At 63.0% G+C, this 110779-nt stretch carries 114 protein-coding genes and 3 tRNA genes (2 of these 117 only partly in view); 31 read left to right on the top strand and 86 right to left on the bottom strand.

Annotated elements, in window-relative coordinates:
* Positions 1 to 391 carry the 5' portion of a hypothetical protein gene (locus RX331_RS15675; protein WP_317257382.1) on the bottom strand. The gene continues 302 nt to the left of window position 1, outside the view, so the window shows 391 of its 693 coding nt (coding positions 1–391); the start codon lies at positions 389 to 391; the stop codon falls past the left edge of the window.
* Between the two features lie 241 nt (positions 392 to 632).
* Here RX331_RS15675 and RX331_RS15670 point away from each other — a divergent pair, with 241 nt between their 5' ends.
* The gene (locus tag RX331_RS15670) at positions 633 to 1268 is read left to right on the top strand and encodes a glutathione S-transferase family protein (RefSeq protein ID WP_317257381.1); all 636 of its coding nucleotides are present in this window, start codon (positions 633 to 635) and stop codon (positions 1266 to 1268) included.
* Positions 1269 to 1436: 168 nt separating this feature from the next.
* Positions 1437 to 1892: a VOC family protein gene (locus RX331_RS15665; RefSeq protein WP_317257380.1), complete on the top strand. Its 456-nt coding sequence runs from the start codon at positions 1437 to 1439 to the stop codon at positions 1890 to 1892.
* Between the two features lie 216 nt (positions 1893 to 2108).
* Here the strand turns inward: RX331_RS15665 and RX331_RS15660 are convergent, their stop codons facing one another.
* Entirely contained in the window at positions 2109 to 2567 is a 459-nt protein-coding gene (locus RX331_RS15660; RefSeq protein ID WP_317257379.1) for a hypothetical protein, read from the bottom strand.
* 78 nt (positions 2568 to 2645) lie between these two features.
* The gene (locus RX331_RS15655) at positions 2646 to 4178 is read right to left on the bottom strand and encodes an acyl-CoA carboxylase subunit beta (RefSeq protein ID WP_317257378.1); all 1533 of its coding nucleotides are present in this window, start codon (positions 4176 to 4178) and stop codon (positions 2646 to 2648) included.
* 135 nt (positions 4179 to 4313) lie between these two features.
* Between RX331_RS15655 and RX331_RS15650 the strand changes: the two genes are divergently transcribed.
* Complete coding sequence (locus tag RX331_RS15650; RefSeq protein WP_317257377.1) at positions 4314 to 4721, top strand: DUF4260 domain-containing protein; 408 nt, start codon at positions 4314 to 4316, stop codon at positions 4719 to 4721.
* A gap of 331 nt (positions 4722 to 5052) precedes the next feature.
* Positions 5053 to 5538 (top strand): hypothetical protein, encoded by a 486-nt coding sequence (locus RX331_RS15645; RefSeq protein ID WP_317257376.1) that lies wholly within the window; start codon positions 5053 to 5055, stop codon positions 5536 to 5538.
* 8 nt (positions 5539 to 5546) lie between these two features.
* Here RX331_RS15645 and RX331_RS15640 read toward each other — a convergent pair whose 3' ends face one another.
* From RX331_RS15640 to RX331_RS15610, 7 genes are all read right to left on the bottom strand, one after another.
* The gene (locus tag RX331_RS15640; RefSeq protein ID WP_317257375.1) at positions 5547 to 6365 is read right to left on the bottom strand and encodes a penicillin-binding transpeptidase domain-containing protein; all 819 of its coding nucleotides are present in this window, start codon (positions 6363 to 6365) and stop codon (positions 5547 to 5549) included.
* Between the two features lie 119 nt (positions 6366 to 6484).
* The gene (locus tag RX331_RS15635; RefSeq protein WP_317257374.1) at positions 6485 to 6751 is read right to left on the bottom strand and encodes an EscU/YscU/HrcU family type III secretion system export apparatus switch protein; all 267 of its coding nucleotides are present in this window, start codon (positions 6749 to 6751) and stop codon (positions 6485 to 6487) included.
* Positions 6748 to 8349 carry a flagellar hook-length control protein FliK gene (locus tag RX331_RS15630; protein ID WP_317257373.1) on the bottom strand — a complete coding sequence of 534 codons (1602 nt, stop codon included), beginning with the start codon at positions 8347 to 8349 and terminating at the stop codon, positions 6748 to 6750. The genes RX331_RS15635 and RX331_RS15630 overlap by 4 nt, the downstream gene beginning before the upstream one ends.
* Positions 8350 to 8420: 71 nt before the next feature.
* Entirely contained in the window at positions 8421 to 9194 is a 774-nt protein-coding gene (locus tag RX331_RS15625) for an ATP12 family chaperone protein (RefSeq protein ID WP_317257372.1), read from the bottom strand.
* A gap of 144 nt (positions 9195 to 9338) precedes the next feature.
* Positions 9339 to 10556: an amidohydrolase family protein gene (locus RX331_RS15620; RefSeq protein ID WP_317257371.1), complete on the bottom strand. Its 1218-nt coding sequence runs from the start codon at positions 10554 to 10556 to the stop codon at positions 9339 to 9341.
* A 103-nt stretch (positions 10557 to 10659) separates the two neighbouring features.
* Positions 10660 to 11886: an RluA family pseudouridine synthase gene (locus tag RX331_RS15615; RefSeq protein ID WP_317257370.1), complete on the bottom strand. Its 1227-nt coding sequence runs from the start codon at positions 11884 to 11886 to the stop codon at positions 10660 to 10662.
* Between the two features lie 152 nt (positions 11887 to 12038).
* On the bottom strand, positions 12039 to 12416 hold the full coding sequence (locus RX331_RS15610; protein WP_317257369.1) for a tautomerase family protein: 378 nt from the start codon (positions 12414 to 12416) through the stop codon (positions 12039 to 12041).
* A gap of 166 nt (positions 12417 to 12582) precedes the next feature.
* Between RX331_RS15610 and RX331_RS15605 the strand changes: the two genes are divergently transcribed.
* Both RX331_RS15605 and RX331_RS15600 read left to right on the top strand, forming a co-directional pair.
* A complete protein-coding gene (locus tag RX331_RS15605; RefSeq protein ID WP_317257368.1) occupies positions 12583 to 13182 on the top strand; it encodes a TetR/AcrR family transcriptional regulator in 600 nt (199 codons plus the stop codon).
* 140 nt (positions 13183 to 13322) lie between these two features.
* Positions 13323 to 14156, top strand: coding sequence for a class I SAM-dependent methyltransferase (locus RX331_RS15600; RefSeq protein WP_317257367.1), 834 nt, complete (start codon positions 13323 to 13325; stop codon positions 14154 to 14156).
* A gap of 7 nt (positions 14157 to 14163) precedes the next feature.
* Here RX331_RS15600 and RX331_RS15595 read toward each other — a convergent pair whose 3' ends face one another.
* The 4 genes from RX331_RS15595 to RX331_RS15580 all read right to left on the bottom strand — a co-directional run bounded on the left by RX331_RS15595 (position 14164) and on the right by RX331_RS15580 (position 18060).
* The gene (locus RX331_RS15595; RefSeq protein ID WP_317257366.1) at positions 14164 to 14862 is read right to left on the bottom strand and encodes a tetratricopeptide repeat protein; all 699 of its coding nucleotides are present in this window, start codon (positions 14860 to 14862) and stop codon (positions 14164 to 14166) included.
* Between the two features lie 8 nt (positions 14863 to 14870).
* A complete protein-coding gene (locus tag RX331_RS15590; protein WP_317257365.1) occupies positions 14871 to 16208 on the bottom strand; it encodes a replication-associated recombination protein A in 1338 nt (445 codons plus the stop codon).
* On the bottom strand, positions 16205 to 17599 hold the full coding sequence (locus RX331_RS15585) for a DegQ family serine endoprotease (RefSeq protein ID WP_317257364.1): 1395 nt from the start codon (positions 17597 to 17599) through the stop codon (positions 16205 to 16207). Before RX331_RS15585 ends, RX331_RS15590 begins: the two co-directional genes overlap by 4 nt.
* Before the next feature lie 83 nt (positions 17600 to 17682).
* Positions 17683 to 18060, bottom strand: coding sequence for a helix-turn-helix domain-containing protein (locus RX331_RS15580; protein WP_317257363.1), 378 nt, complete (start codon positions 18058 to 18060; stop codon positions 17683 to 17685).
* 123 nt (positions 18061 to 18183) lie between these two features.
* Between RX331_RS15580 and RX331_RS15575 the strand changes: the two genes are divergently transcribed.
* The 4 genes from RX331_RS15575 to RX331_RS15560 all read left to right on the top strand — a co-directional run bounded on the left by RX331_RS15575 (position 18184) and on the right by RX331_RS15560 (position 22654).
* Positions 18184 to 19197, top strand: a complete 1014-nt coding sequence (locus tag RX331_RS15575) for a zinc-binding alcohol dehydrogenase family protein (protein ID WP_317257362.1) — start codon at positions 18184 to 18186, stop codon at positions 19195 to 19197.
* 150 nt (positions 19198 to 19347) lie between these two features.
* Positions 19348 to 20325, top strand: coding sequence for a tripartite tricarboxylate transporter substrate binding protein (locus tag RX331_RS15570; RefSeq protein ID WP_317257361.1), 978 nt, complete (start codon positions 19348 to 19350; stop codon positions 20323 to 20325).
* A 7-nt stretch (positions 20326 to 20332) separates the two neighbouring features.
* On the top strand, positions 20333 to 21826 hold the full coding sequence (locus tag RX331_RS15565; RefSeq protein WP_317257360.1) for an amidase: 1494 nt from the start codon (positions 20333 to 20335) through the stop codon (positions 21824 to 21826).
* 435 nt (positions 21827 to 22261) lie between these two features.
* Positions 22262 to 22654, top strand: a complete 393-nt coding sequence (locus RX331_RS15560) for a hypothetical protein (protein ID WP_317257359.1) — start codon at positions 22262 to 22264, stop codon at positions 22652 to 22654.
* A 65-nt stretch (positions 22655 to 22719) separates the two neighbouring features.
* Here RX331_RS15560 and RX331_RS15555 read toward each other — a convergent pair whose 3' ends face one another.
* The 34 genes from RX331_RS15555 to rpsL all read right to left on the bottom strand — a co-directional run bounded on the left by RX331_RS15555 (position 22720) and on the right by rpsL (position 43315).
* A complete protein-coding gene (locus tag RX331_RS15555; protein ID WP_317257358.1) occupies positions 22720 to 23067 on the bottom strand; it encodes a DUF1236 domain-containing protein in 348 nt (115 codons plus the stop codon).
* 149 nt (positions 23068 to 23216) lie between these two features.
* On the bottom strand, positions 23217 to 23516 hold the full coding sequence (locus RX331_RS15550; protein ID WP_317257357.1) for a DUF1330 domain-containing protein: 300 nt from the start codon (positions 23514 to 23516) through the stop codon (positions 23217 to 23219).
* A gap of 28 nt (positions 23517 to 23544) precedes the next feature.
* Positions 23545 to 24003 carry a transcription elongation factor GreA gene (greA, locus tag RX331_RS15545; RefSeq protein WP_317257356.1) on the bottom strand — a complete coding sequence of 153 codons (459 nt, stop codon included), beginning with the start codon at positions 24001 to 24003 and terminating at the stop codon, positions 23545 to 23547.
* Positions 24004 to 24129: 126 nt separating this feature from the next.
* Complete coding sequence (gene rplQ / locus RX331_RS15540; protein WP_317257355.1) at positions 24130 to 24549, bottom strand: 50S ribosomal protein L17; 420 nt, start codon at positions 24547 to 24549, stop codon at positions 24130 to 24132.
* Between the two features lie 181 nt (positions 24550 to 24730).
* Positions 24731 to 25762 carry a DNA-directed RNA polymerase subunit alpha gene (locus tag RX331_RS15535; protein ID WP_283034135.1) on the bottom strand — a complete coding sequence of 344 codons (1032 nt, stop codon included), beginning with the start codon at positions 25760 to 25762 and terminating at the stop codon, positions 24731 to 24733.
* A gap of 104 nt (positions 25763 to 25866) precedes the next feature.
* Positions 25867 to 26256 (bottom strand): 30S ribosomal protein S11, encoded by a 390-nt coding sequence (gene rpsK, locus RX331_RS15530; protein ID WP_006021048.1) that lies wholly within the window; start codon positions 26254 to 26256, stop codon positions 25867 to 25869.
* Between the two features lie 128 nt (positions 26257 to 26384).
* Positions 26385 to 26753, bottom strand: coding sequence for a 30S ribosomal protein S13 (rpsM, locus tag RX331_RS15525; protein WP_283034134.1), 369 nt, complete (start codon positions 26751 to 26753; stop codon positions 26385 to 26387).
* 257 nt (positions 26754 to 27010) lie between these two features.
* Complete coding sequence (locus tag RX331_RS15520) at positions 27011 to 27865, bottom strand: adenylate kinase (protein ID WP_317257354.1); 855 nt, start codon at positions 27863 to 27865, stop codon at positions 27011 to 27013.
* A gap of 80 nt (positions 27866 to 27945) precedes the next feature.
* Positions 27946 to 29277 (bottom strand): preprotein translocase subunit SecY, encoded by a 1332-nt coding sequence (gene secY, locus RX331_RS15515; RefSeq protein ID WP_317257353.1) that lies wholly within the window; start codon positions 29275 to 29277, stop codon positions 27946 to 27948.
* Between the two features lie 146 nt (positions 29278 to 29423).
* Positions 29424 to 29909 (bottom strand): 50S ribosomal protein L15, encoded by a 486-nt coding sequence (rplO, locus tag RX331_RS15510; RefSeq protein ID WP_317257352.1) that lies wholly within the window; start codon positions 29907 to 29909, stop codon positions 29424 to 29426.
* An 83-nt stretch (positions 29910 to 29992) separates the two neighbouring features.
* Positions 29993 to 30187 (bottom strand): 50S ribosomal protein L30, encoded by a 195-nt coding sequence (gene rpmD, locus RX331_RS15505; protein WP_283034130.1) that lies wholly within the window; start codon positions 30185 to 30187, stop codon positions 29993 to 29995.
* 35 nt (positions 30188 to 30222) lie between these two features.
* Positions 30223 to 30798: a 30S ribosomal protein S5 gene (gene rpsE / locus RX331_RS15500; RefSeq protein WP_029081759.1), complete on the bottom strand. Its 576-nt coding sequence runs from the start codon at positions 30796 to 30798 to the stop codon at positions 30223 to 30225.
* A 63-nt stretch (positions 30799 to 30861) separates the two neighbouring features.
* Positions 30862 to 31221: a 50S ribosomal protein L18 gene (gene rplR, locus RX331_RS15495; protein WP_317257351.1), complete on the bottom strand. Its 360-nt coding sequence runs from the start codon at positions 31219 to 31221 to the stop codon at positions 30862 to 30864.
* 11 nt (positions 31222 to 31232) lie between these two features.
* Positions 31233 to 31766, bottom strand: a complete 534-nt coding sequence (rplF, locus tag RX331_RS15490) for a 50S ribosomal protein L6 (RefSeq protein WP_317257350.1) — start codon at positions 31764 to 31766, stop codon at positions 31233 to 31235.
* A gap of 16 nt (positions 31767 to 31782) precedes the next feature.
* Positions 31783 to 32181, bottom strand: coding sequence for a 30S ribosomal protein S8 (gene rpsH, locus RX331_RS15485; protein ID WP_283034128.1), 399 nt, complete (start codon positions 32179 to 32181; stop codon positions 31783 to 31785).
* 14 nt (positions 32182 to 32195) lie between these two features.
* A complete protein-coding gene (gene rpsN, locus RX331_RS15480) occupies positions 32196 to 32501 on the bottom strand; it encodes a 30S ribosomal protein S14 (RefSeq protein WP_065750118.1) in 306 nt (101 codons plus the stop codon).
* Between the two features lie 44 nt (positions 32502 to 32545).
* Positions 32546 to 33103 (bottom strand): 50S ribosomal protein L5, encoded by a 558-nt coding sequence (rplE, locus tag RX331_RS15475; RefSeq protein WP_283034127.1) that lies wholly within the window; start codon positions 33101 to 33103, stop codon positions 32546 to 32548.
* The gene (gene rplX / locus RX331_RS15470) at positions 33096 to 33410 is read right to left on the bottom strand and encodes a 50S ribosomal protein L24 (RefSeq protein WP_225673667.1); all 315 of its coding nucleotides are present in this window, start codon (positions 33408 to 33410) and stop codon (positions 33096 to 33098) included. The genes rplE and rplX overlap by 8 nt, the downstream gene beginning before the upstream one ends.
* Entirely contained in the window at positions 33410 to 33778 is a 369-nt protein-coding gene (gene rplN / locus RX331_RS15465; RefSeq protein ID WP_011473865.1) for a 50S ribosomal protein L14, read from the bottom strand. The genes rplX and rplN overlap by 1 nt, the downstream gene beginning before the upstream one ends.
* 76 nt (positions 33779 to 33854) lie before the next feature.
* Positions 33855 to 34103 carry a 30S ribosomal protein S17 gene (gene rpsQ, locus RX331_RS15460; protein ID WP_009797129.1) on the bottom strand — a complete coding sequence of 83 codons (249 nt, stop codon included), beginning with the start codon at positions 34101 to 34103 and terminating at the stop codon, positions 33855 to 33857.
* A 10-nt stretch (positions 34104 to 34113) separates the two neighbouring features.
* Positions 34114 to 34320 carry a 50S ribosomal protein L29 gene (gene rpmC / locus RX331_RS15455; protein WP_057834249.1) on the bottom strand — a complete coding sequence of 69 codons (207 nt, stop codon included), beginning with the start codon at positions 34318 to 34320 and terminating at the stop codon, positions 34114 to 34116.
* A 5-nt stretch (positions 34321 to 34325) separates the two neighbouring features.
* A complete protein-coding gene (gene rplP / locus RX331_RS15450) occupies positions 34326 to 34739 on the bottom strand; it encodes a 50S ribosomal protein L16 (RefSeq protein WP_283034126.1) in 414 nt (137 codons plus the stop codon).
* Between the two features lie 31 nt (positions 34740 to 34770).
* A complete protein-coding gene (gene rpsC, locus RX331_RS15445) occupies positions 34771 to 35481 on the bottom strand; it encodes a 30S ribosomal protein S3 (protein ID WP_283034125.1) in 711 nt (236 codons plus the stop codon).
* Between the two features lie 19 nt (positions 35482 to 35500).
* Complete coding sequence (gene rplV / locus RX331_RS15440; RefSeq protein WP_028349054.1) at positions 35501 to 35887, bottom strand: 50S ribosomal protein L22; 387 nt, start codon at positions 35885 to 35887, stop codon at positions 35501 to 35503.
* A 10-nt stretch (positions 35888 to 35897) separates the two neighbouring features.
* On the bottom strand, positions 35898 to 36176 hold the full coding sequence (rpsS, locus tag RX331_RS15435) for a 30S ribosomal protein S19 (RefSeq protein ID WP_317257349.1): 279 nt from the start codon (positions 36174 to 36176) through the stop codon (positions 35898 to 35900).
* A gap of 12 nt (positions 36177 to 36188) precedes the next feature.
* Entirely contained in the window at positions 36189 to 37022 is an 834-nt protein-coding gene (gene rplB, locus RX331_RS15430; protein WP_317257348.1) for a 50S ribosomal protein L2, read from the bottom strand.
* Between the two features lie 12 nt (positions 37023 to 37034).
* Positions 37035 to 37334 (bottom strand): 50S ribosomal protein L23, encoded by a 300-nt coding sequence (locus RX331_RS15425; RefSeq protein ID WP_225673655.1) that lies wholly within the window; start codon positions 37332 to 37334, stop codon positions 37035 to 37037.
* On the bottom strand, positions 37331 to 37951 hold the full coding sequence (gene rplD / locus RX331_RS15420) for a 50S ribosomal protein L4 (RefSeq protein ID WP_283034122.1): 621 nt from the start codon (positions 37949 to 37951) through the stop codon (positions 37331 to 37333). Before rplD ends, RX331_RS15425 begins: the two co-directional genes overlap by 4 nt.
* A gap of 1 nt (position 37952) precedes the next feature.
* Positions 37953 to 38672, bottom strand: a complete 720-nt coding sequence (gene rplC, locus RX331_RS15415; protein ID WP_317257347.1) for a 50S ribosomal protein L3 — start codon at positions 38670 to 38672, stop codon at positions 37953 to 37955.
* Between the two features lie 49 nt (positions 38673 to 38721).
* Positions 38722 to 39030, bottom strand: coding sequence for a 30S ribosomal protein S10 (gene rpsJ, locus RX331_RS15410; RefSeq protein ID WP_002712302.1), 309 nt, complete (start codon positions 39028 to 39030; stop codon positions 38722 to 38724).
* A gap of 95 nt (positions 39031 to 39125) precedes the next feature.
* On the bottom strand, positions 39126 to 40316 hold the full coding sequence (gene tuf, locus RX331_RS15405; protein ID WP_317257346.1) for an elongation factor Tu: 1191 nt from the start codon (positions 40314 to 40316) through the stop codon (positions 39126 to 39128).
* Between the two features lie 39 nt (positions 40317 to 40355).
* The gene (fusA, locus tag RX331_RS15400) at positions 40356 to 42428 is read right to left on the bottom strand and encodes an elongation factor G (RefSeq protein WP_283034120.1); all 2073 of its coding nucleotides are present in this window, start codon (positions 42426 to 42428) and stop codon (positions 40356 to 40358) included.
* A gap of 29 nt (positions 42429 to 42457) precedes the next feature.
* Entirely contained in the window at positions 42458 to 42928 is a 471-nt protein-coding gene (gene rpsG, locus RX331_RS15395) for a 30S ribosomal protein S7 (RefSeq protein WP_028349061.1), read from the bottom strand.
* Positions 42929 to 42943: 15 nt separating this feature from the next.
* Positions 42944 to 43315, bottom strand: coding sequence for a 30S ribosomal protein S12 (gene rpsL / locus RX331_RS15390; RefSeq protein WP_027536823.1), 372 nt, complete (start codon positions 43313 to 43315; stop codon positions 42944 to 42946).
* 667 nt (positions 43316 to 43982) lie between these two features.
* Between rpsL and RX331_RS15385 the strand changes: the two genes are divergently transcribed.
* The gene (locus RX331_RS15385; RefSeq protein ID WP_317257345.1) at positions 43983 to 45206 is read left to right on the top strand and encodes an NAD(P)/FAD-dependent oxidoreductase; all 1224 of its coding nucleotides are present in this window, start codon (positions 43983 to 43985) and stop codon (positions 45204 to 45206) included.
* Here the strand turns inward: RX331_RS15385 and RX331_RS15380 are convergent.
* The 7 genes from RX331_RS15380 to rplJ form a co-directional block, all read right to left on the bottom strand.
* A complete protein-coding gene (locus RX331_RS15380) occupies positions 45149 to 47179 on the bottom strand; it encodes an ABC transporter ATP-binding protein (RefSeq protein ID WP_317257344.1) in 2031 nt (676 codons plus the stop codon). The two genes, RX331_RS15385 and RX331_RS15380, sit on opposite strands and share 58 nt — an antisense overlap.
* Before the next feature lie 151 nt (positions 47180 to 47330).
* Complete coding sequence (locus RX331_RS15375) at positions 47331 to 49385, bottom strand: FAD-dependent oxidoreductase (protein WP_317257343.1); 2055 nt, start codon at positions 49383 to 49385, stop codon at positions 47331 to 47333.
* 241 nt (positions 49386 to 49626) lie between these two features.
* Complete coding sequence (locus RX331_RS15370; protein WP_317257342.1) at positions 49627 to 50724, bottom strand: helix-turn-helix transcriptional regulator; 1098 nt, start codon at positions 50722 to 50724, stop codon at positions 49627 to 49629.
* Positions 50725 to 50869: 145 nt separating this feature from the next.
* Positions 50870 to 55069 (bottom strand): DNA-directed RNA polymerase subunit beta', encoded by a 4200-nt coding sequence (gene rpoC, locus RX331_RS15365; protein WP_317257341.1) that lies wholly within the window; start codon positions 55067 to 55069, stop codon positions 50870 to 50872.
* Between the two features lie 146 nt (positions 55070 to 55215).
* Complete coding sequence (rpoB, locus tag RX331_RS15360) at positions 55216 to 59334, bottom strand: DNA-directed RNA polymerase subunit beta (protein WP_317257340.1); 4119 nt, start codon at positions 59332 to 59334, stop codon at positions 55216 to 55218.
* A 373-nt stretch (positions 59335 to 59707) separates the two neighbouring features.
* Positions 59708 to 60085, bottom strand: a complete 378-nt coding sequence (gene rplL, locus RX331_RS15355; RefSeq protein WP_283034112.1) for a 50S ribosomal protein L7/L12 — start codon at positions 60083 to 60085, stop codon at positions 59708 to 59710.
* 54 nt (positions 60086 to 60139) lie between these two features.
* Positions 60140 to 60658, bottom strand: coding sequence for a 50S ribosomal protein L10 (rplJ, locus tag RX331_RS15350; RefSeq protein WP_317257339.1), 519 nt, complete (start codon positions 60656 to 60658; stop codon positions 60140 to 60142).
* 626 nt (positions 60659 to 61284) lie between these two features.
* Here rplJ and RX331_RS15345 point away from each other — a divergent pair.
* Genes RX331_RS15345 through sigJ form a run of 3 tightly spaced genes read left to right on the top strand, consistent with a single transcriptional unit; the run spans position 61285 to position 63053 of the window.
* Positions 61285 to 61662, top strand: a complete 378-nt coding sequence (locus RX331_RS15345; RefSeq protein ID WP_317257338.1) for a hypothetical protein — start codon at positions 61285 to 61287, stop codon at positions 61660 to 61662.
* On the top strand, positions 61655 to 62200 hold the full coding sequence (locus RX331_RS15340) for a hypothetical protein (protein ID WP_317257337.1): 546 nt from the start codon (positions 61655 to 61657) through the stop codon (positions 62198 to 62200). Before RX331_RS15345 ends, RX331_RS15340 begins: the two co-directional genes overlap by 8 nt.
* A 52-nt stretch (positions 62201 to 62252) precedes the next feature.
* Positions 62253 to 63053: an RNA polymerase sigma factor SigJ gene (sigJ, locus tag RX331_RS15335; protein WP_317257336.1), complete on the top strand. Its 801-nt coding sequence runs from the start codon at positions 62253 to 62255 to the stop codon at positions 63051 to 63053.
* Positions 63054 to 63065: 12 nt separating this feature from the next.
* On the opposite strand, the gene RX331_RS15330 is transcribed toward sigJ, so the two are convergent.
* Positions 63066 to 63737 (bottom strand): O-methyltransferase, encoded by a 672-nt coding sequence (locus tag RX331_RS15330; RefSeq protein WP_317257335.1) that lies wholly within the window; start codon positions 63735 to 63737, stop codon positions 63066 to 63068.
* A 94-nt stretch (positions 63738 to 63831) separates the two neighbouring features.
* Here RX331_RS15330 and RX331_RS15325 point away from each other — a divergent pair, with 94 nt between their 5' ends.
* Positions 63832 to 64464, top strand: coding sequence for a TetR family transcriptional regulator (locus tag RX331_RS15325; protein WP_317257334.1), 633 nt, complete (start codon positions 63832 to 63834; stop codon positions 64462 to 64464).
* 30 nt (positions 64465 to 64494) lie between these two features.
* Here the strand turns inward: RX331_RS15325 and RX331_RS15320 are convergent, their stop codons facing one another.
* The 5 genes from RX331_RS15320 to secE all read right to left on the bottom strand — a co-directional run bounded on the left by RX331_RS15320 (position 64495) and on the right by secE (position 67689).
* Positions 64495 to 65454, bottom strand: coding sequence for a 2-hydroxyacid dehydrogenase (locus RX331_RS15320; RefSeq protein WP_317257333.1), 960 nt, complete (start codon positions 65452 to 65454; stop codon positions 64495 to 64497).
* Between the two features lie 119 nt (positions 65455 to 65573).
* Positions 65574 to 66266, bottom strand: coding sequence for a 50S ribosomal protein L1 (gene rplA, locus RX331_RS15315; RefSeq protein ID WP_057849146.1), 693 nt, complete (start codon positions 66264 to 66266; stop codon positions 65574 to 65576).
* A 6-nt stretch (positions 66267 to 66272) separates the two neighbouring features.
* Positions 66273 to 66701 carry a 50S ribosomal protein L11 gene (rplK, locus tag RX331_RS15310; protein WP_057834228.1) on the bottom strand — a complete coding sequence of 143 codons (429 nt, stop codon included), beginning with the start codon at positions 66699 to 66701 and terminating at the stop codon, positions 66273 to 66275.
* A gap of 245 nt (positions 66702 to 66946) precedes the next feature.
* The gene (gene nusG / locus RX331_RS15305; RefSeq protein WP_283034823.1) at positions 66947 to 67477 is read right to left on the bottom strand and encodes a transcription termination/antitermination protein NusG; all 531 of its coding nucleotides are present in this window, start codon (positions 67475 to 67477) and stop codon (positions 66947 to 66949) included.
* Positions 67478 to 67497: 20 nt separating this feature from the next.
* A complete protein-coding gene (secE, locus tag RX331_RS15300; protein WP_092516548.1) occupies positions 67498 to 67689 on the bottom strand; it encodes a preprotein translocase subunit SecE in 192 nt (63 codons plus the stop codon).
* A gap of 365 nt (positions 67690 to 68054) precedes the next feature.
* Between secE and RX331_RS15295 the strand changes: the two genes are divergently transcribed.
* A complete protein-coding gene (locus tag RX331_RS15295; protein WP_317257332.1) occupies positions 68055 to 68240 on the top strand; it encodes a hypothetical protein in 186 nt (61 codons plus the stop codon).
* A gap of 46 nt (positions 68241 to 68286) precedes the next feature.
* On the opposite strand, the gene RX331_RS15290 is transcribed toward RX331_RS15295, so the two are convergent.
* Genes RX331_RS15290 through RX331_RS15270 form a run of 5 tightly spaced genes read right to left on the bottom strand, consistent with a single transcriptional unit; the run spans position 68287 to position 72017 of the window.
* The gene (locus RX331_RS15290; RefSeq protein ID WP_317257331.1) at positions 68287 to 69057 is read right to left on the bottom strand and encodes a hypothetical protein; all 771 of its coding nucleotides are present in this window, start codon (positions 69055 to 69057) and stop codon (positions 68287 to 68289) included.
* The gene (locus RX331_RS15285; protein ID WP_317257330.1) at positions 69054 to 69449 is read right to left on the bottom strand and encodes a phage holin family protein; all 396 of its coding nucleotides are present in this window, start codon (positions 69447 to 69449) and stop codon (positions 69054 to 69056) included. Before RX331_RS15285 ends, RX331_RS15290 begins: the two co-directional genes overlap by 4 nt.
* Positions 69446 to 70072, bottom strand: a complete 627-nt coding sequence (locus RX331_RS15280) for a hypothetical protein (RefSeq protein WP_317257329.1) — start codon at positions 70070 to 70072, stop codon at positions 69446 to 69448. Before RX331_RS15280 ends, RX331_RS15285 begins: the two co-directional genes overlap by 4 nt.
* Positions 70073 to 70087: 15 nt before the next feature.
* Positions 70088 to 71122, bottom strand: a complete 1035-nt coding sequence (locus RX331_RS15275; RefSeq protein ID WP_410708283.1) for a DUF3618 domain-containing protein — start codon at positions 71120 to 71122, stop codon at positions 70088 to 70090.
* Between the two features lie 40 nt (positions 71123 to 71162).
* Entirely contained in the window at positions 71163 to 72017 is an 855-nt protein-coding gene (locus RX331_RS15270; protein WP_317257327.1) for a YihY/virulence factor BrkB family protein, read from the bottom strand.
* Between the two features lie 335 nt (positions 72018 to 72352).
* On the opposite strand from RX331_RS15270, the gene RX331_RS15265 reads away from it, so the two are divergent.
* Positions 72353 to 73540 (top strand): OpgC domain-containing protein, encoded by a 1188-nt coding sequence (locus RX331_RS15265; protein WP_317257326.1) that lies wholly within the window; start codon positions 72353 to 72355, stop codon positions 73538 to 73540.
* Between the two features lie 36 nt (positions 73541 to 73576).
* Here RX331_RS15265 and RX331_RS15260 read toward each other — a convergent pair.
* Positions 73577 to 73652: transfer RNA gene (locus tag RX331_RS15260), tRNA-Trp, on the bottom strand.
* A 150-nt stretch (positions 73653 to 73802) separates the two neighbouring features.
* On the opposite strand from RX331_RS15260, the gene RX331_RS15255 reads away from it, so the two are divergent.
* Positions 73803 to 75029, top strand: coding sequence for a serine hydrolase domain-containing protein (locus RX331_RS15255; protein WP_317257325.1), 1227 nt, complete (start codon positions 73803 to 73805; stop codon positions 75027 to 75029).
* A 159-nt stretch (positions 75030 to 75188) separates the two neighbouring features.
* On the opposite strand, the gene RX331_RS15250 is transcribed toward RX331_RS15255, so the two are convergent.
* Positions 75189 to 75956 (bottom strand): SDR family oxidoreductase, encoded by a 768-nt coding sequence (locus RX331_RS15250; protein ID WP_317257324.1) that lies wholly within the window; start codon positions 75954 to 75956, stop codon positions 75189 to 75191.
* An 87-nt stretch (positions 75957 to 76043) separates the two neighbouring features.
* Entirely contained in the window at positions 76044 to 76754 is a 711-nt protein-coding gene (locus RX331_RS15245; protein ID WP_317257323.1) for a histidine phosphatase family protein, read from the bottom strand.
* A gap of 182 nt (positions 76755 to 76936) precedes the next feature.
* Here RX331_RS15245 and RX331_RS15240 point away from each other — a divergent pair, with 182 nt between their 5' ends.
* Complete coding sequence (locus tag RX331_RS15240; RefSeq protein WP_317257322.1) at positions 76937 to 77722, top strand: SDR family oxidoreductase; 786 nt, start codon at positions 76937 to 76939, stop codon at positions 77720 to 77722.
* 170 nt (positions 77723 to 77892) lie between these two features.
* Here the strand turns inward: RX331_RS15240 and RX331_RS15235 are convergent, their stop codons facing one another.
* Genes RX331_RS15235 through RX331_RS15225 form a run of 3 tightly spaced genes read right to left on the bottom strand, consistent with a single transcriptional unit; the run spans position 77893 to position 81173 of the window.
* On the bottom strand, positions 77893 to 78804 hold the full coding sequence (locus RX331_RS15235) for a DMT family transporter (protein WP_317257321.1): 912 nt from the start codon (positions 78802 to 78804) through the stop codon (positions 77893 to 77895).
* Between the two features lie 17 nt (positions 78805 to 78821).
* Positions 78822 to 79880, bottom strand: coding sequence for a phosphotransferase family protein (locus RX331_RS15230; protein ID WP_317257320.1), 1059 nt, complete (start codon positions 79878 to 79880; stop codon positions 78822 to 78824).
* A 60-nt stretch (positions 79881 to 79940) separates the two neighbouring features.
* Positions 79941 to 81173 (bottom strand): acyl-CoA dehydrogenase family protein, encoded by a 1233-nt coding sequence (locus tag RX331_RS15225; protein ID WP_317257319.1) that lies wholly within the window; start codon positions 81171 to 81173, stop codon positions 79941 to 79943.
* Between the two features lie 202 nt (positions 81174 to 81375).
* Here RX331_RS15225 and RX331_RS15220 point away from each other — a divergent pair, with 202 nt between their 5' ends.
* Positions 81376 to 82065, top strand: a complete 690-nt coding sequence (locus RX331_RS15220; RefSeq protein ID WP_317257318.1) for a TetR/AcrR family transcriptional regulator — start codon at positions 81376 to 81378, stop codon at positions 82063 to 82065.
* A gap of 258 nt (positions 82066 to 82323) precedes the next feature.
* On the opposite strand, the gene RX331_RS15215 is transcribed toward RX331_RS15220, so the two are convergent.
* Complete coding sequence (locus RX331_RS15215) at positions 82324 to 83895, bottom strand: winged helix-turn-helix domain-containing tetratricopeptide repeat protein (RefSeq protein ID WP_317257317.1); 1572 nt, start codon at positions 83893 to 83895, stop codon at positions 82324 to 82326.
* A gap of 148 nt (positions 83896 to 84043) precedes the next feature.
* Between RX331_RS15215 and RX331_RS15210 the strand changes: the two genes are divergently transcribed.
* The gene (locus RX331_RS15210; protein ID WP_317257316.1) at positions 84044 to 85300 is read left to right on the top strand and encodes a vanadium-dependent haloperoxidase; all 1257 of its coding nucleotides are present in this window, start codon (positions 84044 to 84046) and stop codon (positions 85298 to 85300) included.
* An 86-nt stretch (positions 85301 to 85386) separates the two neighbouring features.
* On the opposite strand, the gene RX331_RS15205 is transcribed toward RX331_RS15210, so the two are convergent.
* Positions 85387 to 85779, bottom strand: a complete 393-nt coding sequence (locus tag RX331_RS15205; protein WP_317257315.1) for a RidA family protein — start codon at positions 85777 to 85779, stop codon at positions 85387 to 85389.
* A gap of 166 nt (positions 85780 to 85945) precedes the next feature.
* On the opposite strand from RX331_RS15205, the gene RX331_RS15200 reads away from it, so the two are divergent.
* Positions 85946 to 86272: a hypothetical protein gene (locus tag RX331_RS15200; protein WP_317257314.1), complete on the top strand. Its 327-nt coding sequence runs from the start codon at positions 85946 to 85948 to the stop codon at positions 86270 to 86272.
* A 154-nt stretch (positions 86273 to 86426) separates the two neighbouring features.
* On the opposite strand, the gene RX331_RS15195 is transcribed toward RX331_RS15200, so the two are convergent.
* From RX331_RS15195 to RX331_RS15180, 4 genes are all read right to left on the bottom strand, one after another.
* Positions 86427 to 87653 carry a CaiB/BaiF CoA-transferase family protein gene (locus tag RX331_RS15195; protein ID WP_317257313.1) on the bottom strand — a complete coding sequence of 409 codons (1227 nt, stop codon included), beginning with the start codon at positions 87651 to 87653 and terminating at the stop codon, positions 86427 to 86429.
* Between the two features lie 272 nt (positions 87654 to 87925).
* Positions 87926 to 90184 carry an ABC transporter substrate-binding protein gene (locus tag RX331_RS15190; protein ID WP_317257312.1) on the bottom strand — a complete coding sequence of 753 codons (2259 nt, stop codon included), beginning with the start codon at positions 90182 to 90184 and terminating at the stop codon, positions 87926 to 87928.
* A gap of 495 nt (positions 90185 to 90679) precedes the next feature.
* Entirely contained in the window at positions 90680 to 92959 is a 2280-nt protein-coding gene (locus RX331_RS15185) for an ABC transporter substrate-binding protein (RefSeq protein ID WP_317257311.1), read from the bottom strand.
* A gap of 418 nt (positions 92960 to 93377) precedes the next feature.
* A complete protein-coding gene (locus RX331_RS15180; protein WP_317258139.1) occupies positions 93378 to 95618 on the bottom strand; it encodes an ABC transporter substrate-binding protein in 2241 nt (746 codons plus the stop codon).
* Between the two features lie 604 nt (positions 95619 to 96222).
* On the opposite strand from RX331_RS15180, the gene RX331_RS15175 reads away from it, so the two are divergent.
* From RX331_RS15175 to rpoH, 3 genes are all read left to right on the top strand, one after another.
* Positions 96223 to 97341, top strand: a complete 1119-nt coding sequence (locus RX331_RS15175; RefSeq protein WP_317257310.1) for a glycosyltransferase family 4 protein — start codon at positions 96223 to 96225, stop codon at positions 97339 to 97341.
* 751 nt (positions 97342 to 98092) lie between these two features.
* Positions 98093 to 98677: an NADH dehydrogenase ubiquinone Fe-S protein 4 gene (locus tag RX331_RS15170; protein ID WP_317257309.1), complete on the top strand. Its 585-nt coding sequence runs from the start codon at positions 98093 to 98095 to the stop codon at positions 98675 to 98677.
* Positions 98678 to 99022: 345 nt separating this feature from the next.
* Positions 99023 to 99952: an RNA polymerase sigma factor RpoH gene (gene rpoH, locus RX331_RS15165; RefSeq protein ID WP_317257308.1), complete on the top strand. Its 930-nt coding sequence runs from the start codon at positions 99023 to 99025 to the stop codon at positions 99950 to 99952.
* Between the two features lie 132 nt (positions 99953 to 100084).
* Here the strand turns inward: rpoH and RX331_RS15160 are convergent, their stop codons facing one another.
* From RX331_RS15160 to RX331_RS15145, 4 genes are all read right to left on the bottom strand, one after another.
* A complete protein-coding gene (locus RX331_RS15160; RefSeq protein WP_317257307.1) occupies positions 100085 to 101701 on the bottom strand; it encodes a porin in 1617 nt (538 codons plus the stop codon).
* A gap of 767 nt (positions 101702 to 102468) precedes the next feature.
* Entirely contained in the window at positions 102469 to 102669 is a 201-nt protein-coding gene (locus tag RX331_RS15155) for a hypothetical protein (RefSeq protein ID WP_317257306.1), read from the bottom strand.
* 179 nt (positions 102670 to 102848) lie between these two features.
* A tRNA-Gly gene (locus RX331_RS15150) sits at positions 102849 to 102922 on the bottom strand.
* Between the two features lie 317 nt (positions 102923 to 103239).
* A complete protein-coding gene (locus tag RX331_RS15145; protein ID WP_317257305.1) occupies positions 103240 to 103437 on the bottom strand; it encodes a hypothetical protein in 198 nt (65 codons plus the stop codon).
* Between the two features lie 189 nt (positions 103438 to 103626).
* On the opposite strand from RX331_RS15145, the gene RX331_RS15140 reads away from it, so the two are divergent.
* A complete protein-coding gene (locus tag RX331_RS15140) occupies positions 103627 to 104022 on the top strand; it encodes a YciI family protein (protein ID WP_317257304.1) in 396 nt (131 codons plus the stop codon).
* Positions 104023 to 104728: 706 nt separating this feature from the next.
* On the opposite strand, the gene RX331_RS15135 is transcribed toward RX331_RS15140, so the two are convergent.
* Both RX331_RS15135 and RX331_RS15130 read right to left on the bottom strand, forming a co-directional pair.
* Entirely contained in the window at positions 104729 to 104974 is a 246-nt protein-coding gene (locus tag RX331_RS15135) for a GIY-YIG nuclease family protein (protein WP_317257303.1), read from the bottom strand.
* A gap of 57 nt (positions 104975 to 105031) precedes the next feature.
* A tRNA-Tyr gene (locus tag RX331_RS15130) sits at positions 105032 to 105117 on the bottom strand.
* A 206-nt stretch (positions 105118 to 105323) separates the two neighbouring features.
* Between RX331_RS15130 and RX331_RS15125 the strand changes: the two genes are divergently transcribed.
* On the top strand, positions 105324 to 106151 hold the full coding sequence (locus RX331_RS15125) for an RNA methyltransferase (RefSeq protein ID WP_317257302.1): 828 nt from the start codon (positions 105324 to 105326) through the stop codon (positions 106149 to 106151).
* Positions 106152 to 106207: 56 nt separating this feature from the next.
* Here the strand turns inward: RX331_RS15125 and RX331_RS15120 are convergent, their stop codons facing one another.
* On the bottom strand, positions 106208 to 106594 hold the full coding sequence (locus RX331_RS15120; protein WP_317257301.1) for a hypothetical protein: 387 nt from the start codon (positions 106592 to 106594) through the stop codon (positions 106208 to 106210).
* Between the two features lie 33 nt (positions 106595 to 106627).
* Positions 106628 to 107074, bottom strand: coding sequence for a hypothetical protein (locus RX331_RS15115; protein ID WP_317257300.1), 447 nt, complete (start codon positions 107072 to 107074; stop codon positions 106628 to 106630).
* 215 nt (positions 107075 to 107289) lie between these two features.
* Here RX331_RS15115 and RX331_RS15110 point away from each other — a divergent pair, with 215 nt between their 5' ends.
* From RX331_RS15110 to RX331_RS15095, 4 genes are all read left to right on the top strand, one after another.
* On the top strand, positions 107290 to 108933 hold the full coding sequence (locus RX331_RS15110) for an alkaline phosphatase family protein (RefSeq protein WP_317257299.1): 1644 nt from the start codon (positions 107290 to 107292) through the stop codon (positions 108931 to 108933).
* A 110-nt stretch (positions 108934 to 109043) separates the two neighbouring features.
* Positions 109044 to 109286, top strand: coding sequence for a hypothetical protein (locus RX331_RS15105; RefSeq protein ID WP_317257298.1), 243 nt, complete (start codon positions 109044 to 109046; stop codon positions 109284 to 109286).
* Between the two features lie 302 nt (positions 109287 to 109588).
* Positions 109589 to 110320 (top strand): hypothetical protein, encoded by a 732-nt coding sequence (locus tag RX331_RS15100; RefSeq protein ID WP_317257297.1) that lies wholly within the window; start codon positions 109589 to 109591, stop codon positions 110318 to 110320.
* A 137-nt stretch (positions 110321 to 110457) separates the two neighbouring features.
* Positions 110458 to 110779 carry the start of a LysM peptidoglycan-binding domain-containing protein gene (locus RX331_RS15095; RefSeq protein ID WP_317257296.1) on the top strand. Its footprint extends 665 nt past the window's final position, so the window shows 322 of its 987 coding nt (coding positions 1–322); the start codon lies at positions 110458 to 110460; its stop codon lies off the right edge, out of view.

The following is a 110779-nucleotide window of genomic DNA, read 5'->3' as shown; positions in this document are numbered from 1 at the left end:
AGGATGTCAGCGCGGCGCCGACCTCGATCATGCCGTCGCTGTTGAGATCGACCGCTTCCGTCGGCGCCAGCAACAGATTCTCCGCTCCCTCTTCCGTGAGGGTGGAAACATTGACTGATACAGCGAGGCTTGCAGCCTGCTGCAACAGCGCCAGCGATTGCGTATCCAGTGACGCCAGGAAACCCCGGCCCTGGCCGCCCTGCACCGCGGCGCGCGCCTTGGCGTAGAGCGAACTCACTGCATCCTGTTGCCCTTCGCTCATGCCGCGCATCGACAACACCTGTCTGTCGTCCTGGCTCAGCGCGAACGGCGCGGAAAGATCAGGCGCATGCCGCCCTTTCATCAGAGGGTTCTGCACAAACACGCCACCGGCAACCGAAGACACCGTCATCACTTTCCTCCAGGCAAAATCTGCCCCTTGATCAGCTCCAGCGGCAGAAGATTCCTGCAAACGCCACATAAAGCCGTGTAGGCTGCGACACCAGCAAAACTCGCGCCAAGATTGATGCACGTCAGGATTGAAGGCGCGGAAGCTTCCTAGGATGGATGGCGCGACGAAAAAACTTGTCGCCGATGTCGGAACGCGCGCCCTTCGCCCGTCCTATGCATGAAACAGAACATGGAGATGCCGGATGGCCGACCTGACGCTGACCACCTTCGATTGGGTTCCCGAGATGCCGCGGGGTCTTGTGCGTGATCTCCGCGTGCGCTGGGCGCTGGAAGAGGCGCGCCTGCCCTACCGCGTCAACAGCGTACCGTTCGGCGACCGCGGGCCTGAGCATTTCGCGCATCAGGCGTTCGGCCAGGTGCCGTGGCTGACCGATGGCGACATCTCGATCTTCGAGACCGGCGCGATCCTGCTCCATTTGGGCGAACTGAGTCCGGCGTTAATGCCGGCCGAGCCGCGCGGCCGCAGCGAGGTGATTAAATGGGTGTTCGCCGCGCTCAATTCGGTCGAAATGGCGGGCCTGCCCTGGGCCATGTTCAAGTTCACCGGCGAGCCGGCATCGAAGTTTCTGGACGAGTTCCTCAAGATCCGGCTCAAGCACCTGGAGCAGGTACTCACGGGGCGCGAATGGCTGGCGGGATCCTTCTCGGTCGCCGACATTCTGATGTCCGATGTGCTCCGCCCCATCGATCGCTTCGACGGGCTGGCGGGTCATCCCGCCTGCCGCGACTACATCGCGCGCGCCACGGTCCGGCCCGCTTTCGTGAAGGCGCATGCAGATCAGATGGCGCATTTCGCGGCGGGAGATCGGTCACGCTAATTCGGTTTGCTGACTGGGTCAGGCGTGCAGACACATGCGGAACCCTCGCCGCAGATCGCTGGCCCGGAGCCGTCACATTTCGCGCGGATAATTTAGCGCTCGGTTGCAGCAAACCGATTTGCTCGCTCCGCGTTATTTCCGGTTCGTTCAACGCCACAGGAGACTGCCATGGCCGCGAAAGTAAAACCGATCCCAAAAGGGTTTCACACCGTGACCCCCTATCTCATCGTCGAGGGCGCGAAGAAGACCATCAGCTTCATGGAACAGGCGCTCGGCGCCCAGCATGATCATGAGCCGACCTTGCGGCCCGATGGCACGGTGATGCATGCGACGCTCAAGGTCGGAGATTCCATGGTGATGATTTCCGACGCCTCCGAGCAGGTCAAAGCGATGCCGGTGATGCTGTATCTCTACGTGCCCGACGTCGATGCTGCCTATCAGCGCGCGATCAAGGCCGGCGCGACCTCGATCATGGAGCCGGCGGATCAATTCTACGGCGATCGCAGCGGCGGCGTGAAGGATGCCGCCGGCAACAGCTGGTTCTTCGGCACGCATATCGAAGACGTTTCGCCGACCGAACTGAAGAAGCGCGCGGAGGAAGCGTTCAAGAAAAAGGCGGCGTAGCGCTGAAGCTTCGTAGGGTGGGTTAGCCGAAGGCGTAACCCACCGGCCGAGCTAACTGCATGTAGAGACTTTGGTGGGGTACGGCTTCGCCTAACCTCCCTGCTTGCTTGGCCTAACTCGCCCGACGCGCTGGTGGTCGCCAAAGATGGCGGATTACGCTTTGCTATTCCGGCCTACGCTGCTACGGCGGACGAGTCGGCCAACTCGCCCACGCACTCATTCGTCTCTTGCATCCTGCTTGAGAAATCCGAAGAATTCAAAATTAGGCGGATGCGAGAACACTACTTCCCTTTGCGTAACAAGCTTCCGTTTTTCACCCCATATTTGAAGTTCGTCTCGCGTTACGTATCGTCCGGTCAATTTGATGGGACTCGCGTCGGTATCCGGAAAAGTGCAAGTTGCCCGGACGATGCCGTCAGATCCCAACGTACCGCTAATCTTAATCGACACATAGCCTAGCTGGCCGGGCGCACTGTCCTTCAAGTCATCAGTGTAGGAGGCTTGAATGTCGACACGACCATCCTTCATTTGGATCGCCGCCTTTCCGCTTCGGGGCTGCCACTTCGGCCCCGCCACGAAACTCTTTCCCACCCTTATGAAATCCCACAGCTCAGCGGCATTCCCTCGGGGAATGCCCGCGATCAATGCTGCAATGACCAAGAGAGCCAGTGCCATTGGACGGCTCTCCGACATTGGTCGTGAAAAGTGAATGCTGGAAGGCCACCCGCACACGGTGAATGCGCTTTGTTGGAGCTACAACGGCAAATTGTCGTGCTTCTTCGCCGGCATTTCCACCTTCTTGTCTTTCAGCATCGCCAGAGCCCTTGCAATCCGCCGCCGCGTCGAATGCGGCATGATGACGTCGTCGATGTAGCCGCGCTCAGCCGCGATGAACGGTGACAGGAAGCGGTCTTCGTATTCCTTGGTGCGCTTGGCGATCGCCTCGGGATCGTTCATGTCGCTGCGGAAGATGATTTCCACCGCGCCCTTGGCGCCCATGACAGCGATCTGCGCGGTCGGCCAGGCGTAATTCATGTCGGCGCCGATTTCCTTTGAGGCCATGACGTCGAAGGCGCCGCCATAGGCTTTTCGGGTGATGACGGTGACGAGCGGCACCGTGCATTGCGAATAGGCGAACAACAATTTCGCGCCGTGCTTGATCAGGCCGCCATATTCCTGGCTCGTGCCCGGCAGGAAGCCCGGCACGTCGACGAAGGTGACGATCGGGATATTGAAGGCGTCGCAGAAGCGGACGAAGCGCGCCGCTTTCCGCGAGGCGTCAGAGTCGAGCACGCCCGCCAGCACCATCGGCTGGTTGGCGACGAAACCCACAGTGCGCCCCGCAATGCGGCCGAAGCCGGTGACGATGTTCTTGGCAAAAGCTTCCGAGATCTCGAAGAAGTCGCCCTCGTCCACGACCTTAAAGATCAACTCCTTCATGTCGTAGGGCTTGTTCGGATTGTCGGGGATCAGCGTGTCCAGGGACATATCGACCCGGCCGATGTCGTCAAAGCTCGGCCATTCCGGCACACCGTCGGTGTTGTTGGAGGGCAGGAAGTCGATCAGGCGGCGCATCTGCAAGAGCGCCTCGACGTCGTTCTCGAACGCGCCGTCCGCAATCGAGGAGCGTGTCGCATGCACCGAAGCGCCGCCGAGTTCTTCCGCCGTCACCACCTCGTTGGTGACGGTCTTCACGACGTCCGGGCCGGTGACGAACATGTAGCTGGTGTTCTTCACCATGAAGATGAAGTCGGTCATCGCCGGCGAATAGACGTCGCCGCCGGCGCAGGGCCCCATGATGACCGAGATCTGCGGGATCACGCCCGAGGCAATCACATTGCGGCGGAACACATAGGAATAACCCGCGAGCGCGGCGACGCCCTCCTGGATGCGCGCGCCGCCGGCGTCATAGAGGCCGATGATCGGCGCCCGCGCCTTCATCGCCATGTCCTGCAATTTCGTAATCTTCAGCGCGTGGGTCTCCGACAGCGAGCCGCCGAACACGGTAAAATCCTTGGCGAACACAAACGTCTTGCGGCCGTTGACCGTGCCCCAGCCGGTGACGACGCCGTCGCCCGGCACCTTGGTCTTTTCCATGCCGAATTCGGTCGAGCGGTGCTCGACGAACATGTCGAATTCCTCGAACGAGCCCTTGTCGAGCAAGAGCTCGATGCGCTCCCGCGCGGTCAATTTTCCGCGGGCGTGCTGCGCCTCGATGCGCTTTTCGCCGCCGCCAAGCTTGGCGCCGGCGCGCCGTGCCTCGAGGGTGTCCAGGATATCCTTCATGCTGCTTCCGCCCGTTCAGGTGCCATTTTGAGAGGCCTTCTAACACGGCATTTTCGTGACAGGAAACACCCCGTCCCGCCTCTGGTACCGCCGTGGCGCGGCCCTTATATGCGCATCCTGACCATGGGGACCGGAATGACCGAAATTGCCAGCGCCGACGCCTCGGGCGCCGCCACAGGGGGTGTGCGAACGGTGCTTCGGCTGGAAGGATTAGCGCTCTTTATCGGAATGACGCTGCTTTACTATGTCTGGGATGGCGACTGGTGGGTCTACGCGGCCCTGTTCTTCATACCGGATTTGAGCTTTGCCGGTTATCTAAGCGGACCGCGGTTCGGCGCCATGATCTACAACGCGGCCCACAGCTATCTGGCGCCGATGGCGATGATGACATCAGGCTTTGCCACCGCTTCGCCGCTGATCCTCTCGGTCGCGATGATCTGGCTGGCCCATATCGGCTTCGACCGCGCGCTCGGCTATGGGCTGAAGTATGCGGCCGGGTTTGCCTCGACACATCTCGGGCGGATCGGCAAGCCCACGAATTGACAGCCGGTTACCGGCTTGTTGTAGTCCCATCGAAAGCCGTCGCAGCGCAGTCACGCAATCGCAGTATCCGAGAAGGCGAAGGCGGCGTCTTGATGAACGCCGAAACGAACGCACCCTTCACCTATAAGGACAACTGCATCGCTCAACCCGGCAACCATCGACTGCAAAGGAAGCACAGAAGGCGGTCAGTGAGTTCCGGCAGGCACTGCTCAAGCTCGGCTAAATTCATCGGCAAAAGGAAGCCAGCCTCACAAACACGTGCCGACAGCGGAACCATAGACCCGTGGCTGGCTTGGGACGTTAATTGCCCAACCGAAACGGAGGCCATCCGATGTGTACCAATCTCACACGAACAGCGCTGCTCCTGGCGTCGCTTAGCCTGACCGGCGGCGTGGCGCTGGCCGCGCCCGCCTCGCCGTTTGTCGCCATGGCGGGTACATGGTCAGGCGGCGGCGTGCTCAGCACCAGCGATGGACAGCAGGAGCAATTGCGTTGCCGCGCGGCGTACGATGTCGCCGGCAGCGGCGAGCAGCTCCGGCTCAATCTGAGATGCGCCAGCGCCAGCTACAATTTCGATCTCGCCAGCGAGGTCGAATACCGCGGCGGCGCGATCTCGGGCTCGTGGAGCGAAGCGAGCCGCAATGCTTCCGGGACACTTTCCGGACGTGCGGCCGGCGATCACGTCGAGGCGGCGGCTAGAGGCGACAGTTTCTCGGCCAACTTGTCGCTCACGACGCGCGGCGGCCGGCAGACGGTGTCGATCCATCCTCAGGGCACCAACATCACGTCGGTCTCGCTGGCGCTGAGCCGGCGCTAGCCGGCGGGTCAGATCGCCACGATATCGGCGAGGCATTGCTGCACGACGGCCATGCGCGCGGCGACGTGGCTTGGCTGCTTGCAGTCCATGTTCATCGCGAACACGGTTTGCTGGTTGCCCTTCTCGGCCCAGCCGACCATCCAGCCCAGTGAGCCCTGCTCGGCACCCAAAAGCCCGCTCTTGGCGCGGATGGTGGCGTCGCCGACCTTGGTCACGGGCAGGATGTCGCACGTCAGCTCCTGGCTGCGCTTGCCGACCGGCAGCACGCCACGCCGCAGGCGATCGACGAAATCGATCTGCTGCACCGGATCGATACGCAAGGCGCCGGTCAGCCAGAACTGATCGATGCCGCCGCCGATGTCGCGGTTGCCATAGTCGAACAGGTCGAGATATTTCTGCATCCGCTCGGCGCCGATACGCCGGGCGATTTCCTGATAGACCGGCACGGCGGAAACCGCGATCGCCGAGCGCAGCGTGTGGTCCTTGTTCCAGGCCTCGATGCTGCGCGTCACGCCGTCCCACTTGAAGACGTCCTTGTCGGGGTCCTCGACCACGCCGGTCTCGAGTGCGATGACCGAGTTCGGAATTTTGAAGGTCGAGGCCGGCAGCCTGCCCTCGCCCGAGCGAACCTTGTCGCTGGCGATGATCAGGTAATCGTCGACCTTGTAGGCCACGAAGGTCCCAACCGTGCCGAGATCGAAGAAGCGCCGGGAAAGATCGTCGCGAAACTCGCTGCGCTGATAGGAGACGTTGGCAAGGGCGCGCGTCGGCACGAATGGCGTCGCGGCGAGAAGACCGAGCGCATGGCGGCGAGTGATCACGGGCATGTCCGACGCTGGTTTGAGGAGACGGCGCGACGATGTTGATGGCATCGTGGAAAAACTTTGACAAGCAGGTTTGGTTCGACGGATGCTCCGGCAGTGAAACCGACATCCGCTCGCACAAATCAGCGCACGCGGCCCGACAGCCGCAGCACGAAGATTAGCACTTCGGCGACTGCCTTGTAGAGCTCCGGCGGAATCTCGTCGCCGATCTCGACATGGGACAGCGCGCCCGCCAGCACCTCGTTCTCCTCGATCGGAATGTCATGCTCTTTGGCGAGTTCGACGATCCTGGCGCCGATCGTGCCCTTGCCCTTGGCGACGACGCGCGGCGCGCCGGTCTTGTCGTAATGCAGCGCGACCGCGAGCTTGTTCCTGGTGTCGACGCTCATAGCGCGCGGTCCAGGAAATGGCCGGCGCGCGCGGCGGGTGCGGCCTGCGGCGGCGTGCCGTCGCGGATCACGATGTCGCCAGGCTGCAGTTCGGCGCGGGCCAGCGCCTGGCTGAGCTGGGGCATTCCGGCGCGGAGTTGCTCCGCCGTCGACGGCCGCTCCGCCCAGAGCCGCACCGAGGTCTTGTCAGAGGTCAGCGAGATCAACGCATGCACCGGCCCTGCCGGCTCGACGTCGAGCGAGAACCGCGCGCGCCAGACCCGTTTTGCCGACTCGACTTCCTCATGGCCGTCGTCGCGCGAGATCTCGAATTGCGCCATCGCCGTGCCCTGCGACGTCGCAAACGGGATTTCGAAATGCCAGCGCGGCGCGGTCGAGTCCGGCCGAGGCGACGATGTGTCGACGCGATCCGGTAGGGAGGCGACCTGCAGCAAGGTCTGGCGCGCAATGGCAGCATCGGTGTCATCGAGCAGATGATGCGCAGTTGTCTCGAGCGGCGCCTGCGGTTGAAGCGTCGGGGTAGCGACCGGCTGCGCCGCCGGCGGCGCACCGCGAACCGGTGGCGGCGGCGTGTTGGTGTGGAAGGTTGCGTCAGTGCCGCGAATGTCCTTCAGCACGGCGGCGGCCGCCCGCATCGGCATGCCGAATTCATGCAGCGCTTCCTGCAGCAGGTTCAGCGTCGCCCCGGCCGAGCGTTCGGCACCCGGCGAAGGTGCAAGCGCGCCTCTCGCAGCCTGGGACGCCAGCGCGAGATTTTCCTCTGTGGGCAATCGCAACTGCGGCAGCACCGGCGCATCGATATTCGGCGCTAGAGGCGGCGCAGGGTTCACGGTCGCAGCCTGCGGCGGCACAGCGTGTTGCGCCGTGGCCGGCGCGGCCGGTGCCGCGGGCGATGCCGGCGTCGCATTGAGCCCGAGGGCCGACTGCAGCGTCTGGCGCAACACAATCAGCGCGGCCTTCAGATCGGGGGCGCTATTCTGCGGGAGCGTGCCCGCGGCAAGCGACGCCTCGAGAAAAATTCCGGACTTCTGGAACGCCGTCTTGATGTCGGCGCCGTCGAGGTTCTGATCGAGACTGGTCTGCTGCGCCAGCACCTGCGCGATCGCCTCGCGCAGTTTCGGCGGCAGGCCACTGAAGGAGACGGCTGCGCCGAGATTGGCAAACAGGGGCGCGAGGCTGTCCTGTTCGCTGACGGCGGCCTGGGCTGCCGCGGAAATCGCGGCGCGCTCGGCCGGCGTCAGCACGATCTTCGGGGCGGTGGCGGCTGGCTGATTGGCGGGCAGATCGGCCATCGCGTCCGGTGACAGCGTGACGGCGTCGGCCGCAGCGCCGGCGGCGCCCTGCCCGACCACGGCAAGGCGGATGCCGTCCTTGGTCTGGGTGGCCGCAAGCTGCAGGTTCTGGCCCTGCTGCAGCGGGACTTCCGTGGCCACATCGATCGAGAGGCTGGCGATCGCGATCCGCACCAGATCCTCGGACAGCACTTTCAGCACCTGGGCGTTGACCACGCTTCCCGGCTGCAGCACGAGTTCGGGCGCAATGCTGCCGGCCTCCTGGGAGGCAAGCACCGGCAGAACGGGATTGATCGAAATCGCCATGGTTGAGGTCTCGGCCAGAGTCAAGAAGGCTAACCCGGCGCCGTAAACCTCTCCTTAACCGGACGGGATCATCAGCCCTTCAGGGCGTCTAGAACGGTTACCGCGGCCCGGAAATCGATGAACCGGGCTGCCCGGCGGGCCGCGACCTCCTCATCGACGCCCCATTTCTCGACGTTCCAGTCATCGTCGACATGGGCGGCCGCCCAGACGTCGTCGGAGTCCATGGCGCCGCGGAATAGCGCCAGCGCCAACAGCGCCGAGCCGGTCACGGTCGTCACCACATGCAGCGCCGCCACGGACCAGGGGTCATCAGGGAAGACGGCGCGGGCAGCCTTGATCGCCTGCTCGGGCTGGGTCACATGTACGATCCCCTCGGACAGGATGAAATGCGCCCCGAAGCTATTTGCGGCCCAGGCCAGCACCGGGTCCCAATAGGCGGCCTCGCGGGCAACCAGCGCCTCGGGATGGCCAGCGCGATAGAACAAGAGATCGGTGCCGAGATATTTTTCGACATCGTCGGCTACCGCATCGACGCGCTCGGTGACCTCGCCGACCGAGTTGGCAAAGCGCGTCAGCGGCATGGTCAGGGGATCGATGGTCTCGCCCTGCGCGTTCCATTCGGCGGCGATCTGTTCGGCAATGAAGCTGGTCGGCGCAACGACCTGGCGGCCGGACGGCGTGCGGATCGGCTTGCCGTCCAGCGTCACGGCAAAGCCGCCATCGGCCTCGGCGATACCAGCCTCCTTGTAGAACCGCTTGCGCTGCGGCGCGCGCGTGGCGCGCCGCACCGCCTCCTGCGGATCGAGCGGCGACTGTCCGGCGACTTCATCGAATAGTTCACGCATGTCGTGATTCAGCTTGCCAGGATCGAAGGAAAATTCAGCGCTGACAATACGATAAGGGTCGACGCAAATAAAGCTGATGAGGCCGTTGCAACGATCAATTGTGATATTGGTTTGGCTCGGTTCCCTCGACCGGGGGTGAATGGCTCAGGGCTTCTGATAGATCACCTTGCCGGCGCGGATCGTATAAGCAACCTTGGCGAGGTTCCCGACATCGGCGATCGGGTCGCCGTCGAGCACGACGAGATCGGCGTCGAACTCCTTCTCGACCCGCCCTTTCTTCGCCGCCTTGAAGTAGCCCGCCGGATTGGTCGTCAGCGCGGCCAGCACTTGCCGTTCCGACAGCGCCCGGCGCATCAATTCATATTCGAGCGTGGTGTCATAGAGCTGGATATAGCCGACATCGGTGCCGAACAGGACGGTGTTGCCGTTTTCCGAAAAACGCCTGAGCTGGCCGACGATGTTGTCGACGATGCGCGTGACGATCTCGGGCGGTAAAGGCAGTTTTGCAAACAGCGACAATGTCGGGGTCAGCGCCGTCCCCTGCTGCTTGAAGCGCGCGAGCTGATCGGGAAGGTAGCCTCGCTGACTGGCGACGGTGTGGGCCATCACGTCGACGCCGGCGGCGATCACGGCCTCGATGCCGGCCGTATTTTGCGGATGCGCGAACACCGGCTTGCCTTGCGCATGCGCGACATCGACCGCCGCCTTGGCGACGGCCACGTCCATGTTGACGACCGGCTTGTCTTCTCCCTTGTAGGAGCCGGTGAACAGCTTGATGCCGTCGAGGCGGAGCTCCATGTATTTTCTCGCCATCTCCGCGGCCTGCTCCGGCGTCGCCGCCTCAGGAAGCTGCATTTCTGCCGGCAGGTAAGCCGGATGGCCATCCTTGGGGAAGATGCTGCCGGCGAAGAATATATTCGGACCAGGGATTTCATCCGCATTGATGCGGCGGCGCAGCCCGGCGATGTTCGTGTTGGAGCCGAGACTCCACACCGTGGTGAAACCCCAGCGCGTCAGCATCTCCTGCATATGCGCGGTGAGCGGGGCGGCCGGCGCGTCGCCGGCGTTCCTCCACACGGCTTCCGTGAAATGGACGTGACTGTTCCAGAAACCGGCGACGATGGTCTTGCCCGAGCAATCGATCACCTGTGCATCGGACGGGATTTGCACCTCGCCTTCACGCCCGACGGCGGCAATGACACCGCCTGTCGTGACGACAACGGAATTGGAAATCGGCGCGGCATTGGGTGAGGCATAGGCACTGCCTCCCTTGAGCACCAGCGTCTGGGCTTGCGCGGCCGCGCCCGGCAGGGCGGCAACAACACAGGCGAGAAGCGCGGCGTTGAGCCAATTGCGGATCATGAGCAAAGCTTTTCCGAACAATTGCGCCCTGCACGTTACAGGAACTGCACGACACTGCCTTGATCGATATTGCTGCGCGCCCGCTTGACGAAGGCCGCCCGCCCTATTCCTCCGGCGCATTCTCGATCGGATCGAACCGGTCGGCTTCGAGCCCGAGCAGATTCCAGGATTGCAGCATATGCGGCGGCAGCGGCGCGCTGACGTCGATCACGCCGCCGCGCGGATGCGGAATCACGAGCCGGCGTGCCAGGAGATGCAGCCGGTTCTGCAGGCCGCCCGGCAGGTCCCAGTTCTCCTTGTTGAAATATTTGGGGTCGCCGATGATGGCGTGGTCGATATGCGCCATGTGGGCGCGCAGTTGATGGGTGCGCCCGGTCACCGGCTTCAGCGATACCCAGGCCAGTTTTTGCGCCGAGGTCTCGACCACCGCATAGTAGGTCACTGCGTGGCTGGCACCCTCCTCGCCATGCTTGGCGATCCGCATGATGCTGTCTTCCTCACTCTCTTCCTTGGCGAGATAGGTGGAGATGCGGCCCTGCTTCGGCTTCGGTACGCCGGCCACCAGAGCCCAGTAGATTTTTCGCGCCGAGCGGTGGCGGAACGAGCCGGTCAGCGCGGTGGCGGCAAAGCGGGTTTTTGCGATCAAAAGACAACCGGATGTTTCCCGGTCCAGCCGGTGCACCAGCCGCGGCTTCTGCCCCTTGGCGTCGCGCATCACTTCCAGCATGGAATCGACATTGCGCGTGATGCCGGAGCCGCCCTGCACGGCAAGCCCCGCCGGCTTGTTCAAGACGAGAACGTCGGCATCCTCGTAGATCGTCATCTCCTTCAGCGCCTGCAGCGTCTTCGCCGCGGCTTCCGAGAGCGGGCCTGCACCCTTCGGCGTATCAAGCCGCAGCGGCGGAATGCGGACGCTCTGGCCTTCCTCCAGCCGGTCCTTGCTGTCGGCGCGCTTGCCATTGACGCGTAATTCGCCCTTCCGGACGATGCGCTGGATGTGGGAGAACGACAGGCCCGGGAAGCGCGCCTCGAGGAAACGATCGACGCGCATGTTGTTTTCGTCTGCGGTGACGACAATGGTCTGCACTTTTGTCGGCAGCGGCAGTTCGGCCTTTGCCTTTTCGGGCTCGGCCACCACAGGAGCCGGCTTTTCCCGCCGCGGCTCGGCAAACCGTGCGGGCTTGCCACCAGGCCCGTTGCCCATCGGCCGATTGCCCTGCTTCTTGTCGCGAAACGGCGCTGCCCCCTTGCCGAACCCCTTGGCAGGCCCTTTGGCGCGATCGCCTTGGGGGCGCGACTTGGCTAGCGGTTTTCGATCGCGGCGGCTCATCTGGTTCGGCTCCAAGAGTGAGCCTTTCGGTAGCGCAAATGCAGCGAATCGTCACCGTGAAATCGGTTCAAATTGCCGGCTGTATCGGCCATGTTAGGCCGAACACGAGGAAGTAGCCCCCGGAAATGATGGGAGAAAGCCGATGCGCACCATCACACGAATTGCGCGACGCCGTGGCCTACGGACCAGTTCTCTTTCGCAGAAGCGAGGATGTTCACGAATATGTCCTCCGGCCGGATGCCAGGACGTTCGCCGAGCAGTTGCGCGATCCGCCGGAACAGCGCGTGCTTCTGCTCTGATGTACGGGTGTCAAACACGGTGATCTGGATGTAGACGAGATCGTCGCTGCGCTTGACGCCGAAGGCGTTGCCGTAGCGGAAGTTCGCCGCATCATGCTCGGTGATGGTCATGAACTGGTCGTCTTCGGGGACGTGGAGCGCCTCGCGCATTGCGCGGTAGAGTCCGTCGAAGATCGCCTGCCGGTAGGCTTCCGGCTTTCCCGAATGTAGCGAGATATGAATGAGCGGCATCGCGAATCCTTTCGCATTCCGCGCGACGGGCTCTCGCGCGGGTGATTCACTTCAGGTGCGAAATGAGCTACCAATAGTTTTTGACACGATATCAAAAACAATTTTTGACGCCTTGTCAAATATTATCCGACAAGCGTCAGGACTGTTTGGCACGAAGGAGCGAGATTTGAGGCCGCGCGAGTTTGACCATGACGACGTCCTGCGGATCGCGTTCGAGCAGTTCTGGCGCAAGGGCGTGCGCGGCACGTCGCTATCGGATATCGCGCGCGACGCTGGCGTCCAGCGCGGCAGCCTCTACAACGCTTTCGGCAGCAAGGAAGCGCTCTTTCTATGCGCCTATGAGCGCTACGCGAGCAAATATCTTGCCACGCTTCAAAAGGCACTTGGCTCGGGCACGTTGCGCGAGCGGCTCACCGCGCTGTTCGACGTCACGATCAGGAATTTTCGTTCCGGCTCCCCGCCCCGCGGATGTCCGACGACGCGCGGGCTGATGGAGTTGGCATCGGGCGAAGGCGAAGGCCTGGACGAGAATGCGCGGCAGGCTTTTGCGGATCTGGTGGCGCGCGCCACCGCTCTCATCGAGGACGCGTTTTCCGAGGGCAAGAAGCGTGGCGAGTTCAGCGGATCGCCGGAGGTCGCGGCATTGCACGTCGCGACCGTCACGCGTGGATTGGCGGTGCTTGAGCGCGCGTTCGGCGATGAGGCCCAATTGCGCAAGATCGCCGGGCACACGATCGATCTCATCCTCGGCAAGGATAGCCGCTAGCGGACCCTAGCATCGCCCCCGCCTGACTTGATATGATCTTCGGACTGTAGCCTGAGGTCACAGGAATCTACTTACTGACATTGGCGCTTCGCAGCGGCGTCATCTTCAGGCCGTTTATCTGGAACTTTGGAGCCGGCCTGATGAACGACACCTCCTCGCAATTGTTCTATTTCTATAATCGTCATCCTATCTCGCGCGATATCATCGTCGCCAAACTGCGCGCAAGCCGCGGTCATCTCGACAACCTGCGCCCGGAAGACCTGTATGCCCACGACCAGGACCACTATGGTGGTCTCAACGCCACGGACGAACTGGCGCGAGCGGCGCAGATCGGTCCCGGAACGGCCGTCGCCGACTTTTGCGCCGGTCTTGGCGGGACCGTACGCTATCTCGCACACAAATACGGAGCCGACGTTACCGGTGTCGAATTCACGCCTGTGCGCGCTGCAGGCGCGCAAGAGCTGACGGAGATGGTCGGCCTTCAGGAGACGGCGCGGATCGTTGAGGGCAACGTGATGGACGCTCCACTGGCCGATGCGAGCGTCGATGCGATCGTCAGCCAGGAATCATTCTGTCACGTCCCGGATGTGAAGAGGGCGCTGGCGGAAGCCCGACGCATTCTGAAGCCAGGCGGCCGACTGGCCTTCACTGATTGGGTCGCCAATCAACCGCTCGCAGCCGCCGACACGGAACTGATGTGGGACGGGATGGCAATTCAACCGCTCCGTTCGATTCCGGACTACCGGCACCTGGTCGAGGGCGTCGGTTTGAAGGTGCTTTCGGTCACTGACTTGACGGAGGAATGGAGGCCGATACTCAAAGAACGGCTCGCCATGTACCGCCGGCTGCGCGAGGAAGCGAGGCAATCCGGAACACCCGTGGGACACGATGCATTTCACGAGTCCTACATTCGATTTGTCGACCTCGTTCAACAACGCGAGCTCGGCGGCGTCCGGATAGTAGCGAACAAGTAGACGGCAGCTATTTGCACTGCGCGAGGTTCTTCACCGTCATCAGGTCCTGGCTGGAATTGTTGGTCGGACGGCGCTTGAAAGCCTCCTCCACCGCAAGGCAGGCGGCGGGAGCATTGCCGTTCTGGAAACGCGCTACTGCGAGGTTGGTCCAGGCATCGCCGAATTCCGGCGCATCCTTGACCGCCTGCTCCAGCACCGGCTCGGCGTCACGCGGGCGCTTGGCGATCAAGAGCATGCGGCCGTAGTCGGCGCGCAGCGCCTTCACCGGATCGGGCTGCTTGAGCGCGATCTTGAACAACTCATCCGATGCTTCAAAGTCGTTGAAGCGGAATTGCGCGACCACGGCAAAGCCGTGATAGACGGCGCTCTCGGCCGGTGAAATCAGGAATGCCTGGTTGAACCGCAGCGCGGCCTCGTGGATCTTGCCGGTGTTGAGCGCCCGCCAGGCGCGCATGGTGATTTCCTGGAACGCCTTCTCGCGGCTGCCGGTCGCAGCCACGATGGCGCTGACGAATTTCTCGTCGCCCGCCTTGTCTTCCGCGTTCTTGTCGGCAAATCCAAAGAACGGCTGCTCGTTGGTCGGCGCCTTGTAACTCCGCTTCGTCACCTGCACGCCGGGTGCCACCTCGACAGTCTCAGCAGCGGCAGGCAGCGCCATTGCCGCGACGAAGGCGGCTGCTCCGGTGATCCGGCCAAAATGCTTCACTAGACATTTCATTCTTGCTGGCCTCGTTCCCTGCGCAGCTTGGCCCAATAATCCAGCCGCTTGCGGATTTCCCGCTCGAAGCCGCGGTCCGGCGGATCGTAAAAGGTCTGCCGCCCCAGCGCTTCCGGAAAATAGTCCTGCCCGGAAAAGGCGTCCGGCGCGTCGTGATCGTATTCGTAGCCGGCGCCATAGCCTTCCGATTTCATCAGCTTGGTCGGCGAATTGAGAATATGCTTCGGCGGCAACAGCGAACCGCCCTCCTTCGCCGTCCGCATCGCCGCGCCAAAGGCCATGTAGGCGGCGTTCGATTTCGGCGCGGTGGCGAGATAGATCACGGCCTGCGCGATCGCAAGCTCACCCTCGGGATGGCCGAGGAAGTCGAAGGCATCCTTGGCCGCATTGCAGATCACCAGCGCCTGCGGGTCGGCAAGGCCGATATCCTCGACCGCCATCCGCACCACGCGGCGCGCCAGGAACAGCGGGTCCTCGCCGGCATCCAGCATCCGCGCCAGATAATACAGCGCCGCATCCGGATCGGAGCCGCGCACCGACTTATGCAGCGCCGAGATCAGGTTGTAATGACCATCGGCGGATTTGTCGTAGATTGGGGCGCGGCGCTGCAGGATCTCCTGCAGCTGCGCGGCATTGAAGATCTCGCCCTTGCGCGCGGCGCGCCAGACTTCTTCGGCCAAGGTCAGCGCGGCGCGGCCATCGCCATCGGCCATGCGCACCAGCACGGCGCGCGCCTCGGCATCGAGCGGAAGCTTTCGGCCCTCGATCTTTTCGGCATGGGCATAGAGCTTTTCGATCGCGGCGGCATCAAGCGAATGGAATACCAGCACCCGGGCGCGCGACAGAAGCGCGGCGTTGAGCTCGAAGGACGGATTTTCCGTGGTGGCGCCGACCAGCACCACGGTGCCGTCCTCCATCACGGGCAGAAACGAATCCTGCTGCGCGCGGTTGAATCGGTGCACCTCGTCGACGAACAATAGCGTGCCCTTGCCCATCTCGCGCCGGGCCCGCGCCGCGTCGAACACCTTCTTGAGGTCGGCGACGCCGGAAAACACCGCGGAAATCTGCTCGAAATGCAGCTCAGTGGCATCGGCCAGCAACCGCGCCACCGTGGTCTTGCCGGTGCCGGGCGGTCCCCAGAACACCAGCGAGCCCAGCGTGCGCGTCTCCAGCATCCGCGTCAGCGCGCCGTCGGGGCCGAGGATGTGATCCTGCCCGACGACATCGGCGAGCGAACGCGGCCGCAGCCGATCGGGAAGCGGACGCGGCGCATCCTCTTCCATCCCTGCCGCGGCAAAGAGGTTAGGCGCTTCGCGGGGCTGCTTCGGACTCATCCGCCCAACGTCACGTTGATCTGCTGGCCGCCGCGCACCACGACGATGCGCCAGAGTCTGGAGCCGGCCCTCGATACCTTGTCGAGATCGCTTGTCTTGGCGATCTTCTGGTTATTGACGGCCAGGATGATGTCGCCCTTCTGGAAGCCAACACTGGCCGCCGTGCCGCCGTCGGCGAGGTCGATCACGACGACGCCCTCGGTCTGCGAATCCAGGCGCAACTCGTCGGCAACCGCCGGCGAGATGTTGGCGACCTTGGCGCCCTGGAACGGCGAGCGTCCCGTGAGCACGATCTCTTCGCGGTTGGTGTCGGGCGCGGTCTCCAGCGGCACCGTCAGCTTCACCGTCTTGCCGCTGCGCTGCACGTCGATCTGCGCCGCGCCGCCGAGCGGCCTTGTGGCGAAGCGGTAGTCGAACGCGTTCGGATCGTCGATCGTCTGGCTTTCGACCGCGGTGATCAGGTCCGACGGCTTGAGGCCGGCGCGGGCCGCCGGGCTGTTCGGTGACACATTGGCAACCAGGGCACCGTTCGGCAGCTTCAGCCCCAGCGTCTCGGCGATCTCGGGCGTTACCGCCTGCAGCTTGGCCCCGAGCCATGGCCGCTTCACTGCCTTGCCGCCGCTCTTGGCGGAGGCCACGACCACGCGCACCATGTTGGCCGGGATCGCAAAGCCGATACCTTGCGAGCCGCCGGAGCGCGAGAAGATCGCGGTGTTGATGCCGACCAGCTTGCCGGTCATGTCGACCAATGCGCCGCCAGAATTGCCGGGGTTGATCGCGGCATCGGTCTGGATGAAGAACTGGTAATCGGTGATGCCGACCTGGGTGCGCGCCAGCGCCGAGACGATGCCATGGGTCACGGTCTGGCCGACACCGAAGGGGTTGCCGATCGCGAGCACGACGTCGCCGACCAGAAGTTCGTCGGAATTGGCGAAGTCCAGCGTCGCAAATTTCTCCCTGCCATCCTTGACGCGCAGCACCGCCAGATCGGTCCGGCTGTCCTTGAGCACGATCTCGGCCTCGAACTCGCGCTTGTCGGCAAGCGAGATCTTGACCTGATCGGCGCCCTCGATGACGTGATTGTTGGTGACGACGAGCCCGGCCGGGTCGACCATCACGCCGGAGCCGAGCGAGCGCTGCATCTGCTCGGGCTGCTGGCCGGGCACGCCGAAGAAGCGGCGGAAGATCGGGTCGTCCAGCAGCGGATTGCGGTTCTGCACCGTCTTGGCGGCATACACGTTCACCACGGCCGGCTGCGCGCGCTGCACGATCGGCGCATAGGACAGCCGCAGCTCGGCGCCCGACGACGGCACGCGGCGGTCCTGCGCCAGGGCCGGCGTTGCAACGACGACGAAAGCCAGCAACAGGACGGCGGAACGGATCAAATTCATCTCGAAAACCTTGGGATTCAGCGCCACACATATAGATGCGGGGCGGCAACGATAGAAGATAAAGCGGTACACAATAACGGCTTCTACGCGGCGCGATCGGACGCTTTGTTGGTATCCGACGCCGGCCCACAGGATAGCCGTTCCTGGTGGCCCTCGCCCCAAGCCCTGAGCGTCTCGATGACGGGACGCAGGCTCGCGCCGACCTCGGACAGCGTATATTCGACCCGTGGCGGTACCTCGGCGTAGACCTTGCGGATCACCAGTCCATCCTCCTCGAGCGCGCGGAGCTGCTTGGTCAGCATGCGCTGGGTAATCCCGGGCATCCGGCGCCGCAACTCCCCAAAACGCTGGGTGCCGGCCAAAAGATGAAACAGGATCACGCCCTTCCACTTGCCGTCGATCAGGTCGAGCGTGGCTTCCACCGCACAGCCCGGCCGACGGGCAAAATTTCGCCGCTTCATGAGATTTTTCCGGGATTTTCCCAATAGTATCCAAACGGGGACTAGTTCCCTGAATTTACAGTACTTGCCAAGTGGATGCCAGCGGGACAGGTAGGAAACGAACTCATCCACAAGGAGGCTCGCATGAAGGCCGTCGGATATCGCAAATCGCTCCCCATCGAGGACGTCAACGCGCTGATCGATTTCGAGGCCCCAAAGCCGGAACCGGACGGTCGCGACATCCGCGTCGCCGTAAGAGCGATCTCCGCCAACCCGGTCGATTACAAGGTCCGCAAGCGCGCCGCCCCGCCCGAGGGCGAGACCAAGATTCTGGGCTATGATGCAGCCGGCGTCGTCGATGCCGTCGGCGCCGACGTCACCCTGTTCAAGCCGGGCGACGAAGTGTTTTACGCCGGCTCGATCCTGCGCCAGGGCACCAATGCGGAATATCACCTGGTCGACGAGCGCATCGTTGGCCGTAAGCCGAAATCGCTGTCCTTCGCGCAGGCCGCTGCCCTGCCGCTGACCTCGATCACCGCCTGGGAGTTGCTGTTCGACCGGCTCGGCGCCGTGCCCGGCAAGAGCCTCGATCCACGCACCCTATTGATCACCGGCGGTGCCGGCGGTGTAGGCTCGATCCTGATCCAGCTTGCCCGCCGCCTCACCGGCCTCACCGTGGTCGCCACCGCCACGCGCCCCGAATCGCAAAAATGGTGCCTCGATCTCGGCGCCCATGCCGTGATCGACCATGGCAAGCCGATGAAGGAGCAGATCGAGAAGCTGAAGCTGCCGCCGGTCGCGCTTGTCGCCAGCCTCACCTTCACCGACCAGCACTACAAGGCGATAGCCGAGTTCATGGCGCCGCAGGGCAGGTTCGGCCTGATCGACGATCCCCCGGAATTCACGATGTCCGCCTTCAAGGGCAAGGCCATCTCTGTGCACTGGGAATCGATGTTCACGCGCTCCTCGTTCCAGACGCCTGACATGATCGCCCAGCATCATTTGCTCAACGACGTATCCGACCTTCTCGACAAGGATGTGTTGCGCACCACGCTCGACCAGACGTTTGGCACCATCAACGCCGCCAACCTGAAACGGGCGCATGCGCTTTTGGAAAGCGGCAAGTCGCGCGGCAAGATCGTGCTGGAGGGATGGTAGTGCCCAACAAGCGGGGCGATGGTGCCCAATAAACAGGGTTGATCGCGAAGTCGATTCAGGGAACCCTGTTGCCATCGATCCGGGATAGCCTGTCGGCAAAACCCCGGCGCGAATTGCCGTGGATTTTGAAGACAGGAGGCCTGTTTCGATATGGTGCGTAAGTTTCTGGCGGCCGCGATTGCGTCGGCCTGTGTGGCGGCGTGTCCGTCGATTGCAGCGGCGCAAGCCAACTACCCCGAAAAGCCGCTTCAGCTCATCGTACCCTTCCCAGCCGGCGGCGCCTCCGACGTGGTCGGGCGCATCGTTGCCGGGGAGCTCGAGGCGCGCCTCGGCAAACCCGTGATCGTGATCAATCGCCCCGGCGGCGGCACCACGATCGCCGCCAAGGAGGTCGCGATCGCGGCTCCCGATGGATACACCCTGTTCTCCAGCTCGAATTCGACCTTCACCTTGCAGAATGCGGTGAAGGAGAACGTGCCCTATGACAGCGCCAAGGATTTCGAGCCGATCGCCCAGACCGGCACGATCACGATGGTGCTGGTCACCCATCGCGACAATCCGATCAAGGACGTTGCAGCGCTGGTCGCGGCGGCCAAGGCCAATCCCGACAAGCTCTCGCTGGCGTCCTTCGGCGTGGCGACCATTTCGCATTTTGCCGGCGAGCTGTTCAAATCGAGCGCCGGCATCAAGATGGTGCACCTGCCCTATCGCGGCAGCGCGCCGGCGATGAACGATTTGATCGGCAAGCACATCGAATATCACGTCGATACCGTGATCGCGATCAGGCCGCAGATCGAAGCCGGCACCGTTCGCCCCCTCGCGGTGTTCTCCGCCAAGCGCTCGCAGTTCCTTCCCGACGTTCCGACGCTCGCCGAACTCGGCTATCCCAACATCGACCTTGTCTCCTGGGGCACCGTCGTCGTGCCCAAGGGGACCCCGACAGCCATTCGCGACCGGCTCGCCTCGATGCTGGAAGAGGCGATCGCGAGCCCTTCGGTGATCGAGCGCTTCCAGAAGGTCGGGTATGAACCGGGCTTCAAGCGCTATTCGGACTGGCCTGGCTTCATCGCCAAGGAAACCGCCGAGATGAAGGAGTTGGCACAGGCCGCCGGGATCAAGGAAGAATAGGCCTGGCATGACAGAGCCGTGCGATCTGCCCGCCGTCACGGCGCGGGCGCTGATCGGCGAGCGCAAGCTTTCGCCGGTCGAACTCATGGACAGTTGCATCGGGCGTATCGAGGCGATCGATCCCGCCGTCAATGCGATCGTCGCGCGCTCGTTCGATACGGCGCGCGAGGCGGCGCAGGAGAGCGAAGCCGCGATGATGCGCGGCGACGATCTCGGGCCGCTGCACGGGCTCCCGCTCGCCGTCAAGGACCTGATCGACGCCAAGGGGCTGCCGACCAGTTTCGGCAGCGTGCTGTTTGCCGACAATATCGCTGCGGCGGATGAGGCGATCGTCGCGATGCTCAAACGCGCCGGCGCCATCGTCGTCGGCAAGACAAACGTCCCCGAATGGGGCGCCGGCGGCAACACCCGCAACGCGCTGCATGGCGCCACCGGCAATCCGTTCGATCCCGAGCGCTCGGGCGCCGGCTCATCCGGCGGATCGGCGGTGGCGCTCGCCACCGGCATGGTGCCGCTGGCGACCGGCTCGGATACCGGCGGTTCGGTCAGAAATCCCGCCGCGTTCTGCGGCGTGGTCGGCTTCCGGCCCTCGCCCGGCCTGATCGCCAGCAACAGCCGCAACATGGCTTGGCTGCAGATCTCGCAGCTCGGGCCGATGGCGAGAAACGTATCGGACGCCTGCCTGATGCTGTCCTGCATGCTGGACCGCGACGCGCGCGATCCGCTGTCGGCGATCCTGCATGCCGGTGGCACGCCCGATGCGGCAGCCTATCGCGATCCGCCGCGAAGCGATCTCGGCAATCTGCGCATCGCCGCGACAACCGACTTCGGCTTTGCGCCAACCGAGCGCGTGGTCGCCGACGCCTTCAGATCGAAGCTCGCTACATTTGGATCGGCCTTCCGCGGCGTCGAATGGACCCACCCTGACTGCAGCAACGCCGATGAGGTGTTCGCGGTGCTGCGCGCCGTCGCTTTCCTCGGCCGGCACAAGGACCTGGCAGAAAAGCATCCGGACAAGGTCGGCCCCAATATCCGCGACAACGTCGCCGAGGGGCTCGGCTATTCGGCGCTCGACGTGGCGCGCGCGCTGTCGATGCAGACCGAGATGTATCGCCGCTGGCAGAGCTTCTTCGGCGTGCATGATTTCGTTCTCGCGCCGGCGATCACGATCAGCCCGCGGCCGTGGTCAGAGCTTTACCCAGCCGTTATCGACGGCAAGCCGACAAAATCATATTTCCACTGGCTGGCGATGGCCTATGCCGTCACCAATGTCGGCCATCCCACGGTCGCGATCCCGGCGGGCCGCGATGGCGCCGGCATGCCGTTCGGCATTCAGGTGATCGGCCCGCGGGGCGGCGATGTTGCAACGCTGGCGGTGGCCCGTGAGATAGAGACGCTGCTGGCCGCCAACCCCGACACCGCCCGCCCTGTTCCTGATCTCGCCTGGCTGGGCCGTCAGCCGCCGATGTCGTCGCGTCCGGGTTTTCGCGACTTCGACTGAGGCGCTTGTCGCGAGGCATCTTCGCCGATTTAAGCCGCCACCGACCCCGCCGGCGCGCGCGCCGCGCTCGATCTTGCGCAACGCGAGCTCGACCGCTTCCTGCTCCCCGTCAATCCGCACTGGCATGGCACCGAAAGCGCCGTCGCTCGCCAGCTTCGCGTGCGGGTGCCCGTAGGTGCGGCGAAAATTCGACGAAAGGCGCACCCGGCGATTTCGCCGCAGCCAGATCAGCCCGGCTCACGCAGCCTTGAGTTCCAAAGTGCTGGGAATTTGACGATTCTAGTCGGCATGGATGGCCCTCGGCTTACGCACCGTCCTGAACACATGTTCATCAAAGTTAAATTTGGCAGTGACGCTTTTGGCGGCGAGCGCCCTGAGAAACGAACTTCACCCGAAAGTGTTTAGCGACTGTCTGACTACGGAAAGGAGTTGTTCATGAGGAAAGCACCTTTGGCTTTGGCTGCGGCAGCGGTCCTGGGCTTGACGGCAGTAACAGCACCTTCGCCAGCGGAAGCCCACTGGCGCGGTGGCGGCTGGGGCTGGGGCGGCGCCCTGGCTGGTGGATTGCTCGCCGGCGCGGTGATTGGCGGACTGGCTTCGAACGCCTACGCCTATGGTCCGGGTTACGGATATTACGGCGGGTATCCCGACTATTACGGCGGGTACTATGGCGGCTATGCGCCGGCCTATTACGGCGGCTATTACAGCGAACCCTACTATCCCGTCGTTCGCTACCGCCGCGTGATTCGGCCCGCTTACGCCTATTATGGCGGCCCGCGGTTCTACGGTCCGCGCTTCTATCATCGACGTCACTGGCATCACTGGTGACGTTTACAAATGAAAAGGGCCGCCGGAAATGGCGGCCCTTTTTGCATGGAGCGACAGAGAATGCCTCAATCGATCTCATGCACCACGGTACGCGTGGCGGGATCGACCAGCATCACGCGGTTGTTCGAATAGACATAGCGATATTTCGTCACCGACGGACCCCAATCCGAAGGCACCGCCTCGAGCTCGACGTCGGTCGGCACCTTGGCGCCAACCACGATCCGTTCGCGTGTTTCGACCGGGCGGATCTTGTGCTCGGTCACGTAGCTCTTGATCCTCGTGCGGTATTCCGGCTCGATCCGAACCGCGGTGCCGGCAGCACCGGTCGTGGTCTCGGTGGTAATGGTCGTCTGCGCGCTGGCCATCGTCGCAACCAGCGACGCGGCCGCCGCAATCATGAACAGCTTCTTCATCTGCTTTCTCCTCAAACCGCATCAGCGCGGCCTTCGAGGAAACAGATTTTCCAGCCTCTTGTTCCGGCCAGAATTGCGCGCTGTAACGCGTTGAACATGCAAACGATACTGCCGTGGCGCGCCATGACAGCGATATTTCGTTGCAAAGCTCAGGCAGGCGCAATCCCAGCGACGAAGATCAGCCGCCGGTCGAACGCAGCCTGCCGCAGCTTCAACGCCTCCGCATATTCCGCCGAGCCGTACCACTCGCGCAAACGCTCCATCGTCGGAAATTCGACGACGATGATGGTTGTCGGCGGCAGGCGGCCTTCGATCAAACGTGCTGCGCCGCCACGGATCAGATAGCGCCCGCCATATGCCGCGATCGTTTTCGCTGCGGCCGTCCGGTAGAGCTCGAACGCTGCCGGATCGCGCACGTGATCGATTTCGGAAATGACATAGGCCGACATCCTCACCTCGCCGGATGGCTGTTGCAGATCACCGGATTTCCAGGATCTCCGCCTCACCTCCGGCGATGGCGACGACGTCGCCGATCGACTTGCCGAACAGCGCGCGCGCCAGCGGCGAGGCGTGCGAGATCGTGCCGCGTGCAGGATCCGCTTCATCCTCGCCGACGATGCGGAAGGTCTGCCGGCGGTCATCCTCGCGCACGATGGTGACGGTGTGGCCGAGCCGCACGACCGAATTGTCCGCGGGTTCGGGGGCGACCCTCGCCGTGGCGCGGCGCGCACTCCAGTAACGCAGATCGCGGCGAGCGCTGGCCAAGGCCGCGCTATCCCCGGCGGATTGCGCCGCAGCCTGGTTCGCCTCGGCAGCGGCCAACGCCTGCTCGATCCGGTCCAGACCTTCAGCCGTGACGTCATTCGGAAGATCGGAGATCGGCCGGTCAGGCAGATCCTCGACGTCCGCGGTTTCCTTGACGAAAGCTCTGCTCATGGAACGTCAACGCTTGGTGGCCGGCGCGGTTCCTATGTCATCACGCAGTGATGACGGCGCGGGGTGCGCCTGCCAACAAAAAAGCGGCGCCGAAGCGCCGCTTTTGACTGAACCGATCCGAAAGGCTTACGCCGCTTCCTCGGCCGCCTTTTCCTGCACCGGGCCGGAATCCTGGCCCTTGGCGTCGACGTCGCGGTCGACGAACTCGATCACGGCCATCGGGGCGTTGTCGCCATAGCGGAAGCCGGCCTTGATGATGCGGGTGTAGCCGCCCTGGCGGTCCTTGTAGCGCGGCGCCAGCGTGTCGAACAGCTTCTTGACCTGGTCCTTGTCGCGCATCTCGGAGATCGCCTGGCGGCGCATGGAGAGACCACCCTTCTTGCCGAGGGTGACGAGCTTCTCCACGATCGGGCGGAGCTCCTTGGCCTTCGGCAGCGTGGTGACGATCTGCTCGTGCTTGATCAGCGCGGCGCACATGTTGGCGAACATCGCGCGGCGATGCTCGGCGGTGCGGTTGAGCTTGCGGTGAACCTTGCCGTGACGCATTGGACTATTCCTTCTTCAATTCTGTCGCGGTGGTTCAGCGACAAGTATACAGGTGGGCTTCCTGCGTTCGCCCAGTCATTCCGGGGCGATGCAAAGCATCTAACCCGGAATCTCGAGATTCCCCGATGCGCAATTGCGCATCTGTGATCGCCGCTTTCGCGACGTCCGGAATGACGAATGCTCAGTAGTGATCCTCGAAGCGCTTGGCCAGCTCGTCGATGTTCTCCGGCGGCCAGCCCGGCACTTCCATGCCGAGATGCAGACCCATCTGGGCCAGCACTTCCTTGATCTCGTTCAGCGACTTGCGGCCGAAGTTCGGGGTGCGGAGCATTTCCGCTTCGCTCTTCTGCACGAGGTCGCCGATATAGACGATGTTGTCGTTCTTCAGGCAGTTGGCCGAACGCACCGACAGCTCGAGCTCGTCCACCTTCTTGAGGAAGGCCGGGTTGAAGGCGAGATCCGGGATGATCTCCTGCGCGACTTCCTTGCGCGGCTCTTCGAAGTTCACGAACACGTTGAGCTGATCCTGCAGGATGCGGGCGGCATAGGCCACCGCGTCCTCCGGGGTGATCGCGCCGTTGGTCTCGATCGTCATGGTCAGCTTATCGTAGTCGAGTATCTGGCCCTCGCGGGTGTTCTCGACCTTGTAGGAGACCTTGCGCACGGGGGAGAACAGGCTGTCGACCGGGATCAGGCCGATCGGGGCATCCTCGGGACGGTTGCGTTCGGCGGCGACATAGCCCTTGCCGGCGGCGACCGTGAACTCCATGCGGATTTCCGCGCCCTCGTCCAGCGTGCAGAGCTGCAGATCGGGATTGAGCACGACGATGTCGCCGACGGTCTGGATGTCGCCGGCGGTGACGACGCCCGGGCCCGACTTCTTCACGACCATGCGTTTGGGGCCTTCGCCCTGCATCTTGATCGAGATGTCCTTGATGTTGAGCACGATGTCGGTGACGTCCTCGCGAACGCCCGCGATCGAGGAGAACTCGTGCAGCACGCCGTCGATGTGCACCGACTGCACCGCGGCGCCCTGCAGCGACGACAGCAGGATGCGGCGCAGCGCGTTACCGAGCGTCTGACCGAAACCGCGCTCAAGCGGCTCGGCGACGACGGTGGCAAACCGGCTCGCGTCGGAGCCCGCCGTCACCTGCAGCTTGTTCGGTCGAATCAGTTCTTGCCAATTTTTCTGGATCGTCACTTTGTCACCCATGGGCCAGTCGATGGTGGTCCGATCACTGGCGTTGGAGATCGCGGATCAGTCCGCGGAAAATTCCAAAAACAATTGCGGGCGGCAGGACCGCCCGCAATCGAACATCAAACCCGCCGGCGCTTGCGCGGACGGCAACCATTGTGCGGGATCGTGGTGACGTCGCGGATCGACGTCACGGTGAAGCCCGCCGCCTGCAGCGCGCGAAGCGCCGATTCGCGGCCCGAACCGGGGCCGGCAACTTCCACTTCCAGCGTGCGCATGCCGTGTTCCTGCGCCTTCTTGGAAACGTCTTCGGCCGCGACCTGTGCGGCATAGGGGGTCGACTTGCGCGAGCCCTTGAAGCCCATCGTGCCGGCCGACGACCAGGCGATGGTGTTGCCCTGCGCGTCGGTGATGGTGATGGTCGTGTTATTGAACGACGAATTCACGTGCGCGATGCCGGAGGCGATGTTCTTGCGTTCGCGGCGGCGTACGCGGGTGGCTTCCTTGCCCATTATCCTAAAACCTTCCTGTGATCTCAAACGCCGCCGTACTGCCAGCGGCTACACCGAAAAAAAGCGAGTGGCTGACGGCCAGTAGCGAATAGAACTATTCGCCACTCGCTATCAGCTATTCGCGAAACTTACTTCTTCTTGCCGGCAATTGCCTTGGCCGGGCCCTTGCGCGTGCGCGCATTGGTGTGGGTGCGCTGGCCGCGCACCGGCAGGCCACGGCGATGACGCAGGCCGCGATAGCAGCCGAGGTCCATCAGGCGCTTGATGTTGATGCCGGTCTCACGGCGAAGGTCGCCTTCGACGAGATAATCGCGGTCGATCACTTCGCGGATTTGCAGGACTTCCTGGTCGCTCAGCTGGCTGACGCGACGATCCAGCGGGATCTTTACCTTGTCCATGATGTCGGCGGCGTTCTTCTGGCCGATGCCATGGATGTACTGAAGCGCGATCAGAACGCGCTTGTTGGTCGGGATATTGACGCCGGCAATACGGGCCACGGAATTCTCTCCTGTCGCCGGCCATCCGGCCGGAAATTTCGTTTAAGGCGCTCGCACGCCTTGTCTTTGGTTGAGCATGATCTTTTCCGAAAACCGGTACCCACTTTCCGGGATCATGCTCTAGCTCGGGCAGGTGTCCACAAACGCGAACACGACGCCCTAACCCCTTGGTTTCCCGGGGCCCGGCATCGTCTGAAAACTATCCGATCTGGATGCGGGGCTTATTAAGGGATTCAAACGGGTTTCGTCAACCGATTCTAGCGTTTAGCTCGCTTTTTCGTGACTTTTTTGGCAGCCTTTGGGGCAGCCCTTTTGGCCGCCTTCCTGGCCTTTCCGGCACCCCGCCCCTTGGCCACCGCAGCCGCTCGGCTGGCTTTCTTGACGGACTTCCTGGCCCCCGTGGGGGTCGATTTAGCGGCTTTACGGGCCTTTTTGGCCGGTTTGGCGGCCTTTTTAGCCGCAGGCTTGCCGGTCTTTCTGGCGACCTCCTTGGCCTTCCGGGCCGGCGCCGCCTTGGGTTCCAGCGCGCCGACGGCAGACAGGATCCGGTTAATCTCGCGCGTCACCTGCTCGATGGTCATCATCCCGTCGACGGTCGCGAGCTTGCGCCGCTCCGAATAGTAGTGGATCAGCGGCTCGGTCTGCGACCGGTAGGCGGCAAGCCGCTTGGTCAGCACCTCCGGCGTGTCGTCGACACGCACCTCTTCGCCGCGCGCGCGCATCTCGGCGACGCGGGTTTCGACACGCTGCAGCAGCGCGCTCTCGTTGACGCGCAGTTCGACCACCGCATCGAGCCGGAGATGCTTCTTCTTCAGGAGTTCGTCGAGCGCCTCGGCCTGCGGCACCGTCCGCGGGAATCCGTCGAGCACGAAGCCCTTGGCGGCGTCGGGCTGGTCGATGCGGTCGGAGATGATGCCGACTACGACCTCGTCAGGAACCAGCTGGCCATTGGCCATGAGGTCCTTGGCCTTCAGCCCGACCGGCGTCTCGGCGGCCACGGCCGCACGCAGCATCTCGCCGGTCGAGAGCTGCACGATTCCGTAGCGCTGCACCAGCCGGTGCGCCTGGGTGCCCTTCCCCGACCCCGGCGGTCCCAAAAGGATCAATCTCATGACTATTCGCCCCCCGGCGCTTGGTGAGCGAAACGCCGCACACCTTGTTATTGAAATTTCAGACCGTGCGTGCCCGCTGATCAGCGGCGGCGGCCCCTCAGCTTGGACTTCCTGATCAGTCCTTCGTACTGATGGGCGAGCAGATAACCCTGCACCTGCGCCACCGTATCCATGGTCACGCTGACGACGATCAGAAGCGACGTGCCACCGAAATAGAACGGCACCGACGCATAGGAGATCAGGATCTCGGGAATCAGACAGACGATCGCCAGATAGATCGCGCCGAGCACGGTGACGCGCGACAGCACGTAATCGATATATTCGGCCGTGCGCTCACCCGGACGAATGCCGGGAATGAAGCCGCCGTGCTTCTTCAGATTGTCGGCGGTCTCGGTCGGGTTGAACACGATCGCCGTATAGAAGAAGGCGAAGAACACGATCAGCGCCAGATACAGGAACAGAAACAGCGGCCGGCCGTGGCTGAGCTGGGTGTTGAGCCACTGGAACCATTCCGGTCCCTTGCCGGCGTTGAAGTTCGCGACCGTCGCCGGCAGCAGCAGCAGCGACGAGGCGAAGATCGGCGGAATCACGCCCGAGGTGTTGAGCTTGAGCGGCAGATGCGAGGACTGGCCCTCGAACATCTTGTTGCCGACCTGACGCTTCGGATACTGGATCAGCAGCCGGCGCTGCGCACGCTCCATGAACACAATGAAGGCGATCACGGCGACCGCCATCACGATGACGATCAGGATCAGGCCGGTTGACAGCGCGCCCTGGCGGCCCAGTTCCAGCATATTGGCCAAGGCTGAAGGCAGCTCGGCCACGATGCCGGCCAGAATGATCAGCGAGATGCCGTTGCCGATGCCACGCGAGGTGATCTGCTCGCCCAGCCACATCAGGAACATGGTGCCGCCGGTCAGCGTGATCGTGGTGGAAAGCAGGAAGAACACGCCGGGATCGCTGACGACGTTGCCGGCGCCCTGCAGGCCGACGGCGATGCCGTAGGACTGGAATGCGGCAAGGATCACCGTCAGATAGCGGGTGTACTGGTTCAGCGTCTTGCGGCCGGCCTCGCCTTCCTTCTTCAGCGCTTCGAGCTGCGGCGAGACCGTGGTCAGGAGCTGAATGATGATCGATGCCGAGATGTACGGCATGATGTTCAGCGCAAAGATCGCCATGCGGTGGATGCCACCGCCGGCGAACATGTTGAACATGCCGAGAATACCGCCGGCCTGCGACTTGAAGACCTGTTCCCAGATCGCGGGATCGATGCCGGGCAGCGGGATATAGGTGCCCAGCCGATAAACAAGCAGCGCACCCAGCGTAAACCAGATGCGCTTCTTCAGTTCGTCGGCCTTCGCCAGAGCGCCGAAATTGAGGTTGGCGGCCAGTTGTTCTGCTGCTGAGACCATGTTCAGGCTTTCTCCCGTCGCCTCCGAGGCCGAGGCCCCATCCGGGGCTATCGGCAGACGCCGGACATTATTTGGTGCTCGGCTTCGATAAGTCCATCATCCCGCGGTGCGGATCGCCTGCCCATTTGCGGGCAATGACGCAGATGTTACGCCGCCTCGCCTTCTTCCTTAACCGGAGCCAGGATCTTGACCGTGCCGCCGGCCTTCTCGACCGCGGCAACCGCGGATTTCGAGGCGCCGTACACCTCGATCGCCAGCTTGGCCTTGAGTTCGCCGCGGCCGAGCAGCCGCACGCCGTCCTTAGCGCGGCGGATCACGCCAGCCTTGACCAGCGATTCGGCGGTCACGGTTTCCTTGGCGTCGATCAGCTTGGCGTCGATCGCGTCCTGCAGGCGATCGAGATTGATCTCGGCGAATTCGAGCCGGAAGATGTTGTTGAAACCACGCTTCGGCAGGCGGCGATGCATCGGCATCTGGCCACCCTCAAAACCCTTGATGCGCACGCCCGAACGCGCGGTCTGGCCCTTGCCGCCGCGGCCGGACTGCTTGCCCTTGCCGGAACCGATGCCGCGGCCGACGCGCATGCGCTTCTTGCGCGAGCCCGGATTGTCGGCGATATCGCTGAGCTTCATCGTTAGCGTCCTTATCCTTTGAGCATGACCTTGACCGGAAACCGGTTCCCGCTTTTCGGGATCACGCTCTCACTTAATCTGACTTACTTCTCGCCGACGACGCGGACGAGATGCTGGACCTTGGTGATCATGCCGCGAACTTCCGGCGTATCCGGAAGCTCGGCAACCCGGCCGATCTTGTTGAGCTTGAGGCCGATCAGCGTCGAACGCTGCGAGTGGTGGCGGCGGATCGCGCTGCCGGTCTGCTCGACCTTGATCGTCTTTGCGGCCTTGGCCATCGTCTTAACTCCAAAAAGCGCGTTGGAAGCGCCGGTTATTCAGCCACCGCTTCAGCGTCGCCGCCAACGCGGCGCGACTGCAGGGTGGACACCTTGATGTTGCGGCGCGCGGCCACCGAACGCGGCGAATCCTGATGCTTCAGCGCGTCGAAGGTCGCGCGAACCATGTTGTAGGGATTCGACGAGCCGATCGACTTCGCCACCACGTCCTGGATGCCGAGCGTTTCGAACACCGCGCGCATCGGGCCGCCGGCGATGATGCCGGTGCCGGCCGGAGCGGCACGCAGATAGACACGGCCGGCGCCGTGGCGGCCGGCGATGTCGTGATGCAGCGTGCGGCCTTCGCGCAGTGCCACCCGCGTCAGGTTGCGCTTCGCCGACTCGGTCGCCTTGCGGATCGCTTCCGGAACTTCGCGCGCCTTGCCGTGGCCGAAACCAACCCGGCCCTTCTGGTCGCCGATCACGACCAGCGCCGCAAAGCCGAAGCGCTTGCCGCCCTTGACGACCTTCGCCACGCGATTGATGTGGACGAGCTTGTCGACGAACTCGCTGTCGCGCTCCTCGCGATCCCTGCTCCGTTCGCGTCCGCCGCGTTCGCGTTCACCTGCCATGGTGTTTTCCAATCTTTAGGGGAAGAAAGCCCCTGTCCTCGTAAATGTCCAAAAACCGGTTCGTTAGAAGCTCAGTCCGCTCTCGCGGGCCGCATCGGCAAGCGCCTTGACGCGCCCGTGATAGAGATACTGGCCGCGATCGAACACCACTTCCTTGACGCCGTTCTTCACGGCGCGTTCCGCCAGCAGCTTGCCGACGGCCTTGGCCGCATCGATGTTGGCGCCCGTGTTGCCGCTCTCGCGCATGGTCTTTTCCAGCGACGAGGCCGAAGCCAGCGTTTCGCCCTTCTGGTCGTCGATGACCTGGGCGTAGATGTGCTTCGACGAACGGAACACCGACAGCCGCGGGCGTCCATTGGCGGACCGGCGCAGCGCGTTGCGCACGCGCTGCTTGCGCCGGGCATTCGTGACCTTCAGTGACATGACCGGCTCCGTTACTTCTTCTTGCCTTCCTTGCGGAAGATGAATTCGTTGGCGTACTTCACGCCCTTGCCCTTATAGGGCTCCGGCGGACGGTAGGCGCGGATCTCGGCGGCGACCTGCCCGACGCGCTGGGAATCGGTGCCCGTAATCGTGATCTCGGTCGGCTTCGGCACCGCGATGGTGATGCCTTCCGGGATCGCGTAGACGACGTCGTGGCTGTAGCCGAGCGCGAGTTGCAGGTTCTTGCCCTGCATTGCGGCGCGGTAGCCGACGCCGGTGATCTCGAGCTTCTTCTCAAAACCCTTGGTGACGCCCTCGACGAGGTTCGCGACCTGGGCGCGCGCGGTGCCGTACATGGCCTGGGCGCGGTTGGTCTTGAACTTCGGCGCAACCTTGACCGCACCGCTCTCGAACTTCACCTCGACGTCGTCATGCACGACGAACTGCAGCTGGCCCTTCGGGCCCTTCACCTTGACGGTCTGCCCTTCGACGGTCGCCGTCACACCGGACGGGATCGCCACAGGCTTTTTGCCAACACGTGACATGGCTAAAAATCCTTCCTCAGAACACCGTGAAGAGAACTTCGCCGCCCACATTCGCGTCGCGCGCGTCGTGGTCGGCCATGATTCCCTTCGGCGTCGACAACACCGAAATGCCGAGACCGTTGTTCACCCGCGGCAGGTTCTTAACCGAGGCGTAAACCCGGCGGCCCGGCTTGGACACCCGCTCGATCTCGCGGATGACCGGCTCGCCGTCGAAATACTTCAGCTCGATCTCGAGCTCGCTGCGGCCCGACGCGTGTTCGACGCTGGCGTAGCCGCGAATATAGCCTTCGCTCTTCAACACCTCGAGCACGCTGGCGCGCATCTTCGAGCCAGGGCTGGAGACCTTGGACTTGGAGCGCATCTGCGCGTTGCGGATGCGGGTGATCAGATCGGAGATTGGATCGTGCGTTGACATCTTGCCGACCCTCCTTACCAGCTCGACTTCACGAGCCCGGGAACAAGGCCCTTGGAGCCGAGTTCACGCAGCGCGATGCGCGAGAGCTTGTTCTTGCGGTAGTTCGAGCGCGGACGACCGGTCAGTTCGCAACGGTTGCGGATCCGGGTCGTCGACGAGTTGCGCGGCAGCTGGGCAAGCTTCAGCGTCGCCGCGAACCGCTCTTCCATCGGCTTGGTCTTGTCGGCGATGATCGCCTTCAGCTTCGCGCGCGCAGGCGCGGCGTTCTTGGCCATCCGCTTGCGCCGGTTGTTCTTCTCGATCGAACTCTTCTTTGCCATGCTTGGCTCCTAGGTTTCCGCGTTTGAGAGGCTTTACAGGCGTCTCACTGCCGGAACGGGAAATTGAAAGCGGTCAACAAGGCGCGCGCCTCGTCGTCGGTCTTGGCCGTGGTACAGACCGTAATGTCCATGCCGCGGGCTTCCGAAACCTTGTCGAAATCGATTTCGGGGAAAATGATGTGTTCCTTGATGCCGAGCGAGTAGTTGCCGCGGCCGTCGAAGCTCTTGGGGTTGAGGCCGCGGAAGTCGCGCACGCGCGGCAGCGCCACCGTCACCAGGCGGTCGATGAACTCGTACATCCTGGCCTTGCGCAGCGTAACCTTGCAGCCGATCGGCTGGTTCTCGCGCAGCTTGAAGGTCGAGATCGCGATCCGCGAATAGGTCACGACGGCCTTCTGGCCGGCGATCATCGACAGCTCGCCGGCGGCGACCTCGGCCTTCTTGCGGTCATTGACCGCGTCGCCGACGCCCATGTTGAGCACGACCTTGTCCAGCCGAGGCACCTGCATGACGTTGGCGTAGCCGAACTTCTCAGTCAGCTGGCCACGAATCGTCCGGTCATACTCCGCGCGCAGGCGCGGCACGTAAGCGGTATCAGCCATCGATCTCTGCTCCCGAGCTCTTGGCAATGCGTACCTTCTTGCCATCAGCCTGAATCTTGAAGCCCACGCGGGTCGGCTTTCCATCCTTGCCGACATAGGCGATGTTGGACAGGTGGATCGGCGACTCCTTGGAGATGATGCCGCCCTCCTGGTTCTGGGTCTGCTTCTGGTGACGCTTCACCATGTTGATGCCACGCACCAGCGCCGTGTTGTCGGCGGGGCGGACCTCGTAGACTTCGCCGGTCCGGCCCTTGTCGCGGCCGGTCAGTACCATGACCTTGTCACCCTTGCGAATCTTGGCAGCCATCACAGCACCTCCGGCGCAAGCGAGATGATCTTCATGTGGTTCTTGGCGCGCAGCTCGCGCGGCACCGGCCCGAAGATACGGGTGCCGACCGGCTCCGACTGGTTGTTGATCAGGACGGCGGCGTTGCGGTCGAAGCGGATGACCGAGCCGTCGGCGCGGCGGATGTCCTTTCGGACCCGCACCACGACGGCTTTCATCACGTCGCCCTTCTTCACCTTGCCGCGCGGAATCGCTTCCTTGATCGACACGACGATAACGTCGCCCACGGTGGCATAGCGGCGCTTGGAGCCCCCCAGCACCTTGATGCACATGACACGGCGTGCGCCTGAATTGTCGGCCACGTCGAGGTTGGTCTGCATCTGAATCATTGATGCACCTCGTCCTCTTTCTGCGCTCTATCGCGCTCAAAATTTTCCCTGAATGATCTCGGCCAGGCCGAAATTATCAGGCGGTTTTCTTCTGCTCGCCCCGGACCACGGTCCAGCGCTTCAACTTCGAGATCGGCTTGCTTTCCTCGATCCAGACCATATCGCCCGGCTTGAACTCGTTGTTCTCGTCGTGCGCGTGGTAGTTCTTGGAACGGCGGATCGTCTTCTTGTAGATCGGATGGGTGAAGCGGCGATCGACGCGCACCACCACCGTCTTGGCTTGCTTGTCGCTCACGACCACGCCCTGAAGGGTACGTTTCGGCATAGGCGGCCTCTTACTTCTTCTTCGCGCGGGCTTGCGCGGCGATGGTCTTGATACGGGCGATGTCGCGGCGGGCTTCGCGCAGGCGCGAGGTGTTCTCCAGCTGCCCGGTGGCGCGCTGGAAACGCAGGTTGAAACGCTCTTTCTTCAGATTGAGGACGGCGTCCTCCCTCTGATCGTCGCTCATCGCGCGGATGTCTTCCACTTTCATCGGTGCCATGACGATTACTCCGCAATGCGCGCGACGAAGCGCGTCTTGATCGGCAGCTTTGCGGCGGCGAGCGTCAGCGCTTCCTTCGCGGTCTGCACGTTGACGCCGTCGATCTCGAAGATCACGCGGCCGGGCTTGACCCGCGCCACCCATAGTTCCGGCGTGCCCTTGCCCGAGCCCATGCGGACTTCGGCGGGCTTCTTCGACACCGGCACGTCGGGAAACACGCGGATCCAGACGCGGCCGGCGCGCTTCATGTGACGGGTCAGCGCGCGGCGCGCGGCTTCGATCTGACGGGCGGTGACGCGCTCGGGCGCCATCGCCTTCAGGCCGAACTGACCGAACGACAACGTCGCACCCGAAGACGCAACGCCGTGGATACGGCCCTTATGCGCCTTCCGGAACTTCGTTTTCTTTGGTTGCATCATGGCTTTAAGCCCTCAAACCTTCTGTAATTTCTCACGCTGCGGCAGCGTCACGGCGCGGACGCGAGCCACCGCCCTCGCCCTCGGCCATCTTCTTGTCCTGGGCCATCGGATCGTGCTCGAGGATCTCGCCCTTGAAGATCCAGACCTTGACGCCGCAGGTGCCGAAGGTCGTGAACGCGGTCGCCACGCCGTAATCGACGTCGGCGCGCAGCGTGTGCAGCGGCACGCGGCCCTCGCGATACCACTCCATGCGGGCGATTTCCGCGCCGCCAAGACGGCCCGAGCAGTTGATGCGGATGCCCTCGGCTCCGAGGCGCATCGCCGACTGCACCGCCCGCTTCATGGCGCGGCGGAACGCGACGCGGCGCTCGAGCTGCTGGGCGATCGATTCGGCGACCAGCGTGGCGTCGAGCTCCGGCTTGCGGATTTCGACAATGTTGATGACGACGTCGGAAGCCGTGATGTCGGCAACGCGCTTGCGCAGCTTGTCGATGTCGGCGCCTTTCTTGCCGATCACGACGCCGGGACGCGCCGAATGGATCGTCACGCGGCACTTCTTGTGCGGACGCTCGATCACGATGCGGGCGACGGCCGCCTGCTTGAGCTCCTTGTGCAGGATCTCGCGGATCTTGACGTCCTCATGCAGCAGCTTGCCGTACTCGCTCTTGCCGGCGAACCAGCGCGAATCCCAGGTGCGGTTGATGCCGAGACGCAGCCCGATTGGATTGATCTTTTGACCCATCGTTTTCTCCTGCGCCGCTTTAAGCGCTTGCCTCGGCCTCGACCTGACGAACCACGATGGTCAGGTGCGAGAACGGTTTATAGATACGGCCCGAGCGGCCACGGCCGCGCGGCGAAAAGCGCTTCATCACGATGCCGTTGCCGACATGGGCCTCGGCGACGACGAGATCGTCGACCTCGAGGTCATGGTTGTTCTCGGCGTTCGCGATCGCCGATTCCAGGCACTTCTTGACGTCGACCGCGATCCGCTTGCGCGAGAACTGCAGGTCGGCCAGGGCCGCCGACGCCTTCCGGCCGCGGATCAGCTGCGCGACAAGATTGAGCTTCTGCGGGCTGACGCGCAGCATCCGGGCAACCGCCTTGGCCTCGTTGTCCGCGAGGCTACGTTCGCGCTTTGGTTTGCTCATCGTCTATTCCTCAAGCCTTCTTGGCTTTCTTGTCGCCAGAGTGGCCATGGAAGGTACGGGTCGGCGAGAACTCGCCGAACTTGTGACCCACCATTTCCTCGTTGACCGAGACCGGCACGTGCTTCTGGCCGTTGTAGACGCCGAACGTCAGGCCGACGAATTGCGGCAGGATGGTCGAGCGGCGGCTCCAGATCTTGATGACGTCGTGACGGCCGGATGAACGCGCAGCATCTGCCTTCTTGAGCACAGAGGCTTCCACGAACGGGCCTTTCCAGACTGAACGAACCATGTCCGGCGTTCCTTACTTCTTCCGCTTGTGGCGGCTTAGGAGGATGAATCGGTTGGTCGACTTGTTCGACCGCGTCTTCTTGCCCTTGGTCGGCTTGCCCCACGGAGTAACCGGGTGGCGGCCGCCCGAGGTGCGGCCTTCGCCGCCGCCATGCGGGTGATCGATCGGGTTCATGACGACGCCGCGGTTATGCGGGCGCCAGCCCATCCAGCGGGTGCGGCCGGCCTTGCCGATCGAGATGTTCATGTGATCGGGGTTCGACACCGCGCCGATGGTGCCGCGACAGCGACCGTGCACCAGGCGCTGTTCGCCCGAGTTCAGGCGCAGAATGACGTAGTCCTGGTCGCGGCCGACGATCTGGGCGTAGGTGCCGGCCGAACGCGCGATCTGGCCGCCCTTGCCGATCTTCATCTCGATGTTGTGGACGATGGTGCCGACCGGCATGTTGCCGAGCGGCATGACATTGCCCGGCTTCACGTCGACATGGTTGCCGGCAACGACCGTGTCGCCCGCGGCGAGCCGCTGCGGCGCCAGGATATAGGCCTGCTCGCCGTCCTGATACTTGATCAGCGCGATGAACGCGGTGCGGTTCGGATCATATTCCAGCCGCTCGACGACGGCAGGAACGTCGACCTTGTTGCGCTTGAAGTCGATCAAGCGATAGGCCTTCTTGTGGCCGCCGCCGCGGAAGCGCACGGTGATGCGGCCGGTGTTGTTGCGGCCGCCATTGCCGAGCTTGCCCTCGGTCAGCGCCTTCACCGGCTTGCCCTTGTAGAGGGCCGAACGGTCGACCATCACCAGCTGGCGCTGGCCCGGCGTCGTCGGATTGTATGTTTTCAATGCCATCGCTAAGTCGCCTTATAGTCCGGTGGTGACGTCGATGCGGTGGCCCTCTTCGAGGGTCACGACCGCCCGCTTCACGTCCGACTGCGAACCGAAATTGCCGCGGAACACCTTGGTCTTGCCCTTGCGGACCAGCGTGTTCACGCTCTTCACCTTGACGTCGAACAGCTTCTCGACGGCTTCCTTGATTTGCGGCTTGGTCGCCTTGTTGGCGACCTTGAACACGACTTTGTTGTGCTCGGAGGCAACCGTCGCCTTTTCGGTGATGACGGGTGCGACGATGACGTCGTAATGGCGCGGATCGATATTCTTCATTTGAAGCGCGCCTCCAGCGCATCGACTGCCGCCTTCGTCAGCACGAGCTTCTGACGACGCAGAATGTCGTAGACGTTGATGCCCTGGATCGGCAGCACGTCGATATTCGGAATGTTGCGGGCCGCGGTCGCGAAACCGGCGTTCAGCTCGGCGCCGTCGATGATCAGCGCATTGGTCAGGCCGAGGCCGGAGAAGTGGCCGACCAGCGCCTTGGTCTTGGCTTCCTTGACCTGCGCATTGTCGATCACGATCAAGCCGCCGTCCTTGGCCTTCGCCGACAAGGCATGCTTGAGCGCGAGCGCCCGCACCTTCTTCGGCAGGTCGGTCGCGTGCGAGCGAACCACGGGACCGAACGCACGGCCACCGCCGCGGAACTGCGGCACGCGGGCCGAGCCGTGACGGGCGCCGCCGGTGCCCTTCTGCTTGTACATCTTCTTGCCTGTGCGCCAGACGTCGGCGCGGCCCTGCGCCTTGTGCGTTCCGGCCTGGCGCTTGTTGAGCTGCCACTGCACGCAACGTTGGATGATGTCGGCACGCGGCTCGAGCCCGAAGATCGCGTCCGAGAGCTGGACCGAACCGGCTTCCTTGCCTTCAAGGGTCGTGACTTTCAGTTCCATCTCACGCGCCCTCCTGCTCGGCCGGAGCCTGAACCTGCTCGCCGCCGGCGACCTTGAACTTGCCGGGCTTCGGAGCATCCTTCGGCAACGGCTTCTTGATGGCGTCGCGCACCGCGATCCAGCCTCCCTTGGAGCCGGGTACGGCGCCTTCGACGAGGATCAGGCCGCGCTCGACATCGGTCTGCACCACGCGCAGGTTCAGCGTGGTGATGCGGTCAACGCCCATGTGACCGGGCATCTTCTTGTTCTTGAAGGTCTTGCCGGGATCCTGGCGGCCGCCGGTCGAACCGATCGAACGGTGCGAGATCGAGACGCCGTGGGTGGCGCGCAGACCGCCGAAATTCCAGCGCTTCATGCCGCCGGCAAATCCCTTACCAACTGAGGTGCCGGTGACGTCGACGAACTGGCCGACGACGAAATGGTCGGCCTGAATCTCGGCGCCGACCGGGATCAACGCGTCTTCCGACACGCGAAACTCGGTGACCTTCCGCTTCGGCTCGACCTTGGCGACCGCGAACTGGCCGCGCTCTGCCTTCGGCAAATAGACGGTCTTGCGGGTACCAGCCCCGAGCTGCAGCGCAACGTAACCGTTCTTCTCGGTCGTGCGGTGGCCCAGCACCTGGCAGTTGCCTAGCTTGAGCACGGTCACGGGGATATGTTCGCCGGTCTCCGTAAAGACCCGCGTCATCCCGACCTTTTGTGCGATCACTCCGGAGCGCATCGGCGTGCTTCCTGTTCTTTCTGTCCGCTAACGTCGGACGATCTGAAAATTAGAGCTTGATCTCGACATCGACACCGGCGGCCAGGTCGAGCTTCATGAGAGCATCGACGGTCTGCGGGGTCGGGTCGACAATGTCGAGAAGGCGCTTGTGGGTGCGCATCTCGAATTGCTCACGGCTCTTCTTGTCGACGTGCGGCGAACGGTTGACGGTGAACTTCTCGATGCGGGTGGGCAGCGGAATGGGTCCGCGAACCTGGGCACCGGTACGTTTCGCCGTGTTCACGATCTCGCGGGTCGACGTATCGAGGATACGATGGTCGAACGCCTTGAGACGGATGCGAATATTTTGGCCGTTCATTGCCGTTTGTCTTTCTTTGTCGCGTAGGGCGAGTGGTGAGCGGCAAGCAGCGAATGGACCAGGTCCAATCGCTACTCGCCATTCCCTATTCGCTTTTACTCAATGATGGCGGCGACGACGCCGGCGCCGACGGTGCGGCCGCCTTCGCGGATCGCGAAGCGCAGCTTTTCTTCCATCGCGATCGGCACGATCAGGTGCACTTCCATCGCGATGTTGTCACCCGGCATCACCATCTCGGTGCCTTCGGGTAGGTGCACAACGCCGGTCACGTCGGTGGTGCGGAAGTAGAACTGCGGCCGGTAGTTGGTGAAGAACGGGGTGTGACGACCGCCCTCTTCCTTGGTCAGGATGTAGGCCTCAGCCTTGAACTTGGTGTGCGGCTTGACCGAACCCGGCTTCGCCAGCACCTGGCCACGCTCGACTTCCTCGCGCTTGGTGCCGCGGAGCAGCGCGCCGATGTTGTCGCCGGCCTGGCCCTGATCGAGCAGCTTGCGGAACATTTCGACGCCCGTGACGATGGTCTTCTGGGTGTCGCGCAGACCGACGATTTCGATTTCCTCGCCGACCTTGATCACGCCGCGCTCGACACGGCCGGTGACGACGGTGCCGCGGCCCGAGATCGAGAACACGTCTTCCACCGGCATCAGGAACGGCTGGTCGATCGGACGCTCCGGCTGCGGGATGTACTCGTCGACATTGCGCATCAGCTCGAGGATCGCGTCGTGACCGAGCTTCTTGTCTTTGTCTTCGAGGGCGGCCAGAGCCGAACCCTTGATGATCGGAATGTCGTCACCCGGGAACTCGTACTTCGAGAGCAGTTCGCGGACTTCCATCTCGACCAGCTCGAGCAGTTCCGGATCGTCGACCATGTCGCACTTGTTGAGGAACACGACGAGCGCGGGCACGCCGACCTGACGGGCGAGCAGGATGTGCTCGCGGGTCTGCGGCATCGGGCCGTCAGCGGCCGACACGACCAGGATGGCGCCGTCCATCTGCGCCGCACCGGTGATCATGTTCTTCACGTAGTCGGCGTGGCCGGGGCAGTCGACGTGAGCATAGTGGCGGTTGGTGGTCTCGTACTCGACGTGAGCGGTCGAGATCGTGATGCCGCGCGCCTTCTCTTCCGGCGCCTTGTCGATCTGGTCGTACGCCGTGAACGTCGCACCGCCGGTTTCAGCCAGCACCTTGGTGATCGCTGCGGTCAGCGAGGTCTTGCCATGGTCGACGTGACCGATGGTTCCGATGTTGCAGTGCGGTTTAGTACGTTCAAACTTTGCTTTGGCCATTTGACTCTCCGTTCAGTCGTTAGCTTGAACCAACGACAATCAGGCAAACTTCTTCTGGACTTCTGCCGACACGTTCGCCGGCGCTTCAGCGTAGTGATCGAATTGCATCGTGAAGGTCGCGCGTCCCTGGCTCATCGAGCGCAGGTTATTCACGTACCCGAACATGTTCATGAGCGGCACCATCGCGTTGATGACGTTGGCGTTGCCACGCATGTCCTGGCCCTGGATCTGACCGCGCCGCGAATTCAGGTCGCCGATGACCGAGCCGGTATAGTCTTCCGGGGTCACCACCTCGACCTTCATGATCGGCTCGAGCAGAACGGACTTGCCCATCTGCAGCGCCTCGCGGAAGCAGGCCCGCGTGGCGATTTCGAAGGCCAGTGCCGACGAGTCGACGTCGTGATACTTGCCGTCGATGAGCTGCACCTTGACGTCGACCACGGGGAAGCCCGCGACCACGCCGGACGAAAGCACGCTTTCCAGACCCTTTTCGACGCCGGGGATGTATTCCTTCGGCACCGCGCCGCCGACGATCTTCGATTCGAACTCGTAGCCCTTGCCGGGCTCGTTCGGCTCGACAATGATCGTCACCGCCGCGAACTGACCGGTACCGCCGGTCTGCTTCTTGTGGGTGTAGCTGTGCTCGACGCGCTTGGTGACACGCTCACGGAACGCCACCTGCGGCGCGCCGATATTGGCGTCGACCTTGTAGGTGCGCTTGAGGATGTCGACCTTGATGTCGAGATGGAGTTCGCCCATGCCCTTGAGGATGGTCTGGCCGGACTCGTGATCGGTCGACACGCGGAAGGACGGATCCTCCGCGGCGAGCTTGGCCAGCGCCACGCCCAGCTTTTCCTGGTCCGCCTTCGACTTCGGCTCGATCGCGATCTCGATCACCGGCTCCGGGAATTCCATCTTTTCAAGGATGACCTGATGGGTCGGATCGCACAGCGTATCGCCGGTGCGCGCTTCCTTCAGGCCGGCCAGCGCGACGATGTCGCCGGCATAGGCTTCCTTGATGTCTTCACGGTTGTTCGCATGCATCAGCAACATGCGGCCGATACGTTCCTTCTTCTCGCGGGTCGAGTTCACGACGCCAGTGCCCGACTGCAGGATACCGGAATAGATGCGGCAGAAGGTGATGGTGCCGACGAAGGGGTCGTCCATGATCTTGAACGCCAGCAGCGACAGCGGCTCCTTGTCGTCCGCCTTGCGCACGACTTCGTTGCCCTTGTCGTCGGTGCCCTTGATCGCGGGCACGTCGAGCGGCGACGGCAGATAGTCGACGACGGCGTCGAGCAGCGGCTGCACGCCCTTGTTCTTGAAGGCCGAGCCGCACAGCACCGGATAGAACGCGCCGGTCAGCACCGCCTTGCGGATCAGACGCTTCAGCGTCGCCTCATCCGGCTCCTTGCCGTCGAGGTAAGCGGCCATGGCGTCGTCGTCGAGCTCGACGGCGGCTTCCACCATCTTCTCGCGGTATTCCTTGGCCTGGTCGACGAGGTCGGCCGGGATGTCGACATAATCGAACTTGGCGCCGAGCGATTCATCGTTCCAGATGATGCCCTGCATCTTCACGAGGTCGACGAGACCCTTGAAGTTGTTCTCGGCACCGATCGGGAGCTGGATCGCGATCGGCTTGGCGCCGAGGCGGTCGACGATGTCGGCAAGACACTTGAAGAAGTCGGCGCCGGTCTTGTCCATCTTGTTGGCGAAGACGATGCGCGGAACCTTGTACTTGTCGCCCTGGCGCCAGACCGTCTCGGTCTGCGGCTCGACGCCCTGGTTGGAATCGAGCACGCATACGGCGCCGTCGAGCACGCGAAGCGAGCGCTCGACCTCGATGGTGAAGTCGACGTGGCCGGGCGTGTCGATGATGTTCAGGCGCTTGCCGTTCCAGAATGCGGTGGTCGCAGCCGAGGTGATCGTGATGCCACGCTCCTGCTCCTGCTCCATCCAGTCCATCGTCGCAGCACCTTCGTGCACTTCGCCGATCTTGTGGCTCTTGCCGGTGTAATAGAGGATGCGCTCGGTGGTCGTGGTCTTGCCGGCGTCGATGTGCGCCATGATACCGAAGTTGCGGTAGTCCTCGATGGCATGTTGGCGGGGCATGGGCTGTTCCTTAAATCCGGTCTTCGCCGTTACCAGCGATAATGCGAGAACGCACGGTTGGCTTCCGCCATCCTGTGCACGTCTTCACGCTTCTTGACGGCGTTCCCCCGGTTGTTCGACGCGTCGAGCAACTCGGCCGAGAGCCGCTCCGTCATCGTCTTTTCGTTGCGCTCGCGCGCTGCGGTAATCAGCCAGCGAATGCCCAGCGCCTGACGGCGAACCGAACGCACCTCGACCGGCACCTGGTAGGTGGCGCCACCGACGCGGCGCGACCGCACTTCGATGGTCGGCATGACGTTTTCCAGCGCCTGCTCGAATACCGTGAGCGGCCCCTGCTTGGTCTTGGCCTCGATCATGGCGAGCGCGCCATAGACGATGTTTTCGGCGGCGGATTTCTTGCCGTCGTACATGATCGAGTTCATGAACTTCGTAATGATGATGTTCCCGAACTTCGGATCCGGGTTGACTTCACGCTTTTCGGCAGAGTGGCGACGCGACATCTGGTCTGTTCCCGCTTACTTCGGACGCTTCGCGCCGTACTTCGAACGGCGCTGCTTACGGTTCTTGACGCCCTGGGTATCGAGGACGCCGCGGAGGATGTGGTAGCGCACGCCCGGCAAGTCCTTGACGCGGCCGCCGCGGATCATGACCACCGAGTGCTCCTGCAGGTTATGGCCTTCACCCGGGATGTAGCCGATCACCTCGAAGCCGTTGGTCAGGCGCACCTTGGCGACCTTACGAAGCGCCGAGTTCGGCTTCTTCGGGGTCGTGGTGTAGACGCGCGTGCAGACGCCGCGCTTTTGCGGCGACTGCTGCAGCGCCGGCACCTTCTTGCGCGACTTCTGTACCGTACGCGGATTTGCGATCAGCTGGTTGATCGTCGGCATGTAGCCTTCACCCTTTAGTTCACGCGAAACCTTGAATGGCTTTCGCAAATTCTTCTCGGAACTAGCCGTTCCGTTCGGCCCGCTTCGCGCGAAGAAAAACATTCACGCAAAACGAAATCGCGCCAACCACCCATCGCTGAGCGGAAAGCGCTTCGACGCCACAGAGGACCGCGAGTAAAGACCGATCAGCTTTCGCTGTCCGGCCCGGCTTCGAGATCATGCATCCGAGTTCACTCTCAAGAGGACGTGCTCAAGAGAACTAAAATCGTCCTGGCATTGCCTAGCAGTATGATCGACAGCGTTTGAGCGGCATTCGTCGAGGTTGGTGCCCGTCTCAGTCCAATAAGGATTTGATTGGGTGTTCCGTTCCGACGCTGGCGTTGCTCACCGCCTGTCGTTAAGTGGCCGTCTTCTATAAGCGGTGGATAGCTAAGTCAAGCAAAAGGAGAACGCTGGAAATGCCTATGCCGCTTGCGGATTCAGCGCTTGCCGTAAATTCGGGAAGTCCGAAACAACATCGCTCCTCCCGCCGTAGCGCGGCGGATAAGGATTTTTTACCCGGGTAAATATCCGTTCGGCACGGCAATTATTGGTTCCAGTTTTTCCCAGCTAAGCATTTGTTTGCCTTTCGGGGTGCAAAAGTGTCGCACCCCGGGTGAGATTCCAGATGAAATATACCGACATTGCGATCATCGGGGGCGGCCTCGCCGGCTCGACCGCAGCCGCCATGCTCGGACGCGCGGGAATTTCGACGGTCCTGATCGACCCGCACCAGGTCTACCCTTTCGACTTCCGCGTCGAAAAAATCAGCGGCGAGGAGCAGGTCGGCCGCTTCTACGAGACCGGAATCGCCGATTCGGTGCTGCGCTCGGCCACCCATGACGGCGAGAACTGGATCGCGCGATTCGGCTATCTGCTCGACAAGAAGCCGAGCCGCCAATACGGCATCATGTACGATGCGCTGATCGCCGCCATCAGAGCCGAAATCCCGCCACCGTCCGAGCTGATCTACGCCAAAGCGGTCGACGTCTCGACCAGCGCCGAACGCCAGAAGGTGACTTTGTCCACCGGCGAGGTGATCTCGGCGCGGCTGGTGGTGCTGGCCAACGGGCTGAGCGTCGGGCTGCGACGCAATCTCGGCATCGAGCGCCAGGTGCTCAGCGCCGGCCATTCCATCTCGGTCGGGTTTGACATCGTGCCGGTCGGCCGCCCGGCCTTCGAATTTCCTGCCCTGACCTATTTTTCGGAACGGGCCAGGAAGCGCACCGCCTATGTGACGCTGTTCCCCATTCAGAACCGGATGCGGGCCAACCTGTTTGTGTACCGCGAGGTCGACGACCCCTGGCTGCGCGAGATGCGGCGTCATCCCGCCGAGACCATGAATGCCGCACTGCCCCGGCTGCGGCGGATCACCGGCGAATATGCCGTTGAAGGCGACGTCAAGATCCGGCCCGCCGACCTCTATGTTTCCACCGGCTACCGCCAACCGGGTGTCGTCCTGGTCGGCGACGCCTTTGCGGCGACCTGCCCGGTAACCGGCACCGGCACCGACAAGGTGTTCACCGACGTTGCGCAGCTCTGCAACGTCCACATCCCCGCCTGGCTTGCGACCGAAGGCATGGGGGAGGACAAGATCGCCTCCTTCTATGACGATCCGGTCAAGCAGGCCTGCGATGCCTGGTCGATGGGAAAAGCCATCAGTTTCCGCAAGGTCACGGTCGAGAACGGACTGTACTGGCAGGCGCAGCGCTGGGCGCGCTTTTTGGCCGGGTTCGGCGAAGGCGCCTTACGGCGGGTGCGGGGCCGGATCAGCGCAGGGTCAAACCGCTCTGCTCACTCCTCGTCATCGTCATCATCTTCTTCATCGTCCTCATTGTCGTCGTCGGCCTGAGACGCAGCATTGTGCGGCGTATGGCCCTGGTCGTCCCAGAGCTTGCGATAGACACCGCCCGCCGCCAGCAACTGGGCATGCGAGCCGCGCTCGATCGCCTTGCCGCCCGAGATCACGATGATCTCGTCCATCTCGACCACGGACGTCAGGCGATGGGTCGACCAGATCATGGTGCGCCCTTCCGCCACGTTCAGAAGCGTGCGGTTGATCGCGGCTTCCGTGGTCTGGTCGAGCGCCGAGGTCGCCTCATCGAGCAGCAGCAGCGAGGGATTGCGGATGATGGCGCGCGCGATCGCGATGCGCTGGCGCTGGCCGCCCGACAGCGTATCGCCGCGCTCGCCGACCGGCGTGTCGTATTTCTGCGGCAGGCTCATGATGTAGCGGTGGATCTCGGCCTTGCGCGCGGCCTCCTCGACCTCCTCGTCGGTAGCGCCTTCCTTCCCGAGGCGGATGTTCTCGCGGATCGACATGTTGAACAGCATGTTCTCCTGGAAAACGATCGCCATGCCCCGGCGTAGCGATTCGCGAGTGACACGGCGGATATCGACGCCGTCGATGGCCACCCTGCCCTCGTCCGGCGTGTAGAGGCGCAGGATCAGGTTGAGCAGCGTGCTCTTGCCTGAACCGCTCGGACCGACGATCGCGATGCGCTTGCCGACATTGAGCTTGAGGCTGAAATTGTCCAGCACCGGCGTCTCGCTGCCTTCATAGGCGAAGGTGACGCGCTCGAAGGAGATGTCGTTGGTGAGCGGCGGCAAATCCGGCGCGCCCGGCCGGTCGGCGCCGCGAGTCGGCTCGTCCAGCAACTCCTGGATATGCCGCACGGCCGCCGCCGACTGGATCGACACCGGAATGAAATGCATCAAATGGGCGATGTTGTAGGACACTTCCCAGAACGCACTCTCGAAGGTGACGAAGGTGCCGATGGTGATCTGGCCCTTGGTGGCGAGATAGGCGCCGATCGCCAGCACCACGAGGTGCAATAGCAGCACCGAAATCGTGACGGTGCGCTCCACCATGGTCGACAGGAACACGGCGGACGCCGTCTTGATGCGCACATCCTGGTTACGCATGGTGAACCAGCCGAGCGTGCGGCGCTGCAGGCTGAACGCCTTGACCACCGCCTGCGCCGCGACGTTTTCCTGCACGGTGCCGAGCAGCGCCGATTCGTTGAGCTTCTGCTCGTAATTCGCCTGCACTGCCTTCGGCGTAAGGATCCGTGGCCCGATCAGCGTGATCGGAAACACCAGCAGGGCCACCGCCGCGAGCTGCCAGTTCAGGAACAGCATCAGGATGATGCCGGCGACCAGCTCTAAGAATGGCAACGCGGCGCTGTTGGCGAAACTCTTGACCGAGCCTTCGAAGGCCGCAAGATCAATCGAGAAGCGCGACAGGATTTCGCCGCGCTTGGTGCGCGCGAAATAGGACGATGGCAGGTTCTGCACGTGCTCGAACAGCCGCGTCCGCACGTCGGCGATGATGCAGGCCGCCAGCCGCGCGTCCCAGCGCTCGTACCAGACCGCGATGATCGAGGTGATGATGCCGGCGGCCGCGAGCACACCGAGGATCTTGTAGAGCGCCTGGAAATCTTCCTCGCCGAGTGCGTCGTCAATCAGGAATTTCAGGCTCAGTGGCATGATGACGTTGAACAGCGTCTCGACGAGCACGCCGAAGGTCACGAAGACGAGCAGCTTCCGGTAATTGCTAAGATACGGCCGGACGAAGCCGACGATGGTCGCCATCGCGCCAGCGGCTTCCTTGGCGGTGAAGACGACGAGATCCTCGTCATCATCATCGTCGTCGAACTCCAGCTCGTCGTCCTCCTCGTCCTTGTCATCGTCCGAAGCCGCGCCGGCTGCCTTGCCGGCCGCAACGGGCGCCGCGGCCGCATCCAGCGCAAGTTTCTTGGCGAGCTCAGGATCGTCCGCGGGAACGGGATTCTGATCATCCGAGGAAGGAGGCTTGGGCGCCATGAAACCAACCGATGCTGCACGGCCGGCCTGACCGCAAAATCGAACGCGGCAGCGAAGAAACGCTACCGCGCCGATTCTATGCGATCAGAATGAATTCGGCAAAACAAATGGAACGGCCGGTCCTGACCAACCAGAACCGGGCGACACCCTCTCAATCGTCGGATTCAACCTTGTCGAAGAACGAATAGCGCAGGCTGTCGGCGTCGGCGTACCACTGCCCCGGCCCCTTGTTGGCCGCCAGCGTCGCCGCCCATACCGCGTCGGTGCAATCGCGGCGGTGCATGGCAAGGTCGAATCCGTTGCCGAAGAACAGTTCGGACCATTCCCACCAGGTGCCAAGCTTCTTCACGCCGCGCAGCAGGTCGTAGCGGTCGATCAGCGCCGGCGCCATATCCGAGGTCACCGAGCCGAACACCAGGCCGGTCTTCACGACGCGATTGAGCTCACGCACCGCCCGCGGCACCTGCTTCTCGGACACATGACACAGGCTGGTCTCGAACACGAAATCGAACGTGTCGTCCTTGAACGGCATGTCGACGATGGAGCCGAGCTTGTTGAACTTCTTGAGCGCCTTCGGCGTTTTGGCGTGGATCGCCTTGTTGTTCTCGATGCCCCAGGCGTCGATGCCGCGTTCGCGCAGCGCGCCGACCAGCTCGCCGCTGGCCGAGCCGGCGACGAGCAGCTTGTAGCCCTTGGCTCTGTTCCAGACGATCTTGATCAAATCGGTCAGATAGGCCGGATCGGTGAACTGGCTCCAGACTTCGCCGTAGGGTCCGACGCCGCGGTAATTCTCGAAATAATCGCGATCGATCTTGTCAGATGACGCCTCGCCCTGCTGCGAGCGGGCGCGGCGCAGCCGCATCATCTCGGTCAGGATGATGTCGGTGGCGGCATCGGAGGAGTCGAGCAGACCGTTCAGCGTCGAATCGAACAGATAGTCGCCGACCACGACGATACCGGGATGCTCCTTCGGTTCGGGCCGGTGGTTGGTCATGACGTCGCGCACCGGCAGGCCGCCGGGCAGCGCGTTCACCGACGACAACCAGCGGTGGATCTTGCCTTCCATGAAATGATCGCGCGCATTGCCGAGCGAGGGCGGCAGCGACTTCAGCGCCGCGTCGATCAGTTCCTGGTCGCTGAGATTGGCAAAGGCGAGCGCGTCCGAGCCCGCGATCAGCCAGTTGAGCACGCCGTGCTTGCCGACATCGTGGCGGGCACCTTCATTGTAGACGCAGCAACCGCCGAACGCTTCCGACATGAACCAGGCGCCGGGGATCTTCTCGCCCCAGAACGGTTCGTCGAACAGGATCGAAACCCGCAGGTAATGCGCAGGACGGTCGAAATAGGCGACGTGCTTGACCATCGACTTGCGCAGCTCTTCGCCATCCCAGCGCATGGTGGCGAGCCAGGAATGCGGCAGGCACATCAGCACGAGGTCGAAGTCCCTGACCTCCGGCCCCTTTCCGTTCATCATGTTGAGCTGATAGCGGCCGGCGGCGGTCTTGCCGACCTTGAGCACGCGATGATTGAGCTGGATGTCGGCATCGACTTCCGAGCGCAGGCATTCGATCAGTTGCTCATTGCCGTTCTGGATCGAATACAGGCCGATATAGCCGTCGATATCCATCACGAAGTTCTTCAACGCGTTGAGGCCGTTGGTGTTGTGGCTCTCGGTCGCGATGTCGGAGCGCGCCATCACCTTGAAGAAGCGTTTGGCGGTGGGGTCGGCGACCTCCCTGTCGAGCACCTCCTCGCAGCTCATGTAGGCCCAGGGGTGCTCGTTATCGTGGGCACCGACGCCCTCGTAATATTCGACTGGCGACACCATCTCGGTGCAGCGCTTGCGGAACGCCTCGATCGCCGCCGCGGTCTTCTCACCATATTTGCGGCGCATGCCCGGCACGTCGCGGAGCAGCTCCCCATCGAGATGAACCTGCTCGGCGTCCATCGGGATGGTCTGCAGGCCGAAATGCTGGATCAGTTCCCGCAAGGGATCCGGCCCGGTCATCGAATAATCGTAGATTTCGGCGACGCCGGCCTCATACATCGCGGGCGCGGAATCGAATTTGCGGGAGACGATCTTGCCTCCGAGCCGATCGGATGCCTCGTAGATGGTGACGCGGCAGAGATCGCCGAGCTTTTTCCTCAAATACCAAGCGCTCATCAGCCCGCCCGGGCCGCCGCCTACAATTGCAAGGTCCAACATGTCGTTTCCGTCGCCCTCCGGCCCCCCTGCCTATGGGAAATCAGCCGGTCTAAACCGCATTAGCAAAAGCGCTTTTCACCCTGAAGGGAAGATGAACAAAGCAGGCCCTCCGCAACGCAGCAATGAAACAAAGCAGCAAAAAGGCCGGCTTGCGCCAGCGATTTGTCTTCCCACCGTATTCTTGCGGAAGCGTTATGCAGCCTATGGGGAACTAGCCATACCGCCGCCGGAGCGCGGCCAATCAGCCGTCCCGCAGCGCCTTGCCGGCAAGCAGGCTAACCAGTTCCTGTTGGCGCGACAGGCCGGTCTTCGATAGCACGGCCTTGAGCTGGCTGCGCACCGTTTCCCGGTTGACGCCGGTCGCATCGGCGAGCGCATCGATGGTCGCGGCTTGGCCGATGCCCCGTGCCACCCGCGCTTCCGCCGGCGTCAGGTCGAACAGGCCTTGCAGGACTTCCGCGGTTGGCACCGCGGCGCGGTCGACCGGCGTCACCACCAATAGCGCGCTGGCCTGCGTGAAGATGTCCCGCGCCGAGCCGCGCACGGGAACGACGTGCAGCACCATCGGCACGTGAGCCGCTGTAGCGGCGACCGCGATGGATTTTACGGCGCGGCTGCCCGCGAGCGGCAGCGTATCGAGCGCTTCGCCGAGCAGCGCATCGGCCGCGGCATCCGCGATCGTCACGCGCTGGGCGCGATCCTGAAACAGCGACGGGATCAGCGCATCGAACAGACCATTCGCGGCAAACAGCCGCCCCGGGCCGCGCAGCACCGCGCTCGGCAGGCCCAGTGCCTGCAATGCGTCGACCTGCGCCCGCGCCCGCTCGAAGCCGAAGCGATTGGCGGCAAGCGAGGCGCGGGCCAGATGTGGCCGCAAGCCGTCCAGCAGATCGACGACTTCCTGCGGCACCCGGCCGTTATCCTGATGCCGCGGCAGCACGATCGCGATCGAATCGCCGATCGGCATCGGAATAAGGGTTCCTGCCCGGTAACCGATGCCGTGCTTGCGGTAGAAATTGCAGTAGACGTCGTTGGTCGCGATCTCTTCCTCCGAGAGGAGGTCGTAGTCGGTGACGAAGCCCGCGCGATTGAGCGCAATGGCGCGCGGCAGAAGCGGATCGCGCTCGCTCCATCCCTCCTTCAGGAAGATCGGCATCATGTGATCGTATTCGACGGAATTGACCGCGCTGACATACCCCTCGCGCACGCCGAACAGAAAGCCCCCATTGCCGCCGACCGCAGCACCGAGGTCGCCGAGCAGCGTCGGCCAGAGGGAAGGAATCAGACCCGCCTCGTAGATGCGGTCAATCAGAGCTTCAAGATGAGCCGGGTCGCTCATGGGCACGTGCAAGCATCACCATTACGGGCAGGACGTCGCTCAATTAATAGCAGGCGTCATCTGACCGGGTGAAGACTGCCACCTACGTTCGTCAAAAGAAAAAGCCGGCCTCGCGGCCGGCTTTCTTGTTGATCGGACGGAACTCTTACTCCGCCGGCGGCAGCGCCAGCGGTTCCGCTTCCGGAGCCGTCGGCACGATCGCCGCCTGCTTCTCGCGTTCGTCGAGGATCAGGCGGTCGCGCTTCATCGCGACTTCGCGGATCTTGGCCATCGAGGCGCCGGTGCCCGCCGGGATCAGCCGGCCGACAATGACGTTTTCCTTGAGGCCTTCCAGCGGGTCCACCTTGCCGTTGACGGCGGCTTCGGTGAGCACGCGGGTGGTCTCCTGGAACGAGGCCGCCGAGAAGAACGAGCGGGTCTGCAGGCTCGCCTTGGTGATGCCGAGCAGAACCGGCGTTCCCGTGGCGGGCTTCTTGCCCTCTTCCTTGGCCTTCAGGTTGAGCGCATCGAACTCGATCTTGTCGACCTGTTCGCCCGAGATCATGTCGGTGTCGCCCTGGTCGGTGATCTCGACCTTCTGCAGCATCTGACGGACAATCACCTCGATGTGCTTGTCGTTGATGAGCACGCCTTGCAGCCGATAGACCTCCTGGATTTCATTGACCAGATAGGCAGCGAGTTCCTCGATGCCCTTGATCGCCAGGATGTCGTGCGGCGCCGGATTGCCTTCGACGATGAAATCGCCCTTTTCGACGATGTCGCCGTCCTGCAGATGGATGTGCTTGCCCTTCGGGATCAGGTACTCGCGCGTCTCCTCGGTCTTGTCCATCGGCTCGATCGAGATGCGACGCTTGTTCTTGTAGTCGCGGCCGAAGCGGATGGTGCCGGCGATTTCCGCGATGATCGCCGCGTCCTTCGGCTTGCGGGCCTCGAACAGTTCGGCCACCCGCGGCAGACCGCCGGTGATGTCACGCGTCTTGGCGCTTTCGGTGGAGATACGCGCCAGGATGTCGCCAGCCTTGACCTTGGCATTGAGATCGACCGACAGGATGGCGTCGACCGACAGCATGTAGCGGGCGTCGCCGCCGCGCGCCAGCTTGAGCACCTTGCCGTCCTTGCCCTTGACGACGATCGCCGGACGCAGATCCGAGCCGCCCCGCGACGCACGCCAGTCGATGACGACGCGCTTGGCGATACCGGTGGATTCGTCGAGCGTTTCCGAGATCGACTGGCCCTCGACCAGGTCCTCGAAGCCGATCGTGCCCTCGACTTCGGTGAGGATCGGACGGGTGTACGGATCCCACTCCGCGATGCGCTGGCCGCGCTTGACCATGTCGCCCTCGTCGACGTGCATGCGCGCGCCGTACTGGATGCGGTGGGTCGCACGCTCGGTGCCGTCACCGTCGACGATCGCAACGACCATGTTGCGCACCATCGCGATCAAGTGACCTTCGCTGTTGCGGGCGATCGACTTGTTCTTGATGGTGACCTTGCCCTCGAAGTTCGACTCGACGAACGACTGCTCGTTGATCTGCGCCGCGCCGCCGATGTGGAACGTACGCATCGTCAGCTGCGTGCCGGGCTCGCCGATCGACTGGGCGGCGATGACGCCGACCGCCTCGCCGTGATTGACCGGCGTGCCGCGGGCCAGATCGCGGCCATAGCACTTGCCGCAGATGCCGTTGACGAGCTCGCAGGTCAGTGCCGAGCGGATCTTCACCTCCTGGATGCCGGCCTGCTGGATGGCGTCGACATGCGACTCCTCCATCAGCGTGCCGCGCTTGACCACGACCTTGTTGGACGCGGGATCGCGCAGATCCTCGCCAGCAACGCGGCCGAGAATACGCGAGGCCAGCGACGCCACGACCGTGCCGGCATCGACGATGGCGCGCATCTTGATGCCGAGCTTGGTGCCGCAATCGTCCTGCGTGATGATGCAGTCCTGCGCCACGTCGACCAGACGGCGGGTCAGGTAACCGGAGTTCGCGGTCTTCAGCGCGGTGTCCGCGAGACCCTTGCGGGCGCCGTGGGTCGAGTTGAAGTATTCGAGCACCGAGAGGCCTTCCTTGAAGTTGGAAATGATCGGCGTCTCGATGATCTCGCCCGACGGCTTGGCCATCAGGCCGCGCATGCCGGCGAGCTGACGCATCTGGGCCGGCGAACCGCGCGCGCCCGAATGAGCCATCATGTAGATCGAGTTGATGTCGGCATCCGCACCCTGGGCATTCTTCTTGGTGACGGAGATCTCCTTCATCATCGCTTTCGCGATCTCTTCGCTCGCCTTCGACCAGGCGTCCACGACCTTGTTGTACTTCTCACCATGGGTGATCAGACCGTCGTTGTACTGCTGCTCGAAATCCTTGGCGAGCGTACGGGTGGCGTCGACGATCTTCCACTTGCCTTGCGGCACCACCATGTCGTCCTTGCCGAACGAGATGCCGGCCTTGAACGCGTTGTAGAAGCCGAGCGCCATGATGCGGTCGCAGAAGATCACCGTCTCCTTCTGGCCGCAGTGACGGTAGACCTGGTCGATCACGCCGGAGATTTCGCGCTTGGTCATCAGCTTGTTGATGATGTCGTACGAAATCCGCGGGTGCTTCGGCAGCACGTTGCCGAGCATGACGCGGCCCGCGGTGGTCTCGATCCAGCGCTTGGCCGGCTTGCCTTCCTCGTCGGTGCCCTCCCACCGGAACTTGATTTTGGTATGGAGGTGGATGACCTTCGAGTGCAGGGCGTGCTCGAGATCGGCCATGTCGCCGAAGATCTTGCCCTCGCCGGGCAGGCCTTCACGCATGATCGAGAGATAATACAGGCCGAGCACGATGTCCTGCGACGGCACGATGATCGGCTGGCCGTTCGCGGGGTGCAGGATGTTGTTGGTCGACATCATCAGGACGCGCGCTTCGAGCTGCGCTTCGAGCGACAGCGGAACGTGCACGGCCATCTGGTCGCCGTCGAAGTCGGCGTTGAACGCGGCGCAGACCAGCGGGTGGAGCTGGATCGCCTTGCCCTCGATCAGCACCGGCTCGAACGCCTGGATGCCGAGGCGATGCAGCGTCGGGGCGCGGTTGAGCAGCACCGGATGTTCGCGGATCACCTCGTCGAGGATATCCCAGACCTCCGGACGCTCCTTCTCGACCAGCTTCTTGGCCTGTTTCACCGTGGTGGACAGGCCCTTGGCGTCGAGCCGCGAATAGATGAACGGCTTGAACAGTTCGAGCGCCATCTTCTTCGGCAGGCCGCATTGATGCAGGCGCAGCTCGGGACCGACCACGATCACCGAACGGCCCGAATAGTCGACGCGCTTGCCGAGAAGGTTCTGCCGGAAGCGGCCCTGCTTGCCCTTGAGCATGTCGGCCAGCGACTTCAGCGGACGCTTGTTGGCGCCGGTGATGACGCGGCCGCGGCGGCCGTTGTCGAACAGCGCGTCGACGGCCTCCTGCAGCATGCGCTTTTCGTTGCGGATGATGATGTCGGGCGCGCGCAGCTCCATCAGCCGCTTCAAGCGGTTGTTGCGGTTGATGACGCGGCGGTAGAGGTCGTTGAGATCAGACGTCGCAAAGCGGCCGCCATCGAGCGGCACCAGCGGACGCAGATCCGGCGGAATCACCGGCACGACGGTCAGGATCATCCATTCCGGCTTGTTGCCGGAATAGCGGAATGCCTCGACGATCTTCAGGCGCTTGGCGAGCTTCTTGTGCTTGATGTCGGACTCGGTCTCCTGCATTTCGGCGCGCAGGGACTGCTCTAGCTTTTCGAGCTCAAGCCCCTTCAGAAGCTCGCGGATCGCTTCGGCGCCGATCATGGCGGTGAACGAATCCTGGCCGTATTCGTCCTGTGCCTTCAGGTACTCGTCTTCCGACAGGAGCTGACGGTCCTTGAGCGCGGTCAGGCCCGGCTCCAGCACGACGTAATATTCGAAGTACAGGATCCGCTCGAGATCCTTCAGCGTCATGTCGAGCAGAAGGCCGATGCGGGACGGCAGCGACTTCAGGAACCAGATGTGGGCGACCGGCGCGGCCAGCTCGATGTGGCCCATGCGCTCGCGACGGACGCGCGACAGCGTCACCTCGACCGAGCATTTTTCGCAGATGATGCCCTTGTACTTCATCCGCTTGTACTTGCCGCACAAGCACTCGTAATCCTTGATCGGCCCGAAGATGCGGGCGCAGAACAGGCCGTCGCGCTCCGGCTTGAAGGTCCGGTAGTTGATGGTCTCCGGCTTCTTGATCTCGCCGTAGGACCAGGACAGAATCTTCTCCGGGGACGCAATCGAGATCCGGATCTGGTCGAAGACCTGGGCCGGAGTCGTCGGATTGAAGAGATTCATAATTTCTTGGTTCATCGTCTTCTCCTCGCGTGCCGATCGTCACCGGCAGCAAATTCGAAATTCTTCTCAGGCGCTCCCCGCTCAACGTCCGAGCGGAGCGCGAATGTCCGGCCCTTGTGCGAAGCGCTCCTCGCGTCGGGCCGGACATGGAATCTTCTGCGTTACTCGGCTGCCTCTGATGTCGGTGCCGGTCCCATCTTGGAATTGTGCAGGTCGACGTTGAGGCCGAGCGAGCGCATTTCCTTGACCAGCACGTTGAACGATTCCGGAATACCCGCCTCGAACGTGTCGTCGCCGCGCACGATCGCCTCGTACACCTTGGTACGGCCGGCGACGTCGTCCGACTTCACGGTCAGCATTTCCTGCAGCGTGTAGGCCGCGCCGTAAGCTTCCAGCGCCCACACCTCCATTTCGCCGAAGCGCTGGCCGCCGAACTGCGCCTTGCCGCCCAGCGGCTGCTGGGTAACGAGCGAGTACGGACCGATCGAACGCGCATGGATCTTGTCGTCCACCAGATGGTGCAGCTTGAGCATGTAGATGTAGCCGACCGTCACCTTGCGATCGAAGGCATCGCCGGTGCGGCCGTCATAGACGGTCGACTGGCCGGAGGCGTCGAAGCCCGCGAGCTTGAGCATCTCCTCGATGTCGGCTTCCTTGGCGCCGTCGAACACCGGGGTGGCGATCGGCACGCCGTGGCTCAGGTTCTTGCCAAGCTCCATCAGCTCGTTGTCGTTCAACGACTTGATAGTTTCATCGTCGCCATAGATCTTCTTCAGGGTCTCGCGCAGCGGCTTGAGATCCTGCTTCTGATAGTAGCCGTCGATGGTCTGGCCGATGCGCTTGCCGAGACCGGCACAGGCCCAGCCGAGATGCGTCTCCAGAATCTGGCCGACGTTCATGCGCGAGGGCACGCCGAGCGGATTGAGCACGATGTCCGCGTGCGTGCCGTCCTCGAGGAACGGCATGTCCTCGATCGGCACGATCTTGGACACCACGCCCTTGTTGCCATGGCGGCCGGCCATCTTGTCGCCGGGCTGGATCTTGCGCTTCACCGCGACGAAGACCTTGACCATCTTCATCACGCCGGGCGGCAGCTCGTCGCCGCGCTGCAGCTTTTCGACCTTGTCGAGGAAGCGCTGTTCGAGGCCCTTCTTCGACTCGTCGTACTGCTTACGCATCGCCTCGATTTCGGCCATCAGCTTGTCGTTCGGCGAGGCAAACATCCACCACTGCGACTTCGGGTACTCCTCGAGCACGGCGCGCGTGATCTTGGTGTCCTTCTTGAAGCCCTTCGGACCGGCGATGCCCTGGCGGTTTTCCAACAGGTCAGCAAGGCGGCCGTAGACGTTACGGTCGAGAATCGCCTGCTCGTCGTCGCGGTCCTTGGCCAGACGCTCGATCTCCTCGCGCTCGATCGCCAGCGCACGCTCGTCCTTGTCGACGCCGTGACGATTGAACACGCGCACTTCCACGATCGTGCCCTGCACACCCGGAGGCACGCGGAGCGAGGTATCGCGGACGTCGGAGGCCTTTTCGCCGAAGATGGCGCGCAGGAGCTTTTCCTCCGGCGTCATCGGGCTTTCGCCCTTCGGCGTGATCTTGCCGACCAGGATGTCGCCGGCGCGGACTTCCGCACCGATATAGACGATGCCGGCTTCGTCGAGGTTCTTCAGCGCTTCTTCCGAGACGTTCGGAATGTCGCGGGTGATTTCCTCAGGTCCGAGCTTGGTGTCACGGGCCATCACCTCGAACTCCTCGATATGGATCGAGGTGAAGACGTCGTCCTTCACGATCCGCTCGGAGAGCAGGATCGAGTCTTCGAAGTTGTAGCCGTTCCACGGCATGAACGCGACCAGCACGTTGCGGCCGAGCGCGAGCTCGCCGAGATCGGTCGAGGGACCGTCGGCGATGATGTCGCCCTTCTTGACGATGTCGCCGACCTTCACCAGCGGACGCTGGTTGATGCAGGTCGACTGGTTGGAGCGCTGGTACTTCATCAGCCGGTAGATATCGACGCCCGACTTGGTGGGATCGAGATCCTCGGTGGCGCGGATCACGACGCGGGTGGCGTCGATCTGGTCGATCACGCCCGAGCGCCGTGCGGCGATCGCCGCGCCGGAGTCCCTCGCCACCACGCCTTCCATGCCGGTGCCGACGAACGGCGCCTCGGCGCGAACCAGCGGCACCGCCTGGCGCTGCATGTTCGAGCCCATCAGCGCGCGGTTGGCGTCGTCGTTCTCGAGGAACGGGATCAGAGCTGCGGCGACCGAAACGAGCTGCTTCGGCGACACGTCCATGTAGTCGACCTTGTCGGGCGTGATCGGCAGCACTTCGCCGGCGTGACGGCAGACGATCAGGTCTTCGGTGAAGCGGCCCTTGGCATCGAGCGGCACGTTGGCCTGCGCGACGCGATAACGGCCCTCCTCCATCGCCGAGAGATACACGACCTCGTCCGTGACGCGGCCGTCCTTCACCTTGCGATAGGGAGTCTCGACGAAACCGTACTTGTTGACGCGCGCGAACGTCGCCAGCGAGTTGATCAGGCCGATGTTCGGACCTTCCGGCGTCTCGATCGGGCAGATGCGGCCGTAATGCGTCGGGTGCACGTCGCGCACCTCGAAGCCGGCGCGCTCGCGGGTCAGACCGCCCGGGCCAAGCGCCGACAGGCGCCGCTTGTGGGTGATCTCCGACAGCGGGTTGGTCTGGTCCATGAACTGCGAGAGCTGCGAGGAGCCGAAGAATTCGCGCACGGCCGCCGCGGCGGGTTTCGCGTTGATCAGGTCCTGCGGCATCACGGTATCGATGTCGACGCTCGACATGCGCTCCTTGATGGCGCGCTCCATGCGCAAGAGACCGATGCGGTACTGGTTCTCCATGAGCTCGCCGACCGAGCGCACACGGCGGTTGCCGAGGTGGTCGATGTCGTCGATCTCGCCCTTGCCGTCGCGCAGGTCGACCAGCGTCTTGATGACGGCCAGGATGTCTTCCTTGCGCAGCGTACGGTGGGTGTCGGGCGCATCGAGCTCGAGGCGCATGTTCATCTTGACGCGGCCGACCGCGGACAAGTCGTAACGCTCGGCGTCGAAGAACAGCGACTGGAACATGGCTTGCGCCGAGTCGAGCGTCGGCGGCTCGCCTGGACGCATCACCCGGTAGATGTCGAACAGCGCGTCCTCACGCGTCATGTTCTTGTCGGCATTCAGCGTGTTGCGGATGTAGGCGCCGACATTGACGTGGTCGATGTCGAGCAGCGGCAGCTCCTTGTAGCCCTGCTCGTTGAGCGCCTTCAGCAGCTTGTCAGTGATCTCTTCACCGGCTTCCGCGTGGATTTCGCCGGTCTTCGGATTGACGAGGTCCTCGGCGACGTAGTTGCCGACCAGCTCCTCATCCGACATGCGAAGCGCCTTCAGCCCCTTCTCCTGGAGCTGGCGGGCGGCGCGGACGGTGAGCTTCTTGCCGGCCTCGAGCACGACCTTGCCGCTGTCGGCGTCGATCAAATCGTTGACCGTGGAATAGCCGCGGAAACGGTTGGCGTCGAACGGCACACGCCAGCCGTCCTTGGCGCGCTTGTAGTTGATCTTCTTGTAGAAGGTCGAAAGGATCTGCTCGCCGTCGAGACCGAGCGCGTACATCAGCGAGGTCACGGGAATCTTGCGGCGGCGGTCGATGCGCGCGAACACGATGTCCTTGGCGTCGAACTCGATGTCGAGCCAGGAACCACGATACGGAATCACGCGCGCGGCAAACAACAGCTTGCCTGACGAATGGGTCTTGCCCTTGTCGTGGTCAAAGAACACGCCGGGCGAACGGTGCATCTGCGAGACGATGACGCGCTCGGTGCCGTTGACGACGAAGGTGCCGTTCATCGTCATGAGCGGGATATCGCCCATGTAGACGTCCTGCTCCTTGATGTCCTTGACCGACTTGGCGCCGGTTTCCTCGTCGATATCAAACACGATCAGGCGCAGTGTCACCTTGAGCGGCGCAGCATAGGTCATGCCGCGCTGGCGGCACTCGTCGACGTCATATTTCGGCGGCTCGAACTCGTAGCGGACGAATTCGAGCATCGAGGTGCCCGAGAAATCCGAGATCGGGAACACCGAGCGGAACACCGCCTGCAGGCCCTCGTCCAGCCGGCCGCCTTGCGGTTCGTCGACCATCAGGAACTGGTCATACGATGCCTTCTGAACCTCGATGAGATTCGGCATCTCGGCGACTTCCTTGATGTGTCCGAAGAACTTGCGAACGCGTTTGCGACCGGTGAATGTCTGCTGCGCCATCGTGGCCTCTCATTTTCGTCGCCCTTGTGGGCGAACCTTCCGAAGCGCGACTGCCATCGCCCCCGGGTTGAATTGTCGAATCGCTTAAAGGAACAAAGCCCACTTTCAGGAATTTAGTCCTGAACCCGCACTTTAGACCTTCAGAACGCAAAACGACGCGCGGGGCACATGACTGCACCCGCCCGTCCTAACTGGTCGCTTCACGGACTGAAAAAGCCCGAAATCTGACTGTCTCCCAACGGCTTACACCAGGAACACCCTGCCGTCCCCGCCGCCTGCCGTATTTTTCCTGCTGCCTCCCCGATATGGGGCGGAATCGTGGAGATTCGAGGGGCTAACCCCGCGAATCCCCACACTTTTCTGTGTAGTACGCTTACTTCAGCTCGACCTTCGCGCCAGCCTTTTCGAGCTGGGCCTTGATCTTGTCGGCTTCTTCCTTGTTCACGCCTTCCTTCAGCGGCTTCGGAGCGCCTTCGACGAGGTCCTTGGCTTCCTTCAGGCCGAGGCCGGTGATGGCGCGGACTTCCTTGATGACCTCGATCTTCTTGTCGCCGGCAGCGGCCAGCACGACGGTGAAGTCGGTCTTCTCTTCAGCCGGAGCAGCAGCAGCGCCACCGCCGCCCGGGGCGGCAACGGCAACAGCGGCAGCGGCGGAAACCCCCCACTTTTCTTCGAGGAGCTTCGCGAGCTCGGCGGCTTCGAGCACGGTGAGGCTCGAGAGGTCGTCGACGATTTTCTGCAAGTCAGCCATTGATCTTTTTCCTTAAACGTTTGGTTTCGAACCAGGTTTGAGATTAGCGAAGGGTCAGGCCGCTTCGCCCTTTGAGGCATGAGCCTGAATGACGCGCGCGAGCTTGGCCGCGGGCGCAGTGGAGAGCTGAGCGATCTTGGTCGCCGGCGCCACGATGAGGCCAACGAGCTTGCCGCGCAGTTCGTCCAGCGACGGCAGCGAGGCAAGCGCCTTCACGCCGTTCACATCCAGGACGGTTTTACCCATCGAGCCGCCGAGAATGACGAACTGCTCGTTCGTCTTGGCGAATTCGACGGCAACCTTCGGCGCCGCTACCGGATCGTTCGAAGTGGCGATCACGGTCGGCCCCTTCAGCAGGGAACCGATGGCAACGACGTCAGTGCCTTCAAGAGCAATTTTGGCGAGACGGTTTTTCGAGACCTTCACCGACGCACCCGCCTGCTTCATCTGCATGCGCAGCTTCTGCATCTGGGCCACGGTGAGGCCGGAATAATGGGCGACGATCGCGACGCTCGTGGTCTTGAAGACCCCATTGAGCTGTTCGACCGCGTCCTTTTTTGCCGCTCTTTCCACAGCAAGCTCTCTCCGGTTGGCGGCCTTCGCGCGAACGAGACCGCCGGGTTGCACCCATCGTCTCGCCCAAAACCTGACCTCAAGACACCAGTCCTCAGGACACGCCGGGCAGACGACATCTTAAAAGCCTGCCCTCCCGAACCGGATGGCGCGGGGTGTCGAGGTTCGAACCAAATCAGCCATCGCGCCGCTGACAGCGACATTAAGGCAAAATCCGGTCTTCACCCGTCTATGCAGGCCATACAATTAAGCCGTTGGAAAACTTGAATTTCTCCGCGGGCGCCTGCAGTCTCGGACAGGATCGAGGTCATTCGGCAAGCCGAAGACCCCTGCCGCACTCCACCGAACCGATGGGCTTTCCTTCCTTTCGAGCAATCCATGCGGATGTCCTGAAAGGAATGATCTCCTACCGTAGCGGGTTTTCGGAATGCGAGCACGGACGTGCCAGCAACGGCCAGCACGCCCGGAAGCCGTTGTTTACCGAGTCTTGTCGGGCTTGCCAAGAGCAAATTTCACACCAGTTTGCCGGGCCGCCCGGAGAAAAAATTCTCGCTCTGGAACCGCTTTTTTTGACCTGTCCTGTCACACCGGCCCTGCCTGGCTCGTCTTGGCCGCAGGAGGTTACCATGCGGCGTCAGCTAGCGGCCATTCTCGCCATCCCTACGGTCCTGAACGGGCTCATCATGCTCGTTGCCGGCCCCTTTTGGTACGAAACCGTGCCCGGGGTGCCGGACACCGGTCCGTTCAACCCGCATTTCGTCCAGGATATCGGGGCCGCGTTCCTCGTGGCCGGCCTGGCGCTGGCTGCGCGAGCCTGGCAGCCCCGGTACTGGCCGGCCGCCGTCGCGGGCGCCGCCTTCCTCGCCGTCCACGCCCTGCTCCATGTGGCGATCCTGGCCGGCGGCCATAGCCACTACCCCGTTTTCGATCTCTTCGCGATCGTGCTGCCGTCGGCAGCCGCCCTCTATTCCGCCTTCCCCAACCAAGGAGAACATCATGCGTAGTTTTATCGCGCGCCGCAGCCTGCGCGCCTTTGCAAAACGGTACGGATACGACGTCAGCTATTTCGAAATGCTGCTGAACGAATCCCCAGCCGCCTTCTTCAAGTTAGCGCCGCTGATGAAGGCGGCCGCGCATCGCGAGGTGGTTCCGGTCGAGGCCAGCTTCGCCGCCAAGATCGTCGGCGCGCTGGCCGAGGATTGCGGCCCCTGCACGCAACTCGTCGTGGACATGGCGCTGGAAGCGGGCATGGCCAAGGATCAGATCGAGGCGGTACTTCGCCGCGATGTCAGGGCGATGAATGAAGCGACCACGCTCGCCTTCCGGTTTGCCGACGCGGTCGTGCGCCGCTCGGCCAACGACGAGGAATTTCGCGATGCGGTGAAGGCCCAATGGGGCGAGAAAGGCGTGATAGATTTGACGATGGGGCTGCAGCTCGGCCGCATGTTCCCGATGGTGAAGGCCGGGCTCGGCTACGCCAAGGAGTGCCGCCGCGTCACCGTGAGTGGACATAATGTCGACGTCGTCAAACAAGCCGCATGATATTGACCCGCTGGCGCCCCATCGCGGGCGCCTGCTCGGGCTCGCCTATCGCATGCTCGGCAGCCGCAGCGACGCGGAAGACGTCGTACAGGATGCCTACATACGCTTTGCCGGCGCGCAGGACGTCCACAATCCGGAAGCCTTTCTCGTCACCGTGGTGACCCGGCTCTGTCTTGACCGCCTGAAGAGCGCGAAGGCGCAGCGGGAGATTTATGTCGGGCCATGGCTACCCGAACCGGTGTTCGATGCCGAGGGCCTGTCGGCCGACGCCCCGACCGAGCTCGCCGACGACCTTTCGTTCGCGCTGCTGCTGGCCCTCGACCGGCTGTCGCCTTTCGAGCGCGCCGCGTTTCTGCTGCACGACGTGTTCGACACGCCGTTCCCCGCGATCGCCGCCATGCTCGACCGCACCGAGGCGTCCTGCCGGCAACTGGCCTCCCGCGCGCGCCGCGCCGTGCGTGACAATCGCCCGGCGCCCGCGCAGGCGCCCGACAATCACGCTCGCCTGCTGCAGGCCTTTGGCGAAGCGGTGGCCAGCGGCAACGTGGCCCGGCTCGCCGCCCTCCTGCGCGAGGATGCGGTGACGCTGACCGACGGCGGCGGCCGCAAGACGGCAGCGCGCAATCCAATCAGGGGAGCTGAAAAGATCGCGCGCTTCTTCATCGGCATCGCCGCCAAGAACGCCGGCCATGACATGCGCATCGAGCCCGCCATGATCAACGGCGCCGCCGGCGCCCTGCTCTATCTGGACGGCGAGCTCGACAACACCATGAGCATGGTCCTCGACGGCGACAAGATTGCCGCGATCTATATCGTGCGCAATCCCGACAAGCTGCGCCACGCCCCGCATTGAAGACCGGACCGGTCAGCGGGATCCGATCCGCATCGACAGTTCAACGTCCTCGCCGAATGGCATCGACATATAGCCGCTCGCGGGCGCGCGCACCTGTGTCAGGTAGTCGGGGCTGTCATCGGCATTGTCGGCAACGATGATGGCGCCGGGCCGGAGCCGGCTCTCGACCAGGCTCAGGATGTCAGGATAGAGCGCCTTGGCGCCGTCGAGCAGCACCAGATCGACCGTATCGGGAAGACCGGTGCCGAGCGTGTGCAGGGCGTCGCCCTCCCGGATCTCCACGAGGTCGATGAGACCGCCTGCCGTCAGATTGGCGCGGGCCCGCGCGACCTTGGATGGTTCGAACTCGGTGGTGATCAGATGGCCGCCGCCATTGTCCCTGAGCGCTGCGGCAAGATGCAGGGTCGAGATCCCGAACGACGTCCCGAACTCGACGATCGTCCGAGCCTGGGAGCTTCGCGCCAGCATATAGAGCAGCGTGCCGGTCTCGCGCGAGATCGGAAGCGGCGCATTCTTCAAGCGCCCATAGAGGTCGCGGTATTCGGTCTTGCTCCGCATCAGGCGCGCCCTCGCCTCGTCCGAGAGATCGGCCACAGCTGCTGAAGTGTCCGCCCGGGCCGCATCGGCCTCGGCGAACAGATGATTTAGCAGAGGTGCAAGCGGGGTCGTGGTCAGGGTGGTCATGCCGGTCTCCGGTCTGAGGAAAGCGCGCGTCCTTGCGCCAAAACAGAAATACGACTAATTATTCGCGTTTTCTAATCGCATTCCCTAAAGCCAAATGACCGATCGCCGAAGCCCTTCAATTTCCTCGCGAAAACGGCCCCAACAGACCCGCTCAACCGAGCTTGTCGCGGCGATCCTGGAAGCCGCTGTTCAGGTTTTGGCGAAGGAAGGCGCGCAGCGCTTCACCACGGCGCGGGTGGCTGAGAAGGCCGGCGTCAGCGTCGGATCGCTGTACCAGTACTTCCCGAACAAGGCCGCGATCCTGTTCCGGCTGCAAAGCGACGAGTGGCGGCAGACGACCGAACTGCTGCGCGGCATTCTCGAGGACACCTCCAGGCCGCCGCTCGATCGGCTGCGCAGGCTGGTCCATGCCTTTATCCGCTCGGAGTGCGACGAGGCCGCGGTGCGTGTGGCGCTGGATGACGCCGCGCCGCTCTATCGCGATGCCCCGGAAGCGCACGAAGCGAGGGCAGCAGGCGCCCGCACCGTCGAGACATTCATGCAAGAAGCGTTGCCCGGCGCAGCGGAGGCGACGCGCGCGCTGGCCGGCGACCTGATCACAACGACGCTCAGTGCGGTGGGGAAACAGTTTTCGGAAAGTCCCCGAGCTCCCGCGGAGATCGAGACTTATGCCGAGGCCATGGCCGACATGCTGTGTGCCTACCTCAAAGACCTCGCCCACCGCTGAGAGGCAATCGGCCAGCACATCCCATCTGGATCAGCTGGCCCTTGACCTCACGGGGTAAGCGAGCGGCTTGCCGGCGAAGAACGCGTCCAGATTGGCCAGCACGCAATTTTGCATCGCCACGTGCGATTCCAGCGTGTGGCCGCCAATATGCGGCGAGAGCACGACGTTCGGCAGCGCTGTCAGCGTATCCGGCGCGTGCGGCTCCTTGGCGTAGACGTCGAGGCCCGCGCCGGCAATCGTCTGGTCCGTCAGCGCCGCGACCAGCGCCGCCTGATCGATCACCGAGCCGCGCGAGATGTTGACGACGTAGCCATCCTTGCCGAGCTTGCGCAGAATGTCCGCATTGACGACGTGATGGGTATCCGCACCCGCCCGCACCGCGATCATCAGCACGCTGCACCATTCGGCCAGCGCATCGAGCGTCGGAAAATACTGGTACGGCACATCATGCCTGCTGCGGCTGAAATAGCCGACCTCGGTCTCGAAGGCGGCAACGCGCGCGGCGATCTTGCGGCCGATCTCGCCCATGCCATAGACGCCGATTTTGCGGCCGGGCATTCCGGCCTGCGGGCGCATCATCGGTGAAGGCTTTGCCGCCGCCCAGCTCCCGCCGCGCACGTAATCGTCTGCCGCCAGCAGCCGCCGCGTGGCAGCCAGCATCAGGGTGACAGCGATATCGGCGACCGACGCCGCATTCGCACCGGGGCTGTGGCCGACGGCGATGTTGCGCTTTGCCGCCGCGGCGAGATCGACGCCGTCATAGCCGGTGCCGTAGCAGACGATCGCGCCGAGCCTGGGCAGCATGTCCATCGCTTCGCCGCGAAGCGGCGTCCCGCCCGCGGTGATCATCGCACGAATGTCGGCGAGCTGGTCGGCCGGGAACACTTCATTGGGCGGCTTGCCAGCCGCGTTCAGCACTTCGAACCGTTTGCCGAAACGCTCTATCTGGGCCTTTGGAAAACGCGAATAGATCAGGACCTTCTCGGGCATTTGTTCTTCTTTCTTACCAAGTCCGGCGCGGCGACGATTACGCAAATGCCGCATCAAAAGCAAAGGGCGGAATCGGTTGCCCGATTCCGCCCTTCTCTATTCACGTAAACCGCGCGGAACTAGCCGAGCAGCGTGCCGGGCTCGACCTTTACGCCCGGGCCCATGGTGGAGGAGACCGCGACGCGCTGGATGTAGGTGCCCTTGGCACCCGCGGGCTTTGCCTTCGACACCGCATCCGCCAGCGCCTTGACGTTCTGCACCAGCTTCTCCTCGGAGAACGACGCCTTGCCGACGCCGGCCTGCACGATGCCGGCCTTCTCGACGCGGAACTCGACCGAGCCGCCCTTGGCGCCCTTCACGGCCGAGGTGACGTCCATCGTCACGGTGCCGATCTTCGGGTTCGGCATCATGCCGCGCGGCCCCAGCACCTTACCGAGGCGGCCGACCAGCGGCATCATGTCAGGGGTGGCGATGCAGCGATCGAAATCGATGTTGCCGCCCTGCACCTTCTCGACCAGGTCTTCGGCGCCGACGACATCAGCACCTGCGGCCTTGGCTTCTTCCGCCTTGGCGCCACGAGCGAACACGCCGACGCGCAAGGTGCGGCCTGTGCCGTTCGGCAGGTTGACGACGCCGCGGACCATCTGGTCGGCGTGTCGCGGATCAACGCCGAGATTGATCGCGATCTCGATCGTCTCGTCGAACTTCGACGTGGCGCGTTCCTTGACCATCTTGATGGCATCCGCGAGTGGATAGAGCTTCTCGCGGTCGATGCCTTCGCGGACCTTCTTCAGACGCTTTCCGATTGCCATGGCCCGTTACCCCGCAACTTCCAGACCCATCGAACGGGCCGAGCCCTCGACCATCTTCATGGCCGATTCGATGGTGTCGCAATTCAAGTCCTTCATCTTCTTCTCGGCGATCTCGCGCACCTGCGCCTTGGTCACCTTGCCGGCCTTGTCGCGGCCCGGAGCTTTCGAACCGGATTGGATCTTGGCGGCCTGCTTGAGGAAGTGGGACATCGGCGGCGTCTTCATCTCGAAGGTGAAGGAACGGTCCGCATAGATGGTGATGATCACCGGGATCGGGGTGTTCTTTTCTTCCTTCTGCGTCTGCGCGTTGAACGCCTTGCAGAATTCCATGATGTTGAGGCCGCGCTGACCAAGCGCGGGACCGATCGGGGGCGAAGGATTCGCCGCACCGGCCGGGACCTGAAGCTTCAGGTATCCGGTCACTTTCTTTGCCATTTATCACTCCTGTTGCGCCGGCAGATCGCCGGCTGGTTCAGGTTCCGTGGTTCGGTTCAAGCGCGGCTGGCAACCGCCCTCTCCTCCCACGGCCTCTCTTCTCCCTCGCCCCGCTCTTGCGGGGACAGGGCCGGGGGTGAGGGGCAGCCCCGCGCACCGAATGCGCGGAGAGTCCCCCCTCACCCGGATCGCATATGCGATGCGATCCGACCTCTCCCCGCAGGCGGGGAGAGGTAAGCAGACAATCAGACCTTCTCGACCTGACCGAATTCCAGTTCGACGGGCGTGGCGCGGCCGAAGATCGACACCGCGACCTTAACGCGCGAACGCGCCTCGTCAATTTCTTCAACCACGCCAGAGAACGAGGCGAAGGGGCCATCGGCCACCCGCACGTTTTCGCCAATCTCGAACGACACCGACGCCTTCGGACGTTCGACGCCTTCCTGCACCTGGTGCAGGATCCGCATCGCTTCCGACTCCGAGATCGGCATCGGCTTGTTTTCGGCGCCGAGGAAGCCGGTCACCTTGGGCGTGTTCTTGATGAGATGGAACGCCTCGTCAGTCAGCTTCATCTTCACCAGCACGTAACCGGGGAAGAACTTGCGCTCGGCGTCGATCTTGCGGCCGCGGCGCACTTCGGTGACCTTCTCGGTCGGCACCAGAATCTGGTCGAACAACTCCTCGAGGCCGCGCTGCTTCGCCTGCTCGCGGATCGATTCCGCGACCTTCTTTTCGAAGTTCGAATAGGCGTGAACGATATACCAGCGCTTGTCCATCGTAAGGGTTCCGGTGCTCATCAGTGGACGCCCAGCAGCAAGGTGACGAGATAGCGAATGATCTGATCCGAGGCGAAGAAGAAGATCGAAGCCAAGGCAACCATCACGAACACCATGATCGTGGTGATCGTCGTCTCGCGGCGGGTCGGCCAGGTGACCTTGGCGGTCTCCGAGCGCACTTCCTGCAGGAATTTGAACGGGCTGAAAGCCATCGTTGGTTACCGCATCCTTCGTGAGACGATTGTGATTTAACGCGAATCCAAACAGCCCTATTACGCCCAGCCCTCTCTCGAAGGATGAGCCGCAAAGCGGGCTCGATTGTTCGGGGGAATTCAGAGCCGCGCCGGATATCCGTTAAACGGGCCGGCAGCAGGTAGCGGCTATCTACTGGCAGAAGGGCAAAAGGTCAAGGTACGGGGTGCCGCGGGCCATTTCCGGCACTTTGACCGAGACGCCGCAAACCCATTGGTTAATCGGGGGTAATGCCTCCCATCAAATCCTCATTCCAGCGCGATCCTGATCTTAAAGCCTGTCCGCTATTCTCGTGATCCATAAGAGGGGTAGCGAGGGAATGGCAATGGCGCTGTCAGGGCAGGACCAGGAGAGATTTTCGGGCGAGACGGCCTGGACCGTTCTCGATGCGGCGAACGATCTCGGTGACACCATCACAGTCGATGCGTGCCGACGGGTGATCGATGCCGATCTGCGGGGCGAAATCCCCGCCGGATCGGACATTGCAATGCTTTCCGCCTTCTTCAGCTAGGCTATCAAGCAGGAAGCCCGGCCAAGTATTTGACCGGCCTATCCATTTAGAGAACTGGGCCGGGCCCCTTGTCGGAGCTGACCTTTTCGCGGGCGGCCTCCATGGCGTCCCGGCCGGCCTGTTTGACCCGATCGGCATACTCGGCGCCGGCATCCGTGAGTTCCGCTTTGAGCGTATCGGACGCCTCCCGGACACTTTGCGAAACGGCCCCGGCCCGCTCCTTCAGGTCTTCCTTCAGGCTATCGCTCAGGTTCCCGACCCACTCGTCCTCGACGCTCGTCCTCGACACCGCGCCCGCCACGGCGGCCCCGATGGCAAGGCCGACCGCGCCGAGTACCAGCGGTTGCCGTTCCAGGAGGTCGGAAAGCGAGGATTGCGCCTGCATGAAGGTCTCCTTCCGCGGCAGCGCCCGGCCCAGCCGATCGAACATCTCCCGCGCCCCGGCCACGCCTTCGTCGAAACGCTCACTCATGGTTTCGGTCGCGCCTGAGATCGCACCCGAAGCGGCCGCTCTGGACTTACGGGCCGTCTCGTTAACGCCGCGGATGGCCTCGTCCTGCATTTGAGAAGCGCGCTTGCGCATGGAGCCGTAAGCGTCTTCCCACTCTTCCCAGCTCGAGGCAGCGGATCTTTGGGCGCGCGCGCCGAGATCGGCGAGTGGCGCGGCCGCCGACGTCACCGAGCCGGCGGCGTTCTTCAGCCTGTCGCTGCCGATCAGCAGCCACAGCGCGCCGCCTCCGATCAGCGCCGCCGCGAGCGGGTTGTCCCGAACGGCCATGGACAGACCGTCCATGAAGCTTTCTTGTGAGCCCTTCATCGCACCATTCCCTTCACCGTATCCTTGTCCTTTTCGAGCTGGCGGAGCGTCTCACGCGGCGCCAGCTGGCGCGCGTCGAGCCGGTTCATCCCCACCGCAAACAGAATGCCTGCGAGCACCGCGGCAACGATCGCAGAGATCAGATAGGCGACCGGCTGCGACCATCCGCCCGCGATCAAAGCCGCCGACAGCGCAAACAGCGCCATCACGATCGCTGGAATGACCAGCACGGCACCCGCCGCAATAAGGCCTGCGGCGCTGCCGATTTGCTGGACTTTCTCGCCAAGCTCGGCCTTGGCGAGATCGACCTCGTTCTGGAACAGCTTTGCGAATTGCGACATCGCATCGCCAAAGAGATGCGAGATCGTCCGGAAATCGGTCTTCGTGCTCATGACGCCTCACTCTTGTAGGATCCCGAGCTGTAGGATGAGGACGGATTGTATGGCGGCGGCGTGTGCGACGATGGCTGATACGACGATGATGAGCTCTGACTTGAAGAGCTCGCACCTCCCGACGCCTTCAGGAAGCGCACCACGGCAAATCCGGCCAGCACCGAGAGACCGAGGAACGCCGCCGGCTGTCGCTTCGCAAAATCCGTGGCGCCATCGACGATATCGCGGAAGCTCCCGTTGCGAATCTTGTCCGCGGCCTCGTCGACGTAATCGGCGGCCGAATTGATGCCGCGCGCGGCGAACGGCACGTCGTTCTCAAATGCGCGGGCAGCCTCCCTGATGTTGCCGGCAAGCTTGCCGACAAAGTCGGCGCCTGAACGCTGCTGTTCGCGCGCCTGATCCTGCAAGCCGTCCGCGGCTCCAGCTACTGCGCCCTTGGCGGCATCCGTTGCTTCCTTGAACTTCTCGCGGGCCGTATCGGTCGACGACCTCAGTGCATCGCCGGCGCGCTGCTTGATCTCGGCGCCGGCATCGGCCACTTGATCCTTGAGGTTCTGGGACGTGCCAGTGTTCTGGCCCTGGCCAAAGTTCTTGTTGCGGGTGGTAAGATCCATATCGCTCATGACAGCCTCTTTAAATTAATTGTGCTCGTTCTGGGTTTGGGAAGGATCGAAGGCCGTCGTCACGACATCGTCGGCCACCTCTTTCAGTCTTTCAGTCACGCCTTCGGTGATACGGCTGGCGTGTCCGCCAAGGTCGGCATCGGAGACGCTTTTCGCCGCAGCCTCGGCAGCGGCAAGCGCGGCGTCTTTGGCGGCCTCGAAGCCGGATTGCGCCGCCGTGCCGGCAGCGCGCTTGACGCTGTCGCTTGCCTTCCCGACGACCACAGCCTCCGCCTTTGTGCTGGGAAGGGACGCGGCAATGATCGCGCCGATCGCGACGCCGAGGCCGCCGATCAAGGCTGCATTATCGCGGATCACCTTGCTCGCGGTCTCCGGCGCCGTGTTCGCGACATTCTTTGCTGTCGAGCGAACCTGCTCCATTCTCTCCTTTGCCATATCCGAAGCGGCATCCATTCCGGATCGGACCTTGCTGGCCACGGCGTCGGCGGCTTGCGACGCGCGGTCCCTGAGATCGCCGGCCACCCCGCTCGCTGTACCTGCCATTCCGCCCGCGGTTTGCCGAGCCTCGTCGGCCATGCCGGCAGCCTGACGCTCAGCACCGGACATCGCCTTCTTCATTCCATCGCCGAGGGATTGCGCGCGTTCGGTAGTCTCCTCGAAGACCTCCCTTACCTTCTCAAGGGCGGGCTCAGCAGCCTCCGCGGCGCGGTCGCGAACGGTCTTTGAGGTCAGTGCGAGGCCGGCGCCGATCATCAGGAGCGGCAGCGGGAAGCCGCGGGCGAGGCGCAGCACGGGGACGGCTACCGCCGTGCCAGCAGCGACGGCCTGCATCGGGTTGTCCATGGCCTGCTGCTTCAGCGCATCCAGCCAGCTATTGGTTTTGTGGCTAATGAAGCCAGTCACCTCGGCCTTGATGTGCTCTGGGGAGACTTTGTAGCGGATGTCTTCCGCCGTATCGGCAATCTGCTCTCTCAGCCGGTCGACGGTTGCCGCAAGCTCTGCGCGGCTCTGCTCGGAATCCCGCCGAAGCTCCTCTACGGATCGTGTCATATCGTCACCGCCTCTTGGTTCGTGTCGTTTTGAAGCGAACTCAGGCGATATCGAATTGTTCCTCGCCCTCCTCGCGCGCCGCAGGATGGCGCACATCAAAGATCGCTTGGGTCAGTTCTGCACCGAACAGGAAGATCTGTGCGGAGTAGTAGACCCAGAACATCAGGACGATTAAAGCGCCGGCCGCGCCGTAGGCCGAACTGGGTGCCGCCTGACCCAGGTACCAGCCGATCAGCGATTTACCGAGGGTGAACAGCACGGCTGTGACAAATGCGCCCAGCAGCAGATGGTGCCAGGAGATCGTCGCATCGGGCATCACCCTGTAGATTGCTGCGAACAGCAGCGTGAAGATGGCCAGCGATACGAGCGTGTTCAGCGCACTGAGCACCGCCTTGCCGGCAGACCATTGTTCCAGCGCCGATAGCGCGGTACTGGCCGCCAATGAGACGATCAGCATGAAGCCGAGCGCGGCCACCAGGCCAAGGCTGGCGGCCCGGCTGCGGATCAGCGAGAAGATCGGCTCGGCCGCCGGCTTCGCCTTGAACGTTAAGTTCAGTGCGGTGCGCATCTCGCCGAATACGCCGGATGCGGTTATCAGCACGGTGACAACGCCGACGACGGTCGCGGTCGCGCCGGACGTCGGATCGCTCGATCGGGCGAGGATGGACTTGATGAAGTCGCCGCCGGACGGCCCTAGCAATCGGCCGAGTTCTTCACTGATGGCGGCGCGCGCCGCATCTTGCCCGAACGCCAAGCCGGCGACGGCAACGACAATCAAAAGCACCGGCGCCAGGGACGTGGCTGCATAGAAGGCGATGGAAGCGCCACGGCTCAGGGCATCGTTGGCCACATAGCCGGAGACGGCGGCTTTCACGATCCGCCATAAGGCTCCCATTGGGCCTCCACCTCCTCGAACGGCGCAGCAGGCCTCACGCGAAGCTGCAACGAATGAAGTTCGTGGAAGGTTTCCTCACCGCGTCAAAAACTCCCGCGTCAGCGTTTCCTTCGGCGCTGCTAGGCGCCGCGCGGCGGCAGGAAGGCTGCCGCGGACCATCCGATCCGTGACTGACGCCGGGACGGCAAGCGCTAAAGGTCTCCAGGCGTTTGCTGCCCGCCGGCCAATTTGACATGGCTCAAGCGCTGCCCCGGCCGCCGCCTCTAGCATCGCGCTTCGGACGCTGTCCGAAAGCGTCCCTCAAACTCGAATCTGTCGGAGACGGGCTGGTAACGATGCGGGTCGAGCTTGCACTTCCACCGTCGACGCGGGACTTGCGGCTGGACCTGTTTCGCGGCCTCGCCAACTGGCTGATGTTTCTCGGCCATATCTCGACCAGCGTTCTGGCCTGGTTTTCGTTCCGAAACTACGGCTTCAGCGACGGCGCCGACCTGTTCGTATTCATTTCCGGCTACACCTCGGCCCTCGTATTCGGCAGGCGGATGCTCGAAGGCGGGTTCATCTTTGGAACAACGAGGTTGCTGCGGCGCGTGTGGCAGATCTATGCCGCGCATATCCTGCTGTTCGTGTTCTACCTGGCTTCGGTCCATTTCCTCGCAAGCAGCTTCAACGCGCCCGTTCTCATCGATCGCTTCAATGTCGCACCTTTGTTGAACGCGCCAGTCGAAGCCATTACGCAAGGGCTGCTGCTCCGATACAAGCCGCTGAATCTCGACGTGCTGCCGCTTTACGTTGTCCTGATGGGCGTCTTTCCGCCGGTGCTCTGGTTGATGCTGCGGCACCGCGACTGGATCATGCTGGCATCGGTGTTGCTCTATTTCGCCGCACGGCAATACGGCTGGAACCTGCCGTCCTATCCGGCGGGGGTTTGGTATTTCAACCCATTCGCGTGGCAGCTTCTGTTCGTGCTGGGCGCGTGGCTGGCACTGGGCGGTGCCAAGCCGGTGCATTTCCTGGTGCGCTCCAGGTTGGCCCTGATGATTGGGCTGGCCTATTTGATCTTTGCAGCCGTCCTGACGCTGGCCGGGCTGCTACCGGAACTGCAGAAGTTGCTTCCACTACCACTGTTCGAAGCCTTTAACCCGAACGACAAGACCAATCTGGCGCCCTACCGCTTTCTTCACCTCGCCATCGTGATTGTGCTCGGCGCGCGATTCATCCCCATCGATGCGAAGGGACTTCAGGCTGCCATCTGGAAGCCGCTAATCAAATGCGGCCAGCAATCGCTCGAAGTGTTTGCCGTCGGCATCTACCTGGCGTTCATCGGCTACTTCATCCTGAAGATGACATCCGACGGCGTCGTCGCTCAACTCCTGGTCGGAACTGCCGGGATCGCGATCATGACAGGCGTTGCCTATTATCGGTCATGGTGGAAGCGGGTTGAAAAAGCCCCCCACTCCCACCCCCGCGGCAATCAGCCGCCCCTCGGCAAACACAGGGTGCCCGTCGGCGAGCCCGCCTGACTCGGCTCAAAATTTGGCTTAAGCGCTTGATTTAGCTGGCAGGAGTGGCAGGGCTCGAACCTGCGACCCCCGGTTTTGGAGACCGGTGCTCTACCAATTGAGCTACACTCCTGCAGGGACCGGCGGCGTGCGCCGGTTCGCGCCGTTTCAAGCATAGGGCATACCCCAAATGCAAGGGCGAAGCGGTTGATCGGCTATCCAAAGCGGGGCTTATGCGCCACACTTTGTCCTCCTTACAACAACAAGCGCCACGGGAGAGACCATGAACGCGCAGACCGCCGCCGCCCGGCCAACATCCGCCCCCCGGACCCCTGCTCTCCCCCATGCCAAGCCCGAGACGATCGGCCTGTCGACCGTCCGCCTGCAGCGGATGTCGGATGCCTTTAAACGCGAGGTCGACAAGGGAACCCTGCCCGGCGCCACCGTCATGGTGGCGCGGCGCGGCCAGATCGGCTGGTTCGATGCGGTCGGCCGCCAGAGCCCGATGGCATCTGCGCCGATGGCCCATGATTCTATCTTCCGCATCTTCTCGATGACCAAGCCGATCGTCTCGGTCGGCATCATGATGCTGGTCGAGGACGGCCATTTCATCCTCGGCGATCCCGTCGCCAAGTTCATTCCGGAATTCGCCGAACAGAAGGTCGGCGTCGAGAACAACGGCAAGCTCGATCTCGGGCCGGTGAAACGGCAGATGACGGTGCAGGACCTGCTGCGGCACACCTCCGGCCTGACCTATGACCACACCGGCAACGGCCTCGTCCAGCAGCTCTACCAGCAGTCCCGGCTGCGCAGCCGCAAGATCACCAATGCCGAACACGCCACCATGATCGCCGGCATGCCGCTGATCTGCCAGCCGGGCGCGGAGTGGAACTACAGCCGCTCGACCGACGTGCTTGGCCGGATCATCGAGGTCATCTCCGGCAAGTCGCTCGGTGCGTTCCTCACCGAGCGCATCCTGGCCCCGCTGCAGATGGCCGAGACCGCGTTCCATACGCCGGAAGCCAACGCCGGACGCCTCGCTGAAGCCTTCGCCAACGATCCCTGGAACGGCGACAAGGTGCAGCTCTTCAACATGCTGGAGAAGCCGGCGATGGAATCCGGCGGCGGCGGGCTGGTCTCGACCACGATGGACTATGCGCGGTTCTGCCAGATGCTGCTCAATGGCGGCGCGCTCGACGGCGTCAGGATCATCGGCCGCAAGACGCTGGAGCTGATGGCGTCAGATCATCTCACGCCGAACGTGAAGGTGGATTCGCCGCTGATGCCGCCCGGCCACGGGTTCGGGCTTGGCTTCGCCGTCCGCACCCAGCGCGGCGTCGCGCCGTTCCCGGGCTCGCTCGGCCAGTTCTTCTGGAGCGGCATGGCCGGCACGTTCTTCTTCATCGATCCCGCCGAGGACCTGTTCACGGTTTTCATGATGCAGGGCCCCGGCCAGCGCGAATACATCCGCAACCTGCTGCGGGATCTGGTGTACGCGGCGGTGGAGTGAGATTTACCCTGGCGCTTACCTCGCCGCTGTCGTGCCCCGCGAAGGCGAGGCATCCAGTACGCCGTGCCATTCATGGGAGCCGAGACGGCTGCGTTTACTGGATCGTCCGCCTTCGCGGACGATGACGACTATTGTTGGTGACGCGTCCGGGACGCGAACTCAACTGATCGTAGCCCCGCCGTCGATCACGATGGTCTGGCCGGTCATGAAGTCGCCGGCCTTCGATCCCATCAACACCGCGGCGCCCGCGATCTCGTCGGGCACGCCGATGCGCAGCAGCGGCGAGCGCGCGGTGGACGCCTTCAGCGTTTCCGGATTGTCCCACAGCGCTTTTGCGAAATCGGTCTTGATGAGGCCGGGCGCGATGCAGTTCACGCGGATATTGTGCTTGCCGTATTCGCAGGCGAGGTTGCGCGCGAGCTGCATGTCGGCCGCCTTCGAGATCGCGTAGGCGCCGAGCACGGTCGAGCCTTTCAGGCCGCCGATCGAGGAGACGATCACGATCGAGCCGTCTTTGCGCTCGATCATCTGCGGCACGACCATGTTGATCAGCCAGTTGTTGGCAACGATGTTGTTGTCGAGAATCTTGCGGAACTGGTCGTCGGAGATGCCGGCGAGCGAACCGTAATAGGGATTGGACGCCGCGTTGCAGACCAGCACGTCGATCTTGCCGAAGGCGCGATTGGATTCGTCGACGAGGTTCTGCAGGTTTTCCTTGTTCGAGATGTTGGCGGCGATCGCAACCGCCGTGCCCTTGCCGAACTTCTCGTTGATCTCCTTGGCGACCTGGTCGCAGACATCCTGCTTGCGCGAGGAGATCACAACCTTAGCGCCGTGCTCGGCCATGCGCTCGGCGATTGCCCGGCCGATGCCGCGCGTGGAGCCGGTGATGACAGCGACTTTCCCGGTCATGTCGAACAAGCTCATGTCTCTCTCCCGATGTTGATCCGGCGCGTTGCCGGTTGATCTTGAATTCGAGCTAAGCAGCCTTTGCGGTCCGCGACAATCTCGGCCTTACGCGAGCTTCGTCTCTGGCGGCTCGATCTCCGGCCCTGCCGGCTGATGCATCGCCCTGTGCGAGGCGTCGGCGATCCATGGCTGCTGGTTGACCATCGGCAGCCGCCAGCCATTGTAATTGGCGCTCAGGAGATGATCGAGCCGCGTCACCGAGCAATTGTCGATGTCGAAGGCAAGACCTTTATCCGGCTGACCGCCGAGCGCGAGGGCAACGGCGGCCCTGATGGTGCCGCCATGCGCGACCACCACGATATCCCTGCCCGCCTGCTCGGTATTGATGCGTTCGATGGCGGCGCAGGCCCGGTTATAGAGGTCCATGAAACTCTCGCCGCCGGGCGCGGGTTCGTCGATGCCGGTAAGCCAGTTTCTGCCGGGCGGCAGCTTCGCGTAAAATGCCGCGCGATTCATGCCTTGCAATTCGCCAAGATGCTGTTCGGCGAACGCGTCGACATGCGGCATCGCCGCAGGTTTTGGAAAACCGACGGCCCAGATCGCCTCGGCGGTCTGATGCGTGCGCTTCAGGTTGCTTGCATACCAGACCGCGTTACGCGGCAGGATTTTGCCGACCGCCTCGAACACGATGCGGTCGCTACAGTCGCAGCCGAGATCCTTCTGCCCGTAGATGCAGCCCTCATCTTCGCGAACCGGCGCGTGGCGAACCCACCACCATCGCGTCGTGGTCATCTTCGGTTTGTCTGCATTGGACATCGCCAAAACCCTTCAATACTGTCCGTCGTCGCTGTACGTCAGAGCACCGATCGCCTCAAGTGACTTTGGTAGGCAACTCGGACGTTTGAAATTTTGTTTGAATTCCGCAAGGCGGCTGAAATTTTGTTTGAATTCCGCAAGGCGGCAGACGCTGACGCGGCAATCGCATCAGGGAGAGAAACATGGGCCGCCTCGAAGGCAAATCCGTTGTCATCACCGGTGCCGGAAGCGGCATCGGCCGCGCCGCATCGGTGCTGTTCTCGAAGGAAGGCGCCAAGCTCATCATCGTCGACAAGACCGAGGGTGTGAAGGAGACGGCGAAGCTCGTCAGCGGCGCCGGCGGCGCCGTCGAGGCCGTGATGGCGGATGCTGGCTCGGAAGCCGACGTGAAGGCCTTCATCGACAAGGCGGTCGCGAAATATGGCCGGCTCGATGCGATCTGGGCCAATGCCGGCGTCAGCGGCGGCCTGGTGCCGCTCGCCGAGCAGACCGTCGAGCACTGGCAGGAGGTGCTGCGCGTCAACCTGATCGGGCCGTTCCTCGCAATCAAGCACTCGATGCCGCACATGATCAAGCAGAAGTCCGGCTCGATCGTCTGCACCGCCTCGGTCGCGGGCCTCAAGGCCGGCGCCAGCGGTCACCCTTACGGGGCGAGCAAGGCCGGCGTCATCAGCCTGGTGCAGACAACCGCCTATTCGCTGTCCGGCACCGGCGTGCGCATCAATGCGGTCTGCCCCGGCCTGATCGAAACCGGCATGACCAAGCCCGTATTCGACCGCGCCAAGGAGCGCGGCACCCAGGACAAGATCGGCCAGCTCAATCCGCTCAAGCGCGCCGGCCAGCCACACGAGCTCGCGGCGATGGGACTGTTCCTTGCCAGCGACGAGGCGTCCTACGTCAACGGCCAGGCGATCCCGGTTGACGGCGGCCTCACCGCGTCGATGCCGTACACGGGCAAGCCGGTTTAATGAGATCCTCGTGCCCCGGACGCGACGCAGCGTGCAACGATGCGCCGCTGAGCCGGGGCCCATGGCTTGCACCGAGCGGGAAGTTGGGTCCCGGCTCTGCGGCGTGTCACTTCGTGCCGCACCACACCCGGGACACGAGACAGAGCGCCTAAGCGGATGGCACATCACGATCACACCCCCTCCGGCGGCGAGCCGGAGGATTCCGCTGCCAGCGCGCGGTGGCGGATGCGCTCGCGGTAGAAGGCGTAGAGGCCGGAGGCGACGATGATGGCGGCGCCCGTCACCATCATCGCGTCGGGCACGTCGCCGAATACGACATAGCCGAGCATCATCGCCCACAGCAGCGCCGAATAGCGGAACGGCGCTACCGCCGAGATGTCGCCGGTGCGCAGCGCCGAGATGATGCATTGATAGCCGATCACGATCAGCACGGCGGCCAGCGCCTGCAGGCCGAGCGCCGCTGATGACGGCGGACTCCAGCCGCCGAGCGGAACCAGGATGACGCCGCCGGCGCTCGTCACCGTCATGGTCGTCAGCAAGGTGATGAATAGCGAGGGAATCTTGGCGGGTATCCGCCGCGTCGCGAGGTCGCGCAGCGTGCAGAAGGCGACCGACACCAGCGCGAACAAGGAGTAGTAGCTGAAGCCGGCAAACCCGGGCCGCACGATGATCAGCACGCCGATGAAGCCGGCCGCGATCGCCGACCAGCGCCGCCAGCCGACCGGTTCGCCGAAGATCAGCGCGGCGCCGAGCGTGATCGCAAGCGGCAGCGCCTGGAGGATGGCCGAGGTATTGGCGAGCGGCAGCTGGGCGAGCGCGGTCATGAACGCGATGGTGCCGCCGATTTCGCCTACCACGCGCAGCGCCACCGGCTTGATCATCAGCGTTTGCAACGGGCGCAGCGCCCCCTGATACCAGGCGAACGCCGCGACCAGCAGAATCGCGAACAGCCCCCGCATCAGGATCACCTGGCCGAAATTCATCTCGGACGACACCACCTTGGTGATGGAATCGTTCGTGGTGAACGCCGCCATGGACACCGCCATGAGCAGGCTGCCGCGAATATTCGGGGAGAGAGCCAAGCCGCTAACGGCGCGGGTTAGGTCGCGCCGGCCTTCTGTGCGTATTCCCAGGAAGATTTCGATAGCGGCACGGTGCGCGCCGCCGATTCCAGCGCCTTGGCATTGGCCGCGGTGCCGTCGCGAATCCGCCCCGCGATACCCTGCGTGATGCCGGCGAGTCGGAACATGTTGTAGGCGAAGTACCAGTTGAGATCGGGCACTTCCATGCCGGTGACGTCGCAGTAGATCTGCGCCGCCTCCTCCACGCTCGGAATGTTCAGCGCCTTGAGATCAGCGCCGGCGAGCCCTGGCATGGTCCACTGCATCAAGAGATAGGTGAAGTCGGCCATGGGATCGCCGAGCGTCGACAATTCCCAGTCCAGCACCGCCTGAACGCGCGGTTCCGTCGGGTGGAAAATCATGTTGTCGAGGCGGTAGTCGCCGTGAACAATCGAGACGCGCTTCTGCTCCGGCACCGTCCGCGGCAGCCATTCGGCCACCTTCTCGAATTCCGGAATGTGCTGCGTCTCGGAGGCGCGGTACTGCTTGGTCCAGCGGTCGATCTGCCGCGCGAAGTAATTGCCGGGCTTGCCGAAGTCGCCAAGACCGATCGCTTCCGGATTGAAGACGTGGAGCTTGGCCAACGTCTCGATCTTGCTGGTGAAGATTTTTCGCCTGTTATCCGGCGTTTGGCTCGGCAGCGTCGGATCCCAGAACACGCGCCCCTCTTCCATCGACATGATGTAGAAGGCGGCGCCGATCACGGCGTCATCGGTGCAGAGCGCATAGGCCTTGGCGACCGGAAAGCCCTGCTTGCCAAGCGCGGCGATGACGCGGAACTCGCGATCGACCGCATGCGCGGACGGCAGCAATTTGCCGAACGGTTTTCGGCGCATCACGTAGGATTGCGCCGGTGTTTCCAGCTTGTAGGTCGGGTTGGACTGGCCGCCCTTGAACTGCAGAACCTTCAGCGGGCCCTGATAGCCCTCGACATGCTCGCGCATCCAGGCATCGAGGCTTGCCTCGTTGATGCGATGGCGCTCCTCGACTTCCTTGGTGCCCGAGAACTCTTCGTCTTTCCTGACGCCGTCCGCCACGATGACGCTCCCCTAGGTTTCTTCTTGGAGTTTGGGGAGCGCCCTCGCTAGCGGCTCCCGTTAGTGCGTAGCGTTTGCATACTTCCGAAGTTCAAGTCTGGCAATGGCGCGGTTATGCACCTCGTCCGGACCGTCGGCGAGGCGCATGGTGCGCATCGAGGCATAGTCGCGCGCCAGGCCGGCATCGTCAGAAACACCAGCGCCGCCATAGGCCTGAATGGCGTTGTCGATGATCTTCAGCGCCATGTTCGGCGCCGATACTTTGATCATGGCGATTTCAAGCTGCGCGGTCTTGTTGCCGACCTTGTCCATCATGTCGGCGGCCTTGAGGCACAAGAGGCGGTTCATCTCGATATCGGTGCGGGCCTCGGCAATGCGCTGCTCCCAGACCGAATGCTCGATGATCTTCTTGCCGAAGGCGGTGCGCGAGGACAGCCGCTTCACCATCTTCGCCAGCGCCTCCTCGGCCTTGCCGATGGTGCGCATGCAGTGATGGATGCGGCCCGGACCGAGACGGCCCTGCGCGATCTCGAAGCCGCGGCCTTCGCCAAGCAGGATGTTGGCCTTGGGAACGCGGACGTTTTCAAGCAGCACCTGGGCATGGCCGTGCGGTGCGTCGTCGAAGCCGAACACCGGCAGCATCTTCTCGACCTTGATGCCGGGGGTGTCGAGCGGGACGAGGATCTGCGACTGCTGCTGGTGCTTTGCGGCCTTCGGATCGGTCTTGCCCATCAGGATCGCGATCTTGCAGCGGGGATCGCCGACGCCCGACGACCACCATTTGCGGCCGTTGATGACATAGTGATCGCCGTCGCTCTCGATGCGCGTTTCGATGTTGGTGGCATCGGAGGAAGCAACCGCCGGCTCGGTCATCAGGAAGGCGGAACGGATTTCACCGTCCATCAGCGGACGCAGCCATTTGCGCTTCTGCTCCTTGGTGCCATAGCGCATGAACACTTCCATGTTGCCGGTATCGGGCGCCGAGCAGTTGAACACTTCCGAGGCCCAGCCGATATGGCCCATCTCCTCGGCGAGCAGCGCGTATTCCAGATTGGTCAATCCCGCGCCGCGGAATTCGTCGTCCTCATGCGCGTTCGGCGGCATGAACATGTTCCAGAGGCCTTCGGCCCGTGCCTTTTTCTTCAGGTCTTCCAGGATCGGGATCACCTTCCAGCGCGGCCCCTCCTCGTCCTGCTGCCGGTAGATTGGCACCGCGGGACGGACATGCGCGTCCATGAACGCGCGCACGCGGTTCAGCCAGTCCTTCTGCTTCTCTGACATATCGAAATTCATGGGGCGCTCCTCGTCGTTCTGAAACCGTTATGCCGCAACTGTCCGCCCGCTGCCGATGGCCCGCAAGCCATTTTGCCGAGGCGCGTGACAATTTCGGCCCGCCGGAGATGCGACACGTTCGCAGACGTTCTTGACATTTCCGACCTTCAAACGATAGTTTCATACAACTGTTTGAATTGCAACTCCCGAACGGAAGCCAGGCATGTCGAGCGATCGGACCAGGTCTGCCATCCTTGCCGCCGCGGAAAAGCTCTATGCCGATCGCGGCTTCGGCGACGTGACGCTGCGCGACATCGTCGCGGAGGCGAACGTCAACCTGGCCGCGGTGAACTACCATTTCGGCTCCAAGGACGAACTGATCGCGGAGCTGTTCGTCACCCGCAGCCTTGCCACCAACCGCGAGCGGCTCAACGCCTTGAAGCTTGCGGAGGAAAAGGGCAACGGCCGTGCCCCGATCGACGCCATCCTGCACGCGCTGGTCGGCCCTACCCTGCGCGGCTGCCTCGGCCCCGACCGCGAAGGTTCGACCGCGGCCCGCTTCATGATCCGCGCCTCGATCGAATCGGTGCCGCCGATCCGCCGCATCAAGAACCGCGAGGTCGATCATTTGCGGAAGTTCATCGCCGCGATGCGCCGCGCGATGCCGGGCCGTGACGACGCCGATCTCTACTGGGGCCTGCATTTTGCGCTGGCAATGTCGCATCACACCATCCGGGAAAAGGAACGGCTGATCCGACTGTCGGAAGGCAAATGCGACCTCAATGATGTGGATGCCATCGTCGACCGCGTGGTCGCGGTATCCGTGATGGCGCTGACGGGCGGCGAAGCCCCGGCGAAGAAGCCCGCGCGGTCGACAATGCCGCAGGGGCGGCTGACGCGGCAGGATTTGTGAGCGGATCGTTCTGGCGCGGTCGGGTCGCGGACACGGATGATTGCCTCCATCATTGCGAGCGAGCGACTCGGGATTTTGTAGGATGGGTAGAGCGTAAGCGAAACCCATCAATCCAGTACGCGGACAGATGATGATGGGTTTCGCTGCGCTCTACCCATCCTACGCACTACGATTTCGTAGCCCGCATGAGCGTAGCGATATGCGGGAAATGTTCCCGGGGTCGCTTCGCTCGCCCGGGCTACGATTGCCGCGGATTGCTCACGCCAGCCCGGCCTTGCGCATCCCCGCGAGGAAATGCTCCATCAGCTCCGGCGTCTGATAGGGCACGCTGGATTTGATCCAGTCGATCGAGAGCTGGGGCTGTTCGAGGCGCACGGCCGCGAGAGACTGTCGGGCCTCTTCCACCCTCCCCATCTGGGCCAGGCTCGCGCAACGCAGGCGTTGCGCGCCGTGAAAGCCCGGGCGCAATCGCAACAACTGCTCCGACGTCTCGAAGGCGTCGGCGTATCGGCCGGCGAGATAGTTCGCCACGGTGATGCCGCCGAGAAACATCGCCGTATCCGGGTCCAATGGACTGAGGCGGATGGCTTCCTTGCCGTGCACGATCGCCTCATCACACCGCCCTGCGAAGGCGAGCCCGTGACTGAGATAGCAATGCGCGGCCGCCGAACTCGGATTGAGGCTGACCGCCCGCCGGAACGCGGCGAGCGATTCCTCGGTGCGCCACGCCATCATCGACCAATAGCCGAGCGCGATCTGCGCCCAGGGATCGAAATCGTCGAGCGCAATCGCGCGCGCGATATGCGGACGGGCGGCCTGCAAGCCGCGGTCGATCCAGCCATTATGCGCCGAGAATACCAGGCAGAAGCCAAGCAGGCTCCGCGCGGGGGCGTAGTCCGGATAGGCATCGACCGCGCGATTGAGTGCCTCGATCGCGGCTTCATTGTCCGATCGGGTCAGCCGCCAGACATGGGTCTGCGCCCGCGCCACCAGCTCCCATGCGCCAAGATCGCCCGGCGAGCGTGACAGCGCGCGAACACCCTCTGCTGCGAGCAGGCGGGGCTGGATCGAGGCGATCACGCTGCTGGTGATCTCGTCCTGTATCGCGAAGATGTCGCCGAGCTCGCGGTCGTATTGCTCGGCCCAATGATGGCCGCCCGTTATCGCATCAATCAGCTGTGCACTGACGCGGAGCCGCTGGCCGGCCCGGCGCACGCTGCCTTCGAGCACATAGCGGACGCCGAGCTTCGCCGCGATGTCCCTGATATCGACGGCGCGGCCCCTGTAAACGAAGGTTGAGTTGCGGGCGATGACGAACAGCCAGCGGACGCGCGACAGCCCGGTGATCAGATCCTCGGATATGCCGTCGGCGAAATGCGCCTGGTCCGGATCGCCGCTCATATTGTCGAACGGCAGCACCGCGATCGAGGGACGATCGGGCAATGGCAGCGCGCGGCTTGCATCGGTGTCGATCGCGGTGGTGCTTGCCCTCGATGCATGTTCGCCGTCGCCGTCGAAGGCGATAACCGGTGGCGCAAACAGATAACCGCGCTTCGAGACGGTTTCGATGATCGCCTGGCTGTCGTCCTGCAGCGCCTGGCGGACCTCCTTGATGCACTGAACCACCGAATTCGACGTGACGTTGACGTTCGGCCAGACGTTGTCGATCAACTCCGCCTTCGCAACGAGCCGGCCGGGGTGCTGCGCGAGATACACCAGCACATCGAAGGATTTTGGGCGCAGCGGAACGGCGATGCCCTCGCGGCGCAAGCAGGCCGATTGGCGATCGACCAGGAATGGACCAAAGCGGTAGCTCTTGATATCGGCCATATCTGTGATGCGCTGGCAAGCCCGGGCTCACGGGCAGTCCAACGCATTTCATCACAATTTCACCCGATCTTCACGGCTGTCGTGCCCGTGAATGTGGGACTTTTCCGAGAAGCCCGACTTTTTGCGGGCGACATGCAGGAGAGTTCCCATGAAGCCAGGATCAGGACTTTCGCAGGCCCTCCGGATCGGCAGCGTGCTCGCCGCCATGCTGTTTGCCACCGTCGCCCGCGGCGACGTCATCATGGACTGGAACGCCAAGGCCGACGCCCTCGCTGCCGACAAGCAGCTTCTGAACGCGCCGAATAGCCGTGGACAGGCGATGCTCCACATCGCGATGTTCGAAGCGGTCAATGCCATCGAGCGGCGCTACGCACCTTACAAGCTCAACCTCAGCGCCGATAAGGCCACGTCGAGAGAGGCGGCGGCGGCCGCAGCGGCCCACGACGTGCTGCTGGCGCTGCATCCCGACAAGAAAGCCGACCTCCATGCGGCGCTCGCCGCTTCGCTCAGTGGGATCGCCGATAACGAGACAAAGTCGAAGGGTATCGAACTCGGCAAACAGGCCGCCGCCGGGGTGATCGCGATGCGCGAAAATGACGGTAGCAACACACCGGAGGAATATCGTCCCAGCGCCGCGGCCGGTATCTATGTGCCCACCACGATACCGATCGAGTCCACGAGCCCGAAGGTCAGGCCGTTCGTAATGACCAGCGCGTCGCAGTTTCGTGCCCCGCCTCCTCCCACCCTGACATCGGAAACCTGGACGCGAGATCTGAACGAAATCCGCGAGATCGGCAGCAGCGTCAGCGCCAAGCGCTCGCCTGAGCAGACGACCATCGCTCGCTTCTGGTTGTTCACGGGACCCCGGACCTATAATGCGATCGTCCGCCAGATCGCTACCAACAGGAAGATGGACCTGGTCGACTGTGCCCGCCTCTACGCACTGACCTCGATCGCCACCGCCGACGCCTTCATCGCGGTGTTCGATGCCAAATATGCCTACAATCTCTGGCGTCCCATCACAGCCATCCGGAATGCTGACCTCACGTCGAACCCGGCCACCCCGCGCGAGGCCTCATGGCAGCCGCTCGGCACAACGCCAATGCACCCGGAATACCCCTGCGCCCATTGCATCGTCTCCAGCACCGTTGCCACGGTTTTGCAGAATATCGTGGGCGACGAGGTCGGCGAGATCACGCTGACCAGCCCGACCGCGGCCGGTGTCACCCGCAAATGGACGCGGCTGCAGGACTATAGCGACGAGGTTTCCAGCGCCCGCATCTATGCCGGCTTCCACTATCGCTTCTCCACCGAGGCCGGGCGGGAAATGGGAAAGAAGATCGGCGATCTGACGGTGGCGACGCAGATGCGGGGCGCTGTCGCAGACGCGCAGCAGCAGCGCTGACCGGTGCGGACCACGCGCGAAGAGGCCGCGAGACCGGACGGCCTCTTCCATCATCGGGCGGCCAATGCGCGGACGCCCGGCCGCGCCTACATCACGGCGACGCAATCGATCTCGATATCGAACGGCGCGAACCATTCGGGGACGCAGACGAAGATGCGCGCCGGCGGATCTTCCGGAAAGTAGCGGGCGTACACCGCATTGACGGCGGCGAAGTGCGCGGCCAGCGTGCAGTAGACGTTGCATTTCATCACATTGCGCAGCGAGGTGCCCGCGGCCTCGAGGCATCGTTTCAATTGCTCGAGGACAAGCTCGGTCTGCCGCTCGATCGGGCCGACGAAGAGTTCGCCGGTGCCGGGATCGAACGGCGGCAGGCCCGAGACGAACACCATGCCGCCGCCGCGCGTGACCGGCGAGACCGGCGCGTTCCGTTTGGCGAGCCAGGACGACATCGGTTCGACGTGAATGATTTCGCGTTTCATCGCTGCACCTTTCGGATGGATGGATCGATGGTGCAACGCTAGCGCAATTCTGGTCAATCATGCTTCGAGTAACATCGAAGTATTGATGTCCGAGACAACGTATGGACCGCGGAACATTCCGGATGGTTCTGTCGTTGCGGTGGGAGATCACCGCACGGAGCCCTCGATGCCGACCCAGCCGACCATTGCCCGAATTTGGCGCGGCCGCACGCTGCCAGAAATCGCCGACGCTTATGAAGCCTACATCCGAGCGGAAGGAATTCCGCCGCTGGAGAAGACGGCGCTGGGTGTGCAGCTGTTCCGCGAGGACCGTGACCAGGAGAGCTGGTTCACGACAATCTCCTACTGGAGCGACCTTCAATCGATGACCGCCTTCACCAAAGGCGAGCCGACCAAGGTGCACCATCTGGGCCGCGATCCGGAATTCCTGATCGAGCTGCCGGAGTACATCCAGATTCACCGGATCGTGGTGGATCGACAGGGACTGCGTTGAATAGCGCACCATGACCGGGGGCCGGCTCGCGAAGCGGGAATCCGGAACCATTCACCAACGAGCTCGCGGCCCCATGGATTCTCAGCCGCGCAATTGCGCTCCGTAGTACGCGCCCCGGAATGACAAAAAACTAGCTAGGAATGACGGAGGAAAATCAAACGATCTTCTTTTCCTTCAGTTCTGCCAGCTTCGCTTCGTCATAGCCGATCGTCGCCAGCACATCCCTGGTATCGGCCCCGAGCAGTGGCGGGGCGCGATATTCCTTTATCGGGGTGCCGGAGAAGGTGATGGCGTTGCGGATCAGCGACAGATCGGGCTCGAAGGGGTGATTGGCCTTGACTCGCATGCCGCGCGCTTGGACGTGCGGGTCGCTAAAGACCTGCTCGAAATTGTTGATCGGACCCGAGGGCACACCGGCCTTCTCCAGTTCCTCCAGCCAATACGCCACGGGCTTTTTCAGGAATAGCCCGGCGAAGATCGCCATGATCTCCTTGCCGTGCACGACACGGTCGTTGTTCTTGAGGAATCGCGGATCCGTCGCGAGCTCGGGCGCGCCGAGCACGGCGCAGGTGCGCTGGAACTGGCCGTCATTACCGACCACCAGCATCAGCTCGCCGTCGGTGCAGCGGAACACGCCAGCGGGCATGCCGCCGTTGCCCCAGGTGCCGCGGCGCGGCGGGGTCTGTCCGTTGACGAGATAGATTTGCAGCCAATGCGACAGCGAGGCGATCACGGTATCCATCAGGCAGACGTCGACATGCTGCCCCTCCCCACCATTGGCCTTGCGGTGGTAGAGCGCGGCCAGGATGCCGATCGAGGAATTCATGCCGGTCATGTAGTCGACGATCGAGGGGCCGACCTTCATCGGTCCGGCACCGGGCTCGCCGTCGATATGGCCGGTGACACTCATCAAGCCGCCCATCGCCTGCAGGATCGCATCATAGCCGGCGCGCGGAGCGTAAGGGCCGGTCTGGCCGAAGCCGGTTACCGAGCAGTAGATGATGCCGGGATTGATCGCCTTGATCGACTCGTAGTCGAGCCGGTAGCGCTTGAGATCGCCGACTTTGTAATTCTCCATCATCACGTCGCAGCTCTTGGCAAGCTCGCGGACGATGTCCTGCCCTTCAGCCGTCGCGATGTTGACTGTGACGGATTTCTTGTTGCGGTTGGCGCAGAGATAGAACGAGTTGTTATTGTTGCTCTTGCCTTCGGGGTCCTTCAGGTAGGGCGGACCGAAGGCACGGGCGTCGTCGCCGCCGCCGGGACGCTCGATCTTGATCACCTCGGCGCCGAGATCGGCGAGCATCTGCGCCGACAGCGGGCCCGCGAGCACCCGCGTCAGGTCGAGAATCTTGATGCCCGAAAGTGGCAGAGCCGACATGAACTTCCTCCGAATGATTTTGGCGTAACGGCGCAGGACCGTGTCCGGCGCTTTGCTGCTTGCCGATACACTATTTTACGCGCCTGAGCCCTGCGTTGTCGGCATAACGCCATCCATTCGCCGCCTTCTGCCGCCGCTCCGGCCGGACGAAACCGTAGGCAGGAGATCCGGTTGGACGCGGCGTTCCAGGCAGCAACTGCCAGTCTTGCCCCCAAAAAGCGACGGCCCGCCGAAGCGGGCCGTCATCGTCGTTGAAACCTTCTATCCGCAAACTAGCGCGGGGCCCCGCCCTTGGCGCGGTTGGCACGCCACTCCAGGAATTCGCGATAGAGCGGATCGCGGTCCTGCGGCTGGAACGCGGTAGCAGCCGGTGGCATGGCCGACGGCGCCGGCGGCGGCACCGCCGCCGATGCCGACGATACGGCCGCGCCCGATGCCAGCGGCATGTTGCGGTCGAGCCATTCCTGCGCCGCCTTGAAGCGGGTCCAGCCCGACACCGTCGCGCGCAGGGCCATTTCCTTCCACTTCGGATGGAACGGCGGCCGCTGCAACTGCGCAACCTTGTCGAACATGGTGTCGACGAGCAGCGCCAGGCGGCGGTAGCGGTCGCTGTTCGGAGCCCAGTTGTACGAGGCCAGCACCGCTTCGGCCGAGATCGTCTCCACAAAGCCTCCTTCAGGCACGAGGCCCGGATAGTCCTGCGACGAAAGCTTGGAAGGCAGATACTCTTCCTGCAGGGTCTTGGCGTAGTCGACCGGCACCAGATGCAGGTTGCGGTCGGTGACCTGGTTCAGCCACTGCAATGGCTTGCCTTCGATCGCCACGATGGCGTCGACCTCACCCTTGCGCAGCATGTCGAGCGCCAGGCGCGGCTCCTGATAGATCAGATGCGGCCTGATGTTGAGACGTTCGAACACGTTGATCGCGGTGACGAAGGTCGAACTGTCGGGCAAGTCGACCACCACGGTCTTGCCGTCGAGGTCGCGCATGTTGGTGATGCTTCTCGGCGCGAGGACATGCATCTCCTCATTGAACATCTTCGCCACATAGACGAACTGGTTGCGGATGTCCTTGGCAAAATCCTTGCGATCGAGATAGGCCAGCGTGTCCTTGCGTACGATGCCGGCGTCGACGCCGCGCAGCAAGAGAATGTCCGACACCGCCTGCACCGAGCCACGGCCCATCACGGGAAGGATCCGCAGGCTGGTGCCGTTGTCGAGCACGGAGGCGAGATCGGCGCCGACCTGCGCATAGGTCGAGCCGAACGATCCGGTCATCAAGCTCACCGTGTTGGCGTTGAGCTGGTTGGCCAAGTCGCGCTTGGTCGCGGTGCCGTACTTGAAGATCGTCTTGAAGGAATCGCTGACCGCGCCCGGATCGATGCCACTGCGCACCGGGCCGAAGTGCTGCCACTGGCCGTTGGTGAAGCGCATCATGCGCATCTGCTCGATCGGCGCGTGGTCCGACGGGCTGGTGTTGATCAGAATGCCCTGCACCATCATCGGAAGCTGCAGCCCCTTGAGGCCGCGGGCCTGCTTCATGATGTTCTCGCGCGACAGATCGTCGCCGCAGTTCTTCAGCACCTCGACCACCGACCGGCCGACGAGGTAGCCGAGAACGGCCTGGCCGTTGACCTTGCTCACGCTCGGGACATAGCGCTGCATGAAGGCGGTCCATTCGCGGAACACCGCCTCGCCGGCCGCGGCCGCGTCTTCGCCCTCGAGACGGTAGGCCGCCGACATCAAACCTTCCGCATTTTGCGCGCCCGCCGGCTGAATCACCGCCGAATAGGAGTTGGAGACCGACGCAACGAACTGGTTCGGGCGCCAGCCGAGCTCGACGCTTCGCCGGATCGCCATCGTCGCAAACTTGGGCGTGGTGAATTGGATGAAGACATCGGCATTCGAGGCCTTCAGCTTGGCGAGCTGCGGGTCGATGTTGGCGTCGGTGACCTTGTACGTCGCCTCCGCCACGACCGGAATCTTGCCGCTAAGGCCGTCCTTCAGGCCCTTCAGGTATTCCTTGCCCATGCCGTCGTCCTGATAAAGGACGGCGATCCGGCTGCGCGGATGGTTTTCCAGGAGATATTGCGCATAGATCTGGGCTTCAGCCGCGTAGGTCGGCAGGAAGCCCATGGTCCAGGGAAACTCCTGCGGCTGGTCCCAGGCCGCAGCGCCCGACAAGGCAAACAGCTGCGGCACCTTCTTTGAATTCAGATAGGGCTGGATCGCCGCGTTGGTGTTGGTACCGACGGTCGCCAAAGTGAAGAGGACCTGGTCCTCTTCGACGAGCTTGCGGGTTGCCTCCATGACCTTGGTCGGTTCATAGCCGTCGTCATAGACGACCATGCTAACCTTGCGGCCGTTGATGCCGCCTTCGGCGTTGACCTTGTCCATGTAGGCCGCGATCACCTTGGCGATGACGCCATAGGCCGAGGCCGGACCAGTCAGCGGGGACGTGACGCCGATGCGGATCTCATTGCTGGCCGGCGGCGCCGCCTGGCCCTGCGTGGCGAACGTCGCTCCCGCCACTGCAGCGAGCGCCAGTGCCGCTGCCGCGCTGCGTCGCGGCGCAGTGAAAAGCCGATGTAGGACGTCCCGGGCTACTGACCCGGACCAATGCCCCGCCCCACGAGTGTTCATCAAAACCCGCATCCTGCCCCCTTTGAGCAATTCGATTGTGTGATTTTTCGAGCTGCGAAAATGTACCGTTTCAGGCCGACTCGAAGACATTGTGTCTCAATTGGATTGATTTTGTGTCAAGGCCAGACGTGTCACGCAGTTAGTCGCTCGTGTGCTCAGCGGCGACAATTTTAGGGCTTAGCGTTACTAAAATCGCACGCCGCAGCGCGCGTGCAAGCCATGCGCGCGTCGGTTGCGTATATCCATGTCATATTTGGATTCGCGAATTGGCGTTGGCCCGGCCGCGATCGGGCGGCACAAAACAACTGGCGGTTGGCCAAATTAAGGCGACCCGCCATGCAGCGGGCCGTCCATCATCTTGATGTTGTGCCGTGGCGGTCGCGACTATCGGCCACCGGCCGCCTTGGCGCGATTGGCGCGCCACTCCAGGAATTCGCGATAGAGCGGATCGCGATCCTGCGGAGAAACTACAGCCGACGGGAGCGGCGGCACGGCCGCCGATGCCGACGATACGGCCGAGCCGGACGCCAGCGGCATGTTGCGGTCGAGCCATTCCTGCGCCGCCTTGAAGCGGGTCCAACCAGCGACCGTCGCGCGCGGCGCCATTTCCCGCCACTTCGGGTGGAACGGCGGCCGCTGCAACTGCGCGACCTTGTCGAACATGGTATCGACAAGCAGCGCCAGGCGGCGGTAGCGGTCGCTGTTCGGCGCCCAATTGTACGAGGCCAATACAGCTTCCGCCGCGATCGTCTCGACAAAGCCCCCCTCAGGCACGAGGCCCGGATAGTCCTGCGACGAAAGCTTGGACGGTAGATACTCTTCCTGCAGGTTCTTCGCGTACTCGACCGGGACCAGATGCAGGTTGCGGTCGTTAACCTGGTTCAGCCACTGCAACGGCTTGCCCTCGATCGCCACGATGGCGTCGACCTCGCCCTTGCGCAGCATGTCGAGCGCAAGCCGAGGCTCCTGATAGATCAGATGCGGCCTGATGCCGAGCCGCTCGAACACATTGATCGCGGTGACGAAGGTCGAAGAGTCGGGCAAGTCCACCACCACGGTCTTGCCGTCGAGCTCACGCACATTGGTAATCGATCTCGGCGCGAGGACATGCATTTCCTCATTGAACATCTTCGCCACATAGACGAACTGGTTGCGGATGTCCTTGGCAAAATCCTTGCGATCGAGATAGGCCAGCGTGTCCTTGCGCACGATGCCGGCGTCGACGCCGCGCAGCAGCAGGATATCTGCCACCGCCTGCACCGAACCGCGGCCCATCACGGGCAGGATCCGCAGGCTGGTGCCGTTGTCGAGCACGGAGGCGAGATCGGCGCCGACCTGCGCATAGGTCGAGCCGAACGATCCGGTCATCAGGCTCACGGTGTTGGCGTTGAGCTGGTTGGCCAGGTCGCGCTTGGTGGCGGTGCCGTATTTGAAGATCGTCTTGAAGGAATCGCTGACCGCACCGGCATCGACGCCGCTGCGCACCGGGCCGAAGTGCTGCCACTGGCCGTTGGTGAAGCGCATCATGCGCATCTGCTCGATCGGCGCGTGGTCCGACGGGCTGGTGTTGATCAGGATGCCCTGCACCATCATCGGAAGCTGGATACCCTTGAGCCCGCGAGCCTGCCGGATGATGTTCTCGCGTGACAGGTCGTCGCCGCAGTTTCTCAAGACTTCGACCGTCAGCTTGCCGACGAGATAGCCGAGCACGGCCTGGCCATTGGTCTTGCTGATGCTCGGGACGTAGCGCTGCATGAAGGCGGTCCATTCGCGGAACGCTACGTCGCCGGCCGCTGCCGCGTCTTCGCCCTCGAGCCGGTAGGCCGCCGACAAAAGGCCTTCCGCATTTTGCGGGCCTGCCGGCTGGATCACGGCGGAGTACGAATTGGAGATGGAAGCGGCGAACTGCAGCGGCCGCCATCCGAGTTCGGCGGCTCGCCGGATCGCCATGACCGCGAATTTCGGCGTGGTGAACTCGAGGAGGACGTCGGCGCCGGACGCCTTGAGCTTGGCGATCTGGGCGTCGATCGTGGTATCCGCCACTTTGTAGGGCGCCTCGGCCACGATCGGAATCTTGCCGCCAAGGCCGTCCTTCAGGCCTTTGAGATATTCTTTGCCCATGCCGTCGTCCTGATAGAGGACGGCGATCTTGCCGCGCGGATGGTTCTCCAGGAGATACTGCGCAAAGATTTGGGCTTCGGCCGCGTAGCTCGGCAGGAAGCCGACGGTCCAGGGGAATTCACGTGGCTGGTCCCAGGCCGCCGCACCCGACAGGGCGAAAAGATGCGGCACCTTCTTCGAGTTCAGATAAGGCTGGATCGCCGCATTGGTGTTGGTGCCGATCGTGCCCAGAGCAAGAAGAACCTGATCCTCTTCGACGAGCTTGCGAGTAGCCTCCATCGTCTTGGTGGGCTCATACGCGTCGTCATAGCTGATCATGTTGACCTTGCGGCCGTTGATGCCCCCCTCCGCATTGGTCTTCTCGAGATAGGCTGCGATCACCTTGGCGATGACGCCGTAGGCCGAAGCCGGTCCGGTATAGGGCGCGGTGTTGCCGATCCGGATTTCGTTGCTGGCCGGCGGCGCGGCGACGCCTTGCGTGCTGAACGCAGCTCCCGCCATGGCGGCGAGTGCAAGCGCCGTTGCCAGGCTGCGCCTTGGCACGGCGAAGAGCCGGCGCGCGCCTGGCCGCATCCGGGACATTCGTGTGATCTGTCGACGCGAATCGATCCTGGCCCGCATGGCGGTCCCCCCTATGTTTCCACACCCATGTTTTTTGCGCGTTATTTGGACGGGCAGCGTTTCAACGCTACTCGCCAACATTGTATCTCAATCGGACTGATTTTGTGGCAAGTCCAGGCGCGCTGCACAGTTAGTCGATCGTGTGTCCGGTCGCGACAATTGGAGGCATTAGCGTTACCGCGCCGTTGCGCGCCCTGGTTGTGCAGTGACCGTTCGTATTTAATCCGTGAGAATGGGCGTGGTCGCTGCGACCGCGCACTCGCGCGACCAAACGAGTCGGCCCGCCATGCGGCGGGCCGTCTTGTCATTCTTATTTCTATTCCCGCCGTGGCAGCCGCGATCATCGGCTGCCGGCCGCCTTGGCGCGTTGGGCGCGCCACTCCAGGAATTCGCGATAGAGCGGATCGCGCTCCTGCGGAGAGAGCGTGGCGGCAGCCGGCGGCGGCACGGCGCCCGATGCCGCGGACACGGACGCGCTTGCCGGCATGTTGCGGTCGAGCCATTCCTGCGCCGCCTTGAAGCGGGTCCAACCAGCGACCGTCGCCCGCGGCGCCATTTCCTTCCACTTCGGATGGAATGGTGGCCGCTGCAACTGCGCGACCTTGTCGAACATGGTGTCGACGAGCAGCGCCAGGCGGCGGTAGCGGTCGCTGTTCGGAGCCCAGTTGTACGAGGCCAGCACCGCTTCGGCCGAGATCGTCTCGACCGAGCTGCCATCTGCCACCAGGTTCGGGTAGTCCTGCGACGAAAGCTTGGACGGCAGATACTCTTCCTGCAGGTTCTTGGCGTACTCGAGCGGGACCAGATGCAGGTTGCGGTCGGTGATCTGGTTCAGCCATTGCACCGGCTTGCCTTCGATCGCCACGATGGCGTCGACCTCACCCTTGCGCAGCATGTCCACTGCCAGCCGCGGCTCCTGATAGACCAGATGCGGCCTGATGCCGAGCCGCTCGAAGACGTTGATAGCGGTGACGAAGGTCGAACTGTCGGGCAAGTCGACCACCACGGTCTTGCCGTCGAGATCACGCACGTTGGCGATCGTCCGCGGCGCGAGGACGTGCATCTCCTCATTGAACATCTTCGCCACATAGACGAACTGGTTGCGGATGTCCTTGGCAAAATCCTTGCGGTCGAGATAGGCCAGCGTGTCCTTGCGCACGATGCCGGCGTCGACGCCGCGCAGCAGCAGGATATCGGCCACCGCCTGCACCGAGCCGCGCCCCATCACGGGCAGGATCCGCAGGTTCGTGCCGTTGTCGAGCACGGAGGCCAGATCAGCGCCGACCTGTGCATAGGTCGAGCCGAACGATCCGGTCATCAGGCTCACGGTGTTGGCGTTGAGCTGGTTGGCGAGGTCACGCTTGGTCGCGGTGCCGTACTTGAACAGCGTCTTGAAGGAATCGCTGACGGTGCCCGGATCGATGCCGCTGCGCACCGGCCCGAAGAACTGCCAGTGGCCATTGGTGAAGCGCATCAGGCGCATCTGCTCGATCGTGGCATGGTCGGACGGGCTGGTGTTGATCAGGATGCCCGGCACCATCATTGGAATCTGCAGACCCTTGATCGAGCGGGCCTGCTTCATGATGTTCTCGCGCGAAAAATCGTCGCCGCACATTTTCAGGACTTCGACGATGAGCCTGGCGTTCAGATAGCCGTAGACCGCCTGGCCGTTCGACTTGCTGACGCTCGGGACATAGCGTTCCATGAAGGCGCTCCACTCCCGGAACACCGCGGGTCCGGCGGCCTGCGCGTCCTCGCCCTCCAGACGGTACATCGCCGAGATAATGCCTTCAGCGTTTTCGACACCAGCCGGCACCATCACTGAGGATACCGATTCGGACACCGAGGCGAGGAAATGGATCGGCTTCCAGCCGACCTCGGCATTTCGCTTGATCGCCATGGTGGCGAATTTCGGCGTTGTGAACTGCATGAATATGTCGGCGCCCGAGGCCTTCAGCTTGGCGATCTGGGCGTCGATATTAGTGTCCGTCACCTTGTAGGACGCCTCGGCCACGATCGGAACCTTGCCGCCCAAGCCGTCCTTGATGCCCTTGAGGTAGTCCTTGCCGAAGCCGTCGTCCTGATAGAGCACAGCGATCTTGCTGCGCGGATGGTTCTCCAGGATGTACTGCGAATAAATGTGGGATTCGGTCTGGTAGCTGGGCAGGAAGCCCATGGTCCAGGGAAACTCGCGCGGCTGGTCCCACATCGTCGCGCCCGAGGCGACGAACAGCTGCGGGATCTTTCGCGAGTTCAGATAGGGGTGGACGGCCTGGCTGGTGTTGGTGCCGAGGCTCGCGAAAATAAAGAGAACGTTGTCTTCCTCGACGAGCTTGCGGGTCGCCTCCATCGTCTTGGTCGGATTGTAGGCGTCGTCATAGGAAATGAAATTGATCTTGCGGCCCCTGATCCCGCCCTCGGCGTTGACCTTGTCGAAATAGGCCGCCAGCACCTTGCCGATCACGCCATAGGCGGAAGCCGGCCCGGTGTAGGGCATGGTGTTGCCGATCCGGATCTCGTTATCTCCGGGCGCTGCCCCTGCCTGATCCGTTAATCCCGGTGCCGCAATTGCGGCCAGCATCAGCGCCGCGGCTGCCCGGCGGAAAGGCGCGGCGAACAGCCCGCGCACCGCCTTCCCTACCCCGGTGCGGGAGATTTGCCCAATTTGAAGACGAGAATCGGTATTAGCCCGCATTGCGGTCCCCCCTTGTGTCCCTTGCCCATATTTTTCTTATTGTGCGCGTTGCGCAGACGTGCAGGTTTTCAACCCTGCTCGCCGACATTGCGCCTGAATCGGAGTGATTTTATGGCAAGTCGAGGCGCTACATGTGACATGGTTATTAGGGACGCTTACTCGAGCGCGGAAGCACGGAATCCCCGCTAGCCGTTGGGAGTGCATAACCATTCTACACCTGCGCGCAAGCGCGGAAGACAGGGGCGCATCACCCGGCGCGGGGTCGAGGAATCGGCGCCGGTCCCACCAAATTGCGCAATCCGACTGAAATGATCACTCTGTGCGGAGTCGGCCCATCTTCCCGACGACGTCCTGGAACCAGTCCGGCTTTTCCAGGTTCATAGGCTCGCGCTGCGGGCCAAGTGCAGCAGCCAAACGTAATCAAGAACAAGCCCGTTAGCCGCACGCCCGGCGGCAGGACTGACCTGGACCGTACAAACGGAGGGATCAAATGAGGATTGCGCAGGTAGCTCCGCTGTTCGAGAGCGTACCGCCGCGGCTCTACGGTGGAACGGAGCGGGTCGTTGCCTACCTGACCGAGGAGTTGGTTCGGCAGGGGCATCAGGTGACGCTGTTTGCGAGCGAGGATTCCATTACTTCCGCCGAACTCGTCCCCTGCGCGCCCCGGGCCCTCCGCCTTGATCCCGACGTCCGCGATCCCCTTCCCCACCACATGATCATGCTGGACAAGGTGCGCGAGCGCGCCGACGAATTCGACATTCTACACTTCCACGTCGATTATCTGCACTTCCCGCTGTTCCGGTCCGAGCGCGGCCGGACGTTGACGACGCTTCACGGTCGGCAGGACCTTCCCGATCACATGCCGTTCTACCGGCGGTTTTCCGACATGCCGCTGGTCTCGATATCGAACGCACAGCGCACGCCGCTTCCGGGCGCAAATTTCGTCGGTACGGTCTATCACGGGCTGCCGCTCGGCCTGCATGCGCCGAGCCTCGACCGGCACGGCAGCTATCTGGCCTTTCTCGGCCGCATCTCGCCAGAGAAACGCCCCGACCGCGCCATCGCGATTGCCCGCGCGGCGGGGCTCCCGCTGAAGATCGCAGCCAAGGTTGATAAGGCGGACCAAACCTATTTCCGCACCGTCATCGCGCCGATGCTTGATGGCGGCGACATCGAATTCATCGGCGAGATCAATGACAATGCCAAAGATGAATTCCTCGGCCAGGCGGCGGGCCTTCTGTTCCCCATTGACTGGCCTGAGCCGTTCGGCCTGGTGATGATCGAAGCGATGGCCTGCGGCACGCCGGTTCTGGCATTCCCGAGCGGATCGGTGCCGGAAATCATTGAGGACGGGCTGACCGGGCGGATCGTCTCCACTATCGACGAGGCCGTGCGCGCCATTCCGGAGTTGCTGGCGCTGGACCGCCACGCGATTCGCGCCCGCTTCGAGGAGCGTTTCTCGGCTGCGCGCATGGCAGCGGATTACGTCAAGATCTATCATAAAATGCTGCGTAAGCAGGCCGCTCCCGAACGTCAGATCTCAGCGATGGCAGCGCATTCGGTCAACAGCATCGAGGCCTCTCCGGCGGGTGCCCGCAGGGATAATTGAACCGTCGCATCCGGGTGGCCCACGAGCAATCGCTGATGACGGCCCCCCAGTTCAGAACGATGCGGGCGAGGAACGGCTATCGACGGGATCGAACCAGCCGTTGCGATCGCGCGCAGTGCCACGGCCGGCCGCTTCGTAATGCGTCCGAGGGTCGCACCTCTTGACCCCGTGCGGACCTCTCCCAAATCGATCGCCGCCAAAGCGTTTGCGGGTTTGGCGCGCCGTATCCGCCAAGGAGACAGCGCCAGAAAGTCCACGTTGCTTTCAGGAGGATGTGGTTATGAAGACGACGTATCACGCTCAGTTCGTGCTGAAATGGAGCACGGCGATTGTTCGTCTGCTGGACCGGCTGGTCAGTCGGATAGCCGCGGCATTCAGAAGCTACCCCGTCAGGCTCGCTCGTCGCAACAGCTAAGGCGGGAGGAAGCGATGCGCAGTTTACTCGCAGCTCATTGCGTCCGCCGTGCTGTTCACCGCAAGCGGAGCGGCAGATGCGGAGCGGGATAAGTCCAGGCAGCAGAGCAGCTCGAGCCCAACTGTTCACGCTGACGCACCGCAACGACCAGTTTCCGGTCGGAATACAAGGTCCAAAAGCAGAATCAGCGCGAGCCCGACTTTTCGGGCCGAGGACATCGTCCCGGATATCTGCCGAGGGCGCTCCTCCTGACAAGCCTGCGATCTGTTCGCAATGGCCGTGAATGACATTCACTGATTGAAGTGGTTTTCCTTCGCCAGAAGTAGGAGAGATAGAATGGAGATGGTCTCGACCGGTGGCTTGAGGAGGATGAAATCAGGAGCGGCGTTCGCCGCCAATGACAATCATGGGTCTGATGGGCGCTTAACCCCATCCCCGTTTCCAAGAGATGCGGTCGCTCGCATCTTCCGGCCGCAGCGATCAGCAACGACCTCAGGAAAGGCCTGCAGCAAGGGTTGGCGGCTGGTCTTCGAGCGGCGCAGCGCCCCCTATGTCGAGCCCCTAATGGGATGGACCGCCGATGATGATCCGCTCGCGACCGTCGAGCTCAGCTTCCCGAGGCTCAAGGCGGCGATTCGCTACGCCGAGCGGCGGCGGATCCCGTATGTGGTTCAGAGCGCGGAGGGCCAGCACGAAGAACGACAGGGTAGGCCGCGTAAGGTGACGCGTGCTTTCTCCGATGGGACGCTGGAACGGCTCGGCCTTGGCTCCCTTCAAGAGAATTACGATAAGGCCGTCCCCGGTGCGGAAGCACGGCACGATCGCGGTGGCGATGAGGGTTGGACTTCACCGATGGCGGTGGTGCGCGACGCCGACCTTTCCCTGGATGCGAAACGCGCGATCCTGATCGACTGCGCCTAGACCGAATATTTGATCGACCAGGCTACCAACGAGGGCATGCCAGAGAACGGCCGGCCTTCGCGCCTGCACGAGGTTGAACTGGCGCTGCTGGCTCTCGAGCGCGAGAACGCCAGGGCGTGCGCCGCGCCGGCTTCAGAACGCCCAGCCTAAGCAGCGTCGCCCCGGCTGCCGTCTGCACCAGTGCGGCGCCGATGCCCTCGACATTCAAATCCAATTCTCCACGGAACAATCCGGAAGTTTCGACATTCTGTGGACGCCGCCGGCTTGACGCGCTTGGGCGCCTCTCCGGGTCCAAGCGGAATGCCCGGTAGCTCGCACCCACTTTGCTCTCAGGAGGAATTGGATATGAGCACCCTGTCTGTTCTCTCGAATCTGCCTGCACTTCATTCGGAAGGCGGGCTCTCCCGCTATCTCACGGTCATCCGGGAGTTTCCGCTGCTGAGCGCGGATGACGAAGCCATGTACACGCGCCGCTGGCATGAACACGGCGATCGCGACGCGGCCTATCGCCTGGTGACAAGCCACCTCAGGCTGGCTGCGAAGCTGGCGTTGCGATATCGCGGCTACGGGCTTCCCGTAGCGGACCTGATCTCGGAAGCGAATCTAGGCCTGATGCATGCGGTGAAGCGGTTCAAACCCGAAAAAGGTGTTCGGCTCGCGACTTACGCGATGTGGTGGATCAAGGCGACGATCCATGAATACATTCTGAGGTCCTGGTCGCTGGTGAAAATAGGCACGACCGCCGCCCAGAAAAAACTGTTCTTCAACCTGCGCAAACTGAAGAACCGGATTTCCGCAGGCGAGGACGTCGATCTATCGCCCGAACAGGTCAAATACATTGCCGACGAGCTGAAGGTCGATTCGCGCGAGGTCGTCGAGATGAACGGCAGGATCCGCGGGGACATCTCGCTCAACCTGCCCACATCCCGGGAAGACGGTTCCGAAGAAATGCAGGACTGGCTGATCGATCCGGCGCTGGACTCCGAAAGCCTGCTCTTGGAGACACAAGATAGCAATCGGATGAGGAGCGCACTGAAGGAAGCGCTCGCTTCGCTGACGGAGCGCGAACAGTACATCATTGGCGCGCGCTTCCTTGCCGACCAGCCGAAGACCCTGGAGGAACTCGGCGCCACCTTTGGCGTCTCCCGTGAGCGAATTCGCCAGATCGAGATTCGTGCGCTGCAAAAGATCAGACACTCGCTGTGCGCTCGCCTCGACGGAACGCTCCTCTCAATGACGGTCGCCAGCTGCCGATCTCCGGCGCAGTTGCATTGACCAAGGAGCGCGAGTGCCGCGCCTCGGCGTTACCAATCGGCGAGCGCCGACAGCAGAGAGCGTGAAGGCACAATGAAAAACCCCCGGCAGTTGCCTGCCGGGGGTTCTCCTAGTGTTTCAAGTCTTGCGGGATCAGAAGTTACGCTGAGCGCGAATGTTCAGGAACACAGTGCTCTGGTCCCGGAACTCGTATGTGGCAACCGGCTTCGGGCTCGTCGCGCCCGCAGCTTGTGCCGTGATCGCACCCGTCATCTTCTGGTCGAGGAAGAACGCGCCGACTTCCGCCGAGAACGTCAGGTTCTTGACAGGGGTCCAGCGGGTAACCGCACCGACCATCGCGACATTGAAGTCGGGATCGCAGGTGAAGTCAGCACTGAAGGCGCGGCCACTTACCGCAGCGCCACCCGGGACGGGGCCCGTAAAGGCAGCACAGTACTGGGCAGTCGCCGTACCATTGTAGCGAACCTGGGAGTAGCTGCCCCAGAGGCTCGTCGACCAGTATGGATCCCAGTTGTGGTTGAAGGCACCACGGACACCCCACGCATCCGTAAGTTGGATATCACCACCGGGAACGTATACGCCGTCACTGGTGTAGCCAAACCCGTAGCTCTGATAAGCTCCCGGACGGCTGGTACCACCGAACATTCCGAAGCTCGGCGAAGCGCCGCTCGTGGAGATCACCGCCTTGGTGGCGCCGTGAGCGTAGGTGGCGTCGATCTTGAAGTCGTCGCCCGGACCGGTCGGCAGGTTCTTGATCTGCAAGGCAGCCATCACCGCACCGCCCCACTTGCTTTCGGGGTGACCGGAGATTTCCGACAGAGCCGTCGGCAAGCCGGCCGAGGTCAGCACGTTGTACGAACCATTCACGAGATGGGCCAAACCTGAAATCTGGAACAGACCCCAAGCCTGGTCGACCCGGATGTTACCGACGATGTCGGGAGCCCACACGCCGCCATAAGCGTTTGGCGCAATGCCGAGCGTCGAGACCGAGCTGGCCGGGTTGACGGCCAGTGCCGTGGCAGTAGCAGCTGTGGCCGGGAAGGTTGCAAGATACCCAAGGCTCGTCCGACCGTAGACGGTCGGTTCATCCAGACCGATGGTGCCCGACACGCCATTGCCGAACTGAGCGGTGTACTGGATGTTGTTGACGCCGGTCACGTAGTCCGGACCGCCGATCAGGAATGAGTTGTTGTTACCAGGATAACCGTTCCAAGGCGTCGCAAAGGCCGACACCGACTTACCGAAGGTGAAGCCGGCGAACTGCAGGAAGATCTGGTCAACGGCGACGTAGCCGGCGCCAGCAGCGTCGAGCAGGTTCGTGTTGTTGCCCAGGTTGGTCGCCAGCGAGTTCGGGTTGAAGGTATTGTTGCCGAGCGTGCTGAACTGGATGTTGGCCTGACCAAAGGTGCGGACAACGCCGTATTCGGTCGCGGTGCGGGTATCAACCGTCAGCGCAAGACGCGAGCGGGCCGCGAAGTAGTCACGGTAGCGGTTACCTTGAGCGATATCGCCGCTCCAGGCGGGGCCGCCGTAGATGCCGCCGTTGAACGTGGTGTCGACGCGCAGATAACCACCCAGCTTGAGGCAGGTGTCGGTGCCCGGGATATAGAAGAAACCCGCGCCGTAAAGGGAGCAGATCCTCACGTACTCGACCGCTTTGGCCTTGACGGGAAGATCGGCCGCCTGTGCTCCGCCCATGGCGATCAAACCCGCCGCTGAGCCGAGGATAAGGCTCTTAACCATCTTCATGTTAAACCTCCAAGTTGCTCTGTAGGGAAGGTTCCGGATCCGCTGGGTGAAACACCCTAAGGTTGGTTCCCTTGTCCCCTGAAACCCGCTTAGCCACTTCGCGCCTTCGGACACTCCCGCATGAACGCGAGGGACTTAAGCGAACCACCTAAAACGGGACGACCTCGGGATGCCCCCCTCCGTCGCGCCAACGATATGAAACGAACAGTTCCGAACAAGCAACAAAAGACAGCTTCGCGATGGCTCAGTCGGCCCGTTTTGTAGGCGCTTGTTGCATAATTGCCACGTCACCAAAACGTGAGCAGCCGCAATAAGTTTTTGAAATAACTACACATTATCCGGCGGCGGCTTCGGGCACAACGCACACCGTAAAGCTGCGGGCGAACAAGCATGAGAGCGCAACAACCACCGCAAGCGCAGAATCACACGCCACTGCAGCGACCGAATCTAACGAGACTGAAGTGCGCGTTCGTCGAGGTTTATCGGGGCTGAGGGACGACCTTCGTCGGCTTCTCGCTGCCGCCGCGGGCCCGGCCGGCGTGACGATTTATTCCGTGGTCTTGCCCACTTCCCGCCGGTCCACCGACCAACCTTCCCGCCGATCTTCGTCCAATTATGGCAGAGGAAACCGGGCGAGCACGACGGTGCCTACGGCCGCCACGAGCACCAATGACGCAAGCAGAACTTTCAGCCTGACTTCCGAAAGCACTGGCGCGAGCGCGTTCACGACTGGCGCATACTCTTTGTCGCGCCCGTTCTTGCTCATGTTACCCGACGCGAACAGTAGCCCTGCTGCTGCGTAGAAGGCGCGCCAACTCCTGGGCCTGTCCAATGTCGGTTCCATCCGGCAGGTCGAAGATGATGTGCTTAGTTCCAAGTCCGATATCTTTGTCTGCGTTGAGCAAGACGAAACACGGCTGACCCGCCTCATGCTCTTTCACTTCAGCAACGAACGATGAACTTTTCATATGATGCTGCTGAGAAGCGATTTCATCGACTCTAGGCGTCAACCCAAAGCCGCCTGCTATGTCGGTCTTTTCATGTGGATTGTGGAGAACTTACTTTCCGAAATTCGCAGGGCACCCTGTAGAGCACCACGGAGGAAGCTGGTTACCCTGAATAACAGATTCAAATGTCAAAGGAATTTTGGAGCGGGTGAAGGGAATCGAACCCTCGTATTCAGCTTGGAAGGCTGCTGCTCTACCATTGAGCTACACCCGCGCTTGCGCGTTGACCTAACACGCCGTGGAGACGGCCTCAACCCGGCCCGCCGTCGCTGTTCCGGGCCTACTGCACGCCGCCGGTCACCGGTCCGGCCCCTTAACAGGGGTCGATTCGCCCCCTATATTGATGTTTCCACCAACAACGAAAGGAGGTGATCCAGTGTCTTATACCAAGCGCTGTCACCTCGCTGGGATCGCCCGCTAGGCTCTAATCAGGCCTGGCATCGGGGCGCTCTCAGCCCTGGCCAGCGAGACAACAATTGGGGCGCGACGGGAGCCATCCCGCCGCGCCTTTTTGTCGGCCTGCCTTTCCGGTCAAAAGCCGCAGAGCTTGACCAAGCGAGGGCGCCGCCCCCGGCGGCTCTCCGTGATGCGCTCGCCGCCATTGATGGCGGAGCTGCCGTAGTAGCGGTCGTGGCCGGTAACCTCGTGCCAATCGCCTAACAGCGACGAGGCTGACGGTGCGCGTACCCTCGCGGCATCGCAGATGATCGTGACTGGCTGGCGTCGCATGACCGTCTCCTTGCATGGGCGCGTTATCGCGTTCTGCTCATCAGTCGGGAACCGGCCGCAGCGCGTTCGAGGGCCATCCGAACTATCGTGTTTCCGGAATGTTTCGTCGCGGCCATTTGGCGGGATGAAAGGGGCGAAATCGTCCTGTAAGGAGCGGCCGGTCCGCCGCCCCCCATCAAGGAGATCATGATGCTCTATGCCATTCTCGCCTATCACGTCGAAGCCGAGGTGATGTCCTGGACGCCGCAGGAGGACGCGGCCGTGATGAGCGGCCTGCTCGCGGTGCATGACCGGCTCAACGCGAACAAGCTGCTGGGTCCCGCGGCGCGGCTCGGCGGCACGGCGGAAGCCCGCACCTTGCGGGGACCGGGCGACGGAATCGTGATCGACGGGCCGTTCGCCGAGACCAAGGAGCAGCTGCTCGGCCTTTATGTGGTGAATTGCGCCGATGAAGGTGCCGCGATCGCCATTGCCCGCGACCTGCGCCGCGTCAATCCGTCCGCGGTGTATGAGATCCGGCCGATCAGGCTCTATCTGCCGGGCGAGGCGCTGCCGGAAACCTCGAATGAACCGGGTCAGGGCTGACCTTCGCATCAAGTGCTGCTGGTCTAGAGCGTGATGGAATAAGATTGATCCCGACCACGTAGAAGGCGCTCCCTCTCCAGCTTGCGGGCACCCTCCCTCAACGCTTTGGCCGATCTTCATGTGGCTGGGCTTGATCTCATCTTGAGGTTGCGAGACAATCCAGCAAGGAATTGGTCAAGAGGGGCGAACGTGCGGTACTTGTGGCTTGTTATTGTCGTGGTGGCGCTCGCAGGGTGCCTGGAAACAACGAATACTTCATTCGTTGGTCCATCAGGACGCACCGTAAGCACCGCAAAATGTAACGCATCCTCTACCGAATGCCTGCAAAAGGCCGCTCAGGTGTGCGGCGGTTCGTACCAAGTCATTGATAGCGAAAGTCACGCAGGGGGTATGCTAACAGACGCAACAGGTCCTGGACCTTTCACTTGGTATTCGATGACCTACCGCTGCGGTCCATCTGATGGGCAGATGCCGACGTTCGCATTCAGGGGCCGCACTATGTCGAGCCGCCACTCACAATGGTAAATGTACGGGGAATGACTAGTATTCCTCTGCCAAGGCATTGGGAAAATTTGGCCTGCCTGGCCCTACCTAGCGGCAGCCTTCTCTCGCTTCGCGAGCGAAGACGGAAAGAATGTGGATGTGGAAGCGAGGGATGGCTGACCTAGCCCGTAGCTCGCGGCCACGGCCCGCCTACGCCCGCTGACTACCAGAGGCGTTTCCTAGCAAAGGCGTGCCCGGAGCCGGATTTGAGATAGCGCTCGAACGTGCGAGCCTTTTGTTCGTCGGAGAAGGCGATGTATGTAACCAGCTTCCAGGGGAGAAACTTCGAGGTGTGTGGAGATTTTCCGGCATTGTGGTCGGATAGCCGTCTTTGAACGTCCGACGCCATTCCCACATAACGCTGGTCGGAAAAGCTCTCGCCCTCCTTCGCCAAGGCTTCGGAGGGCATCCTGCTTCGCGGTCGGGAAGGCTGCAATCCTGCGAAGCGCCTCGGCGCGAAGCAGGATGGTGGGGAAGGAAGGACTCGAACCTTCGAAGCCATACGGCGGCTGATTTACAGTCAGCTCCCTTTGCCACTCGGGACACTTCCCCGTCCGTCAGCGTCAGGAACCGGCCGCCCGAGTGGCGGAGGACCGGACCATGGAGTGGCGCTGAGGCCAAAAGCGCGGTTCGAACCGGCTTCGGCCGGCGCGTTTATGGGCGAAGGGGGGTGGCAAAGTCAACCAATGCGGCACACCAAAAACGCCCTTGATGGGGGGCAAATTGCCATATTCGGGCGCGCGTGACACAAGCTCCCCATGAGCGATCGCGACCGAAAGCCGCCATTTCGCCGGGGCGGCGGCAAACCCTTTGAAAAAGGACGAAAATTCGCCCGTTCCGCCGACCGGCGGGCGCGCGATTCCGGCACCGACGGCCCGGTGATTCTCTACGGCTGGCACACCGTCTCGGCGGCGCTGGCCAACCCCGGGCGGCGGATCCGAAAACTCCTTCTGACCGAAAACGCCGCCCGTCGGCTGGCGGACGAGCATATCGAGACCCGCATCGCCCCCGAGATCGTCCGCCCGAGCGTCATCGATCAGCGGCTCGGCCCCGACGCCGTGCACCAGGGGATGCTGGCGGAGGCCGATCCCCTGCCCCCGCCCGATATCGATACGCTGCCGCAACAGGGTATCGTGCTGGTGCTCGACCAGATCACCGATCCGCACAATGTCGGCGCCATCATGCGTTCGGCGGCGGCGTTTGCGGTGAATGCAATCGTCACCACCGCCCGCCACAGCCCGGAGGCCACCGGCGTCTTGGCGAAATCCGCCTCCGGCGCGCTGGAGCTGGTGCCGCTGGTGACGGTGCAAAATCTCGCCCGCGCGCTGACCGAGCTGAACGACCGCGGCTTCATGACGGTCGGGCTGGACAGCGAGGGAATCGAGGATCTCGGCGCGGTAGCTTTGCAGCAGCCGCTCGCGCTGGTCCTGGGAGCCGAGGGTAAGGGCCTGCGGCAATTGACCCGCGAGACCTGCCGCGTGGTGGCGCGGCTCGACTTGCCCGGCGAGATCAAGAGCCTGAACGTCTCCAACGCCGCGGTGCTGGCGCTTTATATCGGCGCGAGCCGGTTGGGCCTGATGAAATGAAAAACGCCCGCTCGCAACATGCGAACGGGCGCTGAAGCTTTCAAATTAGCGTCGGATCAGTAGTAACGGCGCAGCACCGGCCGGCCATGGTAGTAGCGGCCTGAATAGCTGTAGCGGTGCGCGCGATAATGGTACGGCCGGTTGTAGCCATAGCCGTAGCCGGAGACCGTACCTTCGCGATAGACCGGATAAGGCGCAAAATTACCCGGGCCGGTATAGGTCGGGCCCTGGTTGACCCAATAATATTGCTGCTCCGGATCGGGCAGACGCTCGCGCACCCCCCAGCAGGGATTGCAGCCGCCATAGCCAAAGCCCACGACCGGAGCCGCATAGACCGGCGCGGCATAGACCGGCGCACCACACGGCGCGTAGCCGCAGGCCATCGCTGGGGCGGCGACTATTACGGCAACTGCCGCGATCAATCCCCTAAATATCTGACGCATTACTCTCTCCTGTCGGTATTTTGTTTGATCTTCTTAACGTGGAACGTGGTGCGGTCCGCGCCGGTCGAAGTTCGGCGCGTAGATGATCGCGGGCGGCTCGGCCGGCACGTTGGATTGCGCCGGCAGCGGCGCCGACTGCGCCGACCAGGATTGGTGATAGCTCTCGGCCGGCTGCGGCAATTTGCGGTTCGCCGGCGGCTCGATTTCCAGACGCCCGTAACCGGGCATGCGGCCGGCGCTCGGATAATAGTGACCGACGTTCGGGACCGGATCGATGTAACGACCGCCGTAGATGGTCGGCTGGACATGAATACGCTTGGCCAGCCCCCAGTCGCCCTCGACCACCGCATAGGAGGCGTCGATGCCGTTAATGATGACAGGAACTCCGGGACGGCCCGGAATCACGATCTCAAAGCCGCCGCCGGCCAGAGCCGACGACGTCGTCGCGATGAAAAGTGCCAGTGTGACGCCGATACGCATCCCTTGGACCCCGGTTTCCTCGTCCCAATTTAATCCAACGCAGCCTTTCAAGGGTTAAGGCATCAGGCCAAACTGCAGGTAAGGCTAACGTACGGGGCTGGATCGCCGCTCAATTGCGAGAAATGGCGCTATCCATTCGTTAACGGCGCTTTACCGGCTGGCCGCGCAATTGTTATCTGCGCAGCGATATCGCCCCTCCCACCCCCAGTCCCGAAATGACGTCCAAGACATCAGCGAAGAACGTGCTCTGGATCATGTGCGACCAGCTTCGCTACGACTATCTCGGCTGCACCGGCCACCCTGTGCTCAAGACGCCGAACATCGACGCGATGGCCAAACGCGGCGTGCTGTTCAAGAACGCCTATGTGCAGTCGCCGATCTGCGGCCCGTCGCGGATGTCGTTCTATACCGGCCGCTACATGCGCTCGCACGGCTCGCACTGGAACGGCTGGCCGCTGCGCGTCGGCGAGCCGACGCTCGGCGATCATTTAAAGAAGATCGGCGTGCGCAACGTCCTGGTCGGCAAGACGCACATGGCGCCCGACCTCGAAGGGCTGAAGAAGCTCGGCATCCCCGCCGACTCCATCATCGGCGTGCACGTCTCGGAATGCGGCTTCGAGCCCTATGAGCGCGACGACGGCCTGCATCCCACCGGACGGCCGCGCCCCGCCTACGACAATTATCTGCGCCAGCATGGCTTTGATGCCCCCAATCCCTGGGAGCACTGGGCCAATTCCGGCGAGGCCGAAGACGGATCCTTGCAGAACGGCTGGCTGTTGGTGCACGCCGACAAGGCCGCGCGGGTGCCGGACGAGCATTCCGAGACGCCTTACATGACCCGCCGCGCGATGGAGTTCATCGCGGAAGCCGAGGACGATGGCCGGCCCTGGTGCTTGCACCTGTCCTACATCAAGCCGCACTGGCCCTATATCGCACCCGAGCCCTACGCCAGCATGTATGGACCTGAGGACGTGCAGCCGGTGATCCGCTCGCAGGAGGAGCGCGCGAACGCCCATCCAGTGTTCGCCGCCTATATGGACATGCGCTACTCCCGCAACATGTCGCGCAATGAGGCGCGCGAAAAGGTCATTCCGACCTATATGGGCCTGATCAAGCAGATCGACGACCAGATGGGCGTCTTGATGCGCTTCCTCGAGGCGCGCGGGCTGCTCGACACCACCATGATCGCGTTCACGTCCGACCATGGCGACTATCTCGGCGATCACTGGATGGGCGAGAAGGATATATTCCACGAGCAATCGGCAAAAATCCCGCTGATCGTGATCGATCCCTCGCCCGCCGCGGACGCCACGCGCGGCACGGTGAGCGACGCGCTGGTCGAGGCGATCGACCTCGCCCCGACCTTCATCGACTATTTCGGCGCAACGCCGCCGGATCACATCCTGGAGGGACGCTCGCTGTTGCCGCTGTTGCACGGCGGTATGCCGGCCGACTGGCGCAGGATCGTGTTCTCCGAATACGACTACGCGATGCAGGATGTTCGCGTGATGCTGAACCAGCCGATCGAGCGCTGCCGCCTGTTCATGGTGTTCGACGGCCGCTGGAAATTCATCCACGCCTCCGGCTTCCGTCCGATGCTCTACGACCTCGAAACCGATCCGCAGGAATTTGTCGACCGCGGCGCCGATCCCGCCTGCGCCGAGATCATAGCGCGCCTGCAATCGGAACTGTTTGACTGGGCGTTGCATCCGAAAATGCACATCACCACACCGAATGCGAAGATCGCGGCCTACGCCGCCCAGCAGTTGCAGGTGAAGAACGGCGTGCTGATCGGCATCTGGGACGAGGCCGAACTCGGCGCCATCCGCGCGCGAATTGCGACGTCATCGGGACCATGAATTTCATGCAATGATGGTGAACACGCATTCAAGAAAGTTTCTTGCTGTTCCCTGCAACAGACAATGGCGGCATTCGTTTTTCCTCAGGCAACAACGAGTGGAGAGGAACAATGAGGAAGCTTTCTTACGTGCTGGCCGCTTTGGCGACCCTCGCCGTTGGCGTCCCCACGGCAGCAAGCGCAGGCGGTTTCGGTGTCTATGTAGGCGGTGACCGCGACTATTACGGCGACCGCTACCGCGGTCCACGCTTCGGATTCTATGAGCACGATCGCGGCTTGCACCGCGGATGGTATCACCGCAACTATTATGGCGACCGGGATGTTGTGATCCGGCGGCACTACTGGGATGACTAGCTACTGACAAATGAAAATGGCCCCTTCTCAGGGGCCATTTTTTTGGTCGGTGCAACCGGGATGCTCACTTAGTTCGTGAAAGGGCGCCCTCGGCCCTCATAGTTCCAACGACCGCAGATCGCCCCAAGGCACGACTTCGTTCTGCCTGGCCACTCCGTGAAAACCGTGAAGGATTGGAGCTGGTGTTGCGGCGGGGACACGTCCTATTGGTAAATTGGAGCCGCTTACACCACATTTGTTGCAGTTCCGAACGCACGGGCGCTACCGTCCGGCGAACACTTCGCAGTCCGTCGAGGAGCGCAATGAGGCCATATCGTCGCTGGTTATCCCTTCCCGGCCACGGATCGTGGCCTCGCTTGCATGCGATCGCGCTCCTGCTGCTCCTGCTGATCGGCGCGAGTCCCGCAGCGGCAGCACCGAATTCGGTATCTGCGGCCTCGACTGCGCACGTCTATCTGCTCCGCGGCGTGCTCAATATCTTTTCGCTGGGCCTCGATGACATTGCGGTACAACTGCGCGCGCAAGGCATCCCGGTTACCGTCGCGAACTTCGCCTTATGGTCGTCGCTCGCCGACGAAGCGGCACTCGCATACAAGAGCGGCAGGATCAAAACCATCATCCTGGTCGGCCATTCTTCGGGCGCGACCGCGCTGCCCGACATGGTCGCCAGGCTGGATCAGCTTGGCGCACCCGTGACGCTGGCCATCGGCCTGGACTCGGTGTTTCGCACCAAGCTCTCCGGACGGGTGGGACGCTACGTCAACTTCTACATCGCCAACGGCAACGGCGAGCCGGTCGCGAGGACCGCGCAATTGCAGGGCAAGCTCGAGAATATCAACGTCCAGGACGTTCCCGGCGTCGGGCACATGTCAATCGAGAAGAACCAGATCATGCAGCGGAAGGTGATCAGCGAGATCGACGCGGTCGTCTTCGGCCGATCTGCCCCGGCGTCGCGTATCCAGAAGCCGCGGCAGCCTGGCGCGGCCGGCGCGGCGCGTGCTGGGATGGCCAATACGGCGGCGGTACATCAGTAGCGCGCCCCGCCGCGTTCCAGGACTGTCGCCGAAGCCCCCGCGTGCCGTAAATTCTGCCTATTCCTCGAGGATAGATTACCCTACGCGGCTGGGCGCGTTGGGGTGTGCTTACGCTTGGAATCGCCAATGGAGCGCGCATGAGTAGTCGGACGCAGGTTGCCGCCGTGGCGATCTGGACGGCCCTTGCCGCCCTCGTCTTCTCGCTCGGTTGCGATCCGGCGCAGGCTGGTCCCGCCGCGCGCTCATCCGACACTGCGGCCACATCGGCGCCGCCGATCGCGACCCAGCCACCGGCGCGCGTCTACCTGTTCCGGGGCGCCCTCGGCCCGATCTTTTCGCGCGGAATGGACCGCCTCACCGAGAAACTCCAGGCAGCCGGTATCCGCGCCGACGTCTACGAATTTACGATTTGCCGGCTGATCGCCGATCAGGCGATCCGTGACTACAGGGACGACGGCG

Origin of the sequence: Bradyrhizobium sp. BWA-3-5 (assembly GCF_032917985.1) — a bacterium.
Lineage (GTDB): Bacteria > Pseudomonadota > Alphaproteobacteria > Rhizobiales > Xanthobacteraceae > Bradyrhizobium.
The sequence above is the reverse complement of the archived record's forward strand: the minus strand, read 5'-3'. Positions and strand labels throughout refer to the sequence as shown.

What these genes read in the sequence shown, in the direction of transcription:
- RX331_RS15670 (WP_317257381.1), top strand. Translation starts at nt 633, where the DNA reads ATGGCCGACCTGACGCTGACCACCTTCGATTGGGTTCCCGAGATGCCG.
- RX331_RS15665 (WP_317257380.1), top strand. Translation starts at nt 1,437, where the DNA reads ATGGCCGCGAAAGTAAAACCGATCCCAAAAGGGTTTCACACCGTGACC.
- RX331_RS15660 (WP_317257379.1), bottom strand. Translation starts at nt 2,567, where the DNA reads ATGGCACTGGCTCTCTTGGTCATTGCAGCATTGATCGCGGGCATTCCC.
- RX331_RS15655 (WP_317257378.1), bottom strand. Translation starts at nt 4,178, where the DNA reads ATGAAGGATATCCTGGACACCCTCGAGGCACGGCGCGCCGGCGCCAAG.
- RX331_RS15650 (WP_317257377.1), top strand. Translation starts at nt 4,314, where the DNA reads ATGACCGAAATTGCCAGCGCCGACGCCTCGGGCGCCGCCACAGGGGGT.
- RX331_RS15645 (WP_317257376.1), top strand. Translation starts at nt 5,053, where the DNA reads ATGTGTACCAATCTCACACGAACAGCGCTGCTCCTGGCGTCGCTTAGC.
- RX331_RS15640 (WP_317257375.1), bottom strand. Translation starts at nt 6,365, where the DNA reads ATGCCCGTGATCACTCGCCGCCATGCGCTCGGTCTTCTCGCCGCGACG.
- RX331_RS15635 (WP_317257374.1), bottom strand. Translation starts at nt 6,751, where the DNA reads ATGAGCGTCGACACCAGGAACAAGCTCGCGGTCGCGCTGCATTACGAC.
- RX331_RS15630 (WP_317257373.1), bottom strand. Translation starts at nt 8,349, where the DNA reads ATGGCGATTTCGATCAATCCCGTTCTGCCGGTGCTTGCCTCCCAGGAG.
- RX331_RS15625 (WP_317257372.1), bottom strand. Translation starts at nt 9,194, where the DNA reads ATGCGTGAACTATTCGATGAAGTCGCCGGACAGTCGCCGCTCGATCCG.
- RX331_RS15620 (WP_317257371.1), bottom strand. Translation starts at nt 10,556, where the DNA reads ATGATCCGCAATTGGCTCAACGCCGCGCTTCTCGCCTGTGTTGTTGCC.
- RX331_RS15615 (WP_317257370.1), bottom strand. Translation starts at nt 11,886, where the DNA reads ATGAGCCGCCGCGATCGAAAACCGCTAGCCAAGTCGCGCCCCCAAGGC.
- RX331_RS15610 (WP_317257369.1), bottom strand. Translation starts at nt 12,416, where the DNA reads ATGCCGCTCATTCATATCTCGCTACATTCGGGAAAGCCGGAAGCCTAC.
- RX331_RS15600 (WP_317257367.1), top strand. Translation starts at nt 13,323, where the DNA reads ATGAACGACACCTCCTCGCAATTGTTCTATTTCTATAATCGTCATCCT.
- RX331_RS15590 (WP_317257365.1), bottom strand. Translation starts at nt 16,208, where the DNA reads ATGAGTCCGAAGCAGCCCCGCGAAGCGCCTAACCTCTTTGCCGCGGCA.
- RX331_RS15585 (WP_317257364.1), bottom strand. Translation starts at nt 17,599, where the DNA reads ATGAATTTGATCCGTTCCGCCGTCCTGTTGCTGGCTTTCGTCGTCGTT.
- RX331_RS15580 (WP_317257363.1), bottom strand. Translation starts at nt 18,060, where the DNA reads ATGAAGCGGCGAAATTTTGCCCGTCGGCCGGGCTGTGCGGTGGAAGCC.
- RX331_RS15575 (WP_317257362.1), top strand. Translation starts at nt 18,184, where the DNA reads ATGAAGGCCGTCGGATATCGCAAATCGCTCCCCATCGAGGACGTCAAC.
- RX331_RS15570 (WP_317257361.1), top strand. Translation starts at nt 19,348, where the DNA reads ATGGTGCGTAAGTTTCTGGCGGCCGCGATTGCGTCGGCCTGTGTGGCG.
- RX331_RS15565 (WP_317257360.1), top strand. Translation starts at nt 20,333, where the DNA reads ATGACAGAGCCGTGCGATCTGCCCGCCGTCACGGCGCGGGCGCTGATC.
- RX331_RS15560 (WP_317257359.1), top strand. Translation starts at nt 22,262, where the DNA reads ATGAGGAAAGCACCTTTGGCTTTGGCTGCGGCAGCGGTCCTGGGCTTG.
- RX331_RS15555 (WP_317257358.1), bottom strand. Translation starts at nt 23,067, where the DNA reads ATGAAGAAGCTGTTCATGATTGCGGCGGCCGCGTCGCTGGTTGCGACG.
- RX331_RS15550 (WP_317257357.1), bottom strand. Translation starts at nt 23,516, where the DNA reads ATGTCGGCCTATGTCATTTCCGAAATCGATCACGTGCGCGATCCGGCA.
- greA (WP_317257356.1), bottom strand. Translation starts at nt 24,003, where the DNA reads ATGAGCAGAGCTTTCGTCAAGGAAACCGCGGACGTCGAGGATCTGCCT.
- rplQ (WP_317257355.1), bottom strand. Translation starts at nt 24,549, where the DNA reads ATGCGTCACGGCAAGGTTCACCGCAAGCTCAACCGCACCGCCGAGCAT.
- RX331_RS15535 (WP_283034135.1), bottom strand. Translation starts at nt 25,762, where the DNA reads ATGGGTGACAAAGTGACGATCCAGAAAAATTGGCAAGAACTGATTCGA.
- rpsK (WP_006021048.1), bottom strand. Translation starts at nt 26,256, where the DNA reads ATGGGCAAGGAAGCCACCCGCGTACGCCGCCGCGAACGCAAGAACATC.
- RX331_RS15520 (WP_317257354.1), bottom strand. Translation starts at nt 27,865, where the DNA reads ATGAGATTGATCCTTTTGGGACCGCCGGGGTCGGGGAAGGGCACCCAG.
- secY (WP_317257353.1), bottom strand. Translation starts at nt 29,277, where the DNA reads ATGGTCTCAGCAGCAGAACAACTGGCCGCCAACCTCAATTTCGGCGCT.
- rplO (WP_317257352.1), bottom strand. Translation starts at nt 29,909, where the DNA reads ATGAAGCTCAGCGATATCGCCGACAATCCGGGCTCGCGCAAGAAGCGC.
- rpmD (WP_283034130.1), bottom strand. Translation starts at nt 30,187, where the DNA reads ATGGCCAAGGCCGCAAAGACGATCAAGGTCGAGCAGACCGGCAGCGCG.
- rpsE (WP_029081759.1), bottom strand. Translation starts at nt 30,798, where the DNA reads ATGGCAGGTGAACGCGAACGCGGCGGACGCGAACGGAGCAGGGATCGC.
- rplR (WP_317257351.1), bottom strand. Translation starts at nt 31,221, where the DNA reads ATGTCACTGAAGGTCACGAATGCCCGGCGCAAGCAGCGCGTGCGCAAC.
- rplF (WP_317257350.1), bottom strand. Translation starts at nt 31,766, where the DNA reads ATGTCACGTGTTGGCAAAAAGCCTGTGGCGATCCCGTCCGGTGTGACG.
- rpsH (WP_283034128.1), bottom strand. Translation starts at nt 32,181, where the DNA reads ATGTCAACGCACGATCCAATCTCCGATCTGATCACCCGCATCCGCAAC.
- rpsN (WP_065750118.1), bottom strand. Translation starts at nt 32,501, where the DNA reads ATGGCAAAGAAGAGTTCGATCGAGAAGAACAACCGGCGCAAGCGGATG.
- rplE (WP_283034127.1), bottom strand. Translation starts at nt 33,103, where the DNA reads ATGGCTGATACCGCTTACGTGCCGCGCCTGCGCGCGGAGTATGACCGG.
- rplX (WP_225673667.1), bottom strand. Translation starts at nt 33,410, where the DNA reads ATGGCTGCCAAGATTCGCAAGGGTGACAAGGTCATGGTACTGACCGGC.
- rplN (WP_011473865.1), bottom strand. Translation starts at nt 33,778, where the DNA reads ATGATTCAGATGCAGACCAACCTCGACGTGGCCGACAATTCAGGCGCA.
- rpsQ (WP_009797129.1), bottom strand. Translation starts at nt 34,103, where the DNA reads ATGCCGAAACGTACCCTTCAGGGCGTGGTCGTGAGCGACAAGCAAGCC.
- rpmC (WP_057834249.1), bottom strand. Translation starts at nt 34,320, where the DNA reads ATGGCACCGATGAAAGTGGAAGACATCCGCGCGATGAGCGACGATCAG.
- rplP (WP_283034126.1), bottom strand. Translation starts at nt 34,739, where the DNA reads ATGATGCAACCAAAGAAAACGAAGTTCCGGAAGGCGCATAAGGGCCGT.
- rpsC (WP_283034125.1), bottom strand. Translation starts at nt 35,481, where the DNA reads ATGGGTCAAAAGATCAATCCAATCGGGCTGCGTCTCGGCATCAACCGC.
- rplV (WP_028349054.1), bottom strand. Translation starts at nt 35,887, where the DNA reads ATGAGCAAACCAAAGCGCGAACGTAGCCTCGCGGACAACGAGGCCAAG.
- rpsS (WP_317257349.1), bottom strand. Translation starts at nt 36,176, where the DNA reads ATGGTTCGTTCAGTCTGGAAAGGCCCGTTCGTGGAAGCCTCTGTGCTC.
- rplB (WP_317257348.1), bottom strand. Translation starts at nt 37,022, where the DNA reads ATGGCATTGAAAACATACAATCCGACGACGCCGGGCCAGCGCCAGCTG.
- RX331_RS15425 (WP_225673655.1), bottom strand. Translation starts at nt 37,334, where the DNA reads ATGAAGAATATCGATCCGCGCCATTACGACGTCATCGTCGCACCCGTC.
- rplD (WP_283034122.1), bottom strand. Translation starts at nt 37,951, where the DNA reads ATGGAACTGAAAGTCACGACCCTTGAAGGCAAGGAAGCCGGTTCGGTC.
- rplC (WP_317257347.1), bottom strand. Translation starts at nt 38,672, where the DNA reads ATGCGCTCCGGAGTGATCGCACAAAAGGTCGGGATGACGCGGGTCTTT.
- rpsJ (WP_002712302.1), bottom strand. Translation starts at nt 39,030, where the DNA reads ATGAACGGCCAAAATATTCGCATCCGTCTCAAGGCGTTCGACCATCGT.
- tuf (WP_317257346.1), bottom strand. Translation starts at nt 40,316, where the DNA reads ATGGCCAAAGCAAAGTTTGAACGTACTAAACCGCACTGCAACATCGGA.
- fusA (WP_283034120.1), bottom strand. Translation starts at nt 42,428, where the DNA reads ATGCCCCGCCAACATGCCATCGAGGACTACCGCAACTTCGGTATCATG.
- rpsG (WP_028349061.1), bottom strand. Translation starts at nt 42,928, where the DNA reads ATGTCGCGTCGCCACTCTGCCGAAAAGCGTGAAGTCAACCCGGATCCG.
- rpsL (WP_027536823.1), bottom strand. Translation starts at nt 43,315, where the DNA reads ATGCCGACGATCAACCAGCTGATCGCAAATCCGCGTACGGTACAGAAG.
- RX331_RS15385 (WP_317257345.1), top strand. Translation starts at nt 43,983, where the DNA reads ATGAAATATACCGACATTGCGATCATCGGGGGCGGCCTCGCCGGCTCG.
- RX331_RS15380 (WP_317257344.1), bottom strand. Translation starts at nt 47,179, where the DNA reads ATGGCGCCCAAGCCTCCTTCCTCGGATGATCAGAATCCCGTTCCCGCG.
- RX331_RS15375 (WP_317257343.1), bottom strand. Translation starts at nt 49,385, where the DNA reads ATGTTGGACCTTGCAATTGTAGGCGGCGGCCCGGGCGGGCTGATGAGC.
- RX331_RS15370 (WP_317257342.1), bottom strand. Translation starts at nt 50,724, where the DNA reads ATGAGCGACCCGGCTCATCTTGAAGCTCTGATTGACCGCATCTACGAG.
- rpoC (WP_317257341.1), bottom strand. Translation starts at nt 55,069, where the DNA reads ATGAACCAAGAAATTATGAATCTCTTCAATCCGACGACTCCGGCCCAG.
- rpoB (WP_317257340.1), bottom strand. Translation starts at nt 59,334, where the DNA reads ATGGCGCAGCAGACATTCACCGGTCGCAAACGCGTTCGCAAGTTCTTC.
- rplL (WP_283034112.1), bottom strand. Translation starts at nt 60,085, where the DNA reads ATGGCTGACTTGCAGAAAATCGTCGACGACCTCTCGAGCCTCACCGTG.
- RX331_RS15345 (WP_317257338.1), top strand. Translation starts at nt 61,285, where the DNA reads ATGCGGCGTCAGCTAGCGGCCATTCTCGCCATCCCTACGGTCCTGAAC.
- RX331_RS15340 (WP_317257337.1), top strand. Translation starts at nt 61,655, where the DNA reads ATGCGTAGTTTTATCGCGCGCCGCAGCCTGCGCGCCTTTGCAAAACGG.
- sigJ (WP_317257336.1), top strand. Translation starts at nt 62,253, where the DNA reads ATGCTCGGCAGCCGCAGCGACGCGGAAGACGTCGTACAGGATGCCTAC.
- RX331_RS15330 (WP_317257335.1), bottom strand. Translation starts at nt 63,737, where the DNA reads ATGACCACCCTGACCACGACCCCGCTTGCACCTCTGCTAAATCATCTG.
- RX331_RS15325 (WP_317257334.1), top strand. Translation starts at nt 63,832, where the DNA reads ATGACCGATCGCCGAAGCCCTTCAATTTCCTCGCGAAAACGGCCCCAA.
- RX331_RS15320 (WP_317257333.1), bottom strand. Translation starts at nt 65,454, where the DNA reads ATGCCCGAGAAGGTCCTGATCTATTCGCGTTTTCCAAAGGCCCAGATA.
- rplA (WP_057849146.1), bottom strand. Translation starts at nt 66,266, where the DNA reads ATGGCAATCGGAAAGCGTCTGAAGAAGGTCCGCGAAGGCATCGACCGC.
- rplK (WP_057834228.1), bottom strand. Translation starts at nt 66,701, where the DNA reads ATGGCAAAGAAAGTGACCGGATACCTGAAGCTTCAGGTCCCGGCCGGT.
- nusG (WP_283034823.1), bottom strand. Translation starts at nt 67,477, where the DNA reads ATGGACAAGCGCTGGTATATCGTTCACGCCTATTCGAACTTCGAAAAG.
- secE (WP_092516548.1), bottom strand. Translation starts at nt 67,689, where the DNA reads ATGGCTTTCAGCCCGTTCAAATTCCTGCAGGAAGTGCGCTCGGAGACC.
- RX331_RS15295 (WP_317257332.1), top strand. Translation starts at nt 68,055, where the DNA reads ATGGCGCTGTCAGGGCAGGACCAGGAGAGATTTTCGGGCGAGACGGCC.
- RX331_RS15290 (WP_317257331.1), bottom strand. Translation starts at nt 69,057, where the DNA reads ATGAAGGGCTCACAAGAAAGCTTCATGGACGGTCTGTCCATGGCCGTT.
- RX331_RS15285 (WP_317257330.1), bottom strand. Translation starts at nt 69,449, where the DNA reads ATGAGCACGAAGACCGATTTCCGGACGATCTCGCATCTCTTTGGCGAT.
- RX331_RS15280 (WP_317257329.1), bottom strand. Translation starts at nt 70,072, where the DNA reads ATGAGCGATATGGATCTTACCACCCGCAACAAGAACTTTGGCCAGGGC.
- RX331_RS15275 (WP_410708283.1), bottom strand. Translation starts at nt 71,122, where the DNA reads ATGACACGATCCGTAGAGGAGCTTCGGCGGGATTCCGAGCAGAGCCGC.
- RX331_RS15270 (WP_317257327.1), bottom strand. Translation starts at nt 72,017, where the DNA reads ATGGGAGCCTTATGGCGGATCGTGAAAGCCGCCGTCTCCGGCTATGTG.
- RX331_RS15265 (WP_317257326.1), top strand. Translation starts at nt 72,353, where the DNA reads ATGCGGGTCGAGCTTGCACTTCCACCGTCGACGCGGGACTTGCGGCTG.
- RX331_RS15255 (WP_317257325.1), top strand. Translation starts at nt 73,803, where the DNA reads ATGAACGCGCAGACCGCCGCCGCCCGGCCAACATCCGCCCCCCGGACC.
- RX331_RS15250 (WP_317257324.1), bottom strand. Translation starts at nt 75,956, where the DNA reads ATGAGCTTGTTCGACATGACCGGGAAAGTCGCTGTCATCACCGGCTCC.
- RX331_RS15245 (WP_317257323.1), bottom strand. Translation starts at nt 76,754, where the DNA reads ATGTCCAATGCAGACAAACCGAAGATGACCACGACGCGATGGTGGTGG.
- RX331_RS15240 (WP_317257322.1), top strand. Translation starts at nt 76,937, where the DNA reads ATGGGCCGCCTCGAAGGCAAATCCGTTGTCATCACCGGTGCCGGAAGC.
- RX331_RS15225 (WP_317257319.1), bottom strand. Translation starts at nt 81,173, where the DNA reads ATGAATTTCGATATGTCAGAGAAGCAGAAGGACTGGCTGAACCGCGTG.
- RX331_RS15220 (WP_317257318.1), top strand. Translation starts at nt 81,376, where the DNA reads ATGTCGAGCGATCGGACCAGGTCTGCCATCCTTGCCGCCGCGGAAAAG.
- RX331_RS15215 (WP_317257317.1), bottom strand. Translation starts at nt 83,895, where the DNA reads ATGGCCGATATCAAGAGCTACCGCTTTGGTCCATTCCTGGTCGATCGC.
- RX331_RS15210 (WP_317257316.1), top strand. Translation starts at nt 84,044, where the DNA reads ATGAAGCCAGGATCAGGACTTTCGCAGGCCCTCCGGATCGGCAGCGTG.
- RX331_RS15205 (WP_317257315.1), bottom strand. Translation starts at nt 85,779, where the DNA reads ATGAAACGCGAAATCATTCACGTCGAACCGATGTCGTCCTGGCTCGCC.
- RX331_RS15200 (WP_317257314.1), top strand. Translation starts at nt 85,946, where the DNA reads ATGCCGACCCAGCCGACCATTGCCCGAATTTGGCGCGGCCGCACGCTG.
- RX331_RS15195 (WP_317257313.1), bottom strand. Translation starts at nt 87,653, where the DNA reads ATGTCGGCTCTGCCACTTTCGGGCATCAAGATTCTCGACCTGACGCGG.
- RX331_RS15180 (WP_317258139.1), bottom strand. Translation starts at nt 95,618, where the DNA reads ATGCTGGCCGCAATTGCGGCACCGGGATTAACGGATCAGGCAGGGGCA.
- RX331_RS15175 (WP_317257310.1), top strand. Translation starts at nt 96,223, where the DNA reads ATGAGGATTGCGCAGGTAGCTCCGCTGTTCGAGAGCGTACCGCCGCGG.
- RX331_RS15170 (WP_317257309.1), top strand. Translation starts at nt 98,093, where the DNA reads ATGGAGATGGTCTCGACCGGTGGCTTGAGGAGGATGAAATCAGGAGCG.
- rpoH (WP_317257308.1), top strand. Translation starts at nt 99,023, where the DNA reads ATGAGCACCCTGTCTGTTCTCTCGAATCTGCCTGCACTTCATTCGGAA.
- RX331_RS15160 (WP_317257307.1), bottom strand. Translation starts at nt 101,701, where the DNA reads ATGAAGATGGTTAAGAGCCTTATCCTCGGCTCAGCGGCGGGTTTGATC.
- RX331_RS15155 (WP_317257306.1), bottom strand. Translation starts at nt 102,669, where the DNA reads ATGAAAAGTTCATCGTTCGTTGCTGAAGTGAAAGAGCATGAGGCGGGT.
- RX331_RS15145 (WP_317257305.1), bottom strand. Translation starts at nt 103,437, where the DNA reads ATGCGACGCCAGCCAGTCACGATCATCTGCGATGCCGCGAGGGTACGC.
- RX331_RS15140 (WP_317257304.1), top strand. Translation starts at nt 103,627, where the DNA reads ATGCTCTATGCCATTCTCGCCTATCACGTCGAAGCCGAGGTGATGTCC.
- RX331_RS15135 (WP_317257303.1), bottom strand. Translation starts at nt 104,974, where the DNA reads ATGCCCTCCGAAGCCTTGGCGAAGGAGGGCGAGAGCTTTTCCGACCAG.
- RX331_RS15125 (WP_317257302.1), top strand. Translation starts at nt 105,324, where the DNA reads ATGAGCGATCGCGACCGAAAGCCGCCATTTCGCCGGGGCGGCGGCAAA.
- RX331_RS15120 (WP_317257301.1), bottom strand. Translation starts at nt 106,594, where the DNA reads ATGCGTCAGATATTTAGGGGATTGATCGCGGCAGTTGCCGTAATAGTC.
- RX331_RS15115 (WP_317257300.1), bottom strand. Translation starts at nt 107,074, where the DNA reads ATGCGTATCGGCGTCACACTGGCACTTTTCATCGCGACGACGTCGTCG.
- RX331_RS15110 (WP_317257299.1), top strand. Translation starts at nt 107,290, where the DNA reads ATGACGTCCAAGACATCAGCGAAGAACGTGCTCTGGATCATGTGCGAC.
- RX331_RS15105 (WP_317257298.1), top strand. Translation starts at nt 109,044, where the DNA reads ATGAGGAAGCTTTCTTACGTGCTGGCCGCTTTGGCGACCCTCGCCGTT.
- RX331_RS15100 (WP_317257297.1), top strand. Translation starts at nt 109,589, where the DNA reads ATGAGGCCATATCGTCGCTGGTTATCCCTTCCCGGCCACGGATCGTGG.